The sequence below is a fragment of the Natronolimnohabitans innermongolicus JCM 12255 genome (genome assembly GCF_000337215.1).
GTDB lineage: Archaea > Halobacteriota > Halobacteria > Halobacteriales > Natrialbaceae > Natronolimnohabitans > Natronolimnohabitans innermongolicus.
In genome coordinates, this window is record NZ_AOHZ01000047.1 from 1 (window position 1) to 110,713 (window position 110,713).

112 protein-coding genes, 2 tRNA genes and 4 pseudogenes (1 of these 118 cut by a window edge) are annotated in these 110,713 nt (G+C 64.8%); 68 read left to right on the plus strand and 50 right to left on the minus strand.

Annotated elements, in window-relative coordinates; all coding sequences use genetic code 11:
- Nucleotides 1–410: 410 nt before the first annotated feature.
- The gene (gene thrC, locus C493_RS10030) at nt 411–1,682 is read left to right on the plus strand and encodes a threonine synthase (RefSeq protein WP_007259312.1); all 1,272 of its coding nucleotides are present in this window, start codon (nt 411–413) and stop codon (nt 1,680–1,682) included.
- Nucleotides 1,683–2,326: 644 nt separating this feature from the next.
- On the plus strand, nt 2,327–3,226 hold the full coding sequence (locus tag C493_RS10035) for a transcription initiation factor IIB (protein ID WP_049889281.1): 900 nt from the start codon (nt 2,327–2,329) through the stop codon (nt 3,224–3,226).
- 32 nt (nt 3,227–3,258) lie between these two features.
- On the opposite strand, the gene C493_RS10040 is transcribed toward C493_RS10035, so the two are convergent.
- Nucleotides 3,259–3,714, minus strand: a complete 456-nt coding sequence (locus C493_RS10040; RefSeq protein WP_007259314.1) for a hypothetical protein — start codon at nt 3,712–3,714, stop codon at nt 3,259–3,261.
- A gap of 224 nt (nt 3,715–3,938) precedes the next feature.
- Here C493_RS10040 and C493_RS10045 point away from each other — a divergent pair, with 224 nt between their 5' ends.
- The 3 genes from C493_RS10045 to C493_RS10055 all read left to right on the plus strand — a co-directional run bounded on the left by C493_RS10045 (nt 3,939) and on the right by C493_RS10055 (nt 7,281).
- Nucleotides 3,939–5,480 carry a globin-coupled sensor protein gene (locus C493_RS10045; RefSeq protein ID WP_086009963.1) on the plus strand — a complete coding sequence of 514 codons (1,542 nt, stop codon included), beginning with the start codon at nt 3,939–3,941 and terminating at the stop codon, nt 5,478–5,480.
- A gap of 49 nt (nt 5,481–5,529) precedes the next feature.
- Nucleotides 5,530–6,582, plus strand: a complete 1,053-nt coding sequence (locus C493_RS10050; protein ID WP_049889283.1) for a phosphatase PAP2 family protein — start codon at nt 5,530–5,532, stop codon at nt 6,580–6,582.
- 87 nt (nt 6,583–6,669) lie between these two features.
- Nucleotides 6,670–7,281, plus strand: coding sequence for a GNAT family N-acetyltransferase (locus C493_RS10055; protein WP_007259317.1), 612 nt, complete (start codon nt 6,670–6,672; stop codon nt 7,279–7,281).
- 5 nt (nt 7,282–7,286) lie between these two features.
- Here C493_RS10055 and C493_RS10060 read toward each other — a convergent pair whose 3' ends face one another.
- Nucleotides 7,287–7,973, minus strand: coding sequence for a haloacid dehalogenase type II (locus tag C493_RS10060; protein WP_007259318.1), 687 nt, complete (start codon nt 7,971–7,973; stop codon nt 7,287–7,289).
- Between the two features lie 110 nt (nt 7,974–8,083).
- On the opposite strand from C493_RS10060, the gene thiE reads away from it, so the two are divergent.
- The 3 genes from thiE (at nt 8,084) to C493_RS10075 (ending at nt 9,961) form a co-directional block, all read left to right on the plus strand.
- Nucleotides 8,084–8,752 (plus strand): thiamine phosphate synthase, encoded by a 669-nt coding sequence (gene thiE, locus C493_RS10065; protein ID WP_007259319.1) that lies wholly within the window; start codon nt 8,084–8,086, stop codon nt 8,750–8,752.
- Nucleotides 8,745–9,602, plus strand: a complete 858-nt coding sequence (thiM, locus tag C493_RS10070) for a hydroxyethylthiazole kinase (RefSeq protein ID WP_007259320.1) — start codon at nt 8,745–8,747, stop codon at nt 9,600–9,602. The genes thiE and thiM overlap by 8 nt, the downstream gene beginning before the upstream one ends.
- Nucleotides 9,603–9,688: 86 nt before the next feature.
- Nucleotides 9,689–9,961: a DUF7553 family protein gene (locus C493_RS10075; RefSeq protein WP_007259321.1), complete on the plus strand. Its 273-nt coding sequence runs from the start codon at nt 9,689–9,691 to the stop codon at nt 9,959–9,961.
- Nucleotides 9,962–9,987: 26 nt separating this feature from the next.
- Here the strand turns inward: C493_RS10075 and C493_RS10080 are convergent, their stop codons facing one another.
- Complete coding sequence (locus C493_RS10080; RefSeq protein WP_007259322.1) at nt 9,988–10,623, minus strand: hypothetical protein; 636 nt, start codon at nt 10,621–10,623, stop codon at nt 9,988–9,990.
- 175 nt (nt 10,624–10,798) lie between these two features.
- Here C493_RS10080 and C493_RS10085 point away from each other — a divergent pair, with 175 nt between their 5' ends.
- Complete coding sequence (locus C493_RS10085) at nt 10,799–11,992, plus strand: polysaccharide deacetylase family protein (protein WP_007259323.1); 1,194 nt, start codon at nt 10,799–10,801, stop codon at nt 11,990–11,992.
- 535 nt (nt 11,993–12,527) lie between these two features.
- On the opposite strand, the gene C493_RS22640 is transcribed toward C493_RS10085, so the two are convergent.
- On the minus strand, nt 12,528–13,109 hold the full coding sequence (locus tag C493_RS22640) for a hypothetical protein (protein ID WP_152421136.1): 582 nt from the start codon (nt 13,107–13,109) through the stop codon (nt 12,528–12,530).
- A 247-nt stretch (nt 13,110–13,356) separates the two neighbouring features.
- On the opposite strand from C493_RS22640, the gene C493_RS22645 reads away from it, so the two are divergent.
- A complete protein-coding gene (locus C493_RS22645; RefSeq protein WP_152421137.1) occupies nt 13,357–13,566 on the plus strand; it encodes a hypothetical protein in 210 nt (69 codons plus the stop codon).
- A 473-nt stretch (nt 13,567–14,039) separates the two neighbouring features.
- On the opposite strand, the gene C493_RS10095 is transcribed toward C493_RS22645, so the two are convergent.
- Nucleotides 14,040–14,909, minus strand: coding sequence for a sulfurtransferase (locus C493_RS10095; RefSeq protein ID WP_007259325.1), 870 nt, complete (start codon nt 14,907–14,909; stop codon nt 14,040–14,042).
- A 283-nt stretch (nt 14,910–15,192) separates the two neighbouring features.
- On the opposite strand from C493_RS10095, the gene C493_RS10100 reads away from it, so the two are divergent.
- The gene (locus C493_RS10100) at nt 15,193–15,993 is read left to right on the plus strand and encodes a sulfurtransferase (RefSeq protein ID WP_007259326.1); all 801 of its coding nucleotides are present in this window, start codon (nt 15,193–15,195) and stop codon (nt 15,991–15,993) included.
- Nucleotides 15,994–16,048: 55 nt separating this feature from the next.
- Here C493_RS10100 and C493_RS10105 read toward each other — a convergent pair whose 3' ends face one another.
- Together C493_RS10105 and C493_RS10110 are read right to left on the minus strand one after the other, a co-directional pair.
- Nucleotides 16,049–17,488 carry a dihydrolipoyl dehydrogenase gene (locus tag C493_RS10105; protein WP_007259327.1) on the minus strand — a complete coding sequence of 480 codons (1,440 nt, stop codon included), beginning with the start codon at nt 17,486–17,488 and terminating at the stop codon, nt 16,049–16,051.
- A 79-nt stretch (nt 17,489–17,567) separates the two neighbouring features.
- Entirely contained in the window at nt 17,568–17,816 is a 249-nt protein-coding gene (locus C493_RS10110; RefSeq protein WP_007259328.1) for a type II toxin-antitoxin system HicB family antitoxin, read from the minus strand.
- Between the two features lie 108 nt (nt 17,817–17,924).
- On the opposite strand from C493_RS10110, the gene C493_RS10115 reads away from it, so the two are divergent.
- Nucleotides 17,925–19,322, plus strand: coding sequence for a signal recognition particle protein Srp54 (locus C493_RS10115; protein WP_007259329.1), 1,398 nt, complete (start codon nt 17,925–17,927; stop codon nt 19,320–19,322).
- A gap of 161 nt (nt 19,323–19,483) precedes the next feature.
- Entirely contained in the window at nt 19,484–20,452 is a 969-nt protein-coding gene (locus C493_RS10120) for a hypothetical protein (protein WP_007259330.1), read from the plus strand.
- A gap of 182 nt (nt 20,453–20,634) precedes the next feature.
- Here the strand turns inward: C493_RS10120 and C493_RS10125 are convergent, their stop codons facing one another.
- Both C493_RS10125 and C493_RS10130 read right to left on the minus strand, forming a co-directional pair.
- Nucleotides 20,635–21,048 (minus strand): RNA-binding domain-containing protein, encoded by a 414-nt coding sequence (locus C493_RS10125; protein ID WP_007259331.1) that lies wholly within the window; start codon nt 21,046–21,048, stop codon nt 20,635–20,637.
- On the minus strand, nt 21,045–21,668 hold the full coding sequence (locus tag C493_RS10130; protein WP_007259332.1) for an AAA family ATPase: 624 nt from the start codon (nt 21,666–21,668) through the stop codon (nt 21,045–21,047). Before C493_RS10130 ends, C493_RS10125 begins: the two co-directional genes overlap by 4 nt.
- A 366-nt stretch (nt 21,669–22,034) precedes the next feature.
- Here C493_RS10130 and C493_RS10135 point away from each other — a divergent pair, with 366 nt between their 5' ends.
- From C493_RS10135 to C493_RS10150, 4 genes are all read left to right on the plus strand, one after another.
- Nucleotides 22,035–22,409 carry a hypothetical protein gene (locus C493_RS10135; protein ID WP_007259333.1) on the plus strand — a complete coding sequence of 125 codons (375 nt, stop codon included), beginning with the start codon at nt 22,035–22,037 and terminating at the stop codon, nt 22,407–22,409.
- 313 nt (nt 22,410–22,722) lie between these two features.
- Nucleotides 22,723–22,797, plus strand: a tRNA-Arg gene (locus tag C493_RS10140).
- Between the two features lie 192 nt (nt 22,798–22,989).
- The gene (locus tag C493_RS10145; protein WP_152421138.1) at nt 22,990–23,790 is read left to right on the plus strand and encodes a hypothetical protein; all 801 of its coding nucleotides are present in this window, start codon (nt 22,990–22,992) and stop codon (nt 23,788–23,790) included.
- 477 nt (nt 23,791–24,267) lie between these two features.
- Nucleotides 24,268–25,485: a C45 family autoproteolytic acyltransferase/hydolase gene (locus C493_RS10150; RefSeq protein ID WP_007259335.1), complete on the plus strand. Its 1,218-nt coding sequence runs from the start codon at nt 24,268–24,270 to the stop codon at nt 25,483–25,485.
- 142 nt (nt 25,486–25,627) lie between these two features.
- Here C493_RS10150 and C493_RS10155 read toward each other — a convergent pair whose 3' ends face one another.
- Entirely contained in the window at nt 25,628–26,716 is a 1,089-nt protein-coding gene (locus tag C493_RS10155; RefSeq protein WP_007259336.1) for a glutamate-cysteine ligase family protein, read from the minus strand.
- A gap of 464 nt (nt 26,717–27,180) precedes the next feature.
- Here C493_RS10155 and C493_RS10160 point away from each other — a divergent pair, with 464 nt between their 5' ends.
- The 4 genes from C493_RS10160 (at nt 27,181) to C493_RS10175 (ending at nt 29,994) form a co-directional block, all read left to right on the plus strand.
- The gene (locus C493_RS10160) at nt 27,181–27,807 is read left to right on the plus strand and encodes an NAD(P)/FAD-dependent oxidoreductase (RefSeq protein WP_007259337.1); all 627 of its coding nucleotides are present in this window, start codon (nt 27,181–27,183) and stop codon (nt 27,805–27,807) included.
- Between the two features lie 105 nt (nt 27,808–27,912).
- Nucleotides 27,913–28,530 carry a VOC family protein gene (locus C493_RS10165; RefSeq protein ID WP_049889284.1) on the plus strand — a complete coding sequence of 206 codons (618 nt, stop codon included), beginning with the start codon at nt 27,913–27,915 and terminating at the stop codon, nt 28,528–28,530.
- On the plus strand, nt 28,530–29,231 hold the full coding sequence (locus C493_RS10170; protein ID WP_007259339.1) for an alpha/beta hydrolase: 702 nt from the start codon (nt 28,530–28,532) through the stop codon (nt 29,229–29,231). Before C493_RS10165 ends, C493_RS10170 begins: the two co-directional genes overlap by 1 nt.
- 229 nt (nt 29,232–29,460) lie before the next feature.
- Complete coding sequence (locus C493_RS10175; RefSeq protein ID WP_049889291.1) at nt 29,461–29,994, plus strand: hypothetical protein; 534 nt, start codon at nt 29,461–29,463, stop codon at nt 29,992–29,994.
- A gap of 119 nt (nt 29,995–30,113) precedes the next feature.
- On the opposite strand, the gene C493_RS10180 is transcribed toward C493_RS10175, so the two are convergent.
- The 3 genes from C493_RS10180 to C493_RS10190 all read right to left on the minus strand — a co-directional run bounded on the left by C493_RS10180 (nt 30,114) and on the right by C493_RS10190 (nt 32,036).
- Nucleotides 30,114–30,530, minus strand: a complete 417-nt coding sequence (locus C493_RS10180) for a universal stress protein (protein ID WP_007259341.1) — start codon at nt 30,528–30,530, stop codon at nt 30,114–30,116.
- A gap of 112 nt (nt 30,531–30,642) precedes the next feature.
- A complete protein-coding gene (locus tag C493_RS10185; RefSeq protein WP_007259342.1) occupies nt 30,643–31,737 on the minus strand; it encodes an aminopeptidase in 1,095 nt (364 codons plus the stop codon).
- An 89-nt stretch (nt 31,738–31,826) separates the two neighbouring features.
- A complete protein-coding gene (locus C493_RS10190) occupies nt 31,827–32,036 on the minus strand; it encodes a hypothetical protein (protein WP_007259343.1) in 210 nt (69 codons plus the stop codon).
- Between the two features lie 145 nt (nt 32,037–32,181).
- On the opposite strand from C493_RS10190, the gene C493_RS10195 reads away from it, so the two are divergent.
- Entirely contained in the window at nt 32,182–33,198 is a 1,017-nt protein-coding gene (locus C493_RS10195; protein WP_007259344.1) for a threonine aldolase family protein, read from the plus strand.
- Nucleotides 33,199–33,211: 13 nt separating this feature from the next.
- Here the strand turns inward: C493_RS10195 and C493_RS24035 are convergent, their stop codons facing one another.
- Nucleotides 33,212–33,337: a DUF7859 family protein gene (locus tag C493_RS24035; RefSeq protein WP_007259345.1), complete on the minus strand. Its 126-nt coding sequence runs from the start codon at nt 33,335–33,337 to the stop codon at nt 33,212–33,214.
- 468 nt (nt 33,338–33,805) lie between these two features.
- Here C493_RS24035 and C493_RS10200 point away from each other — a divergent pair, with 468 nt between their 5' ends.
- Together C493_RS10200 and C493_RS10205 are read left to right on the plus strand one after the other, a co-directional pair.
- The gene (locus tag C493_RS10200) at nt 33,806–34,684 is read left to right on the plus strand and encodes a transcription initiation factor IIB (protein ID WP_007259346.1); all 879 of its coding nucleotides are present in this window, start codon (nt 33,806–33,808) and stop codon (nt 34,682–34,684) included.
- Between the two features lie 51 nt (nt 34,685–34,735).
- Nucleotides 34,736–36,082 (plus strand): DUF7125 family protein, encoded by a 1,347-nt coding sequence (locus tag C493_RS10205; protein WP_007259347.1) that lies wholly within the window; start codon nt 34,736–34,738, stop codon nt 36,080–36,082.
- Nucleotides 36,083–36,088: 6 nt separating this feature from the next.
- Here the strand turns inward: C493_RS10205 and C493_RS10210 are convergent, their stop codons facing one another.
- A complete protein-coding gene (locus C493_RS10210; RefSeq protein ID WP_007259348.1) occupies nt 36,089–36,787 on the minus strand; it encodes a MinD/ParA family ATP-binding protein in 699 nt (232 codons plus the stop codon).
- A complete protein-coding gene (locus C493_RS10215; protein ID WP_007259349.1) occupies nt 36,784–37,152 on the minus strand; it encodes a DUF7857 domain-containing protein in 369 nt (122 codons plus the stop codon). The genes C493_RS10210 and C493_RS10215 overlap by 4 nt, the downstream gene beginning before the upstream one ends.
- 174 nt (nt 37,153–37,326) lie before the next feature.
- Between C493_RS10215 and C493_RS10220 the strand changes: the two genes are divergently transcribed.
- Nucleotides 37,327–38,340, plus strand: a complete 1,014-nt coding sequence (locus C493_RS10220; RefSeq protein ID WP_007259350.1) for a type II glyceraldehyde-3-phosphate dehydrogenase — start codon at nt 37,327–37,329, stop codon at nt 38,338–38,340.
- 135 nt (nt 38,341–38,475) lie between these two features.
- The gene (locus C493_RS10225; protein ID WP_007259351.1) at nt 38,476–38,877 is read left to right on the plus strand and encodes an Hsp20/alpha crystallin family protein; all 402 of its coding nucleotides are present in this window, start codon (nt 38,476–38,478) and stop codon (nt 38,875–38,877) included.
- A 127-nt stretch (nt 38,878–39,004) separates the two neighbouring features.
- On the opposite strand, the gene C493_RS10230 is transcribed toward C493_RS10225, so the two are convergent.
- A complete protein-coding gene (locus C493_RS10230; RefSeq protein WP_007259352.1) occupies nt 39,005–39,874 on the minus strand; it encodes an ATP-grasp domain-containing protein in 870 nt (289 codons plus the stop codon).
- Nucleotides 39,875–40,007: 133 nt separating this feature from the next.
- Between C493_RS10230 and C493_RS10235 the strand changes: the two genes are divergently transcribed.
- A complete protein-coding gene (locus C493_RS10235; RefSeq protein ID WP_007259353.1) occupies nt 40,008–40,877 on the plus strand; it encodes a bile acid:sodium symporter family protein in 870 nt (289 codons plus the stop codon).
- 89 nt (nt 40,878–40,966) lie between these two features.
- Here C493_RS10235 and C493_RS10240 read toward each other — a convergent pair whose 3' ends face one another.
- Nucleotides 40,967–41,497, minus strand: coding sequence for a 50S ribosomal protein L16 (locus C493_RS10240; RefSeq protein ID WP_007259354.1), 531 nt, complete (start codon nt 41,495–41,497; stop codon nt 40,967–40,969).
- Nucleotides 41,498–41,666: 169 nt separating this feature from the next.
- Nucleotides 41,667–41,912 carry a hypothetical protein gene (locus C493_RS10245; protein WP_007259355.1) on the minus strand — a complete coding sequence of 82 codons (246 nt, stop codon included), beginning with the start codon at nt 41,910–41,912 and terminating at the stop codon, nt 41,667–41,669.
- Nucleotides 41,913–42,208: 296 nt separating this feature from the next.
- On the opposite strand from C493_RS10245, the gene C493_RS10250 reads away from it, so the two are divergent.
- The 4 genes from C493_RS10250 to C493_RS10265 all read left to right on the plus strand — a co-directional run bounded on the left by C493_RS10250 (nt 42,209) and on the right by C493_RS10265 (nt 45,879).
- A complete protein-coding gene (locus C493_RS10250) occupies nt 42,209–43,408 on the plus strand; it encodes a CBS domain-containing protein (protein ID WP_007259356.1) in 1,200 nt (399 codons plus the stop codon).
- A 92-nt stretch (nt 43,409–43,500) separates the two neighbouring features.
- Entirely contained in the window at nt 43,501–44,556 is a 1,056-nt protein-coding gene (locus C493_RS10255) for an ABC transporter ATP-binding protein (protein ID WP_007259357.1), read from the plus strand.
- Complete coding sequence (locus C493_RS10260) at nt 44,556–45,356, plus strand: ABC transporter permease (protein ID WP_007259358.1); 801 nt, start codon at nt 44,556–44,558, stop codon at nt 45,354–45,356. The genes C493_RS10255 and C493_RS10260 overlap by 1 nt, the downstream gene beginning before the upstream one ends.
- A gap of 58 nt (nt 45,357–45,414) precedes the next feature.
- On the plus strand, nt 45,415–45,879 hold the full coding sequence (locus tag C493_RS10265) for a DUF4870 domain-containing protein (protein ID WP_007259359.1): 465 nt from the start codon (nt 45,415–45,417) through the stop codon (nt 45,877–45,879).
- A gap of 80 nt (nt 45,880–45,959) precedes the next feature.
- Here the strand turns inward: C493_RS10265 and C493_RS10270 are convergent, their stop codons facing one another.
- On the minus strand, nt 45,960–46,979 hold the full coding sequence (locus C493_RS10270; RefSeq protein ID WP_007259360.1) for an NADP-dependent oxidoreductase: 1,020 nt from the start codon (nt 46,977–46,979) through the stop codon (nt 45,960–45,962).
- A gap of 188 nt (nt 46,980–47,167) precedes the next feature.
- Between C493_RS10270 and C493_RS10275 the strand changes: the two genes are divergently transcribed.
- From C493_RS10275 to C493_RS10305, 7 genes are all read left to right on the plus strand, one after another.
- Nucleotides 47,168–47,869 (plus strand): carbonic anhydrase, encoded by a 702-nt coding sequence (locus tag C493_RS10275; RefSeq protein ID WP_007259361.1) that lies wholly within the window; start codon nt 47,168–47,170, stop codon nt 47,867–47,869.
- A 127-nt stretch (nt 47,870–47,996) separates the two neighbouring features.
- Nucleotides 47,997–48,215, plus strand: a complete 219-nt coding sequence (locus C493_RS10280) for a hypothetical protein (RefSeq protein WP_007259362.1) — start codon at nt 47,997–47,999, stop codon at nt 48,213–48,215.
- A 108-nt stretch (nt 48,216–48,323) separates the two neighbouring features.
- A complete protein-coding gene (locus tag C493_RS10285) occupies nt 48,324–48,518 on the plus strand; it encodes a cold-shock protein (protein WP_007259363.1) in 195 nt (64 codons plus the stop codon).
- A 294-nt stretch (nt 48,519–48,812) separates the two neighbouring features.
- Nucleotides 48,813–49,178 (plus strand): cupin domain-containing protein, encoded by a 366-nt coding sequence (locus tag C493_RS10290; protein WP_049889285.1) that lies wholly within the window; start codon nt 48,813–48,815, stop codon nt 49,176–49,178.
- Between the two features lie 162 nt (nt 49,179–49,340).
- The gene (locus tag C493_RS10295; protein ID WP_007259366.1) at nt 49,341–50,873 is read left to right on the plus strand and encodes an NAD(P)H-dependent oxidoreductase; all 1,533 of its coding nucleotides are present in this window, start codon (nt 49,341–49,343) and stop codon (nt 50,871–50,873) included.
- Nucleotides 50,874–51,033: 160 nt separating this feature from the next.
- Nucleotides 51,034–53,103 carry a DEAD/DEAH box helicase gene (locus tag C493_RS10300; RefSeq protein WP_007259367.1) on the plus strand — a complete coding sequence of 690 codons (2,070 nt, stop codon included), beginning with the start codon at nt 51,034–51,036 and terminating at the stop codon, nt 53,101–53,103.
- Nucleotides 53,104–53,267: 164 nt separating this feature from the next.
- Nucleotides 53,268–53,990 (plus strand): DUF7504 family protein, encoded by a 723-nt coding sequence (locus tag C493_RS10305; protein WP_007259368.1) that lies wholly within the window; start codon nt 53,268–53,270, stop codon nt 53,988–53,990.
- 136 nt (nt 53,991–54,126) lie between these two features.
- Here the strand turns inward: C493_RS10305 and C493_RS10310 are convergent, their stop codons facing one another.
- Nucleotides 54,127–54,381: a pro-sigmaK processing inhibitor BofA family protein gene (locus tag C493_RS10310; RefSeq protein ID WP_007259369.1), complete on the minus strand. Its 255-nt coding sequence runs from the start codon at nt 54,379–54,381 to the stop codon at nt 54,127–54,129.
- A gap of 86 nt (nt 54,382–54,467) precedes the next feature.
- Here C493_RS10310 and C493_RS10315 point away from each other — a divergent pair.
- The 5 genes and pseudogenes from C493_RS10315 (at nt 54,468) to tsaA (ending at nt 56,867) form a co-directional block, all read left to right on the plus strand.
- Nucleotides 54,468–54,540 (plus strand) — tRNA-Pro (locus C493_RS10315).
- Nucleotides 54,541–54,619: 79 nt separating this feature from the next.
- Nucleotides 54,620–54,862: a DUF7563 family protein gene (locus C493_RS23825; RefSeq protein WP_083912400.1), complete on the plus strand. Its 243-nt coding sequence runs from the start codon at nt 54,620–54,622 to the stop codon at nt 54,860–54,862.
- A gap of 548 nt (nt 54,863–55,410) precedes the next feature.
- Nucleotides 55,411–55,891, plus strand: a pseudogene (locus tag C493_RS10320) (hypothetical protein).
- Nucleotides 55,888–56,151: pseudogene (locus C493_RS10325) on the plus strand (hypothetical protein); the annotation flags it as partial. The pseudogenes C493_RS10320 and C493_RS10325, both read left to right, overlap by 4 nt.
- Before the next feature lie 293 nt (nt 56,152–56,444).
- Nucleotides 56,445–56,867 carry a tRNA (N6-threonylcarbamoyladenosine(37)-N6)-methyltransferase TrmO gene (gene tsaA, locus C493_RS10330; protein WP_007259372.1) on the plus strand — a complete coding sequence of 141 codons (423 nt, stop codon included), beginning with the start codon at nt 56,445–56,447 and terminating at the stop codon, nt 56,865–56,867.
- Nucleotides 56,868–56,938: 71 nt separating this feature from the next.
- On the opposite strand, the pseudogene C493_RS10335 reads toward tsaA, so the two are convergent.
- A pseudogene (locus tag C493_RS10335) lies at nt 56,939–57,250 on the minus strand (hypothetical protein); the annotation flags it as partial.
- 441 nt (nt 57,251–57,691) lie between these two features.
- Between C493_RS10335 and C493_RS10340 the strand changes: the two are divergent.
- Entirely contained in the window at nt 57,692–58,363 is a 672-nt protein-coding gene (locus tag C493_RS10340; protein WP_007259375.1) for a DUF502 domain-containing protein, read from the plus strand.
- A 369-nt stretch (nt 58,364–58,732) separates the two neighbouring features.
- Complete coding sequence (locus tag C493_RS10345; RefSeq protein WP_007259376.1) at nt 58,733–60,835, plus strand: minichromosome maintenance protein MCM; 2,103 nt, start codon at nt 58,733–58,735, stop codon at nt 60,833–60,835.
- A 202-nt stretch (nt 60,836–61,037) separates the two neighbouring features.
- On the opposite strand, the gene C493_RS23830 is transcribed toward C493_RS10345, so the two are convergent.
- From C493_RS23830 to C493_RS10380, 9 genes and pseudogenes are all read right to left on the minus strand, one after another.
- Entirely contained in the window at nt 61,038–61,361 is a 324-nt protein-coding gene (locus tag C493_RS23830; RefSeq protein ID WP_241430892.1) for a hypothetical protein, read from the minus strand.
- Nucleotides 61,362–61,649: 288 nt separating this feature from the next.
- Nucleotides 61,650–61,718, minus strand: a pseudogene (locus tag C493_RS24220) (zinc-ribbon domain-containing protein); the annotation flags it as partial.
- Nucleotides 61,719–61,932: 214 nt separating this feature from the next.
- Entirely contained in the window at nt 61,933–63,711 is a 1,779-nt protein-coding gene (locus C493_RS10350; protein ID WP_007259377.1) for a Coenzyme F420 hydrogenase/dehydrogenase, beta subunit C-terminal domain, read from the minus strand.
- Complete coding sequence (locus C493_RS10355) at nt 63,701–65,401, minus strand: nitrite/sulfite reductase (RefSeq protein WP_193787902.1); 1,701 nt, start codon at nt 65,399–65,401, stop codon at nt 63,701–63,703. Before C493_RS10355 ends, C493_RS10350 begins: the two co-directional genes overlap by 11 nt.
- 300 nt (nt 65,402–65,701) lie before the next feature.
- Nucleotides 65,702–66,277, minus strand: coding sequence for a hypothetical protein (locus C493_RS10360; protein WP_007259379.1), 576 nt, complete (start codon nt 66,275–66,277; stop codon nt 65,702–65,704).
- Nucleotides 66,278–66,433: 156 nt separating this feature from the next.
- Nucleotides 66,434–67,951, minus strand: a complete 1,518-nt coding sequence (gene ftsY / locus C493_RS10365) for a signal recognition particle-docking protein FtsY (RefSeq protein WP_007259380.1) — start codon at nt 67,949–67,951, stop codon at nt 66,434–66,436.
- A gap of 20 nt (nt 67,952–67,971) precedes the next feature.
- Nucleotides 67,972–68,424, minus strand: coding sequence for a prefoldin subunit alpha (pfdA, locus tag C493_RS10370; protein WP_007259381.1), 453 nt, complete (start codon nt 68,422–68,424; stop codon nt 67,972–67,974).
- On the minus strand, nt 68,421–68,594 hold the full coding sequence (rpl18a, locus tag C493_RS10375) for a 50S ribosomal protein L18Ae (RefSeq protein WP_007259382.1): 174 nt from the start codon (nt 68,592–68,594) through the stop codon (nt 68,421–68,423). The genes pfdA and rpl18a overlap by 4 nt, the downstream gene beginning before the upstream one ends.
- A gap of 95 nt (nt 68,595–68,689) precedes the next feature.
- Entirely contained in the window at nt 68,690–69,643 is a 954-nt protein-coding gene (locus tag C493_RS10380; RefSeq protein WP_007259383.1) for a DUF6159 family protein, read from the minus strand.
- 154 nt (nt 69,644–69,797) lie between these two features.
- Between C493_RS10380 and C493_RS10385 the strand changes: the two genes are divergently transcribed.
- Both C493_RS10385 and C493_RS10390 read left to right on the plus strand, forming a co-directional pair.
- Nucleotides 69,798–70,109, plus strand: coding sequence for an ASCH domain-containing protein (locus C493_RS10385; protein WP_007259384.1), 312 nt, complete (start codon nt 69,798–69,800; stop codon nt 70,107–70,109).
- Between the two features lie 64 nt (nt 70,110–70,173).
- The gene (locus tag C493_RS10390; RefSeq protein WP_007259385.1) at nt 70,174–71,184 is read left to right on the plus strand and encodes an alcohol dehydrogenase catalytic domain-containing protein; all 1,011 of its coding nucleotides are present in this window, start codon (nt 70,174–70,176) and stop codon (nt 71,182–71,184) included.
- Nucleotides 71,185–71,343: 159 nt separating this feature from the next.
- On the opposite strand, the gene C493_RS10395 is transcribed toward C493_RS10390, so the two are convergent.
- The 6 genes from C493_RS10395 to C493_RS10420 all read right to left on the minus strand — a co-directional run bounded on the left by C493_RS10395 (nt 71,344) and on the right by C493_RS10420 (nt 75,177).
- Nucleotides 71,344–72,009, minus strand: a complete 666-nt coding sequence (locus C493_RS10395; protein ID WP_007259386.1) for a translation initiation factor IF-6 — start codon at nt 72,007–72,009, stop codon at nt 71,344–71,346.
- A 2-nt stretch (nt 72,010–72,011) separates the two neighbouring features.
- Nucleotides 72,012–72,290, minus strand: coding sequence for a 50S ribosomal protein L31e (locus C493_RS10400; RefSeq protein ID WP_007259387.1), 279 nt, complete (start codon nt 72,288–72,290; stop codon nt 72,012–72,014).
- A gap of 2 nt (nt 72,291–72,292) precedes the next feature.
- Nucleotides 72,293–72,445, minus strand: coding sequence for a 50S ribosomal protein L39e (locus tag C493_RS10405; RefSeq protein ID WP_006092547.1), 153 nt, complete (start codon nt 72,443–72,445; stop codon nt 72,293–72,295).
- Nucleotides 72,446–72,558: 113 nt separating this feature from the next.
- The gene (locus C493_RS10410) at nt 72,559–73,518 is read right to left on the minus strand and encodes a hypothetical protein (RefSeq protein ID WP_007259388.1); all 960 of its coding nucleotides are present in this window, start codon (nt 73,516–73,518) and stop codon (nt 72,559–72,561) included.
- A 259-nt stretch (nt 73,519–73,777) separates the two neighbouring features.
- Nucleotides 73,778–74,335 carry an RNA 2',3'-cyclic phosphodiesterase gene (gene thpR, locus C493_RS10415; RefSeq protein ID WP_007259389.1) on the minus strand — a complete coding sequence of 186 codons (558 nt, stop codon included), beginning with the start codon at nt 74,333–74,335 and terminating at the stop codon, nt 73,778–73,780.
- A 128-nt stretch (nt 74,336–74,463) separates the two neighbouring features.
- Nucleotides 74,464–75,177, minus strand: a complete 714-nt coding sequence (locus tag C493_RS10420; RefSeq protein WP_007259390.1) for a hypothetical protein — start codon at nt 75,175–75,177, stop codon at nt 74,464–74,466.
- A 194-nt stretch (nt 75,178–75,371) separates the two neighbouring features.
- Here C493_RS10420 and C493_RS10425 point away from each other — a divergent pair, with 194 nt between their 5' ends.
- Nucleotides 75,372–76,298: a tetratricopeptide repeat protein gene (locus tag C493_RS10425; protein ID WP_007259391.1), complete on the plus strand. Its 927-nt coding sequence runs from the start codon at nt 75,372–75,374 to the stop codon at nt 76,296–76,298.
- A 3-nt stretch (nt 76,299–76,301) separates the two neighbouring features.
- On the plus strand, nt 76,302–76,601 hold the full coding sequence (locus C493_RS10430) for a DUF424 domain-containing protein (protein WP_007259392.1): 300 nt from the start codon (nt 76,302–76,304) through the stop codon (nt 76,599–76,601).
- A gap of 394 nt (nt 76,602–76,995) precedes the next feature.
- Here the strand turns inward: C493_RS10430 and C493_RS10435 are convergent, their stop codons facing one another.
- Both C493_RS10435 and C493_RS10440 read right to left on the minus strand, forming a co-directional pair.
- Nucleotides 76,996–77,871, minus strand: coding sequence for an ABC transporter permease subunit (locus tag C493_RS10435; protein ID WP_007259393.1), 876 nt, complete (start codon nt 77,869–77,871; stop codon nt 76,996–76,998).
- Nucleotides 77,868–78,869 carry an ABC transporter ATP-binding protein gene (locus tag C493_RS10440; RefSeq protein ID WP_007259394.1) on the minus strand — a complete coding sequence of 334 codons (1,002 nt, stop codon included), beginning with the start codon at nt 78,867–78,869 and terminating at the stop codon, nt 77,868–77,870. The genes C493_RS10435 and C493_RS10440 overlap by 4 nt, the downstream gene beginning before the upstream one ends.
- Before the next feature lie 368 nt (nt 78,870–79,237).
- Between C493_RS10440 and C493_RS10445 the strand changes: the two genes are divergently transcribed.
- The 5 genes from C493_RS10445 (at nt 79,238) to C493_RS10465 (ending at nt 82,686) form a co-directional block, all read left to right on the plus strand.
- On the plus strand, nt 79,238–80,482 hold the full coding sequence (locus C493_RS10445; protein ID WP_007259395.1) for an aminotransferase class V-fold PLP-dependent enzyme: 1,245 nt from the start codon (nt 79,238–79,240) through the stop codon (nt 80,480–80,482).
- Nucleotides 80,483–80,613: 131 nt separating this feature from the next.
- Entirely contained in the window at nt 80,614–81,258 is a 645-nt protein-coding gene (locus C493_RS10450; protein WP_007259396.1) for an HD domain-containing protein, read from the plus strand.
- A 120-nt stretch (nt 81,259–81,378) separates the two neighbouring features.
- The gene (locus tag C493_RS10455; protein WP_007259397.1) at nt 81,379–81,627 is read left to right on the plus strand and encodes a hypothetical protein; all 249 of its coding nucleotides are present in this window, start codon (nt 81,379–81,381) and stop codon (nt 81,625–81,627) included.
- A gap of 205 nt (nt 81,628–81,832) precedes the next feature.
- Nucleotides 81,833–82,252 (plus strand): Fe-S cluster assembly sulfur transfer protein SufU, encoded by a 420-nt coding sequence (gene sufU, locus C493_RS10460; RefSeq protein WP_007259398.1) that lies wholly within the window; start codon nt 81,833–81,835, stop codon nt 82,250–82,252.
- A gap of 131 nt (nt 82,253–82,383) precedes the next feature.
- The gene (locus tag C493_RS10465) at nt 82,384–82,686 is read left to right on the plus strand and encodes a HalOD1 output domain-containing protein (protein WP_007259399.1); all 303 of its coding nucleotides are present in this window, start codon (nt 82,384–82,386) and stop codon (nt 82,684–82,686) included.
- A gap of 32 nt (nt 82,687–82,718) precedes the next feature.
- On the opposite strand, the gene radA is transcribed toward C493_RS10465, so the two are convergent.
- The 4 genes from radA to htpX form a co-directional block, all read right to left on the minus strand.
- Entirely contained in the window at nt 82,719–83,750 is a 1,032-nt protein-coding gene (radA, locus tag C493_RS10470; RefSeq protein ID WP_007259400.1) for a DNA repair and recombination protein RadA, read from the minus strand.
- Between the two features lie 212 nt (nt 83,751–83,962).
- The gene (locus C493_RS10475) at nt 83,963–85,174 is read right to left on the minus strand and encodes an outer membrane protein assembly factor BamB family protein (RefSeq protein WP_007259401.1); all 1,212 of its coding nucleotides are present in this window, start codon (nt 85,172–85,174) and stop codon (nt 83,963–83,965) included.
- Between the two features lie 306 nt (nt 85,175–85,480).
- Nucleotides 85,481–86,086 carry a PspA-associated protein PspAB gene (gene pspAB / locus C493_RS10480; RefSeq protein WP_007259402.1) on the minus strand — a complete coding sequence of 202 codons (606 nt, stop codon included), beginning with the start codon at nt 86,084–86,086 and terminating at the stop codon, nt 85,481–85,483.
- Nucleotides 86,087–86,191: 105 nt separating this feature from the next.
- Nucleotides 86,192–87,076 carry a zinc metalloprotease HtpX gene (gene htpX, locus C493_RS10485; RefSeq protein WP_007259403.1) on the minus strand — a complete coding sequence of 295 codons (885 nt, stop codon included), beginning with the start codon at nt 87,074–87,076 and terminating at the stop codon, nt 86,192–86,194.
- Between the two features lie 399 nt (nt 87,077–87,475).
- On the opposite strand from htpX, the gene C493_RS10490 reads away from it, so the two are divergent.
- Nucleotides 87,476–88,681, plus strand: coding sequence for a 60S ribosomal export protein NMD3 (locus tag C493_RS10490; RefSeq protein ID WP_007259404.1), 1,206 nt, complete (start codon nt 87,476–87,478; stop codon nt 88,679–88,681).
- Nucleotides 88,674–89,915 carry a class I SAM-dependent methyltransferase gene (locus C493_RS10495; protein WP_007259405.1) on the plus strand — a complete coding sequence of 414 codons (1,242 nt, stop codon included), beginning with the start codon at nt 88,674–88,676 and terminating at the stop codon, nt 89,913–89,915. The genes C493_RS10490 and C493_RS10495 overlap by 8 nt, the downstream gene beginning before the upstream one ends.
- A gap of 287 nt (nt 89,916–90,202) precedes the next feature.
- Here the strand turns inward: C493_RS10495 and C493_RS10500 are convergent, their stop codons facing one another.
- Nucleotides 90,203–92,098, minus strand: coding sequence for a helicase C-terminal domain-containing protein (locus C493_RS10500; RefSeq protein ID WP_007259406.1), 1,896 nt, complete (start codon nt 92,096–92,098; stop codon nt 90,203–90,205).
- 443 nt (nt 92,099–92,541) lie between these two features.
- Nucleotides 92,542–92,787: a DUF7561 family protein gene (locus C493_RS10505; protein ID WP_007259407.1), complete on the minus strand. Its 246-nt coding sequence runs from the start codon at nt 92,785–92,787 to the stop codon at nt 92,542–92,544.
- 277 nt (nt 92,788–93,064) lie between these two features.
- Between C493_RS10505 and C493_RS10510 the strand changes: the two genes are divergently transcribed.
- Nucleotides 93,065–94,027 carry a YkgJ family cysteine cluster protein gene (locus C493_RS10510; protein WP_007259408.1) on the plus strand — a complete coding sequence of 321 codons (963 nt, stop codon included), beginning with the start codon at nt 93,065–93,067 and terminating at the stop codon, nt 94,025–94,027.
- Between the two features lie 106 nt (nt 94,028–94,133).
- On the opposite strand, the gene C493_RS23235 is transcribed toward C493_RS10510, so the two are convergent.
- Nucleotides 94,134–94,307 (minus strand): DUF5786 family protein, encoded by a 174-nt coding sequence (locus C493_RS23235; protein WP_007259409.1) that lies wholly within the window; start codon nt 94,305–94,307, stop codon nt 94,134–94,136.
- Nucleotides 94,308–94,422: 115 nt separating this feature from the next.
- Here C493_RS23235 and C493_RS10515 point away from each other — a divergent pair, with 115 nt between their 5' ends.
- The 3 genes from C493_RS10515 (at nt 94,423) to C493_RS10525 (ending at nt 97,689) form a co-directional block, all read left to right on the plus strand.
- On the plus strand, nt 94,423–95,430 hold the full coding sequence (locus C493_RS10515) for a DUF5784 family protein (protein WP_007259410.1): 1,008 nt from the start codon (nt 94,423–94,425) through the stop codon (nt 95,428–95,430).
- A gap of 103 nt (nt 95,431–95,533) precedes the next feature.
- Nucleotides 95,534–96,595, plus strand: a complete 1,062-nt coding sequence (locus C493_RS10520) for a zinc-dependent alcohol dehydrogenase family protein (protein ID WP_007259411.1) — start codon at nt 95,534–95,536, stop codon at nt 96,593–96,595.
- 125 nt (nt 96,596–96,720) lie between these two features.
- Nucleotides 96,721–97,689: a plastocyanin gene (locus C493_RS10525; protein ID WP_049889288.1), complete on the plus strand. Its 969-nt coding sequence runs from the start codon at nt 96,721–96,723 to the stop codon at nt 97,687–97,689.
- A 207-nt stretch (nt 97,690–97,896) separates the two neighbouring features.
- Here the strand turns inward: C493_RS10525 and C493_RS10530 are convergent, their stop codons facing one another.
- Entirely contained in the window at nt 97,897–98,184 is a 288-nt protein-coding gene (locus tag C493_RS10530; RefSeq protein ID WP_007259413.1) for a DUF5789 family protein, read from the minus strand.
- 185 nt (nt 98,185–98,369) lie between these two features.
- Here C493_RS10530 and C493_RS10535 point away from each other — a divergent pair, with 185 nt between their 5' ends.
- Nucleotides 98,370–99,152, plus strand: a complete 783-nt coding sequence (locus C493_RS10535) for a PHP domain-containing protein (RefSeq protein WP_007259414.1) — start codon at nt 98,370–98,372, stop codon at nt 99,150–99,152.
- A gap of 61 nt (nt 99,153–99,213) precedes the next feature.
- Nucleotides 99,214–99,378 (plus strand): DUF6757 family protein, encoded by a 165-nt coding sequence (locus C493_RS23415; protein ID WP_007259415.1) that lies wholly within the window; start codon nt 99,214–99,216, stop codon nt 99,376–99,378.
- Between the two features lie 38 nt (nt 99,379–99,416).
- Here C493_RS23415 and C493_RS10540 read toward each other — a convergent pair whose 3' ends face one another.
- Together C493_RS10540 and C493_RS10545 are read right to left on the minus strand one after the other, a co-directional pair.
- Nucleotides 99,417–99,740 carry a 4Fe-4S dicluster domain-containing protein gene (locus C493_RS10540; RefSeq protein ID WP_007259416.1) on the minus strand — a complete coding sequence of 108 codons (324 nt, stop codon included), beginning with the start codon at nt 99,738–99,740 and terminating at the stop codon, nt 99,417–99,419.
- Between the two features lie 79 nt (nt 99,741–99,819).
- Nucleotides 99,820–100,674 (minus strand): TrmB family transcriptional regulator, encoded by an 855-nt coding sequence (locus tag C493_RS10545; RefSeq protein ID WP_049889289.1) that lies wholly within the window; start codon nt 100,672–100,674, stop codon nt 99,820–99,822.
- 713 nt (nt 100,675–101,387) lie between these two features.
- Between C493_RS10545 and C493_RS10555 the strand changes: the two genes are divergently transcribed.
- From C493_RS10555 to C493_RS10585, 6 genes are all read left to right on the plus strand, one after another.
- A complete protein-coding gene (locus C493_RS10555; protein ID WP_007259419.1) occupies nt 101,388–103,001 on the plus strand; it encodes a succinic semialdehyde dehydrogenase in 1,614 nt (537 codons plus the stop codon).
- Nucleotides 102,998–104,080 carry an SDR family oxidoreductase gene (locus C493_RS10560; RefSeq protein WP_007259420.1) on the plus strand — a complete coding sequence of 361 codons (1,083 nt, stop codon included), beginning with the start codon at nt 102,998–103,000 and terminating at the stop codon, nt 104,078–104,080. The genes C493_RS10555 and C493_RS10560 overlap by 4 nt, the downstream gene beginning before the upstream one ends.
- An 85-nt stretch (nt 104,081–104,165) precedes the next feature.
- Entirely contained in the window at nt 104,166–105,179 is a 1,014-nt protein-coding gene (gene hemB / locus C493_RS10565) for a porphobilinogen synthase (RefSeq protein WP_007259421.1), read from the plus strand.
- Between the two features lie 488 nt (nt 105,180–105,667).
- Nucleotides 105,668–107,464 (plus strand): ammonium transporter, encoded by a 1,797-nt coding sequence (locus tag C493_RS24040; RefSeq protein ID WP_007259422.1) that lies wholly within the window; start codon nt 105,668–105,670, stop codon nt 107,462–107,464.
- A 956-nt stretch (nt 107,465–108,420) separates the two neighbouring features.
- Complete coding sequence (gene hemL / locus C493_RS10580; protein WP_007259424.1) at nt 108,421–109,695, plus strand: glutamate-1-semialdehyde 2,1-aminomutase; 1,275 nt, start codon at nt 108,421–108,423, stop codon at nt 109,693–109,695.
- Nucleotides 109,696–109,859: 164 nt separating this feature from the next.
- Entirely contained in the window at nt 109,860–110,534 is a 675-nt protein-coding gene (locus C493_RS10585) for a hypothetical protein (RefSeq protein WP_007259425.1), read from the plus strand.
- A gap of 16 nt (nt 110,535–110,550) precedes the next feature.
- Here C493_RS10585 and C493_RS10590 read toward each other — a convergent pair whose 3' ends face one another.
- A protein-coding gene (locus tag C493_RS10590; RefSeq protein ID WP_007259426.1) for a sensor histidine kinase crosses the window boundary here: on the minus strand, nt 110,551–110,713 show its final stretch. 1,055 nt of this gene lie beyond the right edge of the window; the window shows 163 of its 1,218 coding nt (coding positions 1,056–1,218); its start codon lies off the right edge, out of view; the stop codon is at nt 110,551–110,553.

The following is a 110,713-nucleotide window of genomic DNA, read 5'->3' on the forward strand; positions in this document are numbered from 1 at the left end:
CTTGAGTGCGGGTTGGAACCTCGAACGCCACGCTCGGCGGAAATCCGATGGTCGGATTCCACGTCCTTCAGGGCGTGGAGGAGGTCAATTGTGATAGTCGACCGCTCAGATATGATCGTTCTCCTGAAGGCAGTCGAGTGCGAGTGCACAGGAGCCGACTCGTCGGCGGAGTAGCGATCGCGAGAATCGTATGGTACGTCCGGGAACCAAGCGGTGCAACGACGTATCGACCCGCTCGGTGGGGAGCGCGATACTCGTCGTCCTCGCCGGATACGTCTCCGAGCGGACGGTCGATGGACGTGAACGTCTGGATCGAGTTGCCCCACGACTCGCCACACGGCACCCCTCGAGAGCGGCGCGGACCGACGAACCCACGTCCTTTTTCTCCCTCCCACCCCTCTCGAGGGACAATGAGCCTCAGTCTCTCCGCTGATCAGCCGGACGTACCCGCCGACGCCGACGACGGCGTCTGGCTCGAGTGTATCGAGTGCGGCGAAACGTTCGCCCCGTTCGACGACGTCCGCTACACCTGCGACGAGTGCGACGGCCTCCTCGAGGCCCGCTACGAAGAGTTGCCGACGTTCGAGGACTTCGAGGGCGAAGCGCCGGGCGTCTGGCGCTACAGCGCCGCCCTGCCGTTCGACGAGGGCGTCTCCATCCAGGAGGGTAACACGCCGCTGTACGAGGTACCCCGACTCGAGGACGATCTCGGCGTCGAGGCGCTGCGGATCAAACACGAGGGGATGAACCCGACGGGCTCGTTCAAAGACCGCGGGATGACCGTCGGCGTCAAGGTCGCGAAGGAACTCGGCGTCGGCCGCCTCGCCTGCGCGTCGACGGGCAACACGAGCGCCGCGCTGGCCGCCTACGGCTCCCGCGGCGGGATGGAGACGCTCGTGCTCCTCCCCGCCGGGAAGGTCGCCGCCGGAAAGATCGCCCAGGCCAGCCTTCACGGCGCCCGAATTCTGGAGGTCGACGGCAACTTCGATGCCTGCCTCGACATCGTTCAGGAACTCGCGGCGGACGGCGAGGCCTACCTGCTGAACTCGCTGAACCCGTTCCGGCTCGAGGGCCAGAAGACGATCGGCCTCGAGATCCTCGAGGGCTTCCTCGCGGACTACGACGCCGTCCCGGATCGGATCGTCCTCCCCGTGGGGAACGCGGGCAACACCTCGGCGCTGTACAAGGCCTTCCGCGAACTCGTCCAGGCGGGCGCGCTCGCGGAGGACGACGTGCCGAAGCTCACCGGCGTCCAGGCCGAAGGCGCGGCGCCGATGGTCGAGGCCATCGAGAACGGCGCCGACGAGGTTCGCCGCTGGGAGGACGTCGAGACGCGCGCAACCGCGATCCGGATCGGCAACCCCGTCAACGCGCCGAAGGCCCTGCCCGGTATCCGCGAAACCGGCGGCACCGCCGTCTCGGTCACGGACGAGGAGATCACCGACGCCCAGCGCGACCTCGCGGGCGAGGGGATCGGCGTCGAACCCGCTTCCGCGGCCTCCGTCGCCGGCTTGCGAAAGCTCCGCCGCGAGGGCGTCGTCGGCGACGACGAGCGCGTCGCCTGCCTGACGACCGGCCACCTGCTCAAAGACCCCGACGCCGCGGCCGCCGCGGGCGCCGATCCGGAGCCGGTGCCGGCGGATACCGACGCCGTTCTGGCTCACCTTCAGGACGCCGAGTGACGACGCAGGGACGGTTCGGATACGTCCCGATACAGCGCCTAATGTTCGACTGTCTGACGATTTTCTGGCCGTCTGTGATACCCGATCACATGGGAGCCGAACGAGGACCGTCCGACGAGACGCCCGCTACCGACGACCGCTTGCGAGCGACCTCCTCTCCTCACCGGACGAGCACGATACACCGTATCGCACCGCCTCATTCCCTCGAGAGTGGCGATCGCGAGTCTTCCTCGAGCGGGCGCTATAGTAGCCGCTGACCGTCACTGCACACCTGATCGCCCGACGGACGCGCGGCGCGAAACGGAGTGAGCGCCGCGGAACCGCGACCGGGGAGAGACGACCCGTGAGCTGTGCGAGCAGTGTGGAACTCGTTTCAGTTGTTACGATAGCGACGAGCGAACGGCGTCGGCAGGCCGTGATCGATCGGTACGAGACGCTGCTCGCGGCCCGGGACGATCGAACCGAGGGAGGCGTGGCGACCGACGAGCGGACGCCGTCCGTCGTCCGGCGACTCCTCGAGTTCTGAGGCGGTCCCGGCTCCGCCATCGTCAGTGGTCACGCCACCATATAGTTAATTCTTCTTCGATAACCTATATTTTAAATACTGTTAGGAATCTAACCAGTTATGAAGGACGTACTTACCAATGGTGGATGCCGATTCAGTTACCGTCTGTCCCGAGTGCGAGGGCAGGTTACGGACCAGTGGTGCCGAAACGACCTGTGAAGACTGTGGGCTCGTTACTGCTGTGGATGCGATCGACCGCGGTCCGGAGTGGCGTTCGTTCGACGACGACGAAACTGACCGTCGCCGGACCGGCGCCCCCCTGACGCGGTCGCGACACGACCGCGGGCTCTCGACCGAGATTGGCTTCGGATCAGGGTCGAACGACGACTACAGGGCTCGATTGAGCGGACGGAAGCGCCGACAGATCGCCCGGTTGCGCCGCGAGCACAATCGGTCGCGAATCTCGTCGAAAGTCGAGCGAAACCAGGTCTACGGTTTCGCCGAGATACGGCGCGTTAACGCGTTGCTCTCCCTTCCTGATTGCATCCGCGAACAGTCTTGCTCGCTCTTCGAGTCCGCCCAGTCCGAGGGGTTGTTACAGGGACGGTCCCTCGAGGGATTCGCCGCCGCCTCGCTGTACGCGACCTGTCGAGCGCGCTCGCTGCCGCGAACCGTCGAAGAGATTACCGCCGTCGCTCGCGCGGACGAAGGTGAGCTTACCGCTGCCTACGACGCGCTCAACCGCGAACTCGGACTCCCGACGGGGCCGATCGATCCGACTCAGTACCTCCCACGATACGCCTCGAAACTCGGGCTCGAGACGCCCATCGAAAAACGCGCTCGAGCGCACGTCTCGGAGTTACTGCAAGCGGGGCTCGTCGTCGGCCGAAATCCGAGCGGAATCGCCGCAGCCTGCCTCTACAAAGCCGCCGGCGAGCGCGAGGAGTGGCCGGCGGTCACGCAGGCGGCCGCGGCCGACGTCGCCAACGTGGCGCCGGTGACGATTCGCTCGACGGTCGTCAACTTACGAGAGTTATAGCGAGCGAGGGCAGACTCGATCCCGCGCCGTGTTCAGAGTTCGATCGTGTAACTCGTGACCGCGTCCGATTCGTCGACGGTAACCTCGACCTCGAGTTCGTCGTCACCGCCGTCCGGGTTGACGATGTCGCGTACCGCCGCCTCGGGCCGGGGTGCGAGCGCCGACGGGAAGACGAGTTCGACCGTCCCGTCGACGTCGGGGCCGTGGCGTTCGGCCGTCGCCCGCACGACCGATTCGTCTTCGAAGTGGACGGTCACCGCGAGCGCCGGTCGCGTCGCCGATTCGGGCTCCGGATCGGATTCGAACGTGACGGCACGGACACCGTCGTCGCGCTCGAACGCGCGTCGGTTCTCGCTCGGTAGCGACGCGTCGTAAGACTCCTCGAGGTACGTCTCGAGCCGTTCGACGGACTCACTCTCGAGTGCGGCCTCGGCGAGTGCGTCGGCCTCGGCGTCCGAGAGCGCCGTCAGTCGCTGGTGGTCGTCCATATCGGTCGCCAGACCGAGCGAACCGAAAAGCCTTGGCGTCGCTATCGCTGCGTGCGACGTGCGTTGGCCCAGATATCGCCGCTGGCAACCGACCGCCGACGGCGCGGCCCCGGTGATCGGACGGCTGAAACCGCACAAAGTGTGGAATCGTGGGATTTGATCGCACGGCAGAGGGCGTATTCGGCCAGTGAGTATAACGGGGTGGTGTCGCAACGTCCATGCGAATGAGGTCTGGGGACGACGAGATAACGGCTGCAGTACGACGGCGCGTCGACGGTGCACAGTTGATCGACGAGATCGGCATCGACGGACGCGAAATCGAGTGGCGCAAGGAGTTTACGGGCTTCGACGACGACGACCGACGACGTCTTCGAGAGATCGAGCCGGTCGTCGAACCGGCGATCGACGGGACGGTCGACGCCTTCTACGACACTCTCGAGTCCTACGACGAAACGCGAGAGATCTTCGGGCGATCGTCGAAGTCAGTCGATCAGCTCAAACAAACCCAGCGCCAGTATCTGGAGGGACTGTTCGACGGCCAGTACGGCCGGTCGCACTTCGACAACCGTGCCCGGATCGGGAAGATCCACGATCTGCTCGATCTCGGGCCGAAGATCTATCTCGGCGCGTACACCGTCTTCTACGAACACCTGATCGACGCGCTCGTCGAGGATCTGAAGGCGGACCTCGCACGACCCGACGGCGGCGCGGTGGCCCACGCCGATGCCGGCGAGGCACTGACCGGACCGGACGCGCTGGACGAGCTGGCGGCGCGGACGAAGACGCTGCTGACGGTCATGAACCTCGACCAGCAGGTCGCGATGGAGACCTACATCCACTCCTACAGCCAGCGACTGGACGACGTCATCGAGAACCAGGAGACGCTGATGAAACGGGTCAGCCGGGAAGTGCAGGAACCGATCGAGGACCTCGAGTCGTCGGTCGACGACGTCGCCGATAGCTCCGAGGCGATCAGTCGGGAAGCCCGCGCGCAGGCCGAGTCGATGGAAGACGTGACAAGCGAACTGACCGACATGTCGGCGACGGTCGAGGAGATCGCGTCGACGGCCGAAGAAGTGGCAACCACTAGCGCACAGGCCGAAGAGCGAGCCGAAGAAGGACGGGAGGCGGCGACCGAAGCGATCGAACTGATGGAAGTGATCGACGAGTCGACGGCCGAGGCTGCAGACGACGTCGCCCGACTCGAAGAGCGGATCGACGAGATCGACGGGATCGTCGAGGTCATCAACGACATCGCCGATCAGACGAATCTGCTAGCACTAAACGCGAGTATCGAGGCGGCGAGCGCCGGCAAATCCGGCAAACGGTTCGCCGTCGTCGCCGACGAGGTCAAATCGCTGGCCGAGGAGTCGAAAGAACACGCGAGCGAAATCGAGCAAATGGTCGACGACATCAAGACCGACAGCGCGAACGCGGTCGAGAGCTTAGAGGAGACCACGCGACAGATCGACGAGGGAATCACACAGGTCACCGACGCGATGGACACGCTTCAGGACATCGCCGAGTCCGTACAGGAGGCTTCCCACGGGATCAAAGGCGTCTCCGACGCGACCGACGATCAGGCGGCGAGTACCGAAGCGGTCGCCTCGATGGTCGACGACCTGCTGGAGCAGTCGGAACGCGTCGCCGACGAGATCGAACAGGTCGCCGACGCCAACGAGGACCAGGCCGCGACGGTCGAGGAGATCAGTTCGACGGTCACGCGCTTGGCCGAGGAGCGATCGAACGACCGACTGAACAGGTGACCGGTCTCGAGCCGATACCGTTTACTGACTAGTTCCCGTGCTGAACGATATGTCTAGAGGTATCAATGAATTCGAACCGATCCAGGCGGTGATCCCCGAGTGGGCGGCGATTCTGGTCGCGCTGCTCACGCAACTCGGTGACGTCTGGTTTCTGGCGCTCCTCGTCGGTGCCGTCTACTGGTTCGCGTCGAACAGACGCGAGGACGCGATGGTCGTCGTCGGCCTCACGTTAGCCGGCCTCTCGCTGATCACGGCCCTGAAACACGTCTTCGCGCTCCCCCGTCCGGGCGAGCCGCTGGTCGCGCTCGAGGCGCTCCCCGGACTCGTCCAACCGCTGTACGAAACGACGGCGATGGCCAGCGGCTACGGCTTTCCGAGCGGCCACGCCCTCATGACCACGGTCGTCTACGTCACGCTCGCGCGGCGTCTCTCGATCGGAACGTTCCGGACGCGACTCGCCGTCAGCGCGACGGTCATTGCACTCGTCGGACTCTCGCGGGTCGCACTCGGCGTCCACTATCTCGTCGACATCGTCGCCGGCGTAGCCGTCGGCCTGACGTTTCTGTTCGTCGCCGAGCGGCTGCTCGCCCGGTACGCGGACGACCAGGGGACGGTCGCCCTCTCGCTTGCGGTCGTCGTGAGTGCGCTTTCGCTTCCGACGACGGGTCTCGACCCCGACGCGGTGCTCCTGTTCGGTGCCTCGCTCGGGGCGTTCGCCGGCTGGCAACTCGTCGCGCTCGGCCGAGATGCGTTCGCCGCCGACCGCCCGTCGACGGCGGCCCGTCCGCTCGCCCTCAGGGGAACGCTCGCGGCCGCAGCCTTCGCACCGCTCGTCGCCGCCCTCGAGTACTTCGAGGTGCTCTCCCTGCCGGCTGCCGGCGGCGCGCTGGGACTCGCGTTGGGTGCGTTCGTGACGGTTCCCGTACTTCGCCACTCCGAGCGGGCGACTCGAGTCTGGACATCGCTGATCTTCTGGCTCGCGGTCCTCGCGTTCGGGATCCGACAGCTCTTCCGACCTTCGACCTGGCGTCGCGGCTACACCGTCGGCAGCCACTACGCGAGTCGGTTCGGGCGATGGGTTCGGACGCGAACGTCTGGCTGAACGCCGTACGCTTGCGTTCTGTGACTGTTCCAGCAGTCGAAACCGTCGAAACCGTACGTTTACCACGTCCCCCTCGAACGAACTCGTATGGAGTCCGAGTCACGGATCCGCCTCGCACGCCGCTCCGACGCGAGCGCGGTTCGCGACATCTACGCCCCGTTCTGTGAATCGACGCCGGTCACGTTCGAGGAGACGCCACCCGCCGCCGCCGAGATGGCCGACCGCATCGCGTCAACCCTCGAGACGTACCCGTGGCTCGTCTGCGAACTCGACGGCGAGGTCGTCGGGTACGCGTACGCGAGTCGGCTCCGGAAGCGACGAGCCTACCAGTGGACCGTCGAACTCTCGGTGTACGTCGCCGAGAGCGCCCGCCAGTCCGGCGTCGGCCGCGCGCTCTACCAAGCGCTGTTCGCCGTTCTCGAGCGCCAGGGCGTCCGCGACGCCTACGCCGTCACGACGGTGCCCAATCCCGAAACGGAGCGATTTCACGAGCGGCTCGGCTTCGACCGCTGCGTCGACTTTCCGGCGATCGGTTACACCGACGGTGACTGGTACGACGTCGCCTGGTGGCGCCGCCGGATCGGAGAGAAGGCGTCGGATCCGGAGCCGATCACGCCGCTTCCGGCGCTTCGAGAGCGACTCGACGACGCCGACTGGCACGGTCTCCTTCGCAGCGACGGGAACCGCCGCGAGCGATAGCCGTGTCACTCGAGTCGCGCGACCAGTTCGTCGAGTCCGTCACAGACGAGGTCGGGTTCGGCACCGAACGGATCCCACGGGTCACCCTTCCGATCGAGCCAGACGCCCTGCATTCCGGCGTTGCTGGCTCCCTGGACGTCGAACCACAGCGCCGAGACGTGGACGATTTCGTCGATCGGCGTTCCGGTCCGCCCCGCGGCGTGGCGGTACAGTTCGGGATCGGGCTTGAACGTCTCGAGTTCGTCGGCGCTGATGGTGTCCGCGAGCAGGTCGCCGATATCGGCCCGCTCGACCATCGACTCGAGCATCTCGGGATTTCCGTTCGAGAGGACGTAGCAGTCGTAGCCAGCCTCGGCCAGCCGTTCGACGCTCGCTCTGACGTCGTCGAACACCCGGAGTTCGTGGTACGCCGAGAGGATTTCCTCGCGTTCGTCCGCCGTCGAATCGACGCCGTGGGCCGCGAGGGCGTACTCGAGGGCGTCGCGGTTGACGTCGTAGAACGGTTCGTACGTCTCGGTGTGGTTGCCGACGAGGGTGTACTGCATCGACCGGCTGCGCCAGCGCCTCGAGATCGGTTCCGGGTCGTCGACGTCGGGATGGTCGGCCAGCGCGGTCTCGACCGCGTCAACGTCGACGAGCGTGCTGTAGGAATCGAACGTGACGGTGCTCGCGCGAGCTGGATCGAACGCCATGTGTGTAGCTTGCTACCACGGACCAAGAAGGTCGGAGTCCCGGAACCGACGGCGCGACGCTGTGGGACTGAACCACAGGCGCTTAGTGGCTCACCCTCGCCAGTTCGGACATGGACCCCTCGAGCTACGGTACCTACCTCGTCACCCAGCAATCGATCTCCGCGGGCCGGTCGACGATCGCCGTCGTCGAGGACGCGACCGCGGGCGGCGTCGACGTCGTTCAGCTCCGCGAGAAAGAGACCGAGACGCGCCGGCGCTACGAGGTGGGCCTCGAGCTCCGGGAGCTGACCGCCGAGGCGGGCGTCGATCTGATCGTCAACGACCGCGTCGACGTCGCACAAGCGATCGACGCCGACGGCGTCCACGTCGGACAGTCGGACCTCCCGGTCGCGGTCATCCGCGAACTGCTCGGTTCCGACGCGGTGATCGGCTGTTCGACGTCGACGGTCGACGAAGCTCGCGAGGCCGAGGCGGCGGGCGCGGATTATCTCGGCGTCGGCGCCGTCTACGGCACGTTCTCGAAGGACGTGGCCGACGACGAGGACGGGATCGGTCTCGAGCGAATCGCCGCGATCGTCGACGCGGTCTCGATCCCGGTCGTCGGTATCGGCGGGATCACGGCGGACAACGCGGGACCGGTCGTCGAGGCGGGCGCGACCGGCGTCGCCGTCATCTCCGAGATCACCGCCGCCGACGATCCGCGAGCGGCCACCGAACGGCTCGCTGAAACCGTCGAAACTGCGAAGGACGTAGAGGACGGATCGGTAGGTAATGAGTGAGTCACCACCCACTGATATTACCGGCGACGACCTCGCGGAATCCCTCGCGGCGATCGACGAGCGGTCGCCGCTCGTCCAGCACCTGACCAACGAGGTCACCATGAACGACGTGGCAAACCTCACGCTGCACTGGGATGCACTGCCGGTGATGGCCGACTCGCCGGGCGACGCCGGCGAGATGGCCGCCGGCGCCTCGGCGATCCTCTTCAATACCGGCCAGGTTCCGGCGGGAAAGGTCGAAGCGATGCACGAGGCCGCCGAGACCGCGGCCGCGAACGATATTCCCGTCGTCCTCGATCCCGTCGGCGTCGGCTCGACGCCCACGCGGGAGTCGGTCGCCGAGGAGCTACTCGAGGCCGTCGACTTCGCGGTCATCAAGGGTAACTACGGCGAGATCAGCGCGCTCGCGGGCGTCGAAGCCGAGGTGAAAGGCGTCGAGTCGGTCGGCGAGTACAACGAAATCGAGGACGCGGCGCGGTCGCTCGCCGAGTCGACCGGCGCGACGGTCGTCGCAAGCGGCGTCGCGGACGTCGTCGCCACCGGCGCGGGCGTCGTTCGGCTTACTGCGGGCCACGAGATGCTCGGCCAGGTCGTCGGCACCGGCTGCATGCTCGGTGGGACGATCGCCGCGTTCCACGGCGCCCTCGAGGACGCGACGACGGCCGCCCTCCACGGAACGCTCGCGTTCGGAATCGCCGGCGAACGCGCGGCCGAACTGGATTACAACGGTCCGGCGAGCTACGCGACGAACTTCCACGACGCGGTCGCCGGACTCGACGCCGAGACGGCCGCAGCGCTGGATCTCTCGGAGCGACTCGAGTCCGTCGAGTCCGTGGAGTCCGGTGAGTAGCGGACCGATATCGGCGTCTGCCGGAACCGTCCCGCACTCTCGGAACGAGTGAAACTGTTTTACTGCCGACGGGAGAACGCCACTCTATGGCACGAGAAAACCTCGAAGACGCCGCTACAACGCTGCAAGAGGCCGCCGACGCTGCGGCCGACGGCGAAACGCGCGAACGCCTCGAGAGCCAGTCCGAACAGTTCGCGGACCACGCAGCGGCCGACCGCGGCCCCGACCACGGAACACTCGCGCGCCACGAACACATCCTCACCGAAATCGCCGATCAGGAAGGAGGAGACGTCGCCGAGCACGTCGAGGACGCCCTCGAGTCGGTTCGAGCGTATCGATCGACCGTCGACGGCGTCTAGAACGGGTAGCGGTTAGCCGTCAGCCGTCAGCAGACCGGCTTTGGGTTCGCACCCAGCGCCTCCATGTTCTCGACGTACTCCTCGTAGGCGGTCTCGATCGCGCCGTTTGCGGCCTCGAGCGCCGCCTCGCGGTCGTCGGCATCGTCGCAGACGTCATCGAGCAGCGCCGTCGCGCGCTCGAGTTGGCCGTCCAGATCGTCGCCGAACTCGCGGAAGACGCCAGCCGTCTGCGGGTCGGCGTCGCCGACGAAATAGCCGACGACCTGCTCTTTCGAGTGCTTGCTCGCGACGATGCGTCCGACGAACGCGCCGGCGCGGTCGACCGTCGACTCGAGGCCGCGCAGGTACTCGTGAAGCGCGGGGACGGCTTCGGGTTCGTACTCGTCGGCGTCGAGGCGGTCACGGACGGTCTCGTAGTGGTCGCGTTCCTCCTCGGCTGTCCGCTCGAAGGCTTCGCGAGCGGCGTCGTGAGCCTCGTCGTCGGCCCACTCGAGAAACGTCTGCCAGGCGGCGTACTCGGCGTCGGCCGTCGCCTCGAGAACCGGCTCGGTGTCGATGTCGCCGCCGGTGTCGGCGTAGAGCGACTTCGAAGAGCCGAGTCGGGAGAGCGCGGTCTGGTTGGTTTCGCGAACGGTCTCGACGAACGACTCGGAGTCAACCATACCGACCGTTCGGTCGGACTCGAGTTAGGTCTGTCGAGCGACGGTTTCCACTCTCCTTGTCCGAGGGTCCATATCAGTAGCCTTGGCATTCTCCCGTCTAAGCACTGATTACTCCACCGAACTGAACACTAATCCGTTCATAACAATCACCCAAAGCCGACAGTCTTCGGTCGTAATGAAACGACGAGCATACCTCGCGACGGCGACGGCGGCTGCGGCTGCGTTTGCCGGCTGTTCAGAGATGACCGGCTCGAGCGACGACGACGAAAACGGCGGCGACAACGGCGACGAGAACGGCAACGGATCCTCCGACCCGATCGACGAGGAGCCGGGCTCGTTCGACGAGTTCGAAGACCTCTCGAAATGGCACGTCGAAGAGGGCGCCCTCGAGGCCGACGGAGAGCGCTACTACACCGGTTCCCAGTCCGCGCGGATGATCGCCGAAGAGGGCGACACGCGCGTGATGATCAAACGCGAGTTCGACTCGCCGCGCGATCTCTCGACCGAGTTCCCTTCGCTCGCGTTCGCGAGCGATACCGACCTCAGTGTGACCCTCCAGCTGACGGACACCGACGGCGACCGGCTGCTCCTGCGAACGAGCGTCACCGCCGATTCCGGGTTCGTTCACCGCAACTTCGGCCTCGACAGAGTCGAGGGCGAACCGGATCTGAGCTCGATCGAGCACACCAAGCTCTCGGTCTACGCCGGCGACCGCGAACTGTCCGTGTGGGCCGACGACTACCAGTTCGTCGAGCGTCCCGAGACCGGCAAAGTCCTCCTGCAGTTCCCCGACGAATCGGTCGCGCTCGACGCCGCTTCGACCGTCGCCGACTACGACGTCTCCGCGACGACGTTCGTTACCACCGACCGCGTCGGCGCCGAAGGCTACCCCTCGGTCGCCGCACTCGAGGACCTCGACGACGACGGCTGGACCATCGCCAGCAAGGGTGCGTCGACCAGCGACCTCACGCAGCTGAGCGAGTCCGAGCAGGAAGACCAGCTCACTTCCGCCGCCTCCTGGCTCGCGGACAACGGCTTCGAGAACAGCGTCTTCTCGTACCCGCTCAACCGGTACGACGAGACGTCTATCGAACTCGTCGACGAACACTACGACGTCGGCTTCGCCTCCGGCTACGCGGGCCACGGCTACCTCAGCAACGCCGCGCTCGCACCGCGGGCCACCAACCCCGAACCCGACGAGACCGACACCCTCCTCCGGTGGGCCGCCGACACCGGAACGATCGCGACGCTGTCGTTCCGCACGCTCGACGACCTCGAAGCCTCCCTCGAGATCATCGACGACCTCCAGAGCGAGGGCGACCTCGAGGTCATCTCGTCGACGGACCTGGCCGCCGACTACCTGAACTGAACTGTCGCTGACCGCCGACCCGTTGTCGGACGTGTCGATCGTTTTTTCGCGCCACCGCACTGAACGCTGCGTCGAGGCTGTATCGTCCGTTCCGTTCGATCGCCGCCACGACCACGACTCCCCTATACCGGTGTCGCATACAGCGGTGCGAGATGGCGCTCTGATCGTGATACATCTACGCGCTGGAGCCCCTGTGTATCGCGGCCGCGGTGGGAAATCGATTCTCAAGCTCCTCGTCGGCGGAGACCCTTCCGTTGAGGAAACGGTCGGCGAACTCGAAGCGCCGAACGAACGTCTAGAGCAGTTCGTATCGAACTGTCGGGGCTCGTGACGACCTGGAAGGTGAATCCAGCCCGACTAAGCTCAAGCGGGTGATTCCACTCTCACTGAATTTCCAGACGGGAGTTCGGTCCCAACTCGATCTGAAAACGTCTGTACTGCCTGCTGCGCGCTTTGGATATCTGGTGAAAGTTCACTGAGCTGATGCCCAGCAAATCTCTGATCTCTTAGATCGGTACGGCTAGCATGGGGACGGTTAGTCGCCGATCGCTTCGACCGAGACGGTCTCTGGAGACGTGTCTATCTCATACTCGTCCGCAAACTCTTGACTGACGATCCATTCGTTTTCATCGAGATCCGATTTATCCTCCTGTTCAGTAGCTGCTTCTTGAGCGAATGGCGAGGGCAGGGAGGGGCGGTGCTCGTTGATAAGATCTATCAGGAAACTAGTTGGGTTGGGAATACACTGCGGGATGACCACGTAAGGCTGGGGCATAAAGGGAGGGACGCTGTACAGATCGATCTCACATCCGGACCAGCCCAATCGGTCGAGTGTTTCATACGCGAAACAACCCGCGCTGCCGACGACACAGCCTTTAGCTGCCACGCTGCCTGCCGGGGTCGGAATCAGAAGACACATTCCGGCTGCTGCGTAGCAGATATCGTCGCCGTCGAACGTTTTGACGTGGGTTACTCCAGGAACCGAGGACTGTGGTTCGACCTGTTCGTCCGAAGCGGTTGCCGAGCCACTAACTGCCGGCGTCGCAATGGCAGCGCCTCCAACAATACCCATGCTTTTCAATACGCTTCGCCTGTTATTGTCAAACTCATCGGACATTGAAGTTAGATTTTCATTCTGTGAATAATATAAATCTTTACCTGTATTATAAATCTAATGTATATACACAAATAATGAAGTTTAAGATATATAGTGTAATGAAGAATTTTGATTTTTGCCCGGTAGTATAAGTACCCTCTATACTGATCACTCCAATCTAATTAATAATAATTATTATTTATAATAGAAATAAAATAGCCAATTATGGATGAAAATTTATATTGTGGTTGAGGGATAAATTCGGACTATGAGCGTTGTAGAAGCTGTTTTAGACACAGATATTACTGAAGGAAAAGCGAAAAGTTACAGGAATAGCTTCACCGTTGCCCTCGTCGCTACGTTCGTCGTTCTGTCGTATCAGTACTGGATTGTTGGAAGCCTTGCAATTGAAACGTTAGGTGTGTTCTTTTCTACAGCCCTCACGTTCGTCGCATCACAATATATCTACGACCGCTAATACCGACCAGTTGTGGTGGCCGATCGGCTGAGTCCAGAAGAATTGAACCATCCAAACGCTGGATCTGGCCGACGCCCAACCGACACCACAGAACAGATCCAAGGTCACTGGATGATCGCCGAGGCCACACGTCAGATCCTCACGTGGCTGTGGCGGGATTCTCTTCAATTTTCAGGATTGCAAGACGGTCGCGTTCGCTTTCTTGAGGCATCCTATTGGTCGCCGCTCCGCTACGACGCAGCCTCCTGCACTCCGTTTAGTCGTCGGCCTCGCCCTGCTCCATGGCTCACTTCGTTCGCCGTTCCGCTACGAGGCCTCGTTTCACTCGGCTTCGCCTTTCTCCGCAGGTCGCTTGCGCTCCCCGTTCCGATACGAAGCTTCCGCTTTCGCTACGCTCAATTGTCGGCTTCGCCCTGCACCACGGGTCGGCTACGCCTCCCCGCTCCACTACGAAGCCGACTCAATCACTCCGTTCAGTCGTCGGCTTCGCCTTTCTCTATCGGCGCGTTGACCAAATTGCCCCACTCGGTCCAGGAGCCGTCGTAGTTGACGGTGTCCTCGTAGCCGAGCAGTTCGTGCAGCGCGAACCACGCAACCGACGATCGCTCGCCGATGCGGCAGTAGGCGACGGTCGTCTCGTTGCCGTCGATCCCCTCCTCGCCGTAGAGTTCCTCGAGTTCCTCGCGCGTCTTGAACGTCCCGTCGTCGTTGGTGACGGCGGCCCACGAAATGTTCTTCGCGCCGGGAATGTGGCCGCCGCGCTGGGCGGTCTCCTGGAGTCCCGGCGGGGCAAGAATCTCGCCTTTGAACTCCTCGGGCGAGCGAACGTCGACCAGCGGCACGCCGCGGTCGATCGCGTTCTCGACATCCTCGCGGTAGGCGCGGATGCTCTCGCGCGGGCCGGCGGCGTCGTACTCGACGTCCGAGAACTCCGGCACTTCGTCCGTCGTGGGGTAGTCGTTCTCGAGCCAGTAGCTCCGTGCGCCGTCGAGCAGGTAGACGTCCTCGTGACCGTAGTACTTGAACTGCCAGTAGGCGTAGGCGGCGAACCAGTTGGCGTTGTCGCCGTAGAGGACGACCGTCGAGTCCTCGCTGATGCCGTGGGAGCCGAGCAGGTCTTCGAAATCTTCCTTCGAAAGGATGTCGCGGGTCGTCTGATCCTGAAGCTGGGTCTCCCAGTTGAATCCGATCGCACCCGGTGCATGTTCGTCCTCGTAGGCCTCCGTGTCGACGTCGACCTCCACCAGTCGGAGGTCGGCGTCGTCGTCCTGGAACTCCTCGAGTCGGTCTTCGACCCAATCGGCGCTGACGAGTACGTCGTTGGCGTAGTCTGCGTCTGCCATACTCGTTCGAAGGTCCCCCGGACTCATAGTGGCTCTCGAAGCGGACAATTCGGACAGTGGTCGACCGTGTCGGACACTGTTGCCGCTACCTGAAACGCCCGTTTTCGGCAGAAGAAGCGGTGCGCGCCTACTGCCAGCATGATATAGTCACGGCCGTCGTATGTCGGGTGTCGCCGTCGCGTCGAATCCCCATCTGGCGGTAATACTTGCTACTACCTCGGTACCACGGGGAGCGCTGCCGGGACCGGTGTGTACTCGAGTGCCTGCCCGAAATGATCGATCGATGGACGAATCCGTCGTCGTCAGCCCGGACTGGCTCGCCGCGCGACTCGAGGATCCGCAGGTACGCATCGTCGACGTCAGGGACGCCTGGGAGTACGACGGCATCGGTCACGTTCCCGGCGCCGTCAGCGTGCCCTTCGAAAGCTACCGCGACGAGAGCGACGTCGATCGCGGAACGCTGCCGGGTGTCGACGCCTTCGCCGAGTTGCTCACCGAGGCCGGCGTTTCGCCGTCGGACACGGTGGTCGCCTACGACGACATGCACGGCGTCTTCGCCGCCCGATTCGTGCTGACGGCCCTCGAGTACGGTCACGACGACGTTCGGCTGCTCGACGGCGACTACAGCGCCTGGAGCCGGGAACACGAGACCACGAGCGACGAACCAGCGATCGAACCGACCGACTACGAGGCCGACCCGCTTTCGCGCGATGAGAGTCCGCTGGTCGGCTTCGACGCCGTCGCAGAGGCCCTCGAGCGCGACGCCATCTTCGTCGACACCCGCGAGACCCACGAGTTCGAGGAGGCGCGTCTCCCGGGGGCCGTCCGCTTCGACTGGCGCGAGGTCGTCGATGACGAGACGCGGCGGCTGAAACCCGAAGCCGAACTCGAGGAGTTGCTGGCCGACCACGGCATCACGCGCGACCGCGAGGTCGTCCTCTACTGCAATACGGCCCGGCGGATCAGCCACACCTACGTCGTCCTGCGGGCGCTGGGCTACGAGGACGTCGCCTTCTACGAGGGGAGTTTGACGGAGTGGATGGCGAACGACGGCGAGGTAGTAAGCGGCGAGGTCGACGACTGAACGCAGTGGGGGCGACCGCACGTACAGACGTTGCGTCGGCGAGTGTGCCGTCTCGCTACAGGCTCGTCTCCGACCAATCCGGCGCCGTCGAGAACGCACTCGAGGACAGTTCGCTGAACGCCGTGTAGACGGCCTCCGAGAGCGCCGGGTGGACGTGGACCGACTCGGCGACGTCTTCGACCCGTCCGTCGGCTCGGTCCATCGCGACGACGACCTCCTGAATCAGCGTCGACGCCTGCGGTCCCGCGATGTGACAGCCGAGAATCTCGCCGTCGGGCGCCGCCAGCGCCTTCACGAGACCGTCGTCGACGTCCATAATCATCCCCAGCGGCGCGGTATCGAAGGGGATCGTCGCCGACTCGTACTCGAGCCCGTTCTCCTCGAGTTCGGCTTCCGTCCGCCCGACGCTCGCGACCTGCGGCTCGGTGAAGATGGCGTGGGGCATCGCCGCGTAGTCGGCTTCTCTGTTTGCATCCTCGAGGACGTTCGCCGAGACGATTTCCGCCTCGTAGTCGGCCGCGTGTTTGTACGGCTCCCGGCCGACGATATCGCCGAGCGCCCAGACCCCGTCGACGGTCGTCTCGAGCGTCTCGTCGACGACGAGGTGATCTTCGTCGTCCGTCTCGATACCCGTCTCGTCGAGGTTCAGCGTATCCGTATTGGGTCGGCGGCCGGTCGCCAGCAGGAGGTCGTCGGCCTCGATTTCGACCGGGTCGTCGCCGCCCTCGCCGTCGCTCGGCTCCGCGGTGACGACCACGCCGGCTCCGGCTTCCACGACCGACGCCGCCTCGTATCCCGCGTGGACGTCGGCGTAGCGCTCGAGCGACCGCGTGATGACTTCGCTGATCTCGTCGTCCTCTCGAGGGACCAGTTGCTCGCTGCGACCGATCATCGAGACCTCGGTGCCCAGCGCGGCGAAGAAGTAGCCCAGTTCGGCACCGATGTAGCCGCCGCCGACGACGACCAGCGAGTCGGGTCGCTCGTCCAGATAGAGGGCGTCGTCGCTCGTCAGGAAATCGGTGGTATCGAGGCCGTCGATCGGCGGAACCATCGGCCGACTCCCGACCGCGACGACGATCGTCTCGGCACGGAGTTCGACGGTGTCGCCGTCGTTCAGATCGACCTCGAGCGCTCGATCGTCGACGAATCGGCCTTCGCCGTCGTACAGCGTCAGGTGCTCCGTCTCCTCGAGGCTCTCTGCTTGTCGCTCGGCCTTCTCGTAGACCGCCTCGCGAATCGCGTCCGTGAACTCGCCGTAGTCGACGGCCTCGAGGTCGACGGTTGCCGGAATGCCGAACTCGCCGGCTCGCCGGACCTCCTCGGCGAGGTCCGCACGGTGGATGAGCGCCTTCGAGGGGATACAGCCCCGCGTGATGCAGGCGCCGCCGAGCGGTCCGCGCTCGATGACGGCCGCCTCGAGTCCGCGTTCGGCCGCGGCGGTCGCGACCTGATTCCCCGATCCGCCGCCGATAACGATGACGTCGTATTCGTCCATGGCTGGGTCTCACCACGGGCAAACCCGTAAAACGGGAGCGTGCTGTGGCCGGTCTCGGACGGACGACGAGACGAGACGCTCAGAGCCAGTCGTCGCCGGGGTCGTCGTCGGTCGCCTCGCGGTACGACCGGACCGCTTCGGCGAGATTTCGGAGAGCGTCCTCGGGCGTCGGTCCCTGACTCGAGACGCCGGTCACCTCGTCGTCGGCGATGTGAAGGCCGTGCTCGTTTTCGCGCATGGTGACGTCGGCGTCCTCGAGGGCGTCGTACTGGTCGGGATCGACGTCGACGTCGTCGACTGCGTTCCCATCCGGATCGTCTGCGCTCATGGGAGGGCGTTGGCCGGGTCGAGTGAAATACGCATCGACGGCGGCCTCGATCTGTCGGGCAACGGTGTAGAAAAAGCCTTTAACGACGTCGCCCCGTAGAAGTGGCAAATGGTACTCGACGATCTCGGGAGTTCTCTGCGGGGAACCCTCGACAAGCTCCGCGGGAAGTCCCGCATCAGCGAGGAGGACATCGAGGAGATCGTCAAGGAGATCCAGCGCTCCTTGCTCTCCGCCGACGTCGACGTCTCGCTCGTGATGGAGCTGTCGGACAACATCAAAGAGCGCGCCCTGGAAGAGGAACCGCCCGCGGGGACGCCGGCGCGGGATTTCGTCCTCCGCATCGTCTACGAGGAACTGGTCGGTCTCATCGGCGACTCGACGGAGTTGCCCCTCGAAGAACAGACCATCCTGCTCGCCGGCCTGCAGGGTTCGGGGAAGACGACCTCGTCGGCCAAGATGGCCTGGTGGTTCTCGACGAAGGGACTGCGCCCGGCGGTCATCCAGACCGACACCTTCCGACCCGGCGCCTACCAGCAGGCAAAGGAGATGTGTGAACGCGCGGAGGTCGACTTCTACGGCAACCCGGACAACGACGACCCCGTCGAAATCGCTCGAAACGGACTCGAGGAGACCAGCGACGCCGACGTTCACATCGTGGACACGGCGGGTCGCCACGCGCTCGAGGACGACCTGATCGACGAAATCGAAGACATCGAGGGCGTCGTCCAGCCCGATACTTCCTTGCTCGTCCTGGACGCGGCGATCGGGCAGGGCGCGAAAGACCAGGCCCAGCAGTTCGACGAGTCCATCGGCATCGACGGCGTCGTCATCACGAAGATCGACGGGACGGCGAAAGGTGGCGGCGCGCTGACGGCCGTCGACCAGACCGATTCGTCGATCGCCTTCCTCGGGACCGGCGAAGAGGTCCAGGACATCGAACGCTTCGAGCCCGACGGCTTCATTTCCCGGCTGCTGGGGATGGGCGACCTCGGCCAGCTCGCCGAACGCGTCGAGCGCGCGATGGAACAGACCCAGGTCGAAGAGGACGACTGGGATCCCGAGGACATGCTCCAGGGCTCGTTTACCCTCCACGACATGCAAAAGCAGATGGAGGCGATGAACAACATGGGGCCGCTCGATCAGGTCATGGACATGATCCCCGGCTTCGGCGGCGGGATCAAAGACCAGCTCCCCGACGATGCGATGGACGTCACACAGGATCGCATGCGGAAGTTCTCGGTCATCATGGACTCGATGACCGAGGCCGAAAAGGAGTATCCGAAGGCCATCGGCGCCAGTCAGATCGAACGCATCGCCCGCGGCTCGGGCACCAGCGAAGAGGACGTCCGCGAACTGCTCCAGCAGTACAAGATGATGGAAAAGACCATCAAGCAGTTCCAGGGGATGGGCTCGGACAAGGAGATGCAGCGCATGATGAAACAGATGCAACAGCAAGGCGGCGGTGGCGGCGGTGGCGGAATGGGCGGCATGGGGCCGTTCGGCTGAGGCTGATCGCACTCCCAAGTGCCGACTGTTCTCTCCTCTCGGCGACTCGAGGGGCCCACGTCGTCTCGTCCAGTTCGGTCTGATTCTCGTTTTCGGGTACGACAGCCAACGTACACGATGCCAGTACGTTCATGACCTTCTAGACGTATCCTCCGGTATCGATGAACCGTCGGCAGTATCTCATTCGAACCGGCGCCGGCGCTAGTGCGGTCGCGTCGACCGCCCTTGCTGGCTGTCTCGGGAGCGTCACCGGTGGCGACGAAACCGTCTCTGTCGCGAACCGAACCGGCGACCGCGAACTCTCGCGCGCGATCGGCGACCTGAACGACGCCGCCCTCGCGTTGCTCGTCGACGACGACCTCGAGGATCCCGCCGACCTCGAGTTCGATCCCGACGATCCGCTGGCCAGTATCGACAGCGCACGCGAGCGCCTCGAGACCGCCGCGACCGAACTCGACGACCGAGACGACGACGTTTCGCTCCTCCGAACGTACGCCGACGTCCTCGAGCGACTGGTCGCGGTGACCGAGACGGTTACCGACGACACGCTCGAGTCGGACATCGACGCTGTCTTCGCGGCGATCGACGGCGATGGCGATCTCGAGTCCGCGTCCGCGACGCTCGACGAGCGGATCGACGAACTCGACGGTGCACAGGAAAACCACGACGAGGCAGCGGCGGACGTTCGAGACTTCGACGACGATTTCGAGGAGCTCGTTCGAATCGATCGCGCGGAACTCGAGGACGGCGTCGAAGCGCTCGGGGACGTCCTGTCCCCGCTCGTCACCCTCGGTGACGGCCTCGACGCGATGCTCGAGGGCTACGATGCGCTCGAGCGCGGCCGAGACGCCCTCGAAAACGAGGCGTTCGACGACGCCGAAGACGAGTTCGACGCGGCCGAATCGGCCTTCTCGACGTCGGGTGAGACGCTCGAGTCCGAACCGGAGCCCCCGTCCGGACTCGCGGACACGTTCGCGGAGACGCGCTGTCGGAGCGGCCACCTGGCGACGGCCGCCGCGGAATTTGGCGATAGCGCGGCCGCGGCCGCGGACGGGGACGTCATCACCGCGGCGAACCACCGGTCGAACGCCGAGGACGCACTCGAGGACGCGCGCAACTGTTCGCGGTAACACCACCGTTCTGCCGAACTTGGTCGAGCGTTCGAATCCGACAGGGTCGCTCGAGTGCGCTCCGCGGCGGCGATCGCGTTTGTTCCCTCCTCGAGTCGCTACTACGAGCTCTCGCCACGGTGGGTGTTCGATGTACTACGGCCGTCGACTCGACGGCGAAAATTCGCTGCGGTCGCTCCCGCTCAGCTCTCGACCGGCCGCCCGTCTTCCGTCGGCGGCGCGATGTGGTCGACGTACTCCTCGACGGTCGGTTCTTCGACGCGGACGCGGACGCTGATCTCGCCGAGTTCGTCCGGTTCGCCCACCGAGAAGTTCACGCGGTCCTCGAAGGCCGCCTGCTTCTTTAGCGCGAAGGTGAACGTATCGTCCTCGCGGTTCGCGAAGAACTCGCCGCGGGCCGTATCGAGGATCTCCTGGCGGTGGAGCAGTTCGGAGAAGTGATCCATCGAGTGAGCCTCGGCGTGAATCTCGCCGAAGGACTCCTCGAGGTCGGCGTTGGGGAAGATGTTCGCGACGGCGTCGGCGACGCGACTGGTGACCTCGGTGTCGTAGACGGGCGCCGTCACCTCGACGTCGACGCGGTAGATGTCGGTCATCGGTCTGTCTCCGCGTTCGACGCCGAGCCCGGTTTAGGTTCCGATTCCGGGTCGGTTCCGTCCGCAGCGTCGGCCGTCCCGTCGCGGATGACGGCCTCGATGCGGTCGTGAAACGCCTCGAGCGTGTCGGTGTTCTCGACGACGACGTCGGCGCGGTCCATCGCGTCGTCCATCCCGAACCCGCGCTCGCGTTCGTCCCTGGCGGCCAGTCCCTCGCCGCCCTCGTCCGCCCCGACGTCCCGGCCGCGGTCGTCGATCCGCTCGGCCCGGACCTCGAAGGGCGCCTCGATGCTGACCAGCGTAAAGGCCTCGCCGAAGCGCTCCTCGAAGACGTCGACCTCGGTTCCCGAGCGCAGCCCGTCGACCAGGACGGTGTCGTGATTCTCGAGGCGGTCTTCGATCATCGGCAGCGAGCGCTCGGCGATCGCCGTCGGCCCGTTCTCGTCGCGCAGCGCCTGTGCGACGTCGCCGTGATCTTTCGTCGGATCGAGTCCGCGGTCGGCCGTCTCCTGGCGGACGACGTCGCCCATCGTCACCACGGGGATGGCGTGTTCGCGCGCGACGGTTGCGGCCTCGCCCTTCCCGCTGCCGGGCAGTCCCACCGTTCCGATGACGTGCATCGGGCGAACGTATCGGCGAGACGGGCATAAGCGCTGTGTTCGGTCGCGAGCAAACGCGGCCCGTTCGCCGATCGAAGCGGAACGGTTGCAGCACGCGAAACGTCGGTAGGTCCGTTCTAACGGCCAGTATTCGAGATTCAGCGTGGTTTCAGCATCGTCGACGTGATCGTTCCGCGCGCAGACACCGTGCTTAGTTCTCGGGTAGCACCCAGGGGCCCGTCGATTGTCGAGTACAAAACGGCGCTCGATTTCGCAATCGTCTCCGCCGACCGCGTTAACAGCACGCAATCCATTCGAATTCGGACTAACCGTCGAAACGGACTGTCGTCGTTATTTACCACTCGGTCGTCGCCTCGAACGCACGCTATGACAGCACCAAAACTCGACCGACGGCGGTTTACGGCTGCGCTCGGCACTGGACTGGTTGCTGCGATCGCCGGCTGTGCGGACGACGACGATGAAGAAGACGACGGCCCCGCGGACGAAAACGGGGACGAAAACGGCCTCGAGAACGGCGACGACGACGAAAACGGCCTCGAGGACGACGAAGACGACGAAAACGGCCTCGAGGACGACGAAGATGACGAAAACGGCCTCGAGGACGACGACGAAGATGACGAAAACGGCCTCGAGGACGACGACGAAGATGACGAAAACGGCCTCGAGGACGACGACGAAGATGACGAAAACGGCCTCGAGAACGGCGACGAAGACGACGATCTGATGGACGACGCGCTGTAACGGATCGACTGTTACGTCCGCCACCGTCTGGCCCTCTTTTTCGACCCCTCGAACGGCCGTCTACGCTGCTCAACGAATAGCCTCGAGTCCCGGTCTCGGCGACGAACGCCGCGATCGCTGTAACTGTCCAGACCTGTGCGTTTCAGACGGGACGAGATGACGCAACGGTCGCTCTGGTTTCTGGTCGTCGCCGTCCGGTCGCGATCCGGATGACCCACCGACTGCCGTTCGTAACGGCGCTATCCCGTTTCCACGGGTAACTGGGAAGTAAATCCACACTGTTTATGCCAATCCGTCGTGGATTCGTACTCGAGGGCGCGTAGCTCAGTCCGGATAGAGCGTCGGACTTCTAATCCGACGGTCGTGGGTTCGAATCCCATCGCGCCCGTGCAACGAGTCGCGTAGCGACGAGTGAACCGGCACGTGGGATTCGAACGAGGCGGCGGCGAGCGATAGCGAGCCGACGACGTGGTTCAACTTCTACCGAGACATCGCGCTGTCACGATTGCCCCGTGAGCGACAGCAGAGCAACACGATCGTTCCGTTCACAAGACCTAACTTACAGAAATATGGTTATTGTATGCAACGCCGAACACTGGTTGCGCTCGTCGGGACGGGAATGTACGCTGCACTGGCAGGGGGTTCCACCGACGGAAACGAGGCGGCTACAAAGGGGAACGAGACGGCTGATGACGGGAGCGACGCTTCGAACGGTAGAGACGACAGTGGGACCGACATCGAGTACCGAAACGCCGACGAACTGTCGTCTCTCAAATCGATTCGAAACGATACGGACCGCCACGGTGCAGTCACACACTCCTTCTCCGGGAGCGGCGATACGGTAACCGAAACGGCCGAACTGGACGCCGGAGTGATGATCGCGATTTTCGACCACGAGGGAGACGGCGATCTCCGGGTCGAACGGATCGACAGTGACGGTCGAATCTCTGGTGGGATCATCACTAGCGGGATTCAGCCCGATAGGGGCGCCGTGGCGGTCCCGACTGGCGGTGGCGAGTACGGGCTCGAGGTGACCACTGACGGCGAGTGGTCGGTCGAACTCGTCCAGCCCGAACCGTCCGTTGTCGACCACTCGCCGGCCGAGGCCAGTGGCGAGGGGTTCGACGTCCTTGGTCCGGTCGGAATCGAAGGCGAAACTACAATCCAGGTCGCGGGCGAAGTTCGACCCGATGGAGACAACTTTCGAAACATCCAGGTCCTCGATCAGGACGCAACGGCCATAGCAGACACGGAACCCGTGACTCAGGGCCACGGCGACTTCGACCACGAGGTAACGATCAACCAGACCGGAGACCCCGTCGACGGAACCGTCTGGATTTCCGTCGAAGTCGACGGCGAGTGGTCGATCGAGATCGAGTGAGTTGCTCGTGTGACTACTCCCACGAGTTCAGTCGTGGGCTTTCTCCTCGAATCTCTGTACTCCGTTCTAAAATTGCCCTCGCTTCGTCCACCGCAAATCCCTTTCCGGATCACGACTCGAGTCTCGAACGTGATTGGATTTTGGAATCGAGACACTATCGTACTGGCACCGTGATTCACCCTCGGATGACTCCCATCGATTCCCCTACCGGTGAACTAATTACTGTTGATGATTTTAACTACTGTGTCGGCAGAGCCGGAAACGGCACCACATGGGGAAAGGGGGGTAGAACCGATCATCGCGACACGCGACGATCACCGATCCCCGCTGCCGACGTGCGTACACCCACACAGCAATCGCACGTCACCGGCGTCACGACGCCGTCGATGGGGGTCGACGCGTCGGACGTCGGTGTTCCACCACGGAACAAGACAATTCAGGCCCGCGATACACTTGTGTAGAGTCCGTGGTCCAGGTATGGATGATACAGCCGTCGAGTCGGCCGCATACACCGATTTGCGGACGGACGTCGACTCGTTTGCCGACCACGCACGCCACCGCGCCGAAACCGAACGCGAGGTCGTCGAGTGGGCCATGGACGAACTCGAGACGCTGATCGACGAGCGCGACGTCGACCTCGAGCCCCTGCTCGAGTACGGCCGACGAAGTCGAGAGAGTCTGCCGGATCGCCATCGACGGGCCTACGAGGCGATGGCCGAGGTGTTCGACGTCGACCCCGAGGTCTACGACGTCTACGTCTTCGCCTACTCGGAGCTCTGCGAGGAACTGGCCGAAGGCGAGGGACGCTCCGAGAAACACCCCAAGGGCTGTACGAACGCGCTCGTTTCGACGCCGAAGGCCGAGACGGCGAGCGTCGACGGCGGTGACAATAACCGTGTCAGCGACGCCGATACCGGCGGCCCGATGGTGCTCAAGAACCGCGACATCGCGGGCCGAGGCCTCCGCCCGAAGTCGATCGTCGAGCAGCCGGCGTTCGAGGACACCTACGGAATCCTGACGGTCGACACCTGCGGGACGATTTCGATGTTCAAAGGCGTCAACGACCAGGGATTGGTCGCCGCCAACACGTTCATCGACAGCGAGCGTGCGGACGTCGACCCCGAAAACCAGCTTCGAAACGGGACGGTCATCCGGATGATTCTGGAGGAGTGTTCGACCGTCGGCGAGGCTCGAACGCTGCTCGAGTCCTATCCGACTCGACAGCTCTGCGGACAGACGCTGTTCCTCGCGGACGCGACCGACGCCGTCTTGCTCGAGGTCGATCCCGTCGCCGAACGCATCACCGTCGACGACGACCAGGTCGTTACCCGAACCAATCACTTCGTCCACGCTCGTTCCACACAGACCGAGAGTTCGACGAAGCGACGCCAGCGCGCCCTCGAGCTACTCGAGGGGGACCATCGACTGGACCGAGACGATCTCTGGCGATTCGCACAGGATCACGAGAACGGCCCCGGCGACGACTCGATCTGTCGCCATCCCGAGCCGGACGTCGGCGAGCACGCCTTCGGGCAGCTAACGACCGCGAGCACGGCTATCTTCGAAGGCGGTTCGGCTACGGTCGACCTCGGGATGGGCAACCCCTGCGAGACCGAACGAACCCGCTGTCGGTTCGGCGAGGAGATTCCGATGGATCTGCGTACCGGCGACCGCTGGCTCGATCGCCTCCACTGAGTTGGCGTTGAGAATTGCGTCGGCTCGAAGTGTGCGGCATCTACGAAGCTATCGCCAGTTCGAAACTGTGTTCGGTCAGCTGACGGTGTACACAAGACCTGAACCCGATACGACTCACACGAACGGAGTCGTCTCCAGAGGCTCAAACCGTCGACGACGGCGCGGGACGCTGTGCGACCTCGGCCTCGAGGCCGCGCGCAGCCTCGAGACGGAGGCGTTTCGCGTCGCGTTTCGAGAGTCGATCGTCGGGTAACTGATTTGCCAGCGGCTCGTATTCCGACGGCGAGAACCCGAGCGTTCGCAGGTAGTTCGTGACCCGCGAGTCGTCGACGCCGTTGTAGACCGCCGCGTCGGTCGCCGATTCGACGGCGTCGAACGAGGGAAGCGAAAGCGTGTCCTCGACAGTTGCAACCGATCCATCGTCGATAGTAGTTCCGCGTGCGTCGGCGTAGGTGACGAGCGAACGAACCGCTTCGGCAAGTTGCAAGATCTGACTCGGCAGCGCCGCATCGGGCGAGCGCCACTCGACGGTCGGCATGGCTTTCCGGAGCCTGACGGGCGTCCAGACGGCGTCGTAGGGGTCGAATTCGTCGTCGAACGCGTCGGGGTCGATACCGCGCTCGAGTGCGCGCTCGCGGAAGCACCGGTAGGCGCCCTCGAGGTGCGTCTCCCACTCGTCGACGCTGTCGACGTACGGCCAGAGCTGTCCCTGATCGGGGCAGGTCTCGTAGCACGAGCGGCGGTAGAGAAACGGCCGTGCGCACTCGAGGATGTGCTCGCCGCGGTAGTGCGAGGAACTGTTGACGAGCGCGAAAGCGGGGTCGAGGGCGGTGAGCGTGTTGAGCTGGTCGACGACGTTGGACTGCTCGAAGTGAATGTGCGTTCCCGCACAGACGCGCGCGTCGTCGAACGCGGGGCCGACGATCCGTCGCTGGAGGTCGGTACTGTCCTTGTCGCGATACGGAATCTCCGCCGGTGCGGCGGATAGCGGCGTCGCCAGCGGGACCAGGTGTTTGTCCCGGTCGCGGGCTTCGTCGACCGCCTGTTCGACGAGCGTGAAAAACTCCTCGCGGAGCTCCGCCATCGACGAACACGGCGTCGTTTTGATCTCGAGCATCGGCTCGACGAACTCCGGATCGAACTGCTCGGAGACGTCGAGCAGTGAGTCGGGTGCGACCAGGTCACCATCGTCGTCGATGACCCAGTACTCTACCTCGAGGCTTGTGTTCATGGATATCTCCGTTGGATTGCAGGTGTAGGCCCTCGAGCGAACCGTCACCGGGCCGTGGCTAGTGATCGATACCGGGTACGGGGACGTCCTCGGTCGCGGACGAGGCCGCGATCGGCCGCAACCGCGGGGCGGCGACTGTCCCGGCGGCACCCGGTCGCTCTCCTGTATCGAATTAGTTAGGTCGAGCCACCCGAAGCCATTGAGCCTGCATGCGCCAGCCGGAAAGTCCGCGTTACAGCGACTCTAGGACAGGTATACTGACGTTCCACGTTCTCTGGAAGTCAGCCTGAAAGAACTATCTACGATGGTTCACTAGTGGGATATTGCACCATCTTCGCCCGCGGTTCCGAGCCGTACTCGAGCCGACATCCCGCGGCCGCAGATGGACCGGTAACACGCGTGTCACGTGGTTGTCCTGAGGTTTCTGCGGGGTTCATACGTCTGCGGTAACATTGTGTAACTACATGAGCGACGATACGACTGCAGACGAACGCGAAGACGAACTGAACGCCTCGGTACTCGTCGTCGGCGGCGGTCCCGCCGGCCTGAGCGCCGCGCTGTTCGCCGAAAAGAACGGCCTCGAAACGACGGTGTTCGACACCGACGAGACGTGGATGCACAAGGCCCACCTGTTCAACTATCTCGGAATCGGCTCGGTCGGCGGCAGCGAGTTTATGGCCACCGCGCGCCAGCAGGTCGACGACTTCGGCGCCGACCGCCACCAGGGCGAGGCGGTTACCGCAGTCGAGGAGAACGGCGACGGATTCACCGTCGAAACGGAAGACGACTCCTACGAGGCCGACTACGTCGTCCTCGCGACGGGCGCGAACCGCGACATCGCCGAGGATCTCGGCTGTGAATTCACCGACGAGGACGTCGTCGACGTCGACGTCGACATGGAGACCAGCGTCGAGGGCGTCTACGCGACCGGCGCGATGGTCCGTCCCGAAGAGTGGCAGGCCGCCATCGCCGTCGGCGACGGCGCCGCCGCGGCGCTGAACATCCTCTCGAACGAGAAAGGCGAGTACTACCACGACTTCGACGTCCCCGCCGACGCCGAGCGCATCTTCGGCGAGGAACTCGCGGAGTAACCCGCGAGGAGCCACGCAGCGACGACGGACGACCGACGACCGGTCGCCAACCCGTACCGCAACTCGATCCACCGACCACACATACCCACCAACCACGTCCCACCCATGTCCGACGACTCCCAACCGCCGGTTACGCCAGCACCGCCCGACAGTCCGGTCCACATGTCTGGAACCGACCACATCACCATCTGGGGGAGCAACGCCGAGGACACGATCGCGTTCTACCGCGACCTCCTCGGAATGCCCCTCGTCCTCCGGCAGCCGAATCTCGACGATCCCTCGCAGACCCACCTGTTCTTCGATACGGGCGACGGGCGGATCCTCACGTTTTTCGTAAGCGACGACCGCCCCTCCGCGAAGGGACAGCGCGGCGGCGTCGGCGCCGTCCATCACCTCTGTTTCAGCGTCGATCCCGACGAGTACGAGGACACGATGGACGCACTCGAGGAGGCCGGCCACCGCTACAACGTCTTCGATCGGGGGATCTTCCACTCGATCTACACCCACGACAACAACGGACTCGTGATCGAACTCTCGACGGACAAGTACGAGATTCCGGACGACCGCCGCGGCGAGGTGCTGGCGAAGGCCCAGGAACTTCGCGAGGACGACGGCGCCGAGTACGCCAAGGACGAACACCTCCGCGGCGCGATCGAAGCGCTCGGCCTCGAGGTCGTCGAACACGACCTCCCCGAGGCCAGCGCGGGGACCGGTGGCCTCTGATGGGCGGCGAAGGCGGAGACGACGGAGACGGCGGAGTCACCCTCGACTACGACGTCGACGGTCCCCACCAGGACCAGCCGCTCGCGACCGCCGGAACCGACCTCGAGGACGCGACGGCTGCCGTCGTCCTCACCCACGGCCGCGGCGCAACCGCCCAGAGCATGCTCCAGCTAGCCCGAGAGGTCCACCACGACGGCGTCGTCTTCCTCGCGCCACAGGCCGCACGCCGGACGTGGTATCCGAACTCCTTTCTCGCGCCCGTCGAGCAAAACGAGCCCGGCCGCACCTCGGGGCTGCGAGCCATCGCCGACGCGGTCGGCCGAGCGACCGACAGCGGGATTCCGCTCGAGCGAGTCGCGTTCGTCGGCTTCTCCCAGGGCGCCTGCCTCGCCAGCGAGTTCGTCGGCCGCAATCCGCGCCGGTACGGCGGGCTGGCCGCCCTGAGCGGCGGCCTCATCGGCGACTCGGTCGATCCCGAGGACTACCTCGATGACGGCGCCGATCTCGAGGGAACGCCCGTCTTCCTCGGCTGCAGCGACGTCGATCCACACATTCCCGAGGAGCGCGTCCACGAAACCGCCGACGTCCTCGAGGCGATGAACGGCGACGTCACCGAGCGCCTCTACGAGGGGATGGGCCACGGCGTCAACGAGGACGAACTCGCGTTCGTCTCGGAGCTGGTCGCTGCGCTCGTCGACTGAGACGGTCTGCCGTTCCGATGTACCGGTGCAACCGCGGATCGTTCTGCGGTTGCACCGTCAATGACGGTCAGTAGTCCGTATAAGACGGCCGCTCTCTCGCCTCGATTCCCGACACGGCCGCGACCCGAGAGCGACGCGTCAGCAACTCCGTCTGACTCCGTATCAGTGCGACCGACACTCCTGCTCGAGCGAACGGCGACTTATTTCGCTCTGCCACGTAGTGGCGACGATGAGCCCTCACGGAACGGATCGACGCGCGGTTCTCGCGGGCGTCGCCGGCGCGCTCGCGACGCTTCCCCTCGCGGGGTGTCTGGACGGCGACGAAGACGACGAACCGGAGGAACCCGGCGTCGACGCCGCCGAGTACGTCGAGGGAGACACCGACCCCGGCTCGTGGGCGGACGTCGACGAGATCCGCTTCGACGGCTGGGTCGGCGGCTGGGTCGGCGTCGAACCGGCGGCCATCGACCGCGTCGAAAACCCGTCGCTCGTGCTCGTCGAGGGGCGGGAGTACGAACTCACGTGGGAGAACATGGACGGCGTCCACCACAACGTCGCCCTCTGGGACGAAGACGAGGAGGTCGTCGACGGCTACTCGACCGACGGCAACGAAATCGTCGGCGAAGTGGAGACGCTCGTGTTCGAGGCGACCGCCGAGATGGACACGTATCGATGCGAGTACCAACAGGCAGGGCAGGTCGGCGACGTGATTCTCGTCGACGAATCCGACGTCGCCGACGATCCCGGTTCAGAGACGGATTGAAGATAGAAGGCTAACTCGATACTCGATTTGCGTTCGAGCGCGAGCACGAGCGCGAACGTAACGGCGACGCCAGCGAGACCGACTGACCGAATCGATACCGATCGAGACGGCGCCGGCGATTACCGGACGACCGTCACCGACACGGGCGACCGACGAACGACCTGCTCGGCGACGCTGCCGAGGAGGACCCTCGAGACGCCTTTTCGGCCGTGGCTCCCGACGATGATGTGATCGATGTCGTGTTCCTCGGCGAAGGAGACGATTTCGCGCGCCGGCGCGCCGGCGGCGACCTCGGTCCGGAAATCGACGTCGGTCGTATCGACCAGTTCGGAGAGATCCTCGCGGAGATTGGCGGCGGCCGACTCACGCTCGTCGTTGAGCAGGTCCTGGACCGCCTTGATACCAGCCCCCGTGTAGCCGCCGGCGAATTCGACGACGCGTAACAGGACGATCTCTTCGTCACCGTACTCGTCGAACGCGCGTTTGATCGCCTTCTGTGCCGGCTCCGAACCGTCGTACGCGACGAGAACTGTCATACACGTAGCTACTGGGGCCGTCGATAAAAAGCCGCCCACTCCGGCCAACGTCCGGGAATTCGCCTTGCGGTCTAGTTTGAAAAAGCCGCGACTCACTCCGTTCGTCGCGGTACTATTCGGCGAACCCGTCTTCGAACCGGAAGGTGCCGTCCCGCTGGACGACCTCTCCGTCGACCTCGATGTACGAATCCTCGCTCATGTCGACGATCATGTCGACGTGGACGGCGGAGTCGTTTGCTTCGTTGTCCTCGCCGACGGTGTCGTCGTAGGCGCGGCCGACGGCCATGTGGACCGTATCGCCCATCTTCTCGTCGAAGAGCATGTTGTAGGTGAACCGGTCGATATCCCGGTTCATCCCGATGCCCAGCTCGCCGAGTCTGCGCGCGCCGTCGTCGGTGTTGAGAACCTCCGTGAGGACGTCCTCGTTTTTCGCCGCCGCGTGGTCGACGACCTCGCCGCCCTCGAACTCGAGGGAGACGTCCGTGATCTCGCGACCCTGGTGATAGAGCGGCATGTCGAACAGTACCTCGCCCTCGACGCTGTCGGGCTGGGGTGCGGTGAACACCTCCCCGCCCGGCAGATTGTGCTCGCCGTGGTCGTTGAGCGTCGGATTGCCGTCGATCGACATCGTCACGTCGGTCGTGTCGCCGCTGACGATGCGGATCTCTTCGGCCGGGTCCATGATCTCGACCATATTCTCCTGGTGGTCGCGCTGTTCGTCCCAGTCCTTGTTGACGGCGTCCCAGACGAAGTTCTCGTAGCCCTCCGTGCTCATCTCGGCGAGCTGGGCGTTGGCCGGGGCGGGATACTGCGTGAGACACCACCGGGTCGAGAGCCGCTCCTCGAGAATGGGGCGGTGGGCCTGCTGATAGGCCGCCTGCGTCTCGGGATCGACGTCGCTGGTCTGAGTGACGTTATCCGAGGCGCGGATCGCGATGTAGACGTCCGTGTTCTGGATGAGCGCGAGTTCGTGCTCGGGGGTGTCGTAGTCGTCGTCTCCAGCCCGAAGGAACGCGCGCTGCTGGCGTTTGCCCGTCCGCTGGCTCGTCGTCACCGGGTTCGCGCCGATATCGCCGATCACTTCGTGGAGGGCAACGACCAGGTCCTCGGCGACGGGGTGAGCGTCGACGACGACGTTGTCACCGTCCTGCAGATCGACCGAGTGGTTCGCGATGATCTCCGCGTGCTCGCGGATTCGTGGATCCATGTGTCAGACGTCTCCGAGCGCCGGGATACCGTTTTCGCATCCGAAATTCGCCCGAATCGAGTTCGGCGACGACGACGCTGCCACCGGCCTCAGTCGCGGTTCGCCAGAAAGATCCCCAGATAGATCGACGCCAGCGCGCAGGCGACGCCGAGGCCGAACGCGAGGGTGTACGGCGATTCGAGGGAGACCTCGCCGCCGTCGTCGAACACCCAGCCGCTAAAGCCGACGGCGAGCAGCGCAAACGCCGCGAGCCGAAACGCCGAGACGAGGGTGACCGCACGATCGGAGTGTTCGCCCATACGTTCGCCACTGGTCGACGGCGTAGAAAACGTTGGGATTTCGATGTGTCGGTCGGAGTTCGAAGCCGAGTCGCGGCGCAAAACGCCAGCTCGGATCGCCGCCGGGAACGTCGCCTATATCCCCTCTCGCGGACCATCTCGAGCCATGATCGACCTGCGTTCCGACACGGTGACGAAACCTGATGACGCCATGCGAGAGGCCGCCCGCACGGCCGACGTCGGCGACGACGTCTACGGCGAGGATCCGACGGTCAACGAACTCGAGGCCCGCGTCGCCGAGGCGGTCGGCAAGGACGCGGCGCTCTACGTTCCGAGCGGGACGATGGGCAATCAGATCGCGGCCCGCGTCCATACCGAGCGCGGCCAGGAGGTCCTCGCGGATCGCGAGAGCCACGTCGTCGCGTACGAACTCGGCGGCTTCGCCCAGCACGCGAATCTGCAGGTCCGAACGCTCGAGACCGATCGCGGCGTCCCGACGCCCGAACAGATCGCCGACGAGTACGTCACGGAGGATCTCCACCGGCCCGGAACCGGACTACTCTGTCTCGAGAACACGCACAACGCCCGCGGCGGCCTCGCGATCGACCCCGAGCGGATCGCCGCCGCTGCCGAGGCGGCCCGCGAGCGCCACGTTCCGGTCCACCTCGACGGGGCGCGCGTCTTCAACGCCGCGATGGCGCTCGACGTCCCCGTCACCGAGATCACCGATCCCGTCGACTCGGTTTCCGTCTGTCTCTCGAAGGGACTCGGCGCGCCGGTCGGATCGGTGCTGGCCGGCGACGAGGCGTTCGTCGAGCGGGCCCGACGGGTTCGCAAACTCCTCGGCGGCGGGATGCGCCAGGCCGGTATCATCGCCGGCCCCGGACTCGAGGCGCTCGAGAACGTCTCGGAACTCGAGTCCGACCACGAGAACGCGCAAGCGCTGGCGGACGGGCTGGCGGCCGTTCCGGGATTCGACGTTCGGGAACCGGAGACGAACATCGTCCTCGCGGATATCAGCGGGACGGGACTCGAGACGGCCGCGGTCGTCGAACGACTTCGCGACCGCGACGTTCTCGCGAGCGAGTTCGGACCGGCGACGGTACGGTTTTGTACCCACCGTGACGTCTCACGGGCGGATATCGGACGCGCGCTCGAGAAGATCACTGAGACGTTCGAGTGATCGACAGCGGTGACTACCGCATTCCGTCTCGAAACTCGAGGACGGTCCGTCGAATCAGCAGATACGTAAAGAAGATTAGCGAGAGAAGGATCACGACGATCGCGATGATAACGGGGTCGTCAGGGAGGAAGCCGAGCATACCGGGGATACCGTGTCAGTATTCAAAATCGTTTCGACCTCGCACACACGACGCACAGATAATACGAAACCTCGGTGAAACCGATCGTTTCGGGACGTTCGTTAACTCAAACGTCTCTTTTACCTTGCGATTGGTATATCGGTAGTGCCATCGTACGGCTAGTCGGGTCCCGACTGGCGGCCCCCTCCACCGCCCTCGGGGCAGGGACCCGATTACACACGACCACCATCATCACCACTACCGTCCCCGTTTTCGCGTCGAGTCGCGATGTGAGTGTCCGACGATGACCGAGACGACTTGTTCCGCGACTGACGGACGGTGTTGTCCCCGCTGGCGCGACGGCTCGCCCGCAGCAATTTAAATATTACTACTCATCCTACTGTGAATACCGCCACAGACATCAAAATTTAATACATATTGGTGCAGAGCCGTTTTCACGCCAACACGTTCGGGCGGTTTGGGGTTGCCATGGGAACGACACAGCAGCAAGATCGATGTCCCGAGTGTAGTGGAACCGTACGACAGTCGAACAACGAGCGCATCTGTGAGGGGTGTGGTCTCGTCGTTGGACGAGAACAACTCGATCACGGTCCCGAATGGCGGTGCGGTGACGGCGATCGAGAGGGGGCTCGCCGGACCGGTGCACCACTCGAGCGCTCGCGCCACGATCGGGGGCTCTCGACCGAGATCGGGTTCGGCACCGGAACGGATATTTCAGCGCCACGAAAGCGCCAGCTCGTTCGAATGCGCAAACAGCACAATCAGGCGCGGTTCGACTCGAAGGCGGACCGAAACCGGGCCTACGGCTTTGCGGAGATCCGACGAATCGTCTCGGCGCTGTCGCTCCCGACGTCGCTTCGCGAGCAGTCCTGTGCCCTGTTCGAGTCCGCACAGTCCGCGGAGTTGCTCTACGGCCGCTCGCTCGAGGGATTCGCTGCGGCCTGTATCTACGCGACGTGTCGCGTCCAGTCGATCGCGCGGACGATCGACGAAATCGTCGGCGTCGCACGCGCCGATCGAAACGAGTTGAAAGCCGCTTACGACGCCCTCAATCGGGAGCTGGGGCTTCCCGTCGGCCCCATTTCGCCGACGGAGTACCTGCCGCGGTACGCGACCGAACTCGAGGTCGAAGCCGACGTGGAGTGTCGCGCCCGCGAGTACGTCACCTGGCTCTCCGAGCAGGGAAGAATCGGCGGCAAGAATCCGAGCGGCGTGGCGGCGGCCTGCCTGTACGTTGCGGCTTACGACCACGGCGTCGACGTCACGCAGACCGAACTCGCGGAGTTGGCCGGCGTCTCGCGAATGACGATCCGGTCGACGGTGACGGATCTGCCACAGCGGCAGTGATCGGTCGATCCGTGTACACGTTCAAATGGGAAGCCGACGCCTAATCGAGACATGATCGCAATCGCCGGTGCAAAAGGCGGCTGTGGGAAGACGACGACGACGCTCGGTCTCGCCGAGGCGTTCGGTCGTACCGGAACGCCAGCGCTCGCCGTCGACGCCGACCGACAGCTTCCGAATCTCCACGTCAGAGGCGAGGTCGACCGTGAACCGACGCTGGCGGCCGTCGACGGCAGCGACGACCTCGTCCAGGTCGCACAGAAGAATCCGCGAGCGCCGAACGTCGGGTTGCTTCCGGCGCCGAAATCCAGCGAACAGGTCGACCTCGCGGAGGCGCTCGAGCGACTGACGCTCGACTCGGTGCAGGTGCTCGTCGATTGTCCCTCCGGAGCGGGACCTGACGCCGTCGATCCGCTCTCGGTCGCCGACGGCGTAATCGTCGTCACGACCGACGACGAGCGCAGCCTCGAGGCCGCGGAAACGACGATCGAGATGGCCTCCCGACTCGGCGTTCCCGTCCTCGGCGTCGTCGGCAATCGGTGTTCGTCCGTCCCTGATGCGGTCGACTCGTGGGTTGATGTGCCGGTACTCGGCGTCGTTCCCGACGTCGAGGCGCCACGCTCGAACGAGGATGCACGCGCAGCCTACGACGAGATCGTCAGCGCGCTCCAGACGAAAAACGCGACCTCGCGGACGCCGCCGGAGTACGCGGACGAACTGCTCGCGACCGGTGTCGACGCGCTCGACCGGCGACTCGGTGGCGGCGTCAGACCGGGCAGCGTGGTCGCGCTGACGGCCGACCCGGCGAGTCAGGGCGAACAGCTACTGTACCAACTCACCGCCGTACGCGGCACGCTGTACGTCACGACGTGTCGCTCCGAACGCGGCGTCGACCGCGCGATCGAATCGTCGACGCTCGAGACCGGATCGCCGACGATTCGCCGCGTCGACCGGACCAGCCCGTTCGACCAGTTGCGAACGGTACTCGGGAAACTGCCCGACGGTGCGAACCTGATCGTCGACGTGGCGGACACGCTCGAGCGACAGGACAGAGACGCCTACGTCGAGTTCCTCAACGATCTCGAGGAGCGGATGGTCGAGACCAACAGCGTCGCCGTCCTCTACTGTACACAGACGGCGTCGACACCAGCAAACCGCGACATCACGACGCACGTCGCGGACATCGTCTTCGACCTCGAGGCGACCGTTCCCGTGACAGGGGCGGACGTCGAACACTACCTCTCGGTGCCGAAACACCGCACCGACTGTGGCTTCTCGGAGACGATCGAACTCGCGTTCGACGGCGCGACCGACGCGGTGACGGTGCCAGCCGACGCCGTGTCGGAATCGCCAGCGGCGTCTCCACCGACGTTCCCGGAGGAGGGGTCCTCGGACGACTGACCGCGATCACAGCACGCCGATCCGACTCGAGAGTCGTTGTTCACAGCGTTGGATAGTCCAGGCGAGGTCGTCGAACGCGCCGACCGCGGGACACTCTGGCTCGAACTCGGCGACAGGACGCCACCGAGTCTGAGCCTCGTCGACGGCCGACCGTTCTTCGACGATCGTCGTCACCGCCCCGAACCGTTCTTCGATGCGACTCGCGAGGTCGGCGTGGTCGTCCGTCCGCGCCCGATTGAGCGCGATCGAGGCGACCGGCGTCTCGAGGTCGGCCGCGAGCCGTCGCGTCCGGAGCGCGTCGACGAGTGCGGCGTCGTCCGGCGCCGTGACGAGGACGGCGAGGTGTGCCGCCTCGAGTTGTGTTCCGACGTCGCGTGCGAGGCCGGCGGGACAGTCGATGACGACCCGTCCACACTCGCGCTCGAGTCGATCGACGACGCGGCCGAACGCGGAGAGATCCGCGGCGCGGGCGCCAGCCAGCGTTCGCCCGCACGGGAGGTACCGAATCGGGCCGATGCGCTCGACCGCCGCCATCGGCTCGACGCGGCCAGCTAACACGTCGTGAAGGTCCGGTCCGCTCCCCGCCGGAAGATCCGCCGCCGTGAGATCGCCGTCGACGACGACGGCGTCGAGTTCGTAGCCGAGGTTCAGCGAGGTCGTCGACTTGCCGACGCCGCCTTTGCCGCCAGCGACGGCGACGATCATAGCTCCCGTGAGAGGACGTCGGACGGCGGCGCCCACGCCTCGAGGTCGTCGACGGCCGTCCGCGACGTCGCCGGTTCGTCGTCGGTGCGCCGCGCGCCGACGAGTTCGATCGGCGTCTCGACGGGTGGCGCCGGACTGGCGAACCCGAGCCCGCGCGTTCGGCCGGGCCGGACAGTCGCCGTCCAACTGCCCTCGTCGGCGTCCCACGCCGGAACCGCAATCGTCGTTCCGTCCGGCGTCCAGACCGGACCCTCGAGTCGGCTCCGCAGGCGAATCCGTTGCGGTGTCGATCGTGTGTTCGTGACCAGTCCCCGAACGAGCGTCACGTCTCCGCGTCGGTCACACGTCGCTTCCACCTCGACCATATCTCAATTATCGCGCTCGATGACGTATAAACCCAGTCACCAGTCTCGTCACCGACATCCGTCCGCCGGCCGTCCGAACGGCTACTGGAATGCGCGTAAAACTCTCCGTCGAGTTAAAATCGATCGAGGAGCCTCGAAACGGTTATCCCCCTCGGTAGTGGACTCCCGCACAGAATGATTCAGGTCGCGATCAACGGCTACGGCACGATCGGAAAACGCGTCGCGGACGCCGTCCGGCAGCAACCCGACATGGAGGTACTCGGCGTCGCCAAGACGCGGCCGAACTTCGAGGCCGAGACGGCAATCGACAAGGGATTCTCGCTCTACGCCGCCATCGAGGACCGTGCAGATCAGTTCGCCGAGGCCGGCCTCGAGATCGCCGGTCCCGTCGAGGACCTCGTCGACGGAGCCGACGTCGTCGTCGACGCCACGCCGTCGGGCATCGGCGCGGAGAACAAGTCGATGTACGAAGCGTACGACACGCCCGCGCTCTACCAGGGCGGCGAAGACGCCGACCTCGTCGACGTCAGCTTCAACGCGCGCTCGAACTTCGAAGACGCTACGGGCGCCGACCACGTCCGCGTCGTCTCCTGTAACACGACCGGACTCTCCCGCGTGATCGCGCCGCTTCGCGAAGCGTACGGCGTCGAGAAGGTCCGCGCGACGCTCGTCCGCCGCGGCGGCGACCCCGGCCAGACCTCCCGCGGTCCGATCAACGACATCCTGCCGAATCCGGTCACGATCCCATCCCACCACGGTCCCGACGTCGAAACCATCTTCGACGACCTGGACATCGACACGCTCGGGATGAAGGTGCCGGCGACGCTGATGCACATGCACAGCCTGAACGTCACCCTCGAGGAGGAAGTCGACGCCGAAACGGTTCGCGACCTGTTCGCCGACGAATCCCGTCTCTTTCTCATTCCCGAGCGGATGGATATCGACGGCAGCGGCAAACTCAAGGAGTACGCCATGGACGCGGGTCGCCCGCGCGGCGACATCTGGGAGAACTGCATCTGGGAGGAGTCCATCTCGACGGTCGGGACGGACCTCTATCTCTTCCAGGGCATCCACCAGGAATCCGACGTCGTGCCGGAGAACGTCGACGCCATCCGGGCAGTGCTTGGCGAAGCCGACGCCGAGGAGAGCATCGAGACGACCAACGAAACGATGGGCGTCGGGCTGTAGGTCGACTCCGACGGTCGGTCGTCGATTCGCTCACTGACCGGCTTTCAACGACATCGACACGAGTTTCGGTTCGGTTCCGCTCGAACAACTAGGGACGACAGAAAGTTTTTGCCGCGCCGTCTACTACCGTTGGGTATGCGCCGAGACGACCGCGACGAACCCTTCGACGACCTGTTCCGCGAAATCGAACGAATGATGAACGAAATGATGAACGGCGCGGACACGAACGTCGACTTCGCCGCCTCGAGCGACGTCGACAACGGATTCGGGATGGATACCCACGTCGACATCCACGAGACCGACGACGAAGTTCGCGTCGTCGCCGACCTGCCAGGCGTCGAGAAGGACAACATCGAACTCGAGTGCGACGGCAAGACGCTGACCATCTCCGCCTCGAGCGACCACCGCCAGTACGACGAGCGCGTCTCCCTGCCCCAGCGCGTCAACGAACACACCGCCTCCGCAACATACAACAACGGCGTCCTCGAGGTCGTCTTCGAACCCGCAGAGCAGTCCTCGGGGATCAGCCTCGAGTGAGGTCGCCGTCGCGGTCGCCGTCCAGTTGCAGCCACGGTCGCAGTCGAACCGTTTTCACATCGCAGTCGCTCGTTTTTCGGACGCGAACGAACGCAGACGAACCCGGACGCTCGCCGGACCGGAGCACTCACTCGAGCGTCCCGCAGATCGCCGCCGCGAGCCGGTCGTAAAAGTCCGACTCGTACTTGGTCTCCTCGTCGATCGTCGGCCGCGCGTTCGTCTCGTTGACCACCACCCGATCGTCGGTCTCGAGCAGGTCGACGCCGAGAAACGGGATTTCGAGTTCGCTGGCGACGGATTCGGCGAGGTCGCGCAACTCGAGCGGGAGGTCGACGCCGGTCGCCTTGGCGCCGCGGTGGACGTTGTGTTTCCACTGGCCCTCCGAAACGGCCGCGTCGGGGAGCCGTCGCTCGACCGCGCCGACGTACTCGCCCTCAAGGACCATCACGCGGTAGTCGGTCGCGTCGGGGAGATACTCCTGGACGAGAAACGATCGGTCGCCGGTCGCCTGATAGTCGTGGACCAGCGAGAGGTAGTCACAGATTCCCAGAAACGAATCGAGGTCGTGAGCTTTCGCGACGCCGACGCCGCGCGTCGTCGAGTTCGGTTTGACGACGACGGGCGGTTCGAACCGATCGAAGACGTTGGTTAACTCGTCCTCTCCGACGTCGTTCGAGACGTAGACCGACTCCGGCACTGGCAGATCAGCCTGCCCGAGCCGGGCGATCACTTCGGCCTTGTTCCGCGAGGTCAGGACGGTCTCGTGGTCGTTGAGCCACGGTATCTCGAGCAAAGCGTCGGCGACGCCGCCCTCCATGAGTCGCCCCGGATAGACGAACCCCGCGTCGTACTCCTCGCCCGACCACGGCGAATCCGCACCTAGGGGCACCACGCGCTCGCTCGCGGGCACGTGGTGAACCCGTATCCCGCGCTCGGCGAGAGGGGCGCGCATCCGCCGAAACGTCTCCTGATCGTTCGCGACCGCCAGATCGATCATGCTCGAGAATCGGGACGGGAACGGCAAAAAAGGTGCCTCGCCTCGAGCGGTGGTGAATCCCACGCCGGCGACGTCGAGTAACGAACGATATATACCGGTCGTTTCGTTACAGTTTAAACACCGTGATAGACGAATGGTAACGGTTCCCGTCGACGCGATCGTCGACGCCGCGACGACCGTCTTCGTTCTCTCGACGATGCTCGCGATGGGTCTCGAGCTCGCTCCCGCTCAGTTGGTGAACGCGCTCAGGAGGCGACGGCTGCTGGCGAAGTCGCTGCTCGTGAACCTCGTCCTCGTCCCGCTGGTCGCGTACGCTATCGTCCGGCTCATCCCGATGAGCACGGGACACGCGGTCGGAATCCTGTTGATCGCCATGGCGCCAGGTGCTCCCTTCGGCCCGAAGATCGCAGAAATCTCCGAGAGCGACATCGCGTTTGCAAGCGGACTCATGGCCGTCCTGGGGATTCTCTCCGTCGTGTCGGTTCCGGTTACAGCCGCGCTTCTCATCCCTGGCGACGTCACGGCCGATCCTCTCGGAATCGCGCAGTTAGTCGTCGCCGTACAGCTCGTCCCGCTGGTCGCCGGACTCGCTATCGACGTCCGTTACAGAGCCGTTTCCGACCGGCTGTATCCACCGATTCAGCGACTCTCCGACTATTCGTTCGCCTTCTTGCTCGTCCTGCTGGTGGTCGTCTACGCCGACGACATGCTCCGTCTCGTCGGCACCGGGACGCTGTTGGCCTCGAGTCTCATCGTCGTCGCCGCGTTGCTGGCCGGGTACGTCCTCGGCGGACCGACTCGCACCACGCGTGAAGTACTGGCAACGACGACCGCCGCCCGAAACGCCGCGCTCGCGCTGTTCATCGCGACGACGAGCTTTTCCGACCCAACTGTCCTCACAATGGTGCTCGCCTTCTCGTTTATCGGCGTCTTCGTTCCCGTGGCGGTCGCCGGCGCGTGGCGACGACGGCCCCGATCCGATGGCCGTCTCGTGGAAACGTAAGCGACTATAGTAGCCACTGAACGTCGATACGTCCCTGATCGCACGCCGACTGTGCGATCAGTAGATAACCAGTTTCGGTCGAAGCGAGATTACGCGATCAGCTGCTCTTCGCCCTTCTCGACGACGACGCGACACGGCGGCGAGATCTTGTTGTAGGAGCGACGAAGCGCCTCCTTGGCGAAGTCGGCGTCGTCGACGTCACACCAGATCGTGAAGATGCGGTCGCCGGCGTCGATGCGCGCGGCGGTGCCGACGATCTTCCCGAAGGCCTGGCGCATCCCGTCGGAAACACGGTCTGCACCCGCACCCGTCGCCTGCTTGTTCTCGCGGATGACGTGGTGGGGGAACTTCCGGAGGATCATCTTGTAGTTGCCCTCACCGGCGTTTTTCAGCATGTGGCGGTTCGCCGACAGGCGCGAGGCCTCGAGGCTCCCGTGTCGGATCTGAACCTCCTCTTCGGTGACGAGGCTGATCTGAACGGGGTAGTCCTCGGGGTCGGCGCTGATGTCGCCCATCTTGTGCTGTGCAATCTTCGAACCCGGGATCCCAGTAATGTACTCGCGGCGCGTGTAGGCCGGCTTACTGATTTCCCGATACATTGAGGCGGGTTTGTCGGACATGGTTGTGGTTACTTACGAAAACGCAGGCCTACCGTGCGGATAAAGGCTTCGAACCACGTGCCAGGAACGCGGTCGAGAGCGGACGGCACTGGGGTGACGTGCGAATGCTGGTGTGAAAAGAAGTCCCACCAATCGCGTCGGCGACACGCGCCAGCAGGGACCGACCGCCTCAGTTCGTCACGTAGGTATCGCCGCGTTTGTCGATCAGTTCACGGCTCGAGAGGCAGTTCAGGACGCTCAGGATCGTGAGCTTCTTCAGCGTCAGGAGTGCCTCGAGTTCCTCGAGCGTCGCTCCCTCGGTCGCCTCGAGCGAGAGGTAGACGAGTTTCCCCTGCGTGGAGTCGATTTCGGCTGGTAGTCGGCGGAGTTCGGTGGCGGTTGCAGTCGTGGTGACGGTGGTTGCGTGCGATTCCATCGTTCTACCACTGACGACAGCGAGCTCACATATAAACGTGTTGTGGGGAGGGATACATACTGGCTAGTAGATAAATATGCCATTATATGTATTAGCGACCGTGTGGCGCGGGGAACGCTCGAAGATCGGGGACCGACACGCACTGGATCGAACGCACCGCGGCCGGTCGGCGTCCGTAGGCGTTTCGACGTGAGCGGAGTGGATCGGCGCCAGCGATTGCGGTCAGTGGGTTACCAGAACCGGCGAAACGGGACCCCGGCGGCGTGTTTAAGGGGCTTCCACAGGTAGCATGAGGCATGATGAAGAGCTTCAAGATCGGTTCCCTCTTCGGGATTCCGATCAAGTTGGATCTCACGTTCTTGCTCGTGTTGCCGCTGTTCGCGTATCTCATCGGCGTGCAACTCGAGCCCGTCGTCGAGATTCTCAACGTGACGATGGGGGCAGGAATCGACGCCGACGCGCTGACGACCGAGTGGTGGCTGCCGTATCTGGTCGGGTTGATCGCGGCGATCGGCCTGTTCGTCGGGGTCGTCCTCCACGAACTCGGCCACTCGCTGACCGCCCAGCGCTACGGCTTTCCGATCGATTCGATCACGCTGTGGCTGCTCGGCGGCATCGCCGCGCTCACGGAGATGCCCGAGGACTGGCGACAGGAGTTTACGATCGCCATCGCCGGACCGATCGTCTCCGTGCTCGTCGGCATCGGCTCGTACGTCGTCTTTTTCTTCCTGCCCGAAACGTTCGACGGCGCTCGGTTCGTGTTCGGCTACCTCGCCATCCTGAACGTTTTCCTCGCCGTCTTCAATATGATCCCCGCGTTCCCGATGGACGGCGGTCGCGTGCTCCGCGCGTTTCTCGCCCGCAACCAGCCGTACGCGAAGGCCACCCAGCAGGCCGCGAGCATCGGCAAGCTCTTCGCGATCCTGATGGGGCTGTTCGGACTGATTCCGCCGTTCAATATTATTCTCCTGGGGCTGGCGTTTTTCGTCTATATCGCCGCCTCGAGCGAGGCCCAGCAGGTGACGATGAAAGCGGCCTTCCAGGACGTGACCGTCGGCGACATCATGACGCCCGCGGGCGATCTCCACACCGTCGAACCCGACACGACGGTATCGGAACTGATCCAGCGGATGTTCACGGAGCGACACACGGGGTATCCGGTCATCGAACGAGACGCCTACGGCGAGCGGCTCGTCGGGCTCGTGACGCTTACGGACGCCCGCGAAATCGATCCGGTCGAACGCGAAGCGTACACGGTCGAGGACGTGATGACGACCGACCTGAAGACGATCTCGCCGGATTCGGACGCGATGACGGCGATCGACGACATGCGCGAGTCGAACATCGGCCGACTGCTGGTCGTCGACGACGAGGACCTCGTCGGTCTGATCTCCCGGTCGGACGTGATGACCGCCTTCGACATCGTCCAGAAAAGCGGCGCCGTCAATCCGGCAGGCGCACCGCGAGCGCGCGACCAGCCAGACCTGCCGAACTGAGCGGGGACGACGAACCGGCAACATGGTCCGAATCGGCCGTCTCGGGCGCCCAGATCAACATTCTTAACCGCGGCGCCGGCTGAGATCCGCCGATGCCACCGGCCATCGAGACCGTCGATCTCGTGAAAGAATACGGCGAGTTACGCGCCCTGCAGGGGCTCTCACTGACCGTCGAGGAGGGCGAGTTCTTCGGCCTGCTCGGCCCCAACGGGGCAGGGAAAACGACGTTCATCAACACGCTGGTCGGCCTGGTCCGAAAGACCGGCGGCGACGCCCGGGTCTTCGGCCACGACATCGAAGCCGACTACCAGCAGGCCCGCGATTCGATCGGGCTGGCGCCACAGGAGTTTAACGTCGATCGGTTCTTCCCCATTCGGGAGGTACTGATCCACAAGGCCGGCTACCACGGGATTCCCGAAGCGGAGGCCGGAGAGCGCGCCGACGAAGTGCTCAAACGCGTCGGCATCTACGACAAACGCAACGAGCGCTTCGACTGGCTCTCCGGCGGGATGAAACGCCGCTTGCTGCTCGCACGCGCGCTCGTCACCGATCCGGACCTGCTCATTCTCGACGAGCCCACCGCGGGCGTCGACGTCCAGTTGCGCCACGACCTCTGGGACCTCGTCACCGAACTCAACGACGAGGGGACGACTATCCTCCTCACCACCCACTACATCGAGGAAGCCGAGCGTCTCTGTGACCGCGTCGCGATCATGAACGAGGGCCGGAAGGTGACCGTCGCGACCCCCGACGAACTCAAACAGCGTGGCACCGACACCATCTCGCTGCGCCTCGAGTCGTCCGTCACCTCCTCTGCCGCGGCCGACCTCGAGACCGAACTCGACGCCTACGCCCACGACGTCTCGACCTCGCCGGCCGGCGACGGCCTCGAGGTGCGCGTCGACGACGGCGGCTCGACCGCGCCGCGACTGCTGAACGACCTCGAGTCGCGAGGGTACGAGATCGCCGACCTCGAGATCTCTCGCACCTCGCTCGAGGAGATTTTCGTCGATCTGACCCGAAGCGAGGATCGGACGGTGACCCGGTCGTCGGCCTCGAGTTCGAGTGCGGGCGGGACGGACGAGACGGATGCCGACGCCGAACGGAGCGGAGAACGAACCGAGACCGAACAGGAGGGGGTCGCCTGATGCTCTCGGTCGGGTTCCGGGCGCTGTTTCGCCGCGAGGTGTTGCGGTTCATCCGCCGGCCGAAGAACACGTTCATGCCGCCGGCGATCACGAACGTGCTCTACTTCGCCGTCTTCGGGCTGATCCTGGGCGGTCGGATCGACGAGCCGGTCGAGGGAATCGGCTACATCCTCTTTCTGGTCCCCGGGCTCGTCGTGCTCGGGACGATCTCGAACGCCTTCGAGAACGCCTCGTTCTCGATCTTCCACGGCCGCTGGAACGAGTACATCCACGAGACGCTGACCTCGCCGCTTTCCTACGCCGAGATGGTCGTCGCCTACGTCGGCTCGAGCGCGGTCCGCGGACTGATCGTCGGCGTCATCATCGCCGTCATCGGACGGCTGTTCGTCCCGATCTCGATCGAGAACGGGCTGTTCCTGGTCGCGACGATGGTCGTCATCGCCGCGCTCTTTGCCGGCTTCGGGATCATCGGCGGCCTCGTGGCGCGGGACTTCGACGATCTGACGGTGATGAACCAGTTCATCCTGCGCCCGCTCGTGTTCTTCGGGGCCGTCTTCTACTCCCTCGAGATGTTCGACCACGCCTGGCAGGTGTACCTCTCGCTGCTGAACCCGATGGTCTACATGGTCGACAGCGTCCGATACGGCCTGCTCGGCCACTCGGACATGCACTACGTCGCGCCGGCCGCCTACGCCGAGTTCGCCCCCTACGCGTCGCTCGGCGTCCTGACCGTCCTCACCGCGGTCGTCATCGCGGTCGACGTCTACCTGTTCAAGATCGGCTACGGGTTGACCGACTGACGGGGCCGACGACGGCGTTCTGAATACAATTATCACGCTCGCCGACCGCTGTTGTGCCGTGAGCAACTACTGCGAATACTGCGGGGCGTCGCTCGAGCCACGCGCGAATTTCTGTAGCGAGTGTGGCGAGCCGGTCACCGCTGATGAGTGGGGTGCTCGGAGCCGAAGCGCCGGGGCGGAGACGCGGACACACGCACGCAGCGCCGAAGCGGAGCGCAAGAACGGAACGACGCTCGCGGGGATCACGCACGCGCTGGCACTGTTTACGTGGGTTTTCGGTCCGCTGATCGTCCTCGTCGTGACGGACGACGAGTTCGCGGCCGAAAACGCGAAGAACGCGGTGAACTGGCAGCTGATGCTGACGATTTATCTGTTAGTCTCGATGCTGCTCACGGCCGTTCTCGTCGGATTCGTGTTCCTCTTCGTGCTTCCAATCCTCAACATCGTCGTCTGCGTCGTCGCCGCGATCAAGGCCCTCGACGGAGACGCGTGGACGTACCCGGCGACGCCGCGGCTTCTCTAGTGGCGGTCCAAGCCTGAACCGATGGGGCGAATCATGCGGTGTGGTCCGATTCGCCCCATCAGCCGACGGTTGGGACGGTACTAAGCGTGCTGTCCGTCGGCGACCTTGACGACCTGCTTCCCGATGTTCTCGCCCTCGAACAGTCCGAGGAACGCGTCGGGCGCGTTCTCGAAGCCCTCGACCACGTTCTCGCGGTACTGGATGTCGCCGCTCTGAACGAACTGCGAGAGTCGCTGCAGGGCCTGTCCCCACCGCTGCTGGTAGTCGCTGACGAGCAGCCCTTCGACCGTCGCGCGGGTCTCGATGAGTTTGGTGAGCTTTCGCGGCCCCGTCGGCACCTCGGTCTCGTTGTACAGCGCGATCTGGCCGCAGACGGCGACGCGGGCGTCGACGTTGAGCCGCGGCCAGACGGCGTCCGTGATCGGGCCGCCGACGTTATCGAAGTAACAGTCGACGCCGTTCGGACAGGCCTCCTTGACCGCACTCGAGAGGTCGTCGGTCTCCTTGTAGTTGATCGCCGCGTCGAAGCCGAGCTCGTCGGTCAGCCAGTCGATCTTGGCTTCGCTGCCGGCGGTCCCGACGACGCGGGCGCCCGACAGTTTGGCGAGTTGGCCGACCACGGAGCCGACCGCGCCGGCCGCGGCGGAGACGAAGACCGTGTCGCCGGGTTTCGGATCACAGACGTCGTTCAGTCCCCAGTAGCCCGTCACGCCGGGCATACCGAGGACGCCGAGCGCCGTCGAGATCGGGCCGTGATCGGGGTCGACCCGCTGGAGTTCTCCCGCGTCTGCGACGGCGTGTTCGGCCCACAGGAGGTCGCCGGTGACGATATCCCCCTCGTCGTACTCGGCGGCGTTGGACTCGACGACCTCGCCGACGACGCTGGCTTTCATCGGCTCGCCCACGTCCCACGGCTCGGCGTAGGATTCTGCATCGCGCATGCGGCCGCGCATGTAGGGGTCGACCGACTGGTACAGCGTCTTCACGAGGACCTCGTTGGCCTCGGGTTCGGGTCTGTCGACGGTGACGAGTTCGAAGTTCTCTTCGGTCGGTTCGCCGACCGGACGACTCGCGAGGTGCCACTGTCTGGTTTCTGCCATACGCTCACATGATTGCGCCCGTAGGAGAAGATTGGGCTCGCGGAACCGGTCGCCGGAGAGTACGATGCAGCGTCGTGGCGCCCCTCGAGAACCGGTCCCGAGAGTCGAACGCGGGCTCGAGACGACTCACCGACGCAAAATCGGACCGAAGAGCAACTATTTTCATTACTATCCGTGATCGTTCTCCTATGAGCGCCGAACACGACGTGCTCCACGAGCTGCTCGCGGGCAACGAACGCCACGTCGAATCGCTTCCCGACGACTACTTCTCGGCGGTTCAGACCGGCCAACAGCCCGACGTCGTCACGATCTGTTGTTCGGACTCCCGCGTCCCACAGGAGCGAATGTGGGGCGTCGACGACCCCGGATCGGTGTTTACGCCGAGCAACATCGGCAATCAGGTCTGGGACGTAGACGACGGCGAACGGATCGTCGACGGCGGAATGTTGTATCCGATCCACCACGCCGGAACGGACGTCGCGGCCGTCGTCGGTCACACCGGCTGTGGCGCCGTCACCGCCGCCTACCAGGTCGCAACCGGCGGCGACCGCCCCGGCCCGCGCGGCGTCGACAAGTGGGTCGAGCTACTCGTCCCCGTCGTCGAGGACGCCCTCGAGAGCGACCTCGTGGACGCCGAGGCCGACGAGGAGACGGTGATCAACCAGCTCGTCGAGTACAACGTCGACAGGCAGGCGCGATTCCTCCGGGAAGCCGACGAGATCCCGGATGACGTCGACGTCTACGGCTTCGTCTACGACTTCCAGGGCGTCTACGGCAACGAACACGGCCGAACGTACCTCGTCAACGTCAACGGCGAGACCGACCCGGACGCGATCGCCGAACTGATCCCCGAGGAGTACGCGACGGCGACCGACAGCCTCCTCTACTGACCCGCGTCCAGTCGAGACCGACGCGTTCCAGACTCGCACTCGCGTCGAACTCGCAGGCGCGCGCCCGAATCGAACGCCGACGGCCGACGTCGATATCATTTTGTCACCCGCTGCGAAAGAGACGGGTATGCGGGAGTTTCTCGAGTCCGACACGGGCTTTTACTACGCTATCGGCCTCTTCACGATCGCCGTGTTTCTCGGGGCGTTAGCGATGCTCGCGGTCGTCACTCCGGGCGGTATCGGCGCGCTCGAACTCGGCGGACTCGTCGTCGGGTTCGGCCTCTTCATGCTCGTCTACTTCGTCTCGATCACGATCCACCAACTCGAGGACCGCGAGGAACTGTGAGCGACGGAAACTGGCCGTAGTCGAGAGAAACGCCACTCGCCGTCGGCCTATCAACGACCAAACCGAGACGCAGCCTTTATGAGTGTCGGGGCGTTCTCTTTAGAAGCAATGGCGAAAGGAACCGTTGATTTCTTCAACGACACTGGCGGTTACGGATTCATCGAAACTGAGGACGCGGACGAGGACGTCTTCTTCCACATGGAAGACATCGGCGGCCCGGACCTCGAGGAAGGACAGGAGCTCGAATTCGACATCGAGCAGGCCCCCAAGGGCCCGCGCGCGACGAACGTCGAGCGCCTGTAAGGTAGATTCGTAGCGGTATCGGCACTTGATTGCAGTATTTTATATCGGTGAGCGACGGCGCTGGCAGTAGTGATCGATCGGTAGACGTGTCATCGATCAGAACGGAGATGCTATCGACGAGAGGAGCAGCCGTATGACCGTTCCGGCCATTGGTGGCCCCGAACGGCCGATCCTCCTGTTCAATCTCGCACTCGTCCTCGGTGCGCTCGGCGGTGTCTGGTCTCTCTTCGCCCGGCTGCGTCGGGCGCTGTAGCGACCCGGACCGTTTTGCGGATTCGGCTCCAACTCGAAGACATGACCGAACCACTGATCCGCCACAGTAACGAGATCGAGTACGAACCGGTCGAAGCCGCCGACGGCCTCGAGAAGGGCGTCCTCATCGACGGCGAACACGGCGCGCCGAACTTCGCGATTCGGCGGTTCGTCCTCGAGCCCGGCGCCGAGGTCCCCGAACATACGAACGAGGTCGAACACGAGCAATACGTCCTCGAGGGCGAGTACACCGTCGGTCTCGGAGACGAAGAGCACGAAGTCGAACCGGGCGACTCGCTGCTTATCCCGAGCGGGACGGTCCACTGGTATCGCAACGAAGGCGACGAACCGGGCGCATTCCTCTGTGCCGTCCCGAACGGCGACGACGCGATCGAACTGCTCGAGTGAGACGGGCTTCCGAACCGATCACGGCGGTGCTGCTGTCGATCGTTGCACCGACGGTCGCTGCTTCGGCCGAGCGCGTCCGGAGCGGCGACCGTGATCGATCGGTTTCAGCGACCGAAGCGGCGGAGCAGTTATTTCCGGGCGATCGTTGAACCGCCGAGTGACGTGAACGTTCTCGTCGTTCTCGGTCACCCCCGAACCGACAGCTACTGCGGCGCGCTCGCCGAGGCGTACCGCGAGGGCGCCGACGAGGCTGGCGTGGACGTCCGCGAGCTCGCCGTCGCCGACTGCGAATTCGATCCCGACGTCCACGCGGAGAGTCCGGCCGAGCAATCTCTCGAGCCGGATCTGCGGGACGCTCAGCGCGATATCGAGTGGGCGGACCACCTCGTCTTCGTCTATCCGAACTGGTGGGCGACAATGCCCGCGCGGCTCAAGGGCTTCTTCGACCGCGTGTTCGAACCCGGGTTCGCCTTCGCGGACTACGACGAGGGCGAGGGAGCCGGTCACGCGGAGTTACTCGACGACAAAACCGCAGAGCTGATCGTCACGATGGATATGCCGCCGTGGGTCTACCGCTGGCTCTACCGCCGGCCCGGAACGAACGCCATCGAACGCGGGACGCTCGGCTACGCGGGCGTGCGAACCACACGCGTGACGGAACTGGGCCCGATCGAGGGGTCGTCCCTCGAGGAACGCGAGGGGTGGCTCGAGGACGTCCGCGGTCTGGGTCGATCCCTCGAGTCGGGACCCGAATCGACTCGACAGCGGGCGATGCGGAAGGCGACGACGTGGCTCGGCGCGCTTCGATTGCAGTTTCACCCGATGGCCTGGATCGCGTACACGATCGGCGCGCTGGCGGCCGTCGGCTCGACGGCCGTCTTCCAGTCGTCGGCCTACTGGTTCGGCCTCGGATTCCTGTTCTTCCTCGAGGCTGCGACGGTGTTTGCGAACGAGTACTACGACTACGAAACCGACCGAGAGAATACCTTCGCCGGGCCGTTCACGGGCGGCTCACAGGTTCTGGTCGACGATCGACTCTCGTTCGGCGAACTCCGGGTCGGGATCGGCGTTACGGCGGCACTCTCAGCGCTCTTCGGACTGTCCACGCTCGTCGCCGCTGACGGTTCGACGGTCGCGCTCGGCGGCGCGATGGCCGCACTCGCGATTCCGGCGCTCGGCTACACGGTCCCGCCGCTACAGCTGTCCTACCGAACGCTCGGAGAGGTGACCGTCGCCTGGACGCACAGCATCGCCGTCCTCCTGATCGGGTTCGTCGCCGTCGGTGGCTCGTGGCGCACGCCGGAGCCGTGGCTGCTCGGCCTGCCGTACGCCCTTTCGATCCTGCCGGCGATCACGCTCGCGGGCGTGCCCGACGTTGCCGCCGACCGAGCCGCCGGAAAGCGAACGATCGCCGCTCGATTCGGCGTCGACGGCGCCGCCCGATTCGCGATCGTAGCGACCGTGTTGGCCGCCGTGACGGGACTTGCCTGGATCGCCTTCGACGTCGTTCCAGCGGCGTACGGATCCGTGATCGCGTTGAGTACCGTTCACGCGCTCGGACTCTGCTGGCTGCTTCACCGTCGGCTGACCGATGCGACCGGGGCCCAGCAGATCACGACGCTGCTGATCGCGTCGCTGAGCTATCTCACCTGGTTCGCCGTGGTTCCGCTGCTCGAACTGCTCGAGGTGCTGTAGGCGATACTCGAAGATCCGTCGATGGAAACCGAACGCGGAGACCGGATGCCGACCGCCGTAACGGAGCGACCGCGTCAAAACACCCGCAACGGAACGGTGAACGAACGGACGGTAGCCCGAGTCCGAACCGCTCAAGTACGCCACGCTGTTACTCCCGTTCGTGTCGAAGCAGGTCCAGGACGTCGAAACGATCTTCTGCCATCAGACGGGTGACGACTACCTCGTCGTCGTCGAACGCGACGGCAAGCGGCTGTTCCGGGCGAAGCTCGGACTCTCGGAAACGTCCGCGGGTCCCCGTCCGGCGAAGTTTCGCCTGAAAGACGGCTCGAGCGAGGAACCCCGCCAGCCCGACGAGTTCGTCGAACTCGCGCGCCGAGCACAGCGGATCCGCATCTCCGAACAGACCGCCCCCGAGAAGCGCCGCGAACTGACGGAGATGCTCTCGGGCTACCAGCTCGAGGAGAAGACCAAAGCCGTCCGGACCTGTCGCTACTGCGCCTCTGCGGGCCGGTACTCGCCGATCACGACCGAAACGGCGATCAAGGACGACAACGACTGGATCTGTCGTGACTGTGCACGCCAGGAACTCGAGCGCCAACTTTCCTACGCGGGCTCGAGCGGCCGCGTGACGGGTGCGGCGAAAGAACGCCTCGAGGATCTCATGCTCGAGGTACAGGAACTGGATCGGATCATCAACCTCCTCAAGGGGGAGCTGGATCCCGACCTGACGAAGTTCGATACCATCTCCGCGACGACCGACGAGGTCGACCCCGTTCGCGTGGACTCGCTTTCCCTGCATCCGGGCCTGCAGAACTTGCTCGAGGACCGATTCGAGACGCTGCTCCCGGTCCAGAGTCTGGCCGTCGAGAACGGCCTCTTCGACGGCGACGATCAGATGGTCGTCTCCGCGACGGCGACGGGGAAGACCCTCGTCGGCGAGATGACCGGGATCGACCGCGTCTTGAACGGCAAGGGGAAGATGCTGTTTCTCGTCCCCCTCGTCGCGCTCGCGAATCAGAAACACGAGGATTTCGAGGACGAGTACGGCCACCTCGTCGACGTCTCCATCCGCGTCGGCGCGAGTCGGATCACGGACGACGGCAACCAGTTCGACCCGAACGCCGACGTCATCGTCGGCACCTACGAGGGGATCGACCACGCCCTGCGGACGGGCAAGGACATGGGCGACATCGGAACCGTCGTCATCGACGAGGTCCACACCCTCAAGGAAGAAGAGCGCGGGCATCGACTGGACGGTCTCATCTCGCGGCTCAAGTACACGTGTGAACAACGGGCGAAGCAACGGGACGACTACCAAGGAGCACAGTGGGTCTATCTCTCCGCGACCGTCGGCAATCCGGAGGAACTCGCCGCGTCGCTCGAGTCGACACTCATCGAGTTCGAGGAGCGTCCCGTCCCGATCGAGCGCCACGTCACGTTCGCCGACGGCCAGGAGAAGGTCCGCATCGAGAACAAACTCGTCAGACGGGAGTTCGACACCGAGTCCTCGAAGGGGTATCGCGGGCAGACGATCATCTTCACGAACTCCCGCAGACGGTGTCACGAGATCTCCCGAAAGCTGGATTACTCCGCGGCGCCCTACCACGCCGGCCTCGATTACAAGCGCCGAAAGCAGGTCGAACGCCAGTTCGGCGAGCAGGAACTCGCCGCCGTGGTCACGACCGCCGCCCTCGCCGCGGGGGTCGACTTCCCGGCCTCGCAGGTCGTCTTCGACTCGCTGGCGATGGGTATCGAGTGGCTCTCCGTCCAGGAGTTCCACCAGATGCTCGGGCGCGCGGGACGTCCCGACTACCACGACGAGGGGAAAGTGTACGTCCTCGTCGAACCCGACACCGCCTACCACAACTCGATGGAGATGACCGAAGACGAGGTGGCGTTCAAGCTCCTGAAAGGAGAGATGGAGTCGGTGATGACCCACTACGACGAGGGCGCCGCCGTCGAGGAAACTCTCGCGAACGTCACCGTCGGCGGAAAGGCCGCCAAATCGCTCAACGACCGGATGATCGGCGACGTGCCGACGAAACACGCCCTCGGCAAACTGCTGCAGTACGAGTTCATCGACGGCTTCGAACCGACGCCACTCGGGCAAGTCGTCACCCAGCACTTCCTGGAACCCGGCGAAGCCTTCACCCTCGTCGACGGGATCCGAAAGGACGCCCATCCGTACGAACTCGTCGCCGACATCGAACTTCGCGAAACCGAGCTGTAAGCGACTGCAGGTTCGATAGACGGCTGCGGTCTCGAGTCGAGCCGTGTGACACTCGCCGCCACGCACTCTCGGCCGGAACGCTTTTGCTCGACATATCAGCGGCCGGAACGGTAAAGAGCGAGACGCCCCATCGTTGTGACACGCCGGGAGCGCCCGGGAGAGTCATGGACCCTGTCACCCCAGCCGAGATCGATCCACCGGCGAACGTCTTGCTCGTCCACGAGCACCAGTGTGAGACCGACATCTGTGAGTCGCTTTGCCACGGCGTCGACTCGTCGGCGGATCTACGGGTTTCGTTCGCGGACAAACAGCCCGAGCGGCCGGACCCCGACTGCGTACCCGGCCACGTCGGCCTCCTGACCGTCGGCGACGTCTTGCTCGAGGAGACGCCCGACTCGGCGTCGGATTTCGACGCCCCCGTCGTCGTCGATACGGTGCGGGATCCGACCGATCTCGCCGCGATCGGCGTCGCCGTCAGCCGATTCTGCAAACACTGGGCGGACGAGGATCTCGGCGTCTGTTTCGACTCGCTGGATTCGCTCTTGCGACACACGCCGCCGAAGACGGTCTTCGAGTTCACCTACGTGCTCGCGACTCGACTCTCGAGCGTTGACGCGTACGCACACTTTCACTTCGATCCGCGCCACCACGAGGATCGCGTCGTCTCGACGTTCGGGACGATCTTCGACGCGGTCGTCGCCGAGGAGGGCAGCGAGGGATCGGTACCGGAGGCGACCGACGACGAGGTCGCGGCGCTGTTAGCGGAGTGGAGCGAGACCGACGAGGACGGTGCTGCCGCGACCGACGACACCGGTGAATTCGTCTTCGAGCAGGCGATGGCGGCCGAGGCGACCGACGAGGACGTGGCACGGCTTCTGGGGCGGTAGATCGCGCCGGCTGTCGGTGAGCATACAGTCGGTCGGTACAGAGTCGGGGTGGAGGAGAGAGGTGGACGGCGGGAACGAAACTGCGCGTGGCAACGAGAGCGGAAAACGGGAATGCAACGGCGCGGGAGGACTTTTTTCAGGGAACGAACGCGACTCCGAACGCGGCGAGGACGATGACCGCGATCGCGCCGAGGATCCCGCCGAGGGCGACGATCAACAGGACCACGGGCGTGATCGCGATCGAGAGGCCGAAGACGGCGTGGCCGAGGAACAACACCAGCAGTCCGGCGATCGCGTTGACGATGAAGGGAGCGAGTGCGCGGATGAGGGTCGCGGCGATCAGGACGCCGACGAGAGCGAGGACTAACAGCAGGATTTCGATACCGGTCATGTGTCCGGCCGGTATCACGGCGACCGGTAAAACCGTTCGGCTCGTAACGAAACGCTTTATGGGGTGCGGCCAGAAGTAGGGTGTACGGGATCGTGGGTTAGCTTGGTATACTTCGGGCCTTGGGTGCCCGTGACCCCGGTTCAAATCCGGGCGATCCCATACTGTATAAAAGTGAAGCGGCGCGTTTTGCCGCTTCACACTCAGGATTCTCACACCGACCAGCGACCGCCTTCGGGAGGTGGTCGGCGTGACGGTCGCCCCGTGGCCGTCGGCAGGCACCGATTCGACGTGCTGTCACTGCGAAGCACATGTTTCCGACCGATTCTGTCGCGTTTGCGGAGATAACAGCGATCGTGCCCACCGCTGTTCCGAGTGCGATTCCTACCGACGCCTGACCCGCGGGTCCGCAGTTGGAAAAGACGTCTCGATTCCCGATCCGGAGATTGCCGAGGGTCACCACGGAGGTGAGGCCACTGTCTGAGTTCGTCCCGGCCAGCGAACGCTACGACCTCGAGAGTCAGACGCCCATAGCCCATCCAGCCCATCAAGCGACCGACGCCGACGTTCGGCGTGCGCTCGAGCAGCGAGAGGTTCGGGCCGACGACGGACACTCCTCGAGCGGTACTGATCAGTCCGATACGCCACCAAATCCTTGGTTGGTAGAATCGGTAACGGGTTCGAATACATCCGACCCGCATTGGCACCCTTGTGGCCTGCCTATAGGAAGCAGCTTCTCTTCCGAAGCCCGCTTTCCTGCGAATACGGAACTGCACGACCTACATACAATTACCAATTTTTCCACATCGTCTCCGCCTTTCACTCCGCCCTGTAGTTCTCGAACAAGCATAAACAGCCCGTCAGAATCCCGAGACTATCCGATCATCTGGTCAGTACATACGGGTGGTGATCGATGAGTCGCCTCGTCGACGGCGACGAGTGCGAGCGGTGTGAGGACGTATCGGTTCCCGCAACCCAGCGGCTCTGTTCAAGTTGCGCTCGAGAGATTCGGCGCGCTCGAGGAGGTCCGTCGTGGGTTCGCGACGCTCGGCTCTCGAGAGTCCGAAGGCCAGCGGTGACGCCCTGAAGCGGAGATCGTGCAGACGGTCGACGCCCTCGAGTACGTCAGTGATCGGATCGCCACCTGGCACGACGCGCGGACAACGGCCGTCCTCGAGGCGAGCCGATCGCTGCCGTTCTACGGCATCGTTCTCGTCGAACCCGAGACGGCGATCGATCGACGCGCGGACGCTTCTACGTCAAGCTCCAGGCGCACTGTCAGCTCCTCGAGGCGGGCGGGATGTACCTGTTCGTGGTCTACCCGCCGCGACCGGGATTGCCCCAGGTCGCCCGCGCGATCGTGCCGGCGACGCTCGTCGACGAGTTGCTGTCCGGCCGATGGTACGAGGTCGGCGGCTCGCGGTCGGAACAGGAGGTCGCGAAGCTGACCTGGTCGCACGTGATCGATCCGGCGGGCGTCGACCCGTCGGTGACCGTGGATGGATCGCGATGAGCGTCGACGCCGATCGCGACCTCGAGGGCAAACTGGCGAGCGCGAGCGCTGGCCGCCGAGGGATTCCGGTCGACGCGATCTGCGTGGGCTGTGGGCGGACGCACGTCAAACGCGCTAGTCCCGAGGAGATGGATCAGCACCCGCAGGTTGATCCGACTCCCCTCGAGGCGAGCGACTGCACGTCGTTCACGCACGTCTGCTACCGCTGTGGCGGCGCCGAGTGGTGGAATCCCATCGCCGTCCTCACCGGCCTCCTCGAGTGCGACGACCTCACGCACGAGCAGCGCCGAGGGATCGCCGAGACGCTCTCGACGAGAGCGACGACGTTCGATGTAGAACAGGCAGCAACCGTCGATCACATTAGCACCACTGGGAGGGGACAATCTTGTTGTGGAGCGCTGAAGGCGCAGAGTACGTCTGCGTATCGGTCACGAATTGATTTGTCACCCGAAGCCCGAACTACAGTTGTGGCCAAAGATCAGTTGTGGCCAAAGATCAATTCAGCTACGAGCCGATAGGAGTAATCCGGACACCTTTCGAATCACCAGATGGGATGCCTATCCAACCGGTCGGAGACGCTGCTGTGGAGGGGACTATCGAACTCAAAGAAGCGTACGCAGATGGACTCAAAGATCTCGACGGATTTACGCACTGTATCGTATTGTATCATTTCCATGTGTCTGACGACACTGCCCCTCTGGAGGTCGAACCGTTCCTCGATGACGAACAGCGGGGAATATTTGCTACACGAGCTCCGCAGCGGCCGAATCCAATCGGTCTCTCTGTTGTCGGGATCGAATCGATCAAAGAAGAAATGGTAACCGTCACCGGTATCGATGTCGTCGATCAGACACCATTGCTGGACATTAAGCCATTTGTTCCAGAGTTCGACGTTCCATCTGACGCCGATACCGGGTGGCTCACCGCTTCGGAGTCAACGATTCGATCAAAACAAGCTGACGAACGGTTTCTTTGATGGATTTTTACTCTGTACTTGTCTCGAGTTTTACGGCCAATTTGAACGTGGAAATCGGGACCTGCCTACTGTTAGAAGATATCACTAATTCCAATCTTGGCTTGCTTGGTCCCGCGGTGATCGCCGCCACCGCGCCAACGCAGTAGCGGGAGATCGCTCGAGCGACCCATCTTGTCCTGGACGACAGTACAACCGCTTCTGCCGCGTGGACGGTAGACGACGAAACAGTCCCAGCCGTTCGCTCGCCGAAGCTTCTCGTGGTACTCTCGATAGATCTTGAGGTTCCCCGGCTGGCCGTCGCTGTGCTCGAGCACGGTGCTCTTGATCTCGTCGGGCGTTCCGTTGCCGAACCTGGCGTCATGCCGGCTGGCCCGCCCGAGCTCAGTCGTCTCCCCCCTACCCGACAGACGAGTCGGTCGGCAGCACGAACTCCCGGCTGCCGCAGTCACAACCGTCCGGGCGTCCGATGCTCCGAACCGTCCCATCCGGCGTTACGTTGCCGGCACAGATAGACCCGCAGTCGGCACAGATGACGATCGTCCGCTGGCTCTCGTTCCGATTCATAGCGTGCTGTACGACGACCGTACGCGCTCACCCTATAACTCGAGTCGCTTCGTTCACACCGGTTCAATAGTTACGACTGTTCAGTGAACCATTTACTCCGGTATCCATGAGGGTACAGATCGAAAACAGCGTACGGAACGGTTCGAGTCGACACGCCGAGCGATACAGCGGCCGACGGCCGGCACCGCGAACCCGTCGCCTGTAGAGACTATCAATGCAAGCCGAACGGCTTCCCCGCTGGTACGAGTTATCCCGTCCGTATGGCGTCTCCTCGAGGAGGTCTCCAGTCACGCGTCAAGCGCTGGCTCGTCAACGGGATCGCGCTGACGATTCCGCTCGTGATCACGCTCATCCTCCTCATCGTCGTCGTGGATTTCGTCCTCGGAATCATGGATCCGGTCGTTCAGGGCGTCATTTACGTCTGGCCGAACGACCCGCCGACGGTGATCGTCCAGTCGGCGACGCTGCTGTCGTTGGTCGCGTTCTTTTTGCTGGTCGGTATCGCCGCCGAGTACACCCCGGGACGGTACATCTCCCAGCGCGTTCACGCGACGATGGAGACGATTCCCGGCGTCAGTGCGATCTACGAGAGCATTCGCCGGGCGAGCAAGCTCCTGGTCGACGACGATACGGATCAGTTCAAGGACGTCAAACTCGTCGAGTTTCCCCACCGAAACGCGTACATGCTCGGCTTTCTCACCGCTGAGACGCCGCCGGTCGTCGAAGAGCGCGTCGACGACGAGGCGATGGTGACGATTATGGTTCCGCTGGGTCCGAACCCGACCACCAATGGGTTCGTTATGCACATGCCCGAAGAACGCGTCCACGACGTCGATATCACCGTCGAGGAAGCGATTCGTTCGATCGCGACGCTGGGCGTCGCCTCCGACGGACTCGGGGAAGACTCCCGCGTGGAGCGACGCTCGCGGTAATCGACGCTCGGCGGAAACGCCACCACTGCTTCGCTACGTATCTGCTCGATGTCGTGACGTTCACCTCAGATACCAAAACAGATTGGCCGTACATACATACTCGAGGGAACGAAATGAGACACCGTGGCCACGGCGGCTCGGACTACAGGGATCCGGCGTGTGTGGCCCGGCGTGAAGCGCCGCGGCCGAACTCAACAGGCGACGTGGCCCCGCAATACCGATCACCACCTTCTGTAATGTATCTGTGCCGAGCGACAGCGTCGACCCTCTCCGTGAACCGACGCTCGAGGGCCGCGACCAGTTCGGCTCAGTTCAGTTTCGCCCCGCTTTGCCCACATTTATACCGCGTGGCGCCCCTATGACAGTGCAATGGCGCAAGCGGGAAATACGGAACTCGTCGACGCATTCGAGCAGTTCTTCCGCAACTACTACGACAACGAAATCAAGCAGCTTGCGCAGCAGTATCCCAACGAGCAGCGCTCGCTCCACGTCGACTGGCAAGATCTCTACCGGTACGATCCCGACCTCGCCGACGACTTTCTGAATCAGCCCGAACAGCTCCAGCGCTACGCCGAGGAGGCGCTGCGACTCTACGACCTCCCGATCGACGTCAGCCTCGGACAGGCCCACGTCCGGATCCGGAACCTTCCCGAGACCGAGACACCCGAGATCCGGGAGATCCGCGCCCGCGATATGAACTCGCTGGTGCAGGTCCACGGCATCGTCCGGAAGGCCACCGACGTCCGCCCGAAGATCGAGGAAGCCGCCTTCGAGTGCCAGCTCTGTGGCACCCTCTCCCGCGTTCCCCAATCGAGCGGCGACTTCCAGGAACCCCACGAGTGTCAAGGCTGTGAGCGACAGGGCCCCTTCCGCGTCAACTTCGACCAATCGGAGTTCGTCGACTCCCAGAAGCTTCGCATTCAGGAGAGCCCCGAAGGACTGCGCGGCGGGGAGACACCCCAGGCGCTCGACATCCACGTCGAAGACGACATCACCGGCGAAGTCACCCCCGGCGACCACGTCTCTGCGACCGGCGTCCTCCGCCTCGAGCAACAGGGCGACGGTCAGGACAAATCGCCCGTGTTCGACTTCTACATGGAGGGCATGTCCGTCGACATCGACGAAGAGCAGTTCGAGGACATGGACATCACCGAGGAGGACAAAGCGGAGATCGTTCGCCTCTCCTCGAACGATGACATCTACGAGAAGATGGTCGCTTCCATCGCGCCCTCCATCTACGGCTACGACCAGGAGAAACTCGCGATGATCCTCCAGTTGTTTTCGGGGGTCACGAAGGAGTTGCCGGACGGCTCGAGGATTCGCGGTGACCTGCATATGCTGCTTATCGGGGATCCGGGTACCGGTAAGTCTCAAATGCTAGGGTATATCCAAAATATTGCACCTCGATCCGTATACACCTCTGGGAAAGGTTCGTCCTCGGCGGGTCTCACCGCCGCTGCCGTTCGCGACGACTTCGGCGACGGCCAGCAGTGGACCCTCGAGGCTGGCGCACTGGTCCTCGCCGATCAGGGAATCGCGGCGGTCGACGAGCTAGATAAGATGCGGAGCGAGGATCGAAGTGCCATGCACGAGGCCTTAGAGCAACAGAAGATCTCCGTCTCGAAGGCCGGCATCAACGCGACGCTCAAGTCCCGCTGTTCGCTGCTGGGTGCGGCAAACCCCAAGTACGGTCGTTTCGACCACTACGAGCCGATCAGCGAGCAGATCGACTTAGAGCCCGCCCTGATCTCCCGGTTCGACCTGATCTTCACGGTGACCGACCAGCCCGACGAGGAAAAGGACAAGAACCTCGCCGAGCACATCATCACGACCAACTACGCGGGCGAGTTGACCACCCAGCGCGAGCAGATGAACCAGATGGAGGTCACCCAGGACGAGATCGACGAGATGACCGATCAGGTCGATCCCGAGATCGACGCCGAACTCCTGCGCAAGTACATCGCCTACGCGAAACAGAACTGTCACCCGCGGATGACGGAGGCGGCCCGGGAGGCGATCCGTGACTTCTACGTCGATCTTCGCTCGCAGGGGACCGACGAAGACGCCGCCGTCCCGGTCACGGCGCGAAAGCTCGAGGCGCTCGTTCGCCTCTCGGAAGCGAGCGCTCGCGTGCGGCTGTCGGATACGGTCGAGGAACACGACGCCGAACGGGTGATCGAGATCGTCCGCTCGTGTCTGCAGGATATCGGCGTCGATCCGGAGACGGGCGAGTTCGACGCGGACATCGTCGAGGCCGGAACCTCGAAGTCCCAGCGCGACCGGATCAAGAACCTGAAGCAACTGATCAGCGACATCGAAGAGGAGTACGACGAAGGGGCGCCGGTCGATATCGTCCTCGATCGGGCCCAAGAGGTCGGCATGGACAACTCCAAGGCCGAACACGAGATCGAGAAGTTGAAGCAGAAAGGCGAGGTCTACGAGCCGAGTACCGATACGCTCCGGACGACGTAGTCGGTTCTCGGATCCAGTTCGGTCGAATACGGCCTTACGGCTCCGTTGAAATCCTCAATGGATGATAAGTACTGACTGCTGAATACAGCGGCTGCATACAGTCGGTGAGGGGTTTTTGAGCGACAGTCCTATCATCGGACTACCGTTTCAGCAGGAGGTCTGTGGCACCGAGACTGGCGGTAGTGTTGACGGCGCACCAGAATCAAGCGTATTTATCGTATAGTGGCCCCGCAAGCAACATAATCCCTCCAATAGCCGTCAGATACAACCCGATACCAGTGTCAACTAACATTTCAGCATTTTCCGGTGGATTTTCGTCAACACCCATCCACGGATCGTTAATATACCCCATCGCAAGAAATGCAACAAATACACCAATCAGCGTGACACCGATCCAGGTTTTTCGACCCCAACTGCCGAGACGAGAACGCCCAACAACAACAACCGCGACGACAGCCAGTATCAGCGTGAAGACGCCATCGCCATCGATCCCAGAATTACTAATTGATGATCCCAGAAACTCCACAGAGAACCACGGAAGGAAAGCCCCGATAATCGTAATACCCCCACCGGCAAGCCCCAACTTCTTTCCAAGTGAAATCTCGGAGAGATGGCTCCAGGACGGCTGATCTGTTGGTTCTGATCCTACCTGCGATGTTTCGCTCGTTTGTGACGATTGGGCTTTGGTAGGCGGGTCCGATGGCTGCTGCTGTGGTCGCTCCCCCTGTAAGGGCCGCTGTGGTCCCGTTTCGGACTGGCCATTTTCTGCTTGGTGTGACTGATGACTTTTGGAATCCTGCGATGGATCCAATTCAGCACCACATTCGCTGCAGAAGCGGGACGCTGGCTCGATCTCGGTTCCGCAATTCCGACAGTATGACACGAATATGAAAATACATTATATCGTGAAAAGGCTACTGGCGGATCAGGCCAAACTGTCATCTCCCCTCACAGTGGGCAGATCCACTAAATCGTACTGGTTAATCCTTACTTTAAATATAATATAGTCTCTGTGCAACAAATACGTTCTATATTCAGCAAGACAGCTGGAATATCTCTTTGGTTGAATGGTTCAGCAAAGCTGGCCTTGCTGGTCGTTAGTGTCCCTGATCGTGAGGGTTCATCGCCGTGCCGTAGTTCTCGGCGTGGTCGGTGTAGTCGATGAATCGCGGCGCATCGGGATCGAACGGCCGCGCTAAGCTCTCGAAGGCTTTCTTCTTGTCCCAGCCCTGGAGTTTGCCGACCGCCGATTTGTCCTCGAGGTCGTGATAGTCGAGTTTCGGCTCGGTGAGGTCCCACGCGTTCATCCCCTGTTCGGTGCGGAGGATGACGCTCGAGTACTCGTCGCTCGAACCGACGGAGCCGACGGTGATGTCCGAACAGAAGCCGGTGAAGTCGGCACACTCGTCACAGCCCTTGAGCGCGGCGTCGTGGAAGTTCTCGACGTCTTCCTCTACGATCATCTCGCCGTCGTGATCGTAGACCATCAGCTTGCCGTGGAGGACGTCCATCTTGCCGATTTCGTCGGGCGAGACGTCGCGTTTCTCCTCGAGTTGCTCGCCGATGAGGCTGTAGTAGTTAAAGTTCTTCGTACACATCAGCGAGATCGTGTACTCGACCGCGCGGATGCCCTCGTTCTGTTTCTGGTAGTCCCACTCGAAGTCCTGGAGCGCGCGGAGGCCTTCGATCTCGCAGGGCGTCCCCACGAGCGCGAGCGCGAGGTCGTCCCAGTCTTTGTCGGGAAGCTTGTGCTCCCACTGTTTGAGGTCGAGGTTCCCCAGTGCGAGCGTCTGGTTGTAGACGGTGCCCGCATTCTCGATGAGTTCTTCTTCCGTGGTCGCGAGGAAGCTCTCGGCTTTCCAGGGTTCGTCCTCGGATTCGGTTGCGATCAGCGCGCCGTCGATCTCGCCTTCCTCGAGTAACGTCGCGAGGATGCCGGTGACGACGCCGCCGTCCTGAGCGGCGTCGGTCCAGTCGTCCTCGACCGTCGCGGAGAACTCCGTGATCGGGTCGCCGGCGCCTTTGACGTTGTCATCGCCGCCGGTGATCTTCCACTGGCGTTCGTACCGGAGGCCGCCGCGGGGACAGAAGTCCCAGCAGAGCGAACAGCCGGTACACATCTTGACGAGCTTTGGAAGGTCGTCCTCGCCGACGCCGATCGAGTCGGAGGGACAGGCGGCGACGCAGGTCCCACACTGGATACAACGGCCGTCGCCGATGACGGCCTCGTCCAGTTCCATGAACCAGGTCTTCTCGTCGGGCGTCTCGATGTCGTTCATCTCCGAGCGGATCGAGTACTCCGGCGTGTCGAGGTCGACGCCCTCGGGAACGCCGACGCGCGTGTCGGGGGCGTCGTCGTAGACGTCCTGGCTCACGTTCTCAGCGGGCTCGGTGAACTCGATGTCGCCGAGTTCGCCCGTCTCGTCGACGTTTGCAGCGCCCGCTCCGTCCGCGGCGATGCGCTTCTCGCCGCTCGAGTCAGCGTCGGCCGCGGGAGCCGTCTTCTCGCCGCACGTACAGGTGTCGGGCGAGCAGCTCTCGCCCTCACCGCCGGCGTCGATGGCGCCGTCGCGGGCGTGCTCGCTTCCTTCGCGGGAGCGCGGCGCAGCGCTGCCAGCGTCGGGGAACCGAACCGCTTCGTCGTCGTCGTCCGACTCCGGAACGCCCGGGAAATTGCGCTCCGAGGACCCGCTTCGCTCGTCCTCGCGGCTCGCGTGTCGCTTCTCGCTCGAGTTCCCGGGATCTTCGCGTCGCTTCGATCCCGCTGCTCCCGCTCGCTTCTTCGAGGACTCGCTTCGCTCGTCCTCGCGGCTCGCGGTTTCACCGCTCACTTTGTCCGAGACCTCCCTTCGGTCGGTCTCGCTATCAATCCCCATGGGCAACACCTCGTGCGACCGGGGCGTCGGCCCCTTGCATGATCCGTCGGAGTCGCTCGTTGTCGACGCGGCGGGTCCACTCGTAGAACCGCTCGCCGTCGTCGCGCTCGTCGCCGTAGGCCTCAAAGAGTTGCTCGAGCGCCGGAAGCACCGACTGTGCGGGAACGGCGTTCTCTACCCAGTCTACGAACTCGTTGTCGGCGCCCAGTGAGCCGCCGAGCCCGAAGTCCATCCCCTCGACGATGTTGTCGCCTTCCTCGTTGGTGCTGTTCTCGTCCTCGAGTTTGACGGTCTCGCCGCGGAAGCCGATGTCGGCGATCTGGGGCTGGGCACACGAGGCCGAGCAGCCGGACATGTGCATCCTGATGGCGTCGATATCGTCGGGGACGTCGATACGTTCGTCGAGTTCGCGGGCCCAGCGTTTGGTTCGTTTCTTGGTCTCGATGATCGCGTAGTTACAGAACTCGTTGCCCGTACAGCCGACGGCGCCCCGCGAGAACGCACCGGGGTCCGGCTGGTAATCCTGGGCGAACGGCTCCGCCAGCAGGTCCTCGACGTTCTCCTCGGGGATGTGCGTGATGAGGAAGTTCTGGTCGGTCGCGAGGCGGACGGAGGCGTCCTCCGTGCCGTACTCCTTCGCGGCGCGAGCGGCCTCGGCGAACTCCTCGCCGCCCATGCGGCCGGCGATGACGTTGAAGCCGACGTACGTGAGCCCGTCTTGCTTCTGGTCGTGGACGCCGACGTGGTCGCCCTGGTAGCCCTCCGTCAGCCCCTCGCCGCTTTCGGGGAGGTCGACGGTACAGCGGTCGCGGACCGCCTCCTCGAACGCCGAGGGGCCCATCTGCTCGACGAGGTAGCGCATGCGACAGACGCCGCGGTTGTTGCGGTCGCCGAGTTCCTTGAACGTCTGGGCGACGGCGCGACAGAACTCGACGGCGTCCTCGGGCTCGATGAAGACGTCGAGTTCGGAGGCCATCCGCGGGCCGTCGGAGAGGCCACCGCCGACGCGGGCGTGGAAGCCGTAGTGGTACTCGCCGCCCAGTTCTTTCTTCGCGGGAACCAGGCCGATGTCGTTGATCTGGGACTGCGCGCAGTCGTGGGCACAGCCCGTGATTGTGAGCTTGAACTTCCGTGGCAGGTTCGCGTACTCGCGATTGCCCGTGAAGAACTCCGAAACGGCGTCGACGACCGGTTGTGCGTTGAAACACTCGTGGTCGCTGATGCCGGCCGCGGGACAACCCAGTACGTTCCGGGCCGAGTCGCCACAGCCCTGGACCGTCGTCAGGCCGACCTCGTCGTAGCGGTCCCACATCTCCGGGACGTCCTCGATCCGGATCCAGTGTTTCTGGATGTCCTGTCGGGTCGTGATATCGAGGTAGGCGTCGCCCCAGAGTTCGTTTTGCTCCTCGCCGCCGTACTCCTCGGGAGCGACGGCCAGGTCGTCGGTCACTTCACCGATGACCGCGGCCTGCTCGGGCGTGAGCTTCCCGCCCGGGACCTTCGTCCGGATCATGAAGTATCCCTCCTGTTTCTGGGCGTACATGCCGGCCCACTTCAGGCGCTCCCACTCGCCGCCGCCGGCGCGCTCTTCGATTTCCTCGAAGGAAAGTCCGTCCTCGGCGTACTCGTAGACGTCGTCGATGACGTCGAGGGGGTGTTTGTTCTGCTTGTACTGCTCGGTCGTATTCACTCGAACCACCGCCGGCGAGCGGCGCTGTCGTCCGACGTGGCCGTACCGTCACGAAAGACCATGGTTGTCAGGTCGACACGTCCCATTCGTAAACCACCCGGCAATGGGGCGAATCGTGACGACGGTCGTTCGATCCGGCAAATAGCCCCGCATTTTAACGGTGGTTCGCTCGAGTGGTCTGTGAGACAGTCTCAGTGATGCCGAAAAACGGGACAACACAGTTCGGTCGGCCGCCAGGCGTCGTCGATAGCAGAAAGGATAGCCGGTACCGAACAGTGATCGACGTCGAGTGTGACCCACTCAGTCGAAACAGGCGACCGGCTCGCCACGCTGTCGAGGGTCGGGATCGAGTTCGGCCTCGTCCGCAAATCCGTCGTACCGTGCCCGAAGAACGATATTCTCGTCGACGTAGTAGGTGACTCGGGCGAGTCGGTTTGAACGCGGAGAGGCCTGTCGAAGCTGGGTCGTCAGTTCGTACGTGATCGAGACGAGGACGGCCTCGCGGTCAGTTTCCTCGTCGTCGTCGATCAGTTCCGACTCTCGGTCGTCGAGCTGGAACTCGAACTCGCGGGTCTCGGAGCCGTACTCTGCTATGTAACCGTTGCGCCGATACGCCGCTTCGAATTCCTCGACGAACTCGACCGCGTCGTCGGAGAGCGATGCCAGTCGTTCGGGGTACGACGCCGGCTCGAGGGCCGCGTCGTCGTCGGACGGAGACGGTTCCGGGCGTTCGACATCGTCGCAGTCGTACTCGTCCGGCGAGACGGTATCTGCGGTCGTCTCGTCGGAGCTCGTGAATTCGAAACAACCAGCAAGCGCAATCGAAACCGGAAGCGCCGACGCGAGGAGGGTGCGACGAGAACGAGGTTCGCGCATACCGTAATGTCAGAGATTGATTATATGTACTTTTCGTATTCGATCGCCGACAGGTCAGCGTTAAACCGCAGAATGCGGTCAGGAATCGAGCCGCGGCGCTTTCGTCGAGTCGTCCGACAGTGATCGGACTCGCGGTCGCGAAAAAACCGAACCGCGTTACTCCTCGTTCGACCTGAGCAGTCGATCGACCATCTCGTCTGGGTCGAACGGTTCGATGTCGTCGTACCCCTGGCCGACGCCGAGGAAGAGGATCGGCTTCCCGGTAACGTGGGCAATCGAGATCGCCGCGCCGCCGTTGGAGTCGGCGTCGGCTTTCGTCAGGATCGCGCCGTCGGTTTCGGCGGCGTCGTTGAACTCGCGAGCCCGGTTGACGGCGTCCTGGCCGGCTACGGCTTCGTCGACGAACAGCGTCATATCCGGATCGACGACGCGATCGATCTTCTCGAGTTGGTCCATCAGCCCCTCGTCGGTGTGGAGGCGACCGGCGGTGTCGCCGAGGACGATATCGATGTCGTTGGCTTCGGCGTACTCGACCCCGTCGTAGAGCACCGCAGCGGGGTCGCCACCCTGTTCGTGGGTGATGAGCTTCGTATCGAGGGCCTCGGCGTGCTCTTCGATCTGCTCGTTGGCACCCGCACGGTAGGTGTCGCCGTTTGCCATCACCGACGAGTAGCCCCGCTCCTCGAAGTAGCGGCTCAGTTTGGCGATCGAAGTGGTCTTTCCGACGCCGTTGACGCCGGTGAAGACGATCGTCACCGGTTTCTCCGCCTCGGCGATGCGCTCGTCGAAGTCGAACTGCCCGACGCTGATCACGTCGTAGATCGCGTCGGCCAGCGCGTCCTCGACGACCTCGCCCGTCGAGGTCGTGAAGGTCCGCGTCTCGCCGACCAGTTCGTCGCGGATGTTGTCGAGGATCTCCTCAGCGACGCCCATCTCGACGTCGCTCGAGAGCAACGCCATCTCGAGTTCGTGGAGCGGCCCCTCGAGGTCTTCCTCCTCGATGACGAACTTCCCTTTGACGAGCGAGCGAGCTTTGGTCCCGATGCCGGTACCGGCTTCGTCGTCGGTATCGGCTTCGGGCGCTTCGGCCGTCTCGTCCGCCGGAGCGTCGGCCGCCGATTCCGCCGTTTCGGACGCTGTCGCTTCGGCGGCCTTCTCGCGCTCGATCATCCCCTCGAGGTCGAGCCCGCCGCTGTCGGCGGCTTCTGGTTCGGGCTCGGGTTCAGTATCGGGCTCGGACTTGGTTTCCGATTCCGGCTCCGCCGCAGCCGTTTCCGCCTCGGGTTCAGTACCACGCTCGCTCTCGGTCGGCGCTGTCGTCCCGGCCTCGAGTCCGCCTTCGGCGGGTTCGTCGTCGGCGCCGCTGGCGGCCGTTTTACCGGTGGTATCTGGGGCTTCCGGCGTCGGTGCGGACGCCGCGTCCGTCCCGTCGGCGTCGGCCGACGCCTCCGGTACCGACTCCGCCTCGCTGTCGGCGTCGGGTTCGGGCTCCGGTTCGGAGTCGGATTCGAATTCGGAGTCTGCGTCGGATTCGGCGACGTCCGCCGACGCATCGGCCACCTCGGCGTCTGCATCGTCGAGTTCCTCGTCCTCGACCGCCTCGACGTTCTCCTCGGCGGCCTCTTCGGCGTCTTTCCGGAAGCTCCCGAGTTTCTTCTTCAGGTTGTCAAACATGGTAGACGTGGTGGTCGCCGTTACTCGTCGGCGTCAGGCTGGCCCTGCCCCATCTGCTGCATCTGCTGTTGCATCGCCTGCTGCTGGAGCTGCTGTGCCTGCTGTTCGAGCTCGCTGCTCTCGGTCTCGAGTTCGGCGATCTCCGAGTTAACCTCGTCGATGCGGTCGTCGAGGTTCTCCTTTTTGCTCTCCAGGGTGTCGACGGCGTCGTCTTCCTCGAGTTCCGCGGCGTAGTCGGCGCCGAGTTCGACGATCACTTCGTCGATGTCCTCGATGCTCGCACGGAGGTAGGCGCCGCCGCCGATCGGCACCTGCACCGTCGAGTCGGTGTCGAGACTGTCGAGCGCCTCGATGGCCTCGTCGGTCTCGGTTTTCTGCTGCTGGATGGCCTCGACGTTCTCGTTCAAGGCTTCGATCTGTTCTTCGATCTCCTGTAGCTCCTGGGACAACTGCTGTAGCTGTTGTTGACTCATTGGGTGACCTCCTCGAGTTCGATCTGCGTCCGCTTGAGCCCGTGTTGACTGCCGAGTCGAGAAAGGACGTATTCACGGGCGACGTCCTCGTTTTCGGCATCGACCGTGGTTTCGAACTCCGCCTGACCGTCGCGGGCCTGAAACCGGCCGGTGACCGTAAACTGACTCATGGCTACCACTCCGGCAGGCAGTCGGAAGAATGTTCCTTTCTCTCGAGGCCAGCGAGGCCGCGACGGCGATCGATTCGGGTCGATCGGCGGCCGTCTCAGATCTGGCCCGGCTTCCGGCCGGTCGTCCCGCCCATCGCCGCACTCGAGGAGCGCTTCGATTTCGTGATCGCGTCCGGGTCGATCCCGTCGAACTCCTCGGGAAGGTCGCCGTCGGTCGCGTACTTGTACAGCGCGGTCTTCGCGATCGCGACGGCGGCGTTCTGGATTACGAGCAACGCGCCGACGACGAGCAGCGTGGGGGCGATCGTGTAGACGATCACCGACGCCGGATCCGCGGCCAGGAGGAGGGGCGCGCCGATGCCGGCCGCGAGCGTCAGAAGGATCAACGGTAGGATCACGAGACCGATCCCGAGCGTGACGCCGCCGGTCTCGCCCCAGGTCTCGCGGAAGGTGGTGATGCTCTCACGAAGCGACTGTCGAACGCCGCCCTCCTGGAAGACGATGACGGGAACGATGAAGAACGTCATCATGAACCAGGCGGCGCCGGTGATCATCCGGACGAGCTGGGCGCCCCAGCCGTCCTGACTCTCGAGGGCGCGGAAGATCATCCCGACGACGGCGCCGACGACGCCCCAGGCGAGGATCGTCCGTTTGGCCCGCCAGGCACCAGCGAGTCCGCTTCGGAGGCTCGTCTGCTCGCCGGCGAACAGTTCGCCGACGGAGTAGACTAACGCGGCGCTGAAGAACGTCGCGATGGACGTCGCGGCGAACATCCCGAGAAACGACACGACGAGACCGAGCACCGTAAATGTCGTCTCGCCGGTGCCGTCGGCGAGGCCGGCGACCTGATCGAGGGCGGCCAGGCCGAACGTCGTCCCCAGCAGAGCGGCGGCGACGCCGACGATGAGGACGCCCATCCCGACGACGAGCGCGAGCCCGTACAGCAGCGGGAACGCCAGCAGCCACTTTTCGCGGCGGAGCACGCCGAGCGATGCCTTGGCGATTGCGAACCCGGTCTTGAACCGAGCGAGTATGGATTGGAGGGCCATTCGTGTGCGATAGGTGTATCTACCAGAACATAACTCTTGGTGACATGATCCCGGGAGAGCAGGGACGAGAGACACCGCCACGTGGGCCGCGCAATTTCGACGGTGCCCCGACGAGGTGGCAAACGGTATCCGGATCGACGACGAACCGACGACCATGAGCGAGCGCGATCCCGCCGACCTGTTACCGAGCGAGCGAATGCGAACGCAGGCCCTCGAGGGCGACATCACCCAGATCCACCGGGGCCACCAGTACGCCGACGAGGGCGATACGTTCGCCGTCGAGGACACCACCTTCGAGGTGACCGACGTCACCGAACGAACGCTCGGCGATCTCACCGACGAGGACGCGCGGGCAGAGGGAATGGACGACCTCGAGGCCTATCGCGGCCTACTCGAGCGCGCCCACGACAATTTCGAGTGGGACGACGAGAGCGAGGTCGTCCGTCATCGGTTCGAGCCGCGGTAGCGCACGGTCCCTCGAGAGCGAAGGAGTGGGAATACCTAACACGCTGGGCTGCGACAGCGCTCGTATGCGCGTCGCGGCGTTCACCACCGACGATTCCACCGACCTCGAGATACTCGACCGATCCGATCCGACGCCCGCCAGCGGGCAAGCCGTCGTCCGCGTCGAGGCGGCGGCGCTCAATCACCGCGATCTCTGGACGATCAGAGACGACCGACTCGAGCGCGACGACTTGCCGTTCGTTCCGGGCGGCGATCTGGCCGGCACCGTCGTCGAGACCGGACCGGACGTCTCGAGAGTCGGCGACGGCGATCGGGTCGTCCTCTGTCCGCTCGAGAGCTGCGGGACGTGTCGGTTCTGTCGCGAGGGGCCGGAGAACATGTGCGAGGCGTACAGCAGCTACGACGGCGCGTTCGCCGAGCGGGCCCTCGTCGACGCGAGTCGACTCGTTCGGCTTCCCGATTCGGTCGACGTCGCCGACGCGGCGGCGCTCCCGATCGCCTACACGACCGCGTACCGAATGCTCAAACGGGGGGAGACGGCCGCGGGCGACCGCGTGTTCGTCCCCGGCGCGACCGGGGGCGTCGGCATCGCCGCGGTACAGCTCGCGTCGCTGCTCGGCGCCGAAACGGTCGGAACCTCGCGGTCGGCGACGAAACTCGAACGCGTCGCGGCCGCGGGGCTGGATCACGCGATACACTCGAGCGACCCCGACGAGATTCGCGACGCGGTCGAGGAGATCGGCGACGTCGACGTGACGATCAACCACCTCGGCGGCCCCTACACGCGCCTCGGCGCCGACGTCCTCCGGACGAACGGAGCGATGGTCGTGTGCGGTCGAACCGCCGGTCGGTACCCCGAAATCGACGCGCGAGACCTCTACTTCGGACACAAGCGTATCCTGGGGAGCACGCTCGGCACCCAGCCCGACCTCGAGCGACTGGTTTCGTTCGCCGCGGACGGTCGACTCGAGCCGGTACTCGCCGACGAGTACCCGATCGCGGAGGCGACTCGGGCGGTCCGGGCGATGGACGAGCGAGAACACGTCGGCAAACTCCTCATTAGACCGCAGGCGTAAGCGGGGCCGGTCGGTGGGGTAGTAACTGACGGCGTTGATGCGGCGACGGTCATCTGGGGTAGACCGGCGGAATCGCTACTCGAGAGGCGACGGCGACAGAAAGAGCGGCTCGAAACGAACGAGAACGACTCGAGAACCGCGGTGCCGGCCGGTACGTGCTCAGTCGAGGTAGCCGAGCGCGTCCTCGATCCGTCCCAGTTCCGGTCCGGTCGTGTCCTCGCCGACGACGTAGCCGGCTTCGTTGGCGAGCAGCCCCGAGCCGACCAGCGGCGCGCCGTAGTTGACGGTGCCGACGTCGGCGCGGACGTCCAGACTCTCCTCGAGGAAGTCGAGTTCCTCGTCGGTCGCCTTCGGGTGACAGAGCACGCCGGAGTTGGTCGCGACCGCGGCGGTCCCGACGGTCCGAACGCCGGCGAGGTCGCCGCGCTCGACGGGGACGTCGAGCGTCTCCTTGACGATCTGGATCGCTTCGCGCGTCAGATCGGGGTGGACGTAGGCGCCGTAGTCGTTGGCCAGCACGACGTTGCCGGCGGCGTTGACGTTTCCGGGCAGTTCCGCGACGGGGACGTCGACTTCCGCCTCGAGCGTCTCGCGTTCGTACTCGAGAACGCGAGCGCTGACGAGCAGTCCGTTTTCGTTACCCGTCGCTAGCGCACCGACCGTCGAGGAGCCGCCGATGGTCGTCTGGACGGCGGGCACCTCGAGTTCGTCTGTCAGGTCGGCAACCACGTCGTCGTCGACGTCCGGGCGGACGAGTACGCACGAGTCGGTCGCGCGGGCGAAGACGCCGACGTAGGCCGACCCGGCGAAGGCGAGCCGTTGCAAGTTTAGTCGGCGACCTCGGCCTCGACGACGGCCTCGCCTTCTTCGTCGAAGCGGGCCGCACGGACGCGAAGCTTTCGCGGCGGGTTCGATCGGCCGTTCGACCAGATCTCCTCGTTGATCGAGGGATCCAGACGGATGGCCTCTTCGTCGACCGCGAAGTGTTTCGCGAGGTGCTCGCGGACGAGTCGCATTGCGAGATCCGCGGCCTCGTGGTTGGCCCCCTTCTTGACGTCTCGAAGCGGAACGGTAACGACGCGTTCTTCGAAATCACTCGCGCTCATGATTACTCGTCAGTGTCGTTGCGCCGCCAGTTTCGTCGCTTCGGATTCCGCTGGACTTCCATGTCGGTCTTCATCATGACCCAGGCCGGAACGCGGCTGTTCTGGTTCTCGAGTTTGGCAAGTCGCTTCTTCTTGCCCTTCGTTTTCTTACCCATAGTACCCGTCCGTAGCCCGCGGTGGCTTAAAATCTTGTCCATCTCGCGACCGAGAGCGACCGACGCCGGCGCTCCCGCACGCACGCGGTCCGAGTCCGGTCCGGGTTCGTCGGTCACGAGTAGCCGATCGTCTCGAGATACCGCGTCGTGGCCTCGAGCGTCGCGTCGCTCAGTTCGGTCGTGTACTCCCACTCCGCGACGCCCTCGAGGCCGTCGTGGCGGTGGAACTCCTCGTGGTCGTAACAGCCGGTGCCGTGGAATCTGGTCCCGCCGCCGAACTCGTCCGGGCCGGCGTAGGCGGTCGCGATCGGCGAGACCCGCACCGTCGCGTCGTCGACTCGCGTCGCAGTGCCGAGGTCGTGGTCGCACCGCGTGCCGCCGATGTCCTCGGCGACGTCGCTCGAGACGAGCGTGTGGAGCACCTCGTGGATCGCCATATTTCGAGTGACCGGCCGCGAATCCCACCGCTCGGTGGCACCGACGTTCGCGACCGTCAGCGCGTCCGGCGTACTCCCGTCGCCGTCGCCGCCGTCGGCGCCGACTCTCGCGGTCGGCGACAGCGTGCCGCCGTAGCCGAGTCGGTGGTTGAACGGCGCCCAGGAGAGCAGCAGGTGGCAGGTTGCGGTCGCGGTCGCGTCCCGCGAGGTCGGCGCGAGTGCGTTCCGCTCCGCGAGTCGGTCGCGAAACCCCTCGAGGACGGTCTCGAGCGACGGCGAAACGGTTTCGGTCGGCCGCGAGACGGCCGACAACGGAAGGCGGACCGACTCGCCGCGCTCGACCTGCCATTCGAGATCCTCGAATCGCGAGCGCTCGCGAGCGTACGACAAAATCTGCGCTACGGCGTCGGAGACGGCCTCGAGGGCGTCTTCGTGGACCCCCGTCCAGTGGGTGCCGGCGCCGTCGGCGTCGAGGCCGTCCCGAAGGCGGACGTGCAATGGAACTGGGCCGGGGTAGACGCGGATCCGGAGCGTCTCGTCCTCGAGGGGCGTCCGCGAACCGTCGGTGAGCGAGTCGTCCCGAAACCGACTCGTTCGGAGTCCCGAGACGGCACCCGCGCCGCCGAGCGAGACCAATAGCTCGCGACGCGTGACGGGGCTCGCGCTCGCTGCCGCGGAGACGACAGCGCGTGTGCGCGACGGCCGACGGGCCGAGGTCACGGGAGACCGACGGCTGGCGCCGTCATCGTTGCGACTCGCTACATCGAGTATCCGTATCGATTTCGACCTTGCATGTTCCGTCTCACCGACAGGCGCCCGTCGCTTCGGGGCTACGGACACCGGGACGAACGATCACGGGAACCGGCGGCGAAGAAGTGAGACGACGCGACGACGACTACTCGAGCGAGAACGATTCGACCGTCGAGTAGATCGGGCCCGCATCCGTACGGACGCTTTCGGTCAGGTGAATTTCCTCGACGGTCATCTCGCCGATCGTCGGATCGCGCTCGCGGACGAGTTCCTGAACCTGCTCTTTTCCGCCGCCGTGTTCCATCCGCGCGAGCGTCACGTGCGGCGTGAAGTCGTGTGACTCCTCTTCGAACCCCATCGCCGTCGTGCGGTCTTCGACGGCCTCGTGGAGGCGGGTCAGCTCCTCGCCGCCCGTCTCGGCGCCGAACCAGATCACGCTGATGTAGTCGAGACTCGGGAACACCCCCAGTCCGCCGTAGCGAACGGTAAAGGGCTCGACCGCCGCGTCGGCGACGGCGGCCTCGAGTTCGCGCTCGAGGTCCGGCACGCGGCTCTCGTCGACCTCCCCGAGAAACTTCAGGGTGACGTGAGCCTGTCTGGGATCGGTGAAATTCAGTCCGCTCGCGCCGGTAAACTCGTCTTGCAAGTCGTCGACCGCATCCGCGAGGTCGTCGGGCAGGTCGACGCTGACGAACAGTCGCATACCAGCAGTCACACCGGGACGATAATGAATCGTGGTGACTTGCGGCCGCGTCGGCGCGATGGGGCTCACTCACACCGAAGAAGAACGCGAAATCGAGTTGTCATCACGAAACCGCGACTCGAGGCAGATTACTCGAACTCGTCCTCGAGGTCGCTGAAGTCCTCGATGACGTGGAAGCTGATCAGTTCGGCCGGCCCGTCCTGGGCCAGACCGGCGACGAGGCGTTCCTCCTCGGGGTCGTCGATCGTCACCGTCTCGGTGTTGCTCGGGCCGAGCATGGTCTCGTCGGTCGGCGACCCGTCGTCGTTGTCGGTTTCGGGATCGTCCTCCTCCGATGATTCCTCGGTGGACGAATCGGGGTCGTCGCCGTCGTCACCCTCGTCGTCGGTTTCGCCGTTCTCGTCGCTCGAGTCGTCTTCGGGATCGTCCTCGAGTTCGACGGTGACCTCGTAGTCGCCGCCGTCGGTCCAGACGTCGTCGTAGAACGCCGTCGTCTCGTCGTCCTCGTCCGCCTCGTCGTCATCGTCGGTCGCGGCCGCGAGGTCGAACGACTCCTCGAGGACCGTCTCGCCGTCGGGACCGACGATCTCGATCGTCCCGGCAACCGGCGATTCGTAGCCGTTGAAGACGTTGACGTCCTGCAGCGCGATATCGGCGAGGAAGTCGACGAGCGACGCACAGCCGGCCAGCGAGGCGAGCGTCGCGGTGCCGCCGGCGGCGACGAAGCCGCGCCGCGAGAGGACGGGATCGGATCGCGCGTCGGTCGCCGTCTCGGAGGCGTTGCTGGCGGGGGCGTCGTCGGAGGGCGATGCTGTCGGATCGGATCGTCGTGGCGGGGACATGCCAGATGAGCGAATTACGTTAGCGTTCATAAACGTTCCCGTCGAGAGCAACCGGCGACGCCGGTCGGTCGTCGAGTCGTTTCGACGCGTCGAGTTCTCGTCGGCGGTACGGGTGCGAGTCGACGCCGAACGCGGCCGGCCGCGGACTCTCGAGGTCGCAGCCCTTAACAGTCGTCATCGCTAGTTTCCCGTCAATGACTGACCGAGAGGGCGATTCCGACCGCGACCGCGACCGCGGCCACCACTTCTCCGAAGGCGAGGGGTTCGACGATCCCTACGCGGAGTTCGACCTCGACCCGCCGGAACTCGACGTCGACCCCGCGAAGGTCGACCCCGTCGATTCGCGGGTCGTCACGGACACGCTGGACGAACACAGCATCGCCAACGAGGACGTCGACGCCGAAGAACTGCTCGACGTCGGGCTGAACTACATGCAGATCAACCGCTACGAGCAGGCCACCGACGCCTTCGAGCGGGTCGCGCAGTTCGCCGACGACGAGCGCGTCGAGCAGGAAGCGTGGGTGAACAAGGGCGTCGCCCACGCCGAACTCGAGGAGTACGACGAGGCGATCGGTGCCCACCGCGAGGCGCTGTCGATCGACGACGACAGCGAGCACGCCGCCACCGCCGAGACGAACCTCGCCTACGCGCTCTGGGAGTTCGGCGAGACCGCCCAGGCGCTCGAGCACGCCGAACGCGCCGTCGAAATCGACGAGCGCTTCGGGCAGGGCTGGTACAACCGCGCCTTCTTCCTCTCCGAGCGCGGGCTGGCCGAGGAGGCGCTGCACTGTATCGACAACGCGATTCGGCTGGGGATGCGCAACTCGCGGGTTCTCGAGGAAAAGGCCGAGATCCTGGAGGAACTCGGCGAGTACGACGAGGCCGAGGAGATCGCCGAGGAGGCAAACGAGATGCGCGAGCGGGCCGAACAGCGCGTCATGGAAGAGCGCCGCGAGATGCAAGGCGAGGGCCGCGCGGGCGACGGCCGAGACGTCTCCCCCCAGCGCCAGCAGGCGCGAGGGCAGGGCCGAGAACAGGGCCAGGGTCGACAGGGCGGGTTCGACGTCACCGACCCCGGCCGCGCCTCCGACCGCGACGGAGACGACTGGAGACTCGAGTAACGCATGCTCGTCACCGAACGACAGACCGAAGAGGGGTTGCTCGTGTCCGTCTGCGACGAGGACGTCCTCGGCGAAACCTTCGAGACCGACGACATCTCGCTGACCGTCACCGAGGAGTTCTACGGCGGCGAGTCGGTCGGGGACGAGGCCGTCGTCGACAGCCTCGCGCGGGCCAGCGTCGCCAACATCGTCGGCACCGAGGCCGTCGAACTCGCCATCGAGGAGGGCTTTATCGACGAGGCGAACGTCCTCGAGGTCGGCTCGACGCTGCACGCACAGTTGCTGCGGATGCAGCAGTTCTGACGAGCAGGTATCAGCACTCGAGTCCGAACCGGAACGCTACGGAGACAGTCGCCGTTTGCAACGGGGAGACTTCTTCTCCGAGCAGAGCTGGCCAGTTCGACGACCGCGATCTATCGAACGACATTCCTGGCAACGTGGATTTCCACGTCCTCCCCAACCGATTCGTTCGCATTTGCGCGGCGCATAGCGCCGCGCTCTCGCTCACTCATCCCTCGCGCACAGTTCTCGACACGCCCTCGCGGTGCTCGGGCTCGTCGCCGGCGCGCGCCGCCGCGCATTGGTACTCAGTTTGAGTGGGAATAGCGAGGGGACAGTCTGGCGAGAGATAGCGAGATCGACCGGTAGAAGAGTTGAGATTCCTGTGGCGATGACGGACGGTGGTCGGACTCGAGCGCTACAGATCCGCGTTCTGGAACCGATAGTAGCCGATCGCGACGGGGACAAGCAGCCAGAGAAGCAAGACGACGGCGCTAAACCAGTCTTGTAGGAAGAACGGCGCGTCGCCCGCGTAGCGCTCGGCGGGCGTCATCGTCATCGCTTCGAAGTCCTCGAGGCCGAATCGGAACATGATAACGTCCATCTGCCCCTCGACGACGGTGTTCATCAGCGTCGTGTAGGCGGCGATCGGGTTGAGTTGTTCGACGAGGAGATACCAGGTCTCGGCCTCGACCGGCGGCCCCTCGTCGTAGATGAGGTAGTACGGGCCGGCCGTAACGAGCTCCCAGAGGCCGACGAGGAGGATGTAGATACCGACGACCACCGCCATCGCCCGGCCGCGCGTCGAGACGCCCGCAGAGACGCCGACCGCCAGACCGGTAAACGTCAGTCCGAACAGCACCGAGACGGCGGCGAAACCGAACCAGTCGGCGAACGGAACCGAGCCGAACAGCGCGGCGCCGAGGACGAGCGAGACGAGGAACGCGAGAACGACGGCCGTCCCGATAACGGCCATCCGTCCCAGTAGCTTGCCGAAGACGACGTCGGTCCGGTTCGGCGGGAGCCCGAGCAGGAGCTTGATGCTGCCCGAGCGGCGCTCGCCGACGACCGCCATGTAGCCGGCGATCAGCGCGGCGATGGGGATAATAATCTGCAGCGGAAGTCCGACGAAGGTGAGTACCTCGGCCGCGGTCGCCTCGTCGTCCGCAAACCAGATGCCGACGTAACCGATGGCGACGAAGCCGACGAGCAAGCCGATCAGCGCCCAGAGCAGTTTCGAACGGCCAGCGTCTTCGAACTCCTTTCGCGCGACGGTACCGATGTGGGAGCTCATTCGCTCACCTCCGAACTCGCGGCCGCGGCCCCCGTCGTCGCGTCCGCCGATTGCGCCGTTCCGGCGGTGTCCGCCCCGACCTCGCCGTCGCCGTTCGTCAGCGCCGTAAACAGCGTCTCGAGCGAGACGTCCTCGATCCGAACGTCGTCGACGGTCGCCCCCGCGTCGTCGAGGGCGACCACGGCGCCGGCTTTCGCCGCCGAATCGGTGACCGTACACTCGAGGGTGCGCCCGGTCGCGACGACCTCGGTGATGCCCGCGACCGCGGCGGCGTTCTCGCGGAACCGACCCGCGTCGCCGTCGGCGAGCGTTAGTTCCATCGTTCCGCCGCCGCCGACCGACTCCCGCAGCCCCTCGATGGTGTCGACGGCGACGAGTTCGCCCTCGTTCAGGACGCCGACGCGGTCGCAGACGGTCTCGACGTGCTCCAGAATGTGACTCGAGAAGAAGACCGTCGTTCCGCGTTCGGCCTCCGATCGGACGAGATCCTGCATCTCGCGGATGCCGTGGGGGTCGAGTCCGCTCGAGGGCTCGTCCATGATGAGCAAGTCGGGGTCGCCGACCAGCGCCATCCCGGTCGCGAGTCGCTGTCGCATCCCCTTGGAGTAGTCGCCGGCGGGGCGGGCGGCGTCTTCGGCGGAGAGACCGACGCGCTCGATGATCGCGTCCGGGTCGTTCGCCGCGTCCTTGGTCTGGATCGCGAACTCGACGTGGCGACGGCCCGAAAGGCGCGGGTAGATGTCGAACCCCTCTGGCAGGACGCCAACCCGGGGGCTGATCTCGTCGGCTTCGGCCTGTGCGTCGTAGCCGAGGACCGTCGCCGAGCCCGCGGTCGGCCGGGTGAAATCGAGGAGCATGTTGATCGTCGTCGACTTGCCGGCGCCGTTCGGCCCCAGAAAGCCGAACACCTCCCCGTCCCGCACCGTCAGGTTGAGTCCGTCGACGGCGGTCAACTCGCCGTACGTCTTCGTCAGTCCGGACGTCTCTATCGCAGCCATTGAGGCAACTCAACACAGAACGAGTATAAAAGAGACGGGCCGCAGCTTCACGCTCAGAAGCCGTCGGCCGATTCGCCCAGCCCGTCCATTCCGATATCGACGAGACTCGATCTGTAAGGATTCAAGTATAGATCGCTGAACATACACGACTACCAAACCAGTTTGGGGTTATTGATATGGACGCTGGGCCGGTATATGGAATTGGCAGGGCAGAGATGGCCGATCCCACCGCGACCCTGCCGAGGCACCCACCCACCACCCACCGAACCGATCTCTCCCTTTCCATGCGTTTCTGACGAACCCTGAGTCTGACGTGTTCGAGATCCGGACCGAAGGAGTGTTTTGTCTGGGGTCCCTGTTCTTCGGCAATGAGTCAACAGAACATCGAGCCGCTCGACGTCGCCGCCATCCGCGACGAGTTTCCCATCCTCGAGCGGGAGTTCGACGGCCAGCAGGTCGTCTACCTCGACAACGCGGCGACGACCCAGACCCCCGATGCGGTCGTCGACGCGATGAGCGACTACTACCGCCGATACAACTCGAACGTCCACCGGGGGATCCACCACCTGAGCCAGGAGGCGTCGATCGCCTACGAGGAGGCCCACGACCGCGTCGCCGACTTCATCAACGCCGACGGTCGGGAAGAGATCATCTTCACGAAGAACACGACCGAAAGCGAGAACTTGATCGCCTACTCGTGGGGACTGAACGAACTCGAGCCCGGCGACCGCGTGGTCCTCACGGAGATGGAACACCACGCCTCGCTGGTCACCTGGCAGCAGGTCGCCAAGCAGACGGGCGCCGACGTCGAGTACATCCGCGTCGACGACGACGGTCGCCTGGACATGGACCACGCCCGCGAACTGATCGACGACGACGCAGCCATCGTCTCGGCGGTCCACGTCTCGAACACGCTCGGCACCGTCAACCCCGTCTCCGAACTGGCCGACCTCGCCCGCGAACACGGCGCGCTCTCCATCATCGACGGCGCCCAGGCCGTGCCGAACCGCCCGGTCGACGTAAGCGAGATCGGCGCCGACTTCTACGCCTTCTCGGGGCACAAGATGGCCGGCCCCACCGGCATCGGCGTCCTCTACGGCAAGCAGGAACTCCTCGAGGAGATGGAGCCGTACCTCTACGGCGGCGGCATGATCCGCAAGGTCACCTTCGACGAGTCGACGTGGGGCGACCTCCCCTGGAAGTTCGAACCCGGCACGCCGCCCATCGCGGAGGCCGTCGGCCTCGAGGCCGCGATCGACTGGCTCGAGGAGATCGGCATGGACCGGATTCAGGCCCACGAGGAGGAGATCGCGCGCTACGCCTACGAACAACTCGCAGCCGAGGGCGACGTCGAGATCTACGGCCCCGAGCCCGGCCCCGACCGCGGCGGCCTCGTGAGTTTCAACGTCGACGGCGTCCACGCCCACGACCTCGCCTCGATCATGAACGACCACACCGTCGCTGTCCGCGCCGGCGACCACTGTACCCAGCCGCTACACGACAAGCTGGGCGTGCCGGCGTCGACGCGTGCGTCCTTCTACGTCTACAACACGCGCGAGGAAGTCGACGCAATGGTCGAAGCGCTAGACGACGCGCGTCAGCTCTTTAGCTGACGCGCGGGACCGTCGATCTCGCGCTCCCTTCGCGATCACACCGGTCTGTTCCTTCCGTCGCGCCGCAATGTCTCGAGTTACATCGACTGCGGACGGAGCGTTTATTCCCCCGGTGGCGAAACACGACGCCGATGCTCGACCTCGAGGCAGTTCGCACCTGCGCCCGCACCTACTTCGAGGGCGCTCCGCCGGCCCACGACTGGCACCACGTCCAGCGCGTCGAAGCGCTCGCCGAGACGCTCGTCGACCGCCACCCCGACTCGAGTGCCATCGACGATCGGGTCGTGTTTCTCGCCGTCGTCCTCCACGACATCGGACGCGAAAAGGAAGACAGCGGTGAGATCGACGACCACGCCACCTGGGGGGCCGACGAAGCCAGCCGCATCCTCGAGGATCTCGAGGCCGACCCGGAGACGATCGACCGCGTCCGACACTGCGTCCGCGCCCACCGCTACTCGAACGCGATCGAACCCGAGACGCTCGAGGCGAAGCTCGTCTCCGACGCGGACAACCTCGACGCGCTCGGCGCGGTCGGAATCGCGCGGGTGTTCGCCCACGGCGGCGCGCTGGGCCAGCCGATGCACGACCCCGAAATTTCGCTCGCCGAGGACGAGACGGCCGCCGGGCGAACGCAGTACAACCACCTCCACAAGAAGATTCTCGACCTACCCGACCGAATGTATACGGACGTCGCGCGGCGTCTCGCGGACGAACGAGCGACGTTCGTCCGCACCTATCTCGAGCGGTTCGATCGGGAAATTACCGGTGAGCGGTAACGTCTATCCCGAGCTATCGGCGCGTTGGCACACGCCGCGAGTAGCGACTACAAACAACAGAAAACTCACCTAGGGTTTTTCAATCTCGCGCTCGTACGATGCGGTGCCGAGGTGAGAACGATGCAGGAGAACACCATCGGCCGTCCCGAACGGGACCCGTTCGAGACCCCGGTCGATGTTCTCGCCGAGGCCAGCCGGTACGATTTCCTGCTGGTGATCGTACCGATCGCGTTCGCGGTTGCGCTGGTCGCGGCATACGTCCTGAGCGTGTCAATAGTGCAAGCGATGGGCGTTGCGGCAGCGATCGGCGTGCTCGTGGTCATCGACGCCTGCTACCTCAATCCCCCCATCGACCAGGGGTCGACGTAGCGGTACAGACCACAACCGTTCTCCACGGTCCGACCTCGAGTAGCCGCAAACACGGCGTTCGTTCGCGACCCGGCACGCGGTGTCAGCAAGCGTCTTATCCACTCGAACACCCCACGAGTACCGTCGCGGCGTCTCCACAGACGGCAGCGGTCGGTTCGCCGCCCCGGAACCCTTTTACAACGCTCTCGTCTATTCGTACGTAGCAATGGGACTGGGCTCGGATATGTACAGACAGCAGATCCTCGATCACTACAAGAACCCCCGTAACTACGGGAAACTCGAGGATCCGACGTTCACCCACGTCGGCGAGAACCCGATGTGTGGCGACGAGATTCGCATGGACGTCAAACTCGACGAGGACGAGGAGACGATCGAACACGTGGCCTTCTCCGGCGACGGCTGTGCGATCAGCCAGGCTTCCGCGAGCATGCTCTCGACGGAGCTCGCGGGAACGTCCGTCGAGGAACTGCTCGAGATGGACCGCGACGACATCATCGACATGCTCGGCGTCGACATTTCGCCGATGCGGGTCAAGTGTGCCGTGCTGGCCGAGAAGGTGGCCCAGGACGGCGCCGAGATCTACATGGGCGAACTCGACAAGGAGAAGACGTCGACCGAGGACTGAAACCGACGCTTCGATCGCCGCCGTCCCGACGGTTGTATTTTCCCGACAGTTGATTTATCGGCGATAGGAACGGGTCAGACACCGTGACGACGACGGATAGCTATTTGACACCGACTCGCGTAGAAATTTCGATGATCGTCCACACCCGTTCGTCGGCGTCCCGATCCGAAACGACCGTTACACAGACCGTTGTCGCTGCCGTCAGCGACGCCGAAGACTGTGACCTGCTGGCCCTGCCGCCGCTGTGGGACGTAATCGATTCCGAAGCGATGGACGTCCTGTTCGCACCGACCCGAACCGCCACGCCGCGAAGCGGACGACTCGAGTTTCAGTACGCAGGCTACGCGGTCGACGTCGAGATCGATACCGATTCCACCGTGACCGTCTCGGTCGAGGCGCTTGCCGACGGCGACGGTTCGATCGAAACGCGCTGAACGAAACCGGACGAAAAGAGCGGGGAGCCGGTCTACTCGGGCTTCAGCCCCTCGTCCTGGACGCGCATGACGGCCTCGCCGTCGGCGAGGTTCGGCGCGTCGACGAGGCGAACGATCCGCTTGTCGCCCTTGGACTTGCGGAGGTAGATTCGGAACGTCGATTTGTGGCCGAGGATGTTGCCACCGATGGGCTGGGTCGGATCGCCGAAGAACGAGTCGGGGTTCGAGGCGACCTGGTTCGTGACGATGACGGCGGCGTTGTAGAGATTGCCGACCTTATCGAGGTCGTGGAGGTGTTTGTTGAGCTTCTGCTGTCGGTCCGCGAGTTCGCCACGGCCGACGTACTCGGCGCGGAAGTGGGCGGTCAGGGAGTCGACACAGAGCAGGCGAACCGGATACTCGGATTCTTCGTGCTCGCTGGCCAGTTCCTTGGCCTTCTCGGCCAGCAGCATCTGGTGGTTGGAGTTGAACGCCTTCGCGACGTGGATCTTGTCGAGCATGTCCTCAACGAGTGCGTCGACGGCGGCCTCGTCGGCGGCGCTGCCTTCGATCTCGCGGTCCTCGAGGGCCGCGTCGATCGCTTCGTCCGGCAGGCCGCGGACCATGTCGTCGATTCGCTCGGGGCGGAACGTGTCCTCGCTGTCCACGAAGATGGTACTGCCGTGGAGGCCGCCGACTTCCTTTGGGAGCTGGACGTTGACGGCCATCTGGTGGGTGACCTGGGACTTACCGGCGCCGAACTCGCCGTAGACTTCGGTGATCGACTGGGTTTCGACGCCGCCGCCGAGCAGGTCGTCGACCTCGTCGATGTGCCAGGAGAGCTTGCCGATCTCGTTTCGTCGCTCGAGGACGGTCGATCCGGTTTCGAAGCCGCCGATGTCGGCGGCGTCGCGGGCCGCGCGGACGATGTCGCCGGCGGTGGACTCGCCGACGTCCGCCGTGTTCGAGAGTTCCGAGGGCGAGGCGACGGCGAGGCTCTGGAAGGAGTCGAAGCCTGCGTCGTGGAGTTTGTCTGCGGTAGCCGGGCCAACGCCGGGGAGGGTTTCGAGGTCTACGTCTGGCATATCAACTCCTTTCGCCGGACCCCCCATAAACCCTCGTTAACAGGGAAGTGAAAGTGAAAGTGCCAGCGGGGACGGGGGTAATTGCAGAGCGGGCCGTGAGTTTATCCGAGAAGGTGCGACGGCGCAGTTGTTCGAGGCGGTATCAGCGCAGTAGTTGGTCAGGCACAGGGGCAACAAAACGGACGCGACGGCGGATGGTAACGAACCGAACGTTACGAGCGCAGGTCGTCGCCGTCCCACTCGAGACAGGTCAGTCGGTCGTCCTCGGTGCCGACGAACAGTTCGGTTTCGCCGAGGGCGGGCGTTCCCGTAACGCCGACCTCGAGGTCGTGGAACCAGTGTAAGTCGCAGTCCTCGGCGTCGTCGGAGACGTCGACGCCGTACAGCGAGCCGGTTTCGTCGCCGATACAGCAGACGTCGCCGGCAACGACGGGACTCGAGGTGACCGGCCCGTCGAGTTCGACGCCCTTCTTCGAGAACACCCAGCCTCGGAGTTTGCGGCGGCCGAAGGTGGTGTCGGTGACGTGGAGGTAGCCGTCGTCCGCGCCGACGAAGGTGGCGCCGGCGTCGGGGAGGACGGTCGGCGACGACGTAAACGAGCCCTGAATCTCGTAGGTGAACCACGACTGGCCGCTGTCTGTGTGGAGGGCGACGAGCGTGCCGGTGTCGTCGGCGACGTAGAGCCGATCCCCGACGAGCGTGGGGCCGTCGACGACCGAGCCGGAGATCGGCGCCGTCCATCGCTCGTCGCCGGTTTCGGCCGCGAGCGCGCGGACCGTCCCGTCGGCGGTGCCGACGTAGACGCGGTCGCCGTCGCCGCCGTTTTCGTCTGCCTCCATCCGCGCGTCCTCGAGTGAGAGCAAGTCGAGCGCCTCCTCGTCCGTCGGCGTTCGACCGCGCGGCTGAGCCTGATCCCGGTCGCGAACGGTGTCGACTGCGGGCGCGCCAACCGCAGCCGAATCGGTCTCGTGCGTCCAGGCGAACTCGCCCGTCGTCGCCTCGAGCGCCGAGACGCCGCCGTCGTGGCTAGCGTAGAGTCGCGTTTCGTCCTCGTCGAGGGTGAGGGCCCCCGCGAGCGCGCCCGGAAGCGTCGCCTCCCACAACCGATCACCCCTCGCGGGATCGAGCGCGGAGACGGTGCCGTCGTCCGTGCCGAGATACAGTCGGTCGCGCGTGACGACCGGCGCGGTCGCGGTCGCCGCCGTCGTCTCGAACGTAAAGTGTCGCCGTCCCGTTTCGCGCTCGAGGGCGTACAGGTTGCCGCGAGTCGTTCCGACGAACACGGTGTCTCGGTCGAGTACCGGCGAGCCCGCCGGACCGGCGAGGTCGATCGTCCAGCGCTCCGTGACGCCGTCCGGCCCCTCGAGGTCGCGTCGGACGCCCGAGTGGCGACGGTCGCCCTTGAACTGGTTCCAGTCGGTCACTGTCCGGACGTTGCGAGCGAATCGCTATAATCGGTGTGGAACGCGTCGCGATCGTACGGATCGCGTCGACCGTCGTCAGCGCCGAGTCGACGGTCTCAGTCGAGTGTTCGGCGTCGGTTACGAAACTGCCCCGAGAGACCGGAAGCTACGGGGTTTTGGGAAATGTCGGCAGGGAAGGGACAACTGGTGTATGGCGCAGTTGGTGATGATGTGGCGTTGGTGGGACCCTGCCGTACATACTGATTTACGGCCTAACCGGTCATACCTGTAGTGCCTGTACAATTTGGTATCCGCGCGCCGAACCGCTCACTCCCAGGGGTGGGTACCGCTCGAACTCGGCCACAGCGGGTACCAGTACTCCTTTTCGCGCTCGATTTCGAGTTCGCCGTCGAGCGTCGCCTCGAGTTTGAACTCCGCACTCGAGTCGCGTTCGCGTCCGGGGCGGGGAGCGAAGGGGTAGAACCGACCGCGACGGAACGAGTAGATCCAGTAGGCGGGACCGTCCCGGTTTTCGTAGGCGAAGACGGCCGCGAGCAGCCGCGAGCCGTAGCCGTGCTCGATGAAGGTGTCCGCGGCGAAGTGCATGCTCGTGATCAGGTCCTCGGGGTCGTCGTCCTCGAGGACGACCCAGTGGTAGCCGTGGTCGTCACTGGTGACCGAGAACTCGGTGCCGGTCTCCTCGCGGCCGGCCTCCAGGATGGCCTCGACCTCGTCGACGGCGTCGCGAAAGCTGCTCGAGTCGACGCCGGAGAAACAGAGCGCGCCGGCGTCGGCCGACTCGTAGCCGAGGTCGGCCTCCATCGTCAGGTAGGCGGTACTCATCCCGAAGAGGTCGTCGGGGTCGGCGTCGCGTCTGGCGTCGGTCTCGGCCCGCAGGCCGAGGACGGCGCGGAGTCCGTCGAGCAGTCCCATACCCACTGTGAGGGAGGCGACCCCTTAGAATGGAATGGGTTCGAATCGGCCGGGGAAAGGAGAAGGAAGGACGGGTGCGACCGACGCCCCGGGCAGCCGCGGCGATCAGGACGCCGCGAGTTCGCCCTCGAGCTGGCGGAGCTGTTCGATGCGTTTCTCGGTCGGCGGGTGGGTGCTGAACAGCTGCCCGACGATGCCGGACTTGATCGGGATGATGAAGAAGGCGTTCATCTCGGCTTCTTCGCGCATATCTTCCTTCGGGACCTTGTCCATCTGTCCGGAGATTTTCATGAGCGCGGAGGCGAGCGCCGACGGATTGCCGGTGATGGCGGCCGCGCCGCGGTCGGCGGAGTATTCGCGGTACCGCGAGAGCGCTCGGATGAGCAGGTAGCTGATGATCCAGACGACCAGCGAGACGAGGATGGCGACCATGATTCCGGCGCCGCCTTTCCCGCCGCGGTTGTGACCGCCGCCGAAGAAGGCTCCCCAGCGGACGATCATGAACGCGATCGTCGAGAGGAACGAGGCGATGGTCATCACCATCATGTCCCGGTTCTTGACGTGGGCGAGTTCGTGGGCGAGTACGCCGTCGAGTTCGTCCCGGTCGAGGGTTCGCATGAGTCCCGTCGTCACCGCGACGGCGGCGTTTTGCTGATTGCGCCCGGTTGCGAACGCGTTTGGGACGTTCGAGTCGATGACGGCGACTTTCGGCTTCGGGAGGTCGGCCTGCTGGGAGAGCCGTTCGATCGAGCCGTGAAGCTGCGGGTACTCGTCGGCCGAAACCGTCTTCGCGCCCATGCTTTTGAGGGTGAGCGTGTCGCTGAAGTAGTACTGGACCAGCGACATGCCGCCAAAGAGCATGGCGAAGACGATGAGACCGCCGCCCATGTAGGTCGTGAGCACACCCGCGAAGACGATGTACAGCGCGAACAGCAAAAACATCGTCAGGAACATTCGGAATCGAAGTCCCCAGTCCGCCTGCCAGTTCATACTCCCGTCTAGGGAGCGCGACGGGATAAGTGTCACCGACGCGTTCGCGAACTGACGTATACAATACCACACACGTTTCGGCGCCGGCAGCCGAACCCCTTCGTTTCGCATGGAGACTCCGGGACGCGGTCACGTCTGACACGACCGTATCGACGGCCGTCTGACGCGTGGCTGACGGTTCGGCGCGTGGCTCGAGCGGCGCCGGTCGAACTCGATCGATCGACGTCGAACGCTGTGGTGGATCGTCCCCCCTCGTTTCGCGTGGACGAGCGTGACTATCAGCCGACTGGATACCGACGGTCGGCGACGGAGGCGAAACGGGGTCGGCGACCGACGGCGGTACCGAAGTCGGCGGGCCGGAGCACGCCGCTTAACTCGCTTAGGTTCCAAGCGGTGGCCATGACTGAATCGCGTGCGTTCTGTCCCCGTTGCGGGGACCCCGTCCCCGACCGGTCGGCGAGCGACGCCGACGGCGAGGGGACCGCTGCGGATCCCCTTCGACCCGGCGCCGACGTCGAACTCTGTGACGCCTGTTACTTCGAGGGCTTCGACTTCATCGACGCGCCGGATCGAATCGACGTCCGCGTCTGTGCCCAGTGTGGAGCGGTCCACCGCGGCAATCGGTGGGTCGACGTCGGCGCACAGGACTACACTGACATCGCCATCGAGGAGGTCAGCGAAGCGCTGGCCGTCCACGTCGACGTCGACGACGTCGCCTGGCAGGTCGAACCCGAACAGATCGACGAGAACACCATCCGGATGTACTGTTACTTCACGGGAGTCGTCCGCGAGACGCCCGTCGAGGAACAGGTGATGATTCCCGTCAAGATCGCCCGACAGACCTGTTCGCGCTGTGGCCGCATCGCCGGGGACTACTACGCCAGTATCGTCCAGATCCGCGCCGAGGACCGCACTCCGACGACCGAGGAGATGGATCGTGCGAAAGAAATCGCGAACCAGGTCGTCGCCGACATGGAGGCGACGGGCGACCGAAACGCCTTCATCACCGAGATCGGCGAAGTCGACGAGGGGCTGAACATGAAGGTCTCGACCAACAAGATCGGCAAAAAGATCTCGAACAAGATGGTCGAGGAGTTCGGCGGTACCGTCAACGACGCCGAAACCCTCGTTACCGAGGACGAGGACGGCAACGAGGTCTATCGCGTCACCTTCGCCGTTCGCCTGCCACCATACATCCCCGGCGACGTCATCGACCTCGCCGACGACGACGGCGGCCCCGTGATCGTCCGCAGCGCCCACGGCAATCTGAAGGGGGTTCGCGCGACCACCGGCGAGCGCTACGAGGCGAGCTACGAGGAAGGGAATTCGCCCGACGCGCGCAAACTCGGACGACTAGCGGACGCCGAGGAAACCACGGTCGTCACCGTGGAGGACGAAAACGCCGTGCAGGTGCTCGACCCCGAAACCTACCAGGCCGAAACCGTCTCGCGACCGGACTACTTCGATTCCGACGCGCAGACCGCACCCGTCCTGAAGAGTCGCGCGGGCCTCCACATCCTTCCCGATCCGGACCCCGATACGGGCGACGACGCGGACGAGACCGACTACTACGACCCGTACGAACACCGCGACGACGATGACTGACGAACCGGACGCGACGGCCGAGGACGCCCTCGAGCGGGTCGCGACCGACGCGCCGCTGGCGGTCATCGTCGAAAAGACCCGCGCGGAGACGGCCATCGAGTCGCTGCGCGCCGAGGGCGTCTACGACGACTCGAGACGCGTTCGCGAGAGCGCCGCCGAAACGCGCTCGAACGCGGGCGACGACGGCGACGGGACCGCCGAGACCGTCGAGACGATCGCCCTCCCGGTCACCGACCCGCCGACCGAGACGCGCGTGCTCGACGTCGCCCGGCAGGTCGATCCCGAGCCGCGAAGCCCCGACCTCGAGGACCTGCTGGCCGCCCGGGGCTGGAGCGACGTCGAACTCGAGGCCGCGCCGGGCTCGTGGGCCGTGATCGGCTCCGTGATCCTCGTGACCGTTCCCGAGGACTGTCCCGACGAGGCGGCGGTCGGCGAGGCCCTCCTCGAACTCCACGGCGAGGCCGACAGCGTGCTGGCCGACGAGGGGATCGAAAACGACGGCGAGGCGGGCACCCACCGCGAGCCCCGGACGCGACTCATCGCCGGCGAGCGCGATACCGAGACGATCCACACCGAACACGGCACGCGGTACGGCCTCGATCCCGCGAGCGTGATGTTCTCGCCGGGAAACCAGGCCGAGCGCGCGCGGATGGCCGACGTCTGCGACGACGGAGAGCTCGTCTTCGACATGTTCGCCGGCATCGGCTACTTCACGCTCCCGATGGCCCGCGCCGGCGCGCGGGTGACCGCGACCGAGATCAACCCCACCGCGTTTCGCTACCTGCTCGAGAACGCCGTGCTCAACGACGTCGGCGACCGCGTCGACGCCTACATGACCGACTGTCGCGACCTCGCCGGCGAGATCGACGCCGACCGCGTGGTGATGGGCTACTACGGCAGCAGCGAGGGAGACGGGACGGGCGGCGACGATCGCGGCGGTAGCAGTGACGCCAGCGACGCCAGCGATGCTAACGACGCCAACGACGGCGAACACGGCACCAGAACCGACGAAGCCCGCGACTTCCTCCCCGACGCCCTCGAGGCGCTGTCCCCCGGTGGCGTCGTCCACTACCACGAGGCGACGCCCGAATCGCGACTCTGGGAGCGCCCGCTCGCACGACTCGAGGCGGCCGCTGAGGACACCGGTCGCGAACTCGAGGTACTCGAAAAACGCCGCGTTAAGAGCCACAGCGCCGGCGTCGCGCACGTCGTCGTCGACGCGCGGTTCGACTAACGCTGCGTCCGGCCTGCGTCCGAAGTCACGGCCAGCCCGACGGTCGTGACATTCATACCGGTGCGGAGAGTGCCAACAACTATGGATCGAAATCAGGTCATCGCACTCACGTTCGCGATCCTCATGATGACGTCGATGGTCGCGATGGGTGCACTCGCCGCACTGTAGCGTCTTCCGCTCGTTTTCGACCGCCGTCTCACAACCGCTTCGGTGAGCGGCCGGCGACGGGTCGCAACGACCGGTGATCACCGACCGCCGACCACCGATCGTCACGAACCACTACCGATCTAGCCGTCCGTATCCCAGACATCCGCTACCGGACTCGAGGAAGACGAAGAGCGGCTGGAACGCCTCGAGCGTCGAGAGCGCGATCCCGCGCTAGATTCGGACGCGGACCCGGACCCAGCGCCGGACTCCCCCTTCGATCCCGAGCGGCCCGCTCGCGACGAGTTTCCGCCCGAATCCGTCTGACGATGGCCGGCGCCGCTCGAGTTCGGGAGCCCCGAAACGGCCGCCCGCGGCTGGAACGCGGGCAGATCGGGCTGGTCCATCCGATCGACTTGCGCCTCGAACCAGTCGGGCATATCCGTCTGCGCGCGATCGAACAGGTCGAGCAGACTCGAGTCGGCGAGATACGTCGCGCCGTAATCGTCGGGCGCCCGAACCACTCGGCCGCAGGCCTGGATGACCGTTCGCAGGGCGGTCCGGTAGTACCACGCCCACTGGCCCTCCTCGAGTCGGTGGGCGACCCGCGAGTCGCCGGTGTTGAGAAACGGCGCCTTACAGAGGACCTGCCACCGACAGAGGTCGCCTTTCAGGTCGAGCGCCTCCTCCATCTTCACCGAGACGAAGACGTCGGGATCGTCGCTTGCTTTCCAGCCGTCCAGCGCGGCGTCGCGACCGTCGCGGTCGTGCGTGCGAACGCGGTCGCCGACGCCGAAATCGGCGAGCAGCTCGGCGAGTCGCTCCTGAATGCTGTAGGAGTGAGCGTGGATCAGCCCTTTCTCGTCGGGGTGGCGTTGCATGAGCCGGACGATCGTGCGGGCGATCTTCGGCGTCGTCTCGTCGCGGTGTTCGTAGGTCATCTTCCCCTGAGTCACGTCGTACAGCGGCCGGTTCTCGACGGGGAAGGTGTGCTCGACGTCGACCAGCGCGACGGTGGCGGGGTCGAGCCCGACCTGCCGGCAGAACGCGTCCTTGTTGAGGATCGTCGCCGACAGCAGCGCGAATCTGTTCCCGCGGTCCCAGACGGTGTGCTGGAGGTACTTCTCGGGACTCATCGGTTTGATCGTCAGCGGTCCGCCGGCGGGTTCGTCGTCACCGTCGCGGCGTTCTCGACGGGCGCTCGAGGGGTCGGACTGGTCGACCAGCCACGTCGTCGGACTCTGGGGGTCGCGGTAGTCGGAGACGAACCAGTCGAGTTCGCCGATCAGCTCCTGGAGCCGGTCGCGCTCGCGCACCTCGCCGGGCGTCAGCGAGTCCTGCGAGAGCAAGTCGTCCTTCCGGCGCGAACACTGCTGGGAGAGCGCCTCGGCGTATCTGACCGCGCGGTCGAGGTCGTCGACCTCGGGGACGCGCAACTCGTCCCAGAACGGCACCGTTCGCGGCCCGAGCTGGATCGTCGCGTACATTTCGGCCCACTCGGCCAGCCCGTGGGCCTCGTCGACGACGACGACGTCGCGCTTGCGAAAGACCTCGCTGCCCGCCGTTTGCATGAAGTACGCGAGCGTCATCGCCGCGATCGAGCGGTTCGACGCGATGGCTCGGTCGGAGAAGTACGGACACCGATGCTTGACCGAGCAGTCGTAGCCTCGCTCGCGAACGCAGGGGGCCTGATTGACCGGCGTGTTGCGCTCGTCGGGGAGAATACAGCTGTAGTTCGACTTCCCGCGGATGACGTTCAGATCGGCGAGCAGGTCGTCCGCCGCGACGTCGTCCAGTTGTGAGACCTGCGGCGTCGTGTAGTAGGCGCCGGTCGCGTCGCTGGGGTCGGCGTCGTCGATCTCGCGGGCACAACCCGCGATCGCGCGGGCCAGCAGGGACTTGCCGCTCCCGGTCGGCGCGCGTACCAGGACGACCTCGTTGCCGGCCGCGAACGCGTCGCGAATGTCTCGCAGCGCCTGTTCCTGGGCGCCGCGGTAGCTCGGCGCGGGGAACGCCTCGAAGATCCGCTCGGGATTCACCGTTCGATGTACGGCGGGGCCCACCCCTAAAGGCTGCGGACCGACGCCCGCCGCGATGGGGTCGACTGGCGGGTTGGGACTCGGCTCTCGGTCTCGAATCCACACCCTACCCGTAACAAGCTATTACTTCCTGGAACGGGACAGTAGCGTGCAGATTACAATCAGGTAATCCGACTTCTGTCCGGACACGGAAGGACGATTCGACGACGGTGCACCGCGGCGCCAGCCGGCCCGCGGTCGCGGTCGAATCGCCATCCTTCCGCCGCGGTCGTCGAACCGTCCTGGTCGCACTCCGGTTTCGACGATCGACGGTCGCGTCGTGGCTCACGCGTCAGTCAGCGATCACACGGCGGCTGCGATACCCGCGCTCACGGAGATCGCAGCCGCCATCAGGTCTGCCCGTCGTTTTTTCCGATCCCGGCCGTCTCGAGTCCGAGCCGTCGCTACTGTGCGCGCAATTTCGACGTCTCCCCGTCGACTTGCTCCAGCCGACCGACGTCCGCGGCCGTCGGTTCGTCGGGTAGCGCCGCGATACAGGGATAACACAGCAGGTGGTCGGAGCCGTCGGCCAACTCGAGGGTCATCGCCGTCCCGTCACTCCCGTCGTCCTGCCCGAACGTCCAGAGGTTAGCGATTCCGCCAGCGACCGAGATCGGACGCCCGCAGCCGTCACAGGAGTCGTTTGCCATACTCGAGTGTCCGGGCCGGACGGTGAAAGTCGTTCCCCCGAAAGCCCCTGACAGGGGTAGCGGCTACCCCTGTCATCCCCTTTTAGCCCCTCCCGAAAGCACCCACGTACGCCATCGTGTGTGGCGTTCGTGGCCCCTTTCAGTCCCGCCCGGGGTCGTTCGATCCGCCGGCCGAAACGACCGGAACCAGCCGAGCGATCGAATCCGGTTGCGTCGGTGAGCCAGTGACGAACGCTCCGGCCGACCGGTTATCCCGCCTCGCATCGTACGGCCGCCCATGGAGGTGCACTGCGAGGGCTGTGCCGGCTGCTGTATGGACTGGCGACCGCTGCTCGAGGAGGCCGACTCCGACCGCAGTCAGCGACGGTCACCCTTCGATCGTGACGCCGACGACGGGACCTCGAGAGCGCCGCTCGACGGCGATACCAACTTCGTCCCGCTGACTCGCGAGGAGGTCCGCGGCTTCCTCGACGACGGGATGGCCGCGGCGCTGACGCCGCGGTTCTGGCGGGCGCGAGACGAGGCGGAAGGCGTCGAGATCGACGGCCACAGCGTGGCCGCCGTCGCGGGACGGCCCGTCTTTTTCGTCGGGCTCCGAAAGCCGCCGAAGCCGGTCGCGCCGTTCGATCGCGACGAGCCGTCCTGGCTGCCGACCTGCGTCTTTCTCGATCCCGAGACGCTGCAGTGTCGCATCCACGACAGCGACCGCTTCCCCGACGAGTGCGGGGCCTATCCGGCGCACAATCTCGCCCTCGAGCAGGAGACCGAGTGCGAACGCGTCGAGGACGCCTTCGGCGGAGAGCGGTTGCTCGATGACGGCGACGACGACGTGCCCGCCGATCTCGACGGCTTGCTACTCGGCTCGCAGGCGCTGGGTGCGAAGCTGTTTGCACACCCGAACTCGGACGCCCTCGAGGGGATCGTCGAGCGCGCGGCGGCCGGCGAACTCACCGCGGCGGACCGCGCGGAGTGTCTCGCCGTCGCCGCGGCCTCGAGTCCGGGGACGCTCGCGATCTCGGACCACCACTACGAGTGGGGCCGCGAGCGGACGCTCGAGGCGACGGCCGACGACGGATCGACCGAGCGGGACGACGGCGCCGACTCGTGGGTCGGAGCCGCCATCGACGAGTGGTACCGCCGCTCCCGGACCGGCGAGTCGGTTCCATCACCGTCGGTTGCCGACGAGATCGAGACGGCACGCGGCGCGCCGGAGACCCCCGGCTGGGACGCCCTCGAGTAGTCGGTAGCCGCGTACCGCAGTTGTCGGGCGGCCACCACGCGGGGCGAATCGTCTCGCCGACTCGAACGGACAAAAAGCGACTCGAGAACGCGGAGGCGAACTGCGGTCAGTCGGATTTGATCTCCTCGAACTTGCTCAGCAGTTCCTCCGCAGACTCGCCAGAATCGTACTCCACCGTTCCGTGATAGATCGTGCGCTCGTCGTCGAAGTCGGCGTCGACCGTTGACGCTTGCTTCTCGCGGCGCTCGTGTTCGTCCTCGTCATAGGCACCCATTGACATGGTAAGTACAACCATGTTGGTTCGTCCCGCACATTAATGTAACGGTCCTTCATATCAGTTCGGCGGCTAACACGTGACGCGTAAGACGTATGGCTATACGCGCGCTAGATGGACCGTGGCACGGCCGCTTCGCTTTCGGTATTCGCCCTCGTCCTGGAGCGAACAGGACGTTCGACACGATATCCTCCAGCCGCTGCGTTCGAACATCGGCGCCCGCGCAGTAGCGCCGCGATTCGGGATCGGCGCCGACTGGGAGACACACCGCTTCGAGATGCAAAACGGCGACGTTGCTCTCTTCGCGCGAAACGGCCAAGAAGCCTACTGGATGGGCAACACGGAGACGCCCTCCTCGCTGTGGAAGACGGACAAGTTCGGCTGGGAGGAGGTCCCCTATCACGTCTCGCGCTGGACCCAGCGGGAACTGCTCGCGACGCTCCACGAGACCGATCCGTGGCTCGCCGACTACCCGCACATTTCGTGGTTTTTCCTCCCCGTCTTCATGTCGAAAGACGGCCGCGAGTCGACGCGAGCGTTCTTCCGACAACACGCCGCCGGCTTCCCTGACGCCGGCCGCCGGGAGACGACGCGGTTCTTCGAGGAGTTCCTCGCGACGGGCGTACTGGACGAGTACCGGAACGTCATGGCCGGGAAACTGGGAACCAGCGACCACGTCGACCGCGTCCGGATGAGCGCCGCGATGGGCGAGTTCATCGCCGCGAAGATTCTTAGCGACGCAGCGTACGCGGTCACGCCGGAGATCGAGGTCACCACCGGCCACTCGCTCGACTTCCGCGCGAAAAACGGCGAGACCAACGTCCTCGTCGAGGTAACCCGCCCCCAGCCCCCGAAGAACCGCTCCGCCTCGGGACCCGTCGCCGCCGTCCGCGAGACCGCCGAGACCAAGACCAACGGCCAGCTGGCTGAACACGGCGGCGGCGCCGTCCTCTTCGTCGACTGTTCTTCGTTCCGCGACGACACCTGGAACGCCATCCGCGCCGAACAGCCGGACGTTCCCCACCGACCCGCCGTCGTCTACCGCGCTCGCCCGAACGGCCGCATCGAGGGCTACCGAAAGGGAGCGGTGCCGCTCGAACTCGAGGGTGCGATCGACCTGCTGGACTGATCGCGAGCGTCGACCGTTCGCGTGTACCTGCTTCGGTCCGTGACCGACACGAGACCGTGTAGGTTGGGATACGTATTTGGTAGACGATAACAATGGCCATCATATGCGCGCAGCAGTCCTCGAAGAACACGGCGAACCGCTCTCGATCGAAGACGTCGACGCCCCGGAGCCGGATCCGCGCGGTGCGGTGGTCGAAGTCGAAGCCTGCGGCGTCTGTCGCAGCGACTGGCACGGCTGGCAGGGCGACTGGGGCTGGCTCGGCCTCGAGACGCAGCCGGGACAGATCCTGGGCCACGAGCCCGCCGGCCACGTCGTCGCCGTCGGTGACGACGTCGAGAACGTCTCGGAGGGCGACCACGTCGCCGTGCCGTTCAATCTGGGCGACGGAACCTGTCACGAGTGCCGGCGCGGGCACTCGAACACCTGCGAGAACGTAATGCCGCTTGGCTTCGTCCCGCCCGTCCAGGGCGCGTTCGCCGAGCAGGTCCACGTTCCCGCCGCCGACCACAACCTCGTCTCCCTCCCCGACGGCGTCTCGTCGGTCGACATGGCCGGGCTGGGCTGTCGGTTCATGACCTCGTTTCACGCGCTCGCCCACCGCGCCGACGTGAGCGCGGGCGACTGGGTCTCGGTCCACGGCGTCGGCGGCGTCGGCCTCTCGGCGGTCCACATCGCCGACGCCCTCGGCGCGAACGTGATCGCCGTCGACCTCAAAGACGAGAAACTCGAGCACGCGACGGAACTCGGCGCCGTCGAAACGGTCAACGCGGCCGATGTCGATAACGTCGCCGCGGAGGTCAAGGCGATCGCCGACGGCGGCGCGAACGTCTCGATGGACGCGCTCGGAATCGAGACGACCTCCCAGAACTCCGTCCAAAGCCTCGGCAACCGCGGCCAGCACCTCCAGGTCGGGCTCACCACGCAGGACGAACAGGGGATGATTTCCGTCCCCTCCGATGCGATGGTGATGCAAGAAATCGAGTTCATCGGCTCGCTCGGCATGCCGCCGACCCGCTACGACGAGATCTTCCGGATGGTCGCGACCGGCAAACTCCGCCCCGCCGACGTCGTCTCCGAGACGATCGGCCTCGAGGACGTCACGGCGAAACTCGAGGCGATGACAGACTACGAAACCGAGGGCATTCCGGTCATCGACGAGTTCTGATCGCGGGCGGTCTCCCCGTTCGACGGTGATCGACGGACGGGGCAATCGAAGCTATCTCCGTTCCTGATAGTCGCGTGGTACCGAGTAGCATATTTATTTCCATACCAGGCGAAGCAATACTGCCCATGAAGGGTGAACACGACTACAGAAACGCTGGTTTAGCATCGATTACGCCAAGGATCGATCGACGACGGCTGTTGCAGGTCCTCGGTGCAGGCGCAGCCGTGACGCTGGGAACGAACGCTGTCGCTGCCGGTCCGACACTGCAACAAGACGAGATTCCGCCGGATCAGTCCGGTGACGGAATTCACCCCGTGTTCGGCTTCTCGGCGCTCGCGATGGACGTCGATCCACCGGTCGAGCCGGATCACGTCGTCGACGCGATGATTCAACCCCGCGAGGACCGCGAGATCCCGGAGTTCTTCTTCGAGCCGACGGGGCTGTACGTCGAGCCGGGCGACACCGTCCAGTTCAGACTCGTCACGCCGCACCACTCCGTGACAGCGTACCACCCCGCACAGGGACAGCTACCGCGAGTTCCGGACGACGTTCCGCCGTTTTCCTCGCCCGTGTTGCCGGTGAACGCCTACTGGCTCTACACGTTCGAGCAGCCGGGCGTGTACGACATGCACTGCGGTCCGCACGAGATCTTCGGCCACGTGATGCGGATCGTCGCGGGCGAGGCGACGGGTCCCGGTGCGGAACCGGTTCCTGAGCCCGAAACCATGGCCGAACCGAACGGCGATGGCGGAGAGATGGCCGACGAAAACGGGCCTCGCCAACACGGCGACGGCCACGAGGACGGCCCGCACGATCACGAGGACGGCCCGCACGACCACGAGAACGGGCCTCACCAACACGGCGACGGCCACCACAACAACGGGAACGGGTCGAACGGGGACGGAGCAGAGCCAGACGAGGACGACGCGGGACCACCGGATGACGCCGAGGGGGAGGGCCCCGAACTCCGACCCCCGGTCGGCGCTGCGCTGACCGTCCTCGGCGACTCGGCGCTCGAGCCCGAGCGAATTATCGAGGAGGAGACGGTCTCTTGGGAGGAGATCGACGACGCGAACAAGGAGCTCGTGCTCTGAAACGCGCGTCCGAACCGTCGAAGCTCTCCGACGCGTTCACCAAGCGGACGAGGCTGTGCAATTTGCCGGCTCTCGGTCGGACAGTCGTACGCGAAACGCAACCCTATCGTACGAGGGCGGTAGGGCTCTCCGGTTTGAGATCGTCGCAGGGAGTGAGAACTGAGCGAGCGGCGAAAGCGAGAAGCCAGCGCGAAAAATCGTCGGTCGTTAGAACGAAACGGCGTCGGGCGCGTACGGGCTACCGACCGGTGTCGGGTCGCGGTCGCTGTAGCCGACGCGGCCGACGGCCTTGTCGCTGACCGCACAGTAGACGGAAGCGCGCGCCTCCTCCGGGGACTCGAAGGTTTCTGACTCGAGGCGGGCGAGTACATCGCCGACCGTCTCGGACCCGTTGGGTAGTTCGAGGGTCCGATCGCCGTATTCGTCGATCAGTTCCTCGGTCGTGGCGGGATACTCGTGGTCGTCGATGACGTCGCCGGTGCCATTGAGCAGCATTACACCTGAACTACTGTGAACGATAATTATAAACATTGTCCATATACGTTTCTTAGGCGCACTGTATACCTAATATTCTTTAATGAGGCTAGAGTGGAGTGAGGGGACGGGCAGCGTTCGGACGAATTCGACGGCGAGCCCCGTGAAGAAACGCCTTTGGGACCGCGCGCCGTCCGACCGGACAGATGCCTTACGCCGACCTGCACGTCCACACGACGCGCTCGGACGGGAGCCTCGAGTTCGAGGAAGTGCCGGACGCCGCCCGCGAGAACGACGTGGCCGTCGTCGCGATAACCGACCACGACCGGCTGCAGCCGATCGACGAGCCGATCGCAGAGCGCGACGGCGTGACGATCGTCAGCGGGATCGAACTGCGGGTCGAGACGCCCTACGGCGAGCGCGTCGACCTGCTGGGGTACGGCGTCGAGCCGACGGCGGAACTCGAGGGAATCGTCAAGCGCATCCAGCGCAATCGGATCGAGCGCGGTCAGGCGATCGTCGACTGCGTTGAGTCCCGACTCGGGATCGACCTCGGCGTCACCGTCGAGGACGGCTTCGGCCGCCCGCACGTCGCGCGGGCGATCGATGCCCACCCGGACACCGACTACGACTACGGGGACGCCTTCGCCGAACTCATCGGCAACGGCGAACCGTGTTTCGTCGCGCGGGACGTTCCCTCCTTCGAGCGAGGGCTGGCGGCGCTCTCGAGTGCGAGCCACCTCGTCTCGCTGGCGCATCCGCTTCGGTACGCCGATCCGGAGGCGGCGCTCGGGCTGACCGCCGAGCCCGCCCTCGAGGCCGTCGAACTGCACTACCCCTACGATCGGGACGACGTCGACCCCGATATCGTCGAGGACGCGATCGAGCGCAACGACCTGTTGACGACCGGCGGAACCGACGCCCACGAGTACGAACTGGGCGTCGCCGGACTCTCTCGGGCCGCCTACGATCGTATAGAGCTATCATAATCGCGTTACAATCCTGGCCGATAGCGGAGGGTTCAATGCAACGTGGTTCCAACCCGTGGGTATGCACTGTCACTACTGTGACCGCGAGGCCGCATTCGCCGCCGAGTCGGACGGGCTCAAGGTCGGTCTCTGTGAAGAACACTTCCGCGAGCGGTTACAGGAACTCGCCGAAGCTGACGGACTCGAGACCCTGAAAGAGAAGGTCGACGTCGACCGCGCGGAGTAGGGTCGCGACGAAGAGACGGTCGTGCTACCGATACTCGCTCAGGCCGTCCGCCCGGCGTCGACGTCGATCGCGTCGACCGGGCAGACGTCCACGCAGAGCATACAATCGATACACTGTGCTTCGTTCGCCGGATCTGCCTTCTCCTCGCTTTCTGGATGATCGGGCGTTTCGACCCACTCGAAGACGTCGACGGGGCAGTCCTCGAGGCAGGCGCCGTCGGCGATACAGAGGTCGAAGTCGACCGCGACGTGCGTGCCGTGGATGCCGAGCTCTTCGGGTTCGTCGACGGGTCCCCAGACGTCGTGTCCGTTGTGTTCGTCGACCTTCTCGCGATTCTCGGTGAACTGCGGATCTATGGCCATTGCTAACAGATCTAAACGGGAGACGCGCACTTAAAAGTATATACTCGTTGATGTTCGAACGACGCCGGAACGCGGTCGGTCACGGCTCGGGCGTGTCGCTGGTGGCTGCCGTGTCGCCGGTGGCCGCCGCGTCGCCGACGCCGCGACGCTCGAGGCGATCGTCGAGCAGTTCGCGCACCCAGACGGCGAAGCCGTGGTCGCGGCCGTGGGTCCAGATGGCTTTCTGCTGGAGGACGTCGGGGAGGTCGCTCTCCTCGACGCTGCCGGCCACGACGGCCTCGCGGTCGGTCATCAGCAACTGTCCCGGCCACTCGGAGTAGACCGCGTTGGTCGTCCGGAGGTCGGGCGAGACGACGACGTCGGCGTCCGGCGCGATTTCGAGGAACTCGTCTCTGTACTCGTCGGCCGGGACTTCGATGTACACCTCGACATCGCGGTCGGCGGCCGACGCGAGCGCCTCGCCGACCCGATCGTCGACGACCGCCGGTTCGGGAACGAGATAGTGGATCGATTCGGTGGCCTCCTCGAGGAAGACGACGACGCGGTCGGTCACGTGTTCGTTCTGGTTGATCGACCACATCCCCTCGTCGTCCCTCGACTCCGGTTTCTCGACCTGTTTGAGCGCGTTTTCGGCGGCGTCGATCCGCGAATCGTAGTCCTCGCGGAGCCGTCGGCAGGCCATCTGGACCGGAACGGCCGCGTACTCGCGCGGTTCGGATTGCTGGACGTTGACCAGCCCCTTGCGCTCGAGTCGTTCGATGGTGTCGTACACCCGGGATCGCGGCACGTCCGCGACCTGGCTGACCTCCTTTGCGGTTCCCGTGGAAATCCGCGTCAGCGCGACGAAACACCGGGCCTCGTACTCCGTTAGTCCCAGAGATTCGAGACTTGTCACTGCTTCTTCGGCTGTTGACACAGCAGAATATCCGTTCATAGCGGCTAAAAGTCACGGCTTTCGACAGCCACGTCGGGCCCGTCCGACGTATTCGACCCGAGCGACGATCGGAGAGGACGAAACGAGGTACTGCCACACGGACAGCCGTTGACGCTGCCGATCGGATGGATCTCGCCCTCGCTCGAGAGCCAGACCGCGAGGACCCGCCCGCACTCCGTACAGCTCGCGGCACCCCGTGAACGCGTCTGTGTACTCATACAACTGGTTCCACTGACGGAACGGATAAGTCGACCGTGAGTTGGGGGAGAACACGAGCGCCGGTACTCCGATCGAAACACCGGACCCTCCTTCGGCCGAGTCGGCTCTGCCGTTTCGGTTTCCCCGGACGTGAGGCTGGTCGAGAATGTCGTCGACAGCTCGGAACCAGCCCGGCGGCAGCCAGCACGCTCGTTGACTCCCGACAGGAGAACGTCGATTCGGAGTACTTTGGTTCGGAGGTGGCTATCGACGATCCTGTCGTTTTCACGCCGCCGATCACAAACACCTTCGTAGAGACCCCACACGGTGCAGTCGACTCGTCGAATCCAGGAGGGTCAAGGACGGCTTCGACGACATCACGTTCTCGCGACGCGAACGCTACTCGTCAACGTCGGTCCACACGCCCGAGGCCGCCGATTTCGTCACTGCCGAGAGCCGGGCGTTCTCACCGCGATGCGAACCCGTATAGATGCTCGCGAATACACCTATCCCAGATGACAATCGAAACAGGATCGGAACCGACGGCGGATCCGCTCCCGGCGACGTCGCTGTCCCGCGACCGACTCGCGGCGCTGTCGGCGCGGATCGACGCCGAGACCGACGCGGCGATCGCCGTTCGAGCGCCGGCGACCGACGTCGAGATCGGCGCCGTGCCGGACTGCGACGAGCGAGACGTCGAACGAGCCGTCGACGAGGCCCGCAGGGCACAGGAGAAGTGGGACGAAACGCCGATCGACGAGCGCGTCGCGATCGTCGAGCGGTTCGGCGACCTCGTCCTCGAGCACCGCGAGCGACTGCTCGACTGCCTCCAACTCGAGACCGGAAAGTCGCGCCAGAACGCCGTCGAGGAGGTCCTCGACGTTCCGTTGACCTGCTCGTACTACGCTGCGATGGGGGCCGACGCGATCGCCGAGCAGCGCCGACGCGGCGCGGTTCCGCCGGCGACGACCGCCCGCGTGACGACCGAACCGGTCGGCGTCGTCGGCGCGATCTCGCCGTGGAACTACCCGTTGACGCTCGCGATGACCGACGCGATCCCGGCGCTCGTCGCCGGCAACGCCGTCGTCCTCAAGCCCGACGAGAAGACGCCGTTTACCGCCCTCGTGCTCGCGGATCTGCTCGAGCGGGCGGGACTGCCCGACGGCGTCTTCCGGATCGTCACCGGTCGCGGGGCGAGCGTCGGGCCGGCGCTGATCGACCGCGTCGACTACGTCACGTTCACCGGCAGCACCGCGACGGGGCGGACGGTCGCCGAGCGGGCCGGCCGCAACCTGATCGGCTGCTCGCTCGAACTCGGCGGGAAGAACCCCTTGCTCGTGCTCGACGACGCCGACGTCGAGACGGCCGCCCGCGGCGCGGTCCAGGCCTGTTTCACCAACGCCGGCCAGCTCTGTCTCGCCGCCGAGCGCCTCTACGTCGACGAGTCGGTGTTCGACGCGTTCCTCGACGCGTTCGTCGGCGAGACGCGCCGCCTCACGATCGGCACCGGCTTCGACTACGCGGACGACGTCGGCTCGCTGATCGACGGCGACCAGCTCGAGCGCGTCGAGTCCCACGTCGAGGGGGCCCTCGAGGCCGGCGCCTCGGTCCTCACCGGCGGTCGTCGCCGTCCCGACGTCGGCCCCTTCTGTTACGAGCCGACGATTCTGACCGACGTCGACCCCGAGGCGGCGGTCGCAAACGAGGAGACGTTCGGCCCCGTCGTCTCTGTCGAGTCGGTCCCCGACGCCGAGACCGCGGTCGAACGAGCGAACGACTCCGACTACGGGCTGACCGCGAGCGTCTGGACGGGCGACCGCGAGCGCGGTGTCGAGGTCGCCCGCGAGATCGACTGCGGCACCGTCTGCGTCAACGACGCCTACGTCTCCGGCTGGGCGGCCGTCGACGCGCCGATGGGCGGGTTCGACGACTCCGGGCTCGGCCGCCGCCACGGCCGCGAGGGGATCGAACGCTACCTCGAGTCCCGGACGATCGCCGCCTCGCGGATCGGTCCCCTCGACGCGCCGCCGGGCGTGCCGGCGTCGTGGTACGCCCGCGGAATGGTCGCGCTGACGCGACTCCAGCGCCGACTGTCGTCGCTGCCGCGACCCGGGAGGTGGGGCCGATGAGCGCCGCGCCCGCGGTCTTGCTCACCGGCTTTCCCGGCTTCCTCGGCTCGGCGCTGGTCGAGCGGCTGCTCGAGCGCGGCGACGGCCCGATCGCCTGCCTCGTCCAGCCGCGGTATCGGGATCACGCCGAGCGGCGGGCGGCCGACCTCGCCGGGGCGGACGGCGAGTCGATTCGGCTCTACGAGGGCGACATCACCGAGCCGAACCTCGGGCTCGACGACGCCGACCTCGAGGGGCTCGCGTCGGTCGCCGAACTGTACCACCTCGCGGCGGTCTACGACCTCGCGGTCGAGTCCGACCTCGCGGAGGCGGTGAACGTCCGCGGGACTGAACACGTCCTCGACGTCGCCGAGGCCCTCGAGGTCGACCGGTTTCAGTACGTCAGCACCTGTTACGTCAGCGGCCGGTACGACGGGGTCTTCACCGAGGACCACCTCCGGGAGGGCCAGTCGTTCAACAACCACTACGAGCGCACGAAGTACGAGGCCGAGGTCGCCGTCCAAGCGCGGATGGCCGAGGGGCTTCCCGCGACGATCTATCGGCCGGCGATCGTCGTCGGGGACAGCGAGACCGGCGAGACCGGAAAGTACGACGGGCCCTACTACCTGATCAGGCTGCTCCTCTCCCAGCCGTCGTGGTGTTCGATCACGACGCGTTTTCCCGGTTCGCCCGGCGCCGAACTCAACGTCGTGCCGCGGGACTTCGTCGTCGACGCGATCACGCATCTGAGCGGCCGCGACGACGCCGTCGGCGAGGTCTACCAACTCTGCGATCCCGCCCCGCTTTCGGTGCCGGAGTTCGTCGACGCGGTCGCCGACGCGATCGGACACCGCGTCGTCTCCGTCCCGGCCTCGAAACGGCTCTCGAAGGGGCTACTCGAGGCCGCCGCGGATCGAGGCCTGCCCGCCGAACCCGCGACGCTCGACTACCTCGACCACCCGACGCGGTACGCCTGTCCGAACGCGAGGCGAGCGCTCGCGGGGACGGGGATCGAGTGCCCGCCCGTGGCGTCCTACGTCGCCGACCTCGTCGCGTTCCTCCGGGAGAACCCCGACGTCGGCGACGAGGCGATGGTCTAGCTCGGTCGACCTGCGTGCGTCGGTTCGCCAAAGCGCAGGCCGCGTCGAGCGCATCGCTTTTGCAGCCACCGTCGAATGAACGCGTATGGACCTCACTCACCGTCCCCGCCGACTCCGCCAGGACCGCGTCCGGGGCCTCGTCAGCGAGACGAGCCTCGAGCCGACGGATCTCATCGCGCCGATCTTCGTCGACGCGACGACGGACGAGCGCGTCCCGATCGAGTCGATGCCCGGCCACGAACGCGTCCCGATCGACGAGGCCGTCGCCCGCGTCGAGGAGGTCCGCGAGACCGGCGTCGAAGCCGTGATGGTGTTCGGCATCCCGGCGTCGAAAGATCCCGAGGGGAGCCGCGCCTGGGCCGAAGACGGCGTCGTCCAGGAGGCGACCCGACGGATCAGCGCGGAGACGGACGCCTACGTCATCACCGACGTCTGTCTCTGTGAGTACACCGACCACGGCCACTGCGGCCCGCTCGAGGCGGAACTCCGCGGGGATACCGACGTCGGCGAGGGCGGCCCCGCCTGCGATCCGACGCTGACCGTCGACAACGACGCGACTCTCGGGGCGCTCGATCGGATCGCCGTCTCCCACGCGGAGGCGGGCGCGGACATGATCGCGCCGAGTGGCATGATGGACGGCATGGTCGCCGCGATCCGCGAGGGGCTGGATCGCGACGGCTTCGAACACGTGCCGATCATGAGCTACGCCGCGAAGTACGAGAGCGCCTTCTACGGCCCGTTTCGAGACGCTGCCGATGGCGCTCCCTCCTTCGGCAACCGCCGGCACTACCAGATGGACCCCGCGAACGCCCGGGAAGCGCTGCGCGAGGTCCGCCTCGACGTCGAGCAGGGCGCCGACGTGCTGATGGTCAAACCCGCCCTGCCGTACCTGGATATCGTCGGGTCCCTCCGCCGCGAGTTCGATCATCCCGTCGCCGCCTACAACGTCTCCGGCGAGTACGCCATGCTCCACGCCGCCGCCGAGAAGGGGTGGCTCGAACTCGAGGCGGTCGCCCTCGAGTCGCTGCTGTCGATCAAGCGGGCGGGTGCGGACCTGATCTTGACGTACTTCGCGGAGGACGTCGCGGCGGAACTGTGAACGCAGTACCGTTCGGTTCGACCCAGCCACCGTAGTGGATAGCGAGTTCGACGATGACGAGCGTCTCGAGTCGACGACGGAGACCCACATTCTGACGAACGTCCAGCCGCCTCCTTCGGCGGGTGTCACAGTGGCAACATCTGCCGCGCGCACGGTTGCTCGCTCGGCTACCGAGGAATATCGTTCTCTATCGACGTACTGTCCGCTGACGGCGAGTTTTTCGCAGTGGACAAAGAGAGAATATATAACCACGTCTCGAAAAATCCTCGAGATCGAACGGCCTTATATACATTAAACCACCTCTAGATTTCTCCGAACGTCCCTATTACCCCAGACTATCTGGACGTACATCAACGCTAATCCTTATATGAAGATGGTCCATGAGCATCAGACGTGACTCAGAAGACAACCAACGTCGAAGTTGGATCGTTCGTGGACAAGCGTCCACCAATAGTCGATAGTGGAACGGAATTCGTCGGGGTGATCGCGTGATCGATCCGACCCTCCTCGAGGTAACGACCGGGGACCTCGAGTCGCTCGCGACGGGGATCAACCTCGTCTGGATGCTGGTGGCGACGTTCCTGATCTTCTTCATGCACGCCGGCTTCGCGATGCTCGAGGCGGGCCAGGTCCGCTCGAAGAACGTCGCGAACCAGCTGACGAAGAACATGCTGACCTGGGCGGTCGGCGTCTTCGTGTTCTTCGTGATCGGGATGGGCGTCTCGAACAACGTCGGTGCGATGCTCGGCGGCGGCGAGTCTGCCGCGTGGACGCAGTTCGCGCTCGATCCGAGCGGCGAGATGGTCGAGTTGCTCTTCAGCGCGGTGTTCGCGATGACCGCCGCGACGATCGTCTCCGGTGCGGTCGCGGGCCGCGCGAGACTTCGCGCGTACGTCATCTACACGTTCTTGCTCGCCGCGGTCATCTACCCCGTCGTCGCGGGGATGGTCTGGTACGGCGGCGACCCGCCGATCCTGACCGATCTCGGCTTTTCCGACTTCGCGGGCGGGATGGTCGTCCACGGCGTCGGCGGCGTCGCCGGCCTCACGGCGGCCTGGATCCTCGGGGCTCGCATGGACAAGTACAACAGCGACGGCAGCGTCAACATCATCCCCGGCCACTCGATGACTTTCGCCGTGCTGGGGACGCTGATCCTCTGTTTCGGCTGGTTCGGCTTCAACGTCGGAACGGCCGCGACCGTCATCGGCGACGGATTCGAACTCGCCGCCTTCGACATCGTCGGCCGCGTCGCGATCGTGACCGCCCTCGGGATGGGACTCGGCGCACTCGGCGCTTCTACCGTCTCGATTGCACTGAACGGCAAGGTCGACACGCTCTACGTCGCGAACGGCATGCTCGCCGGCCTCGTCGGCGTCACCGGCCCGACCGACCTCATCACCCCCGTGGGTGCGATCGCGATCGGCTTCCTCGCCGGCGCCCAGCTACCGATCGTCTTCAAGTTCGTCGAGCAGAAGCTCAAGATCGACGACGTCTGTGCGGTCTTCCCGGTTCACGGAACCGCAGGGATGCTCGGACTGATCATCTACCCACTGTGGTCCGTCGAGGGGTCGGCCATCGGCGGTAGTGTTATCTCGGGGGGCATCCTCTCGATCGAGGCCAGCGCGTTCGGTCCGCAGATCCTCGGCGTCGCCGCGATCACGATCTGGACGGTCGCCGCGACCGCCGCCGTCTGGGGCGTGCTCAAGATGCTGGGTCAGGCCCGCGTCACCTCCGAACACGAACGCGACGGACTCGACCTCGCCGAACACGGCGTCGACACCTACCCCGAGTTCGGACAGCCCGACGTCGCGACCGACGGCGGCCCAGCGCCGTTCCGCACCGACGGCGGCTCCGACGATGACGACCGCGTCATCCGCACCGATGGAGGCGAACGACTCGAGGACGCCGAACTCCGTACCGACGGGGGCGCGCCCAACGACGGCGAACTCAAGCTGATCACCGCGATCATCCGCCCCGACCGCCTCGGCGCGGTCAAGCAGGCTCTCGCCGAGACCGGCGCACCGTCGCTGACCGTCACCAACGTCTCCGGCCGCGGCTCCCAGCCCGCAAAGAAGGGCCAGTGGCGCGGCGAGGAGTACACGGTCGACCTCCACCAGAAGGTCAAAATCGAGTGCGTCGTCGCCGACATCCCCGCCGAGGACGTCGTCGAGGCCATCGGCGAGGCGGCAAACACCGGCGAGCCGGGCGACGGGAAAATCTTCGTGATCCCCGTCGAAGACGCCTACCAGGTCCGCACCGGAAACACCGGCCAGGACGCGGTCTGACGGAACGCTTCGGTCGGACACCGATTTTCCTGTTTTTTCGCTCCGGAGACCGATCCGGACGTTGATTCGGCTCGCGTCGACTCGAGACCCCACACTCCCGTTCAGGGGAGTGTCGTTACCTCCACTATATAAATTAAACATCATTCGAAGTTGGGTATGTGATAGTCATTATCGCGTATTATTCATCGGTGTTCAACGGAAATGCTTATAATCGGGACGGGCCACAGAAAGGTACGTGATCGGAACGACAACCGCTACCACAGCACCGACCGCGGCACCCGTCCGTCGATCGGGAGCGGCGCAGTCGGTACGTGCGACTGCGGCGGGGAGGAACACGATTCGCTCTCCGACGAGCGAGATCGTTCCGTCCACGAGTGCGCGGCCGCGAGTCGACGGCCACCTCCACTTCCGGTGCGAGGGGGCCGTCGCGACGCGTCGTGACGCTATAGTAGTCAGTGAAAGTCAATGCACACCCGATCGCAGGATGGCGTTGCGATCGGTGTGTAAATCGTTTCACTGACTACTATAGTTGCGAGGTATCGAACGGCGAGCGACGGACTCGAGCGCTCGCGGAGAGCGATGATCGCTGCGTTCGGACAGGCGAGTCCGGACTGGAGGGTACCTAGGCAGGGTCGCGCGGCCGTCAGAGCGCGCGCCCACCGACGCGCGTTCCGCGAATTCGTTCGCGCGGCCCGCCTCGCTGCCCTCGGTCGGCATACTCTCCGGACGGTTCGTCCGGACTTCGACGCCCGCTCCGAACCGGGCGTCGACGGCCGCCGCGTCGTATCGGCGGCCACCACGATCCGGTGACTCACTGTGGGTTCGATCGTGTCACCCTCACTGGATTCGTGTTTTTCGCGGTAGAACGTACTCCAACGGAGCGATCCGCGAGTAATGACGCCCCCTCGCGAGCGAACCTCGGTACTACTTTCCCGTCCCGTTGCTAAGGCTGGGATATGAACCACGACAACTCACGCGAGCTGTACGACCGGGCGCTGTCGGTGCTGCCCGGCGGAGTCAATTCGGCGGTTCGTGCGGCCGTCGAGCCGTATCCGTTCTTCGTCCAGAAGGGCGACAACGGCCACGTCATCGACGCGGACGGCAACCGCTACGTCGACTGGGTGATGGGCCTCGGTCCGCTTCTTCTGGGGCACAATCTGCCCGAACCGGTCCAGGCCGGCATCCAGCAGAAGGCCAGCGAGGGGCCGATGTACGGCACCCCGACGGAGGTCGAGGTCGACCTCGCCGAGTTCGTCGTTCGTCACGTGCCGAGCGTCGAGAAGATTCGGTTCGTGAACTCGGGCACCGAAGCGACTACCTCGGCGGTCCGACTTGCCCGGGGGTACACCGGCCGGAACAAGATCGTCGTCAACCAGGGCGGCTACCACGGCGCCCAGGAGTCGACGCTGGTCGAGGGCGACGCCGAAAATCCGAAACCCTCCTCGGCGGGCATCCCGCAGTCGTTCGCCGAACACACGATTCCCGTGCCGTTCAACGACGAGGAGGCGGTGCGAGACGTCTTCGAGAAACACGGTGACGACGTCGCAGCCGTTCTCACGGAACCGATTCTGGGCAACTACGGTATCGTCCACCCCGAGGACGGCTACCACGAGTTCCTCCGCGAGATCACCGAGGAACACGGCTCCCTGCTCGTCTTCGACGAGGTCATCACCGGCTTCCGCGTCGGCGGTCTGGGCTGTGCCCAGAGCGAGTTCGACGTTACGCCCGACCTGACGACGTTCGGAAAGATCATCGGGGGCGGCTTCCCCGTCGGCGCCATCGGCGGCCGCGCCGAGATCATCGAGCAGTTCGCTCCGTCTGGTCCGGTCTTCCAGGCCGGCACCTTCTCCGGCCACCCCGTCACGATGGCCGCCGGCCTCGAGACCCTGCAGTTCGCCGCCGAGAACGACGTCTACGCCCACGTCGACGGCCTCGGTGACCGCCTTCGCGACGGACTCGAGGATATCGTCGCCGATCAGGCACCCGAGTACACCGTCGCCGGAACCGCCAGCATGTTCAAGGTGATCTTCACCCGCGACGGCGAGGCGCCGACGAACGCCGCCGACGTCAAAAACGCCGAAACGGATCGCTGGCGGCGCATCTTCTGGGGCCAGATGAAAGACCGGGGCATCTACCTCTCACAGAACCAGTTCGAGTGTCAGTTCGTCAGCTACGGCCACACCGACGAGGACGTCGAACGGACGCTCGAGGCGTACAAAGAGGCGCTGTAGGAACCGCCCGCTTCGAACACGAGTGACGGACCGGTCGAACGGTGACGACTGTCACACCGTGAGTACGGGGGACTCGAGGGGAGCGACGACGGTGTCGGACTCGATGCGCTACGGCGGGGTTCCGAACACCGAGAGACGCCCCGCGGGAGCGGTTCAAACAGCAGATGAGGACGCACGTCGACGAGATCGGCTGGGCGCGGCTCATCGAGCGGTTGCTGTATCTCTTTCCGCCGGTGGTCGGCGTCGGTATCGTCGGCGTGCTCCGAGACGCCGAACCGGGCGTCCCCGGGCTCCAGTTCGCGCTGTTTCTCGTCAGCGCGTTCGGGTATACGGTCCTGACGCTCGGCCTTCTCGTCGCCATCTTCTTCGACGCGCGGCGGATCCGTCGGCGACCGCGGGCCAGCGGCAACTGGGCGCCGAACCCGTGGCTGAACGCCGCCGCGGCGCTCGTCTCGGCACCGCTCGCGGGCGTCGTCTACCTCGCGCGGCGCCACAGACGATTCGGAACGCAACCCGGCTGGTCGGGCTGGTGGCTCGTCGTGGCGGTTTCGATCGGAACGACGGCGTTCGGGCTCGCTACCGCCGTGATCGCGATCGTGTTTACCATCCCGGGGCTGCTCCGCGCCAGCATCGGCCTCGCCGGTGCGATCGCCTTCGGCTCGTTTCCGATCGCGATCCACCAGGACGCGGCCTACGTCTGTACGCACGGACGCTCCTGGCGGCCGAATCCGGGACTGTACCTCGGTATCGCCTTTCTGAGTCTCTCGATTCCGCCGCTGCAGCCACTCGTCGCGGGCTACTATCTCCTCCGGCGTCGCAGGGAGCTCGGGACGCCCTGACGAATCCACGCGACGGTCACTCCACGTTCGTCAAAAGCAGCGAGTTCCCAGACCGCTCGAGCGCCGCCCTCTCTTCGGTCTCGGCGCCGTCGCGGTTCCGGCCGCCACCGTCGGCCACCGCGGGAATCTCGACCGCGAACGTGCTCCCGTCGGCGCTCGTCTCGACGAGTTCGACCGCA

What these genes read in the sequence shown, in the direction of transcription:
- C493_RS10225 (WP_007259351.1), top strand. Translation starts at nt 38,476, where the DNA reads ATGCGCCGAGACGACCGCGACGAACCCTTCGACGACCTGTTCCGCGAA.
- C493_RS10080 (WP_007259322.1), bottom strand. Translation starts at nt 10,623, where the DNA reads ATGGTTGACTCCGAGTCGTTCGTCGAGACCGTTCGCGAAACCAACCAG.
- ftsY (WP_007259380.1), bottom strand. Translation starts at nt 67,951, where the DNA reads ATGTTTGACAACCTGAAGAAGAAACTCGGGAGCTTCCGGAAAGACGCC.
- C493_RS23235 (WP_007259409.1), bottom strand. Translation starts at nt 94,307, where the DNA reads ATGTCAATGGGTGCCTATGACGAGGACGAACACGAGCGCCGCGAGAAG.
- C493_RS10215 (WP_007259349.1), bottom strand. Translation starts at nt 37,152, where the DNA reads ATGGTCGAGGTGGAAGCGACGTGTGACCGACGCGGAGACGTGACGCTC.
- C493_RS10160 (WP_007259337.1), top strand. Translation starts at nt 27,181, where the DNA reads ATGAGCGACGATACGACTGCAGACGAACGCGAAGACGAACTGAACGCC.
- C493_RS10440 (WP_007259394.1), bottom strand. Translation starts at nt 78,869, where the DNA reads ATGGCTGCGATAGAGACGTCCGGACTGACGAAGACGTACGGCGAGTTG.
- hemL (WP_007259424.1), top strand. Translation starts at nt 108,421, where the DNA reads ATGAACCACGACAACTCACGCGAGCTGTACGACCGGGCGCTGTCGGTG.
- C493_RS22640 (WP_152421136.1), bottom strand. Translation starts at nt 13,109, where the DNA reads ATGTCCGATGAGTTTGACAATAACAGGCGAAGCGTATTGAAAAGCATG.
- C493_RS10175 (WP_049889291.1), top strand. Translation starts at nt 29,461, where the DNA reads ATGAGCCCTCACGGAACGGATCGACGCGCGGTTCTCGCGGGCGTCGCC.
- C493_RS10260 (WP_007259358.1), top strand. Translation starts at nt 44,556, where the DNA reads ATGCTCTCGGTCGGGTTCCGGGCGCTGTTTCGCCGCGAGGTGTTGCGG.
- C493_RS10380 (WP_007259383.1), bottom strand. Translation starts at nt 69,643, where the DNA reads ATGGCCCTCCAATCCATACTCGCTCGGTTCAAGACCGGGTTCGCAATC.
- C493_RS10135 (WP_007259333.1), top strand. Translation starts at nt 22,035, where the DNA reads ATGACAGCACCAAAACTCGACCGACGGCGGTTTACGGCTGCGCTCGGC.
- C493_RS10060 (WP_007259318.1), bottom strand. Translation starts at nt 7,973, where the DNA reads ATGGCGTTCGATCCAGCTCGCGCGAGCACCGTCACGTTCGATTCCTAC.
- C493_RS10455 (WP_007259397.1), top strand. Translation starts at nt 81,379, where the DNA reads ATGCAGGAGAACACCATCGGCCGTCCCGAACGGGACCCGTTCGAGACC.
- C493_RS10145 (WP_152421138.1), top strand. Translation starts at nt 22,990, where the DNA reads ATGCAACGCCGAACACTGGTTGCGCTCGTCGGGACGGGAATGTACGCT.
- pspAB (WP_007259402.1), bottom strand. Translation starts at nt 86,086, where the DNA reads ATGGGACTGCTCGACGGACTCCGCGCCGTCCTCGGCCTGCGGGCCGAG.
- C493_RS10050 (WP_049889283.1), top strand. Translation starts at nt 5,530, where the DNA reads ATGTCTAGAGGTATCAATGAATTCGAACCGATCCAGGCGGTGATCCCC.
- C493_RS10255 (WP_007259357.1), top strand. Translation starts at nt 43,501, where the DNA reads ATGCCACCGGCCATCGAGACCGTCGATCTCGTGAAAGAATACGGCGAG.
- C493_RS10445 (WP_007259395.1), top strand. Translation starts at nt 79,238, where the DNA reads ATGAGTCAACAGAACATCGAGCCGCTCGACGTCGCCGCCATCCGCGAC.
- C493_RS10205 (WP_007259347.1), top strand. Translation starts at nt 34,736, where the DNA reads ATGATCGCAATCGCCGGTGCAAAAGGCGGCTGTGGGAAGACGACGACG.
- C493_RS10105 (WP_007259327.1), bottom strand. Translation starts at nt 17,488, where the DNA reads ATGGACGAATACGACGTCATCGTTATCGGCGGCGGATCGGGGAATCAG.
- C493_RS10350 (WP_007259377.1), bottom strand. Translation starts at nt 63,711, where the DNA reads ATGGGGATTGATAGCGAGACCGACCGAAGGGAGGTCTCGGACAAAGTG.
- C493_RS10220 (WP_007259350.1), top strand. Translation starts at nt 37,327, where the DNA reads ATGATTCAGGTCGCGATCAACGGCTACGGCACGATCGGAAAACGCGTC.
- C493_RS10040 (WP_007259314.1), bottom strand. Translation starts at nt 3,714, where the DNA reads ATGGACGACCACCAGCGACTGACGGCGCTCTCGGACGCCGAGGCCGAC.
- C493_RS10505 (WP_007259407.1), bottom strand. Translation starts at nt 92,787, where the DNA reads ATGGCAAACGACTCCTGTGACGGCTGCGGGCGTCCGATCTCGGTCGCT.
- pfdA (WP_007259381.1), bottom strand. Translation starts at nt 68,424, where the DNA reads ATGAGTCAACAACAGCTACAGCAGTTGTCCCAGGAGCTACAGGAGATC.
- C493_RS10390 (WP_007259385.1), top strand. Translation starts at nt 70,174, where the DNA reads ATGCGCGTCGCGGCGTTCACCACCGACGATTCCACCGACCTCGAGATA.
- C493_RS10275 (WP_007259361.1), top strand. Translation starts at nt 47,168, where the DNA reads ATGAGCGCCGAACACGACGTGCTCCACGAGCTGCTCGCGGGCAACGAA.
- C493_RS10535 (WP_007259414.1), top strand. Translation starts at nt 98,370, where the DNA reads ATGCCTTACGCCGACCTGCACGTCCACACGACGCGCTCGGACGGGAGC.
- C493_RS10240 (WP_007259354.1), bottom strand. Translation starts at nt 41,497, where the DNA reads ATGTCCGACAAACCCGCCTCAATGTATCGGGAAATCAGTAAGCCGGCC.
- C493_RS10055 (WP_007259317.1), top strand. Translation starts at nt 6,670, where the DNA reads ATGGAGTCCGAGTCACGGATCCGCCTCGCACGCCGCTCCGACGCGAGC.
- C493_RS10490 (WP_007259404.1), top strand. Translation starts at nt 87,476, where the DNA reads ATGACTGAATCGCGTGCGTTCTGTCCCCGTTGCGGGGACCCCGTCCCC.
- C493_RS10385 (WP_007259384.1), top strand. Translation starts at nt 69,798, where the DNA reads ATGAGCGAGCGCGATCCCGCCGACCTGTTACCGAGCGAGCGAATGCGA.
- C493_RS10110 (WP_007259328.1), bottom strand. Translation starts at nt 17,816, where the DNA reads ATGAGCGCAGACGATCCGGATGGGAACGCAGTCGACGACGTCGACGTC.
- hemB (WP_007259421.1), top strand. Translation starts at nt 104,166, where the DNA reads ATGGACCTCACTCACCGTCCCCGCCGACTCCGCCAGGACCGCGTCCGG.
- C493_RS23415 (WP_007259415.1), top strand. Translation starts at nt 99,214, where the DNA reads ATGCACTGTCACTACTGTGACCGCGAGGCCGCATTCGCCGCCGAGTCG.
- C493_RS10210 (WP_007259348.1), bottom strand. Translation starts at nt 36,787, where the DNA reads ATGATCGTCGCCGTCGCTGGCGGCAAAGGCGGCGTCGGCAAGTCGACG.
- C493_RS10085 (WP_007259323.1), top strand. Translation starts at nt 10,799, where the DNA reads ATGAAACGACGAGCATACCTCGCGACGGCGACGGCGGCTGCGGCTGCG.
- C493_RS10525 (WP_049889288.1), top strand. Translation starts at nt 96,721, where the DNA reads ATGAAGGGTGAACACGACTACAGAAACGCTGGTTTAGCATCGATTACG.
- C493_RS10045 (WP_086009963.1), top strand. Translation starts at nt 3,939, where the DNA reads ATGAGGTCTGGGGACGACGAGATAACGGCTGCAGTACGACGGCGCGTC.
- C493_RS10180 (WP_007259341.1), bottom strand. Translation starts at nt 30,530, where the DNA reads ATGACAGTTCTCGTCGCGTACGACGGTTCGGAGCCGGCACAGAAGGCG.
- C493_RS10450 (WP_007259396.1), top strand. Translation starts at nt 80,614, where the DNA reads ATGCTCGACCTCGAGGCAGTTCGCACCTGCGCCCGCACCTACTTCGAG.
- C493_RS10400 (WP_007259387.1), bottom strand. Translation starts at nt 72,290, where the DNA reads ATGAGCGCGAGTGATTTCGAAGAACGCGTCGTTACCGTTCCGCTTCGA.
- C493_RS10280 (WP_007259362.1), top strand. Translation starts at nt 47,997, where the DNA reads ATGCGGGAGTTTCTCGAGTCCGACACGGGCTTTTACTACGCTATCGGC.
- C493_RS10285 (WP_007259363.1), top strand. Translation starts at nt 48,324, where the DNA reads ATGGCGAAAGGAACCGTTGATTTCTTCAACGACACTGGCGGTTACGGA.
- C493_RS10290 (WP_049889285.1), top strand. Translation starts at nt 48,813, where the DNA reads ATGACCGAACCACTGATCCGCCACAGTAACGAGATCGAGTACGAACCG.
- C493_RS10120 (WP_007259330.1), top strand. Translation starts at nt 19,484, where the DNA reads ATGAACCGTCGGCAGTATCTCATTCGAACCGGCGCCGGCGCTAGTGCG.
- C493_RS10310 (WP_007259369.1), bottom strand. Translation starts at nt 54,381, where the DNA reads ATGACCGGTATCGAAATCCTGCTGTTAGTCCTCGCTCTCGTCGGCGTC.
- C493_RS10430 (WP_007259392.1), top strand. Translation starts at nt 76,302, where the DNA reads ATGCTCGTCACCGAACGACAGACCGAAGAGGGGTTGCTCGTGTCCGTC.
- C493_RS10035 (WP_049889281.1), top strand. Translation starts at nt 2,327, where the DNA reads ATGGTGGATGCCGATTCAGTTACCGTCTGTCCCGAGTGCGAGGGCAGG.
- C493_RS10435 (WP_007259393.1), bottom strand. Translation starts at nt 77,871, where the DNA reads ATGAGCTCCCACATCGGTACCGTCGCGCGAAAGGAGTTCGAAGACGCT.
- C493_RS10200 (WP_007259346.1), top strand. Translation starts at nt 33,806, where the DNA reads ATGGGAACGACACAGCAGCAAGATCGATGTCCCGAGTGTAGTGGAACC.
- rpl18a (WP_007259382.1), bottom strand. Translation starts at nt 68,594, where the DNA reads ATGAGTCAGTTTACGGTCACCGGCCGGTTTCAGGCCCGCGACGGTCAG.
- C493_RS10345 (WP_007259376.1), top strand. Translation starts at nt 58,733, where the DNA reads ATGGCGCAAGCGGGAAATACGGAACTCGTCGACGCATTCGAGCAGTTC.
- C493_RS10530 (WP_007259413.1), bottom strand. Translation starts at nt 98,184, where the DNA reads ATGCTGCTCAATGGCACCGGCGACGTCATCGACGACCACGAGTATCCC.
- C493_RS10545 (WP_049889289.1), bottom strand. Translation starts at nt 100,674, where the DNA reads ATGAACGGATATTCTGCTGTGTCAACAGCCGAAGAAGCAGTGACAAGT.
- C493_RS10230 (WP_007259352.1), bottom strand. Translation starts at nt 39,874, where the DNA reads ATGATCGATCTGGCGGTCGCGAACGATCAGGAGACGTTTCGGCGGATG.
- C493_RS10125 (WP_007259331.1), bottom strand. Translation starts at nt 21,048, where the DNA reads ATGACCGACATCTACCGCGTCGACGTCGAGGTGACGGCGCCCGTCTAC.
- C493_RS10420 (WP_007259390.1), bottom strand. Translation starts at nt 75,177, where the DNA reads ATGTCCCCGCCACGACGATCCGATCCGACAGCATCGCCCTCCGACGAC.
- C493_RS10245 (WP_007259355.1), bottom strand. Translation starts at nt 41,912, where the DNA reads ATGGAATCGCACGCAACCACCGTCACCACGACTGCAACCGCCACCGAA.
- C493_RS10165 (WP_049889284.1), top strand. Translation starts at nt 27,913, where the DNA reads ATGTCCGACGACTCCCAACCGCCGGTTACGCCAGCACCGCCCGACAGT.
- C493_RS10510 (WP_007259408.1), top strand. Translation starts at nt 93,065, where the DNA reads ATGGAGGTGCACTGCGAGGGCTGTGCCGGCTGCTGTATGGACTGGCGA.
- C493_RS10235 (WP_007259353.1), top strand. Translation starts at nt 40,008, where the DNA reads ATGGTAACGGTTCCCGTCGACGCGATCGTCGACGCCGCGACGACCGTC.
- C493_RS10465 (WP_007259399.1), top strand. Translation starts at nt 82,384, where the DNA reads ATGATCGTCCACACCCGTTCGTCGGCGTCCCGATCCGAAACGACCGTT.
- C493_RS10540 (WP_007259416.1), bottom strand. Translation starts at nt 99,740, where the DNA reads ATGGCCATAGATCCGCAGTTCACCGAGAATCGCGAGAAGGTCGACGAA.
- C493_RS10170 (WP_007259339.1), top strand. Translation starts at nt 28,530, where the DNA reads ATGGGCGGCGAAGGCGGAGACGACGGAGACGGCGGAGTCACCCTCGAC.
- C493_RS24035 (WP_007259345.1), bottom strand. Translation starts at nt 33,337, where the DNA reads ATGCTCGGCTTCCTCCCTGACGACCCCGTTATCATCGCGATCGTCGTG.
- C493_RS10190 (WP_007259343.1), bottom strand. Translation starts at nt 32,036, where the DNA reads ATGGGCGAACACTCCGATCGTGCGGTCACCCTCGTCTCGGCGTTTCGG.
- C493_RS10270 (WP_007259360.1), bottom strand. Translation starts at nt 46,979, where the DNA reads ATGGCAGAAACCAGACAGTGGCACCTCGCGAGTCGTCCGGTCGGCGAA.
- thiM (WP_007259320.1), top strand. Translation starts at nt 8,745, where the DNA reads ATGAGTGAGTCACCACCCACTGATATTACCGGCGACGACCTCGCGGAA.
- C493_RS10130 (WP_007259332.1), bottom strand. Translation starts at nt 21,668, where the DNA reads ATGCACGTCATCGGAACGGTGGGACTGCCCGGCAGCGGGAAGGGCGAG.
- C493_RS10115 (WP_007259329.1), top strand. Translation starts at nt 17,925, where the DNA reads ATGGTACTCGACGATCTCGGGAGTTCTCTGCGGGGAACCCTCGACAAG.
- C493_RS10075 (WP_007259321.1), top strand. Translation starts at nt 9,689, where the DNA reads ATGGCACGAGAAAACCTCGAAGACGCCGCTACAACGCTGCAAGAGGCC.
- C493_RS10100 (WP_007259326.1), top strand. Translation starts at nt 15,193, where the DNA reads ATGGACGAATCCGTCGTCGTCAGCCCGGACTGGCTCGCCGCGCGACTC.
- C493_RS10555 (WP_007259419.1), top strand. Translation starts at nt 101,388, where the DNA reads ATGACAATCGAAACAGGATCGGAACCGACGGCGGATCCGCTCCCGGCG.
- C493_RS10195 (WP_007259344.1), top strand. Translation starts at nt 32,182, where the DNA reads ATGATCGACCTGCGTTCCGACACGGTGACGAAACCTGATGACGCCATG.
- C493_RS10405 (WP_006092547.1), bottom strand. Translation starts at nt 72,445, where the DNA reads ATGGGTAAGAAAACGAAGGGCAAGAAGAAGCGACTTGCCAAACTCGAG.
- C493_RS10340 (WP_007259375.1), top strand. Translation starts at nt 57,692, where the DNA reads ATGGCGTCTCCTCGAGGAGGTCTCCAGTCACGCGTCAAGCGCTGGCTC.
- C493_RS22645 (WP_152421137.1), top strand. Translation starts at nt 13,357, where the DNA reads ATGAGCGTTGTAGAAGCTGTTTTAGACACAGATATTACTGAAGGAAAA.
- htpX (WP_007259403.1), bottom strand. Translation starts at nt 87,076, where the DNA reads ATGAACTGGCAGGCGGACTGGGGACTTCGATTCCGAATGTTCCTGACG.
- tsaA (WP_007259372.1), top strand. Translation starts at nt 56,445, where the DNA reads ATGCCTATCCAACCGGTCGGAGACGCTGCTGTGGAGGGGACTATCGAA.
- C493_RS10560 (WP_007259420.1), top strand. Translation starts at nt 102,998, where the DNA reads ATGAGCGCCGCGCCCGCGGTCTTGCTCACCGGCTTTCCCGGCTTCCTC.
- C493_RS10185 (WP_007259342.1), bottom strand. Translation starts at nt 31,737, where the DNA reads ATGGATCCACGAATCCGCGAGCACGCGGAGATCATCGCGAACCACTCG.
- C493_RS10495 (WP_007259405.1), top strand. Translation starts at nt 88,674, where the DNA reads ATGACTGACGAACCGGACGCGACGGCCGAGGACGCCCTCGAGCGGGTC.
- sufU (WP_007259398.1), top strand. Translation starts at nt 81,833, where the DNA reads ATGGGACTGGGCTCGGATATGTACAGACAGCAGATCCTCGATCACTAC.
- C493_RS10520 (WP_007259411.1), top strand. Translation starts at nt 95,534, where the DNA reads ATGCGCGCAGCAGTCCTCGAAGAACACGGCGAACCGCTCTCGATCGAA.
- C493_RS10155 (WP_007259336.1), bottom strand. Translation starts at nt 26,716, where the DNA reads ATGAACACAAGCCTCGAGGTAGAGTACTGGGTCATCGACGACGATGGT.
- C493_RS10150 (WP_007259335.1), top strand. Translation starts at nt 24,268, where the DNA reads ATGGATGATACAGCCGTCGAGTCGGCCGCATACACCGATTTGCGGACG.
- C493_RS10250 (WP_007259356.1), top strand. Translation starts at nt 42,209, where the DNA reads ATGATGAAGAGCTTCAAGATCGGTTCCCTCTTCGGGATTCCGATCAAG.
- C493_RS10425 (WP_007259391.1), top strand. Translation starts at nt 75,372, where the DNA reads ATGACTGACCGAGAGGGCGATTCCGACCGCGACCGCGACCGCGGCCAC.
- C493_RS10585 (WP_007259425.1), top strand. Translation starts at nt 109,860, where the DNA reads ATGAGGACGCACGTCGACGAGATCGGCTGGGCGCGGCTCATCGAGCGG.
- C493_RS10360 (WP_007259379.1), bottom strand. Translation starts at nt 66,277, where the DNA reads ATGCGCGAACCTCGTTCTCGTCGCACCCTCCTCGCGTCGGCGCTTCCG.
- C493_RS10095 (WP_007259325.1), bottom strand. Translation starts at nt 14,909, where the DNA reads ATGGCAGACGCAGACTACGCCAACGACGTACTCGTCAGCGCCGATTGG.
- thiE (WP_007259319.1), top strand. Translation starts at nt 8,084, where the DNA reads ATGGACCCCTCGAGCTACGGTACCTACCTCGTCACCCAGCAATCGATC.
- C493_RS10305 (WP_007259368.1), top strand. Translation starts at nt 53,268, where the DNA reads ATGGACCCTGTCACCCCAGCCGAGATCGATCCACCGGCGAACGTCTTG.
- thrC (WP_007259312.1), top strand. Translation starts at nt 411, where the DNA reads ATGAGCCTCAGTCTCTCCGCTGATCAGCCGGACGTACCCGCCGACGCC.
- radA (WP_007259400.1), bottom strand. Translation starts at nt 83,750, where the DNA reads ATGCCAGACGTAGACCTCGAAACCCTCCCCGGCGTTGGCCCGGCTACC.
- thpR (WP_007259389.1), bottom strand. Translation starts at nt 74,335, where the DNA reads ATGCGACTGTTCGTCAGCGTCGACCTGCCCGACGACCTCGCGGATGCG.